Raw genomic sequence first — 107942 nt, forward strand, 5'->3', positions numbered from 1 at the left:
AAGTGTACTCTCACCTTTTTTATTTTATTATTTAAATCAAAACTAAGTCTTTGAAATCTTTCTATTATAAATTCTAATACAAACATAGGAGCAGCAAAGCAGGTAAGCAGCTAAGGCTTGTGTTTTGTTGTTGTTGTTGTTGTTGTTAAAGCAGCTAAGGCCTGTAGTTAATTTGACATTATCCTGTGCCTTCAGCATAGAATTTATCCCAGGTTGTCCGGTGCCGTAAGGCACCGGACAACCTGCTAAACAACATATGGTAAGCCTTAGCTGCTTACCTGCTTTGCTGCTTTGCGTGCAAAAAAGACCGCCCTCCATTCGTGCGAAGCACGATTGGAATACTAACGCAAACGAATAAACGATACATAACTATAAACAACAGTTATCAGCGTGAATATTCATTAGAAATATAAAGGGAAAACCCCGCGTCCATTAAGGCACGTGGGAGCAAGTGCTCCGTAGATAGGAGAGTAGAGAAAGCTGTATGTTTAACAGGTAGTTCATTGCTGTGCAGCGAATATAGGAAAAAACTACTGAAAACAAAAACGACGCACATTGCTGTGCGCCGTTCGTATTGGTGATTTTAGTATTGTTCGCTGTCGTTCGGGAAATCCCTCGTTTTTACATCCTTGATATAGGACTGTGTAGCGTTGTAAATTTCGCCGTACAAATCCAGGTACCTGCGCAGGAAACGAGGTTTAAAGTCTTTATTGATACCCAGCAGATCATGCATTACCAGCACCTGTCCGTCCACATATTTACCGGCACCGATACCAATAATTGGAATGGCCAGTTCTTCTGCCACGCGTTTTGCCAGCAGCGCCGGAATCTTTTCCAGTACAATGGCAAAACAGCCGGCTTCCTGCAACAATTTAGCATCGTTGATCAGCTTAGCGGCTTCCGCTTCTTCGGTAGCTCTCACGGCGTAGGTGCCGAATTTGTAGATCGACTGCGGCGTGAGTCCGAGGTGCCCCATTACCGGTACACCTGCACTGATAATACGTTTTACGGATTCTATAATTTCTTCTCCACCTTCGATTTTAACACCATGTGCACCTGTTTCTTTCATGATACGGATGGTGGAGTTGAGCGCTTCTTTGGAATTGCCCTGGTAGGAACCGAAAGGCAGGTCCACTACAACGAAGCAGCGTTTAGCAGCTCTTACCACGGAGGCAGCATGATAAATCATCTGGTCCAGTGTAATCGGCAGCGTGGTTTCATGACCCGCCATCACATTGGAGGCGGAGTCGCCCACAAGGAGAATATCAATACCGGCATCATCCAGGATTCGCGCCATGGAATAGTCGTAGCAGGTAAGCATGGAGATTCTCTCCCCGTCTACCTTCATCTTCTGCAAAACGTGCGTGGTTACACGCTTGATTTCTTTATTCACAGACATAAGCAGTAAGCATTTGCTTTCCGCAAAGGTGGGGATATAAATATTAAAATCGAAAAGTTTTTTACAACTGGCTGGTGGCCGCTGCAATTTCGCTGTGCAGGGCATGGATCAGGCCATCCGCCAAACCAATCTTAGGTACGTAGATCTCCGGTGTATCGGCCCAGCGCATAATATTAATATAGATTTGAAGGGCAGGTACAATCACATCGGCACGGTCTTCCCGGAGGTTGTACAGGTGAATCCGTTCTTCTACGGTGAAGCTGCTGAATTCCTTGTAGTAATCTTTCAGTGTTTCGAGGGATAAAGGCTTTCCTTCCTTGCGCTTAGACAAGCTGAAAACCTTATTGATATTACCTCCAGAGCCAATGGCCATCACGGGGCCCAACCCTTTGAGGTTAGTTTTAATGAAGTCTTTCAACTGTTGCCAGGTACTGTCTTCCACCTGGTTATGCAGCAGCCGGATTGTTCCTATGTTAAAGGATTCCTTGAATATCAGTTGCTTCTTGCTGAACAGGGTAATTTCTGTACTACCGCCACCCACGTCTATATACATGTAGGATTTTGTATTGTCCAGCTGCTCGGCCACATGGTTCTCATAAATATAGGCCGCTTCTTCGCGACCGCTGATTACTTTGATGTCGATCCCGGTTTGCTCTTTTACGGTTTGTAAAAGGAGCTGCCCATTGCTGGCATCGCGCATGGCGGAGGTGGCACAGGCCTTCAGGTATTTCACTTCGTATACATCCAGCAGCAGCTTATAGGCACGGATCGTATCAATGAGGCAGGCTGCCCTTTTCTCAGAGATGGTACCCGTGGCAAAAACATCGAATCCCAGGCGCAAGGGCACTCTCACCAAATTTACCTTGGTAAAATCCATCTTTCCGGCACTGTTGGGCGAAGCTTCTGAAATCAGAAGCCTTGCAGCATTGGATCCTATGTCTATCGCAGCTAACTTCATCTATACGAATTGATTAAGAAAGCAAAAGTAATTATTTTCCTGCTAACGCTAAAAAACAATACCAGTAAAAGCTTACTGGTATTGTTTCTCGTGTAAATATTTATAAATCTCCACCTGGGACCGGATCTTTTTATCTCCTTCCCGGTAGTATTCGTTTCGCTGTTCATTGTCCAGCACACGGGCTTTTACATTGCCGCTGAGCTGTATTTTCATAATGTCGATGATCTCCTGGCGTATAGCCGGGTCCGTTATAGGTGCAGCGGCTTCTACACGATGATCCAGGTTGCGGATCATCCAGTCGCAGGAAGCGATGTATACCTTTTCCTGTCCGCCATGGTGGAAAATAAATACCCTGGCATGTTCCAGGTATTCATCCACAATACTCACGGCATGGATCTGTTTCTTCCATTTTTTATTCTCCGTATAGGCGCAACAGATACCTCTTATCACCATTTTGATATCCACTCCGGCTTTGGCTGCATCGTACAATTTGCTGATCAGCACGGCATCGGAGAGGGAGTTCATTTTAATAATGATACTTGCCTTCTTTTTGTTACGGGCGTTTTTGATTTCCCGGTCAATCAGGCGCAGGAAAGTATTACGCATATTGAACGGACTCACCGGCAGCGTTTTACAGTTCTCCAGGATTTTGATGTCGTGGTGACCATTTTCCAGGTAGGCAAATACTTTATTGATATCGGCCATGATGGCGCGGTTGGCCGTTAGCAGGCAATGGTCGCCGTATACGCGTGCGGTACGCTCGTTGAGGTTACCGGTGCTCACAAAGCCACACTGAATGGTTTTGTTGCCGATGCGTTTTTTGATCACGCATAATTTAGCATGCACTTTCATGCCGGGTACGCCGAGCAGTACTTTTACGCCTTCCTCTTCCAGGCGCGATTTCCAGTCGAGATTAGCCGCTTCATCAAAGCGGGCACGCAGTTCCAGTACAATCGTTACCTGCTTGCCATTGCGTACAGCGTTGATCAGCGCATTGATGATCTTGGAATTTTTTGCCAGCCGGTAAGCGGTGATTTTAATACTGGAAACATTCGGATCGATAGCGGCTTCCCTCAGCAGATCGATGATGGTATCGAAAGAGTGATAGGGAAAATGCAGCATCACATCCTGCCTTTGCACCACGTGCATTACACTGGTGGCATTCTGAAACAGTGGATGTATAAAAGATTTGCGGTGCGAATGTGGAGGAAAAATGGATTCCGGAAAATCCATGAAGTCCTTAAAATTATGAATACGTGCACCGGGAATCAGGTTGTCTTTACCAGACAAACCTAATCTTCTGATCAGGTATTCCAGCAGCAGCGGATCAATGTCTTTATCGTATACAAACCTTACTGGCTTGCCTTTGCGCCTGTCTTTCAGCCCTTTTTCAATCTGGTGAATGATACTGTCGGCAATATCATTATCGATATCCAGTTCCGCATCTCGCGTTACTTTAATGATGTGGGAAGAGAATTTATCGAAGCCGAAGTAAGAGAAGATATTTGGCAGGCAAAAACGCACGAGGTCTTCCAGCAACATAATATCATGCTCTCCGGGTTTGGAAGGCAGGATGATAAAGCGTGGCAGTACTGATGTAGGAATTTCTATCAGTGCAAATTTCTGGCTGATGGAATTATCCGCACGTGCCAGTACTACCGCCAGGTAAATAGATTTATCGCGGAGGATAGGGAACTGCTGTATACTTTCAATCATCAGCGGGATGATGTTGGTACGCACCTGTTCATTGAAGTAGTTCAGTACAAACTTCTGCTGTTCCCGGTTGAGTTGTTTTTCTGTGCGGAGGAAAATGTGCTGTGCCTCCAGTTCCTGCGCAATATCTTTCCAGATGCGGTCAAACTCACGCTGCTGCTCCATTACAATGGTTTGTATGGAGTCAATTATTTTACCCGGATTTTCCTCCAGGTGCATTTTGGCGGCGGACTTTCCAAACGACAGCATGCGCCTTAACGTGGCTACACGCACACGGAAAAACTCGTCGAGGTTATTGGAGAATATACCAAGGAATCGGATTCTTTCGTACAACGGCACAGTTTTGTCGGCAGCTTCCTGAAGTACTCTTGCATTGAAGGCGAGCCAGCTGACATCGCGCGCAATCATCTTCTTTTTGGCTACGGGGGCCTTTTTGCGGGCTAATTTCTTTGTGGTTGTTTCTATGGGCATCGTCATAATATCCAGGTTCTCACCTTTCTGCAAACGCATACTGACTAATTTACATTCAAAAAATTCACACTAATTGGCGGTGCGATGATACGGTTTTAGGCTAAGTTCCTGTGTTATATTAAAGTTAACGATTAGTCAGCACAAATGTTCATTGTTTTATCGCCTTGCCGCGCAACCATTGATTCCACACGGTATACACGAGCAGAAATAGAAATAACGGTATCACCTGGAAACGGAAACGGTTATTCTCTCCCAATTCCAAAAAATTACCTGCCAGCATCAAATACAAGATATTAAAGGCTGAATAGACAGCCGCAATATCCTGCCATTCCCAGGCCAGTAGGCCTTTACGTACGCCTTTCCAGCGCTTTAGTGAATGCCAGGCGAGCAGGCTGAATGAAAGGGCATACAGCAGTACCAGGATAGCATTGCTTAGGAAGATATAATCCTTATGAATCGGGATGTAACCGAGATTGAACAGGTATTCATATCCCAATATCCGGCTCCTGTTTTTTACCAGGTTGAAATAATTGGTGGTAGGGGAAAAATAAAGTGAGTTAGCCGTAAACGTTAGTTTAAGATATTTTTTAGGATCTGCTTTCAGGCAGGCAATGCCGGCTTTCTGAAACTGATCGGATATATAGATATACTGAATGTTATTGAAATTACTTTCGCTGGTACCTTTACACCAGTCGTGCAGCGCGCTGACACCCGGATATTGCTTGTTCTCAGGGAGCCACTGCACTCCGTATTCCTCCAGGCATCTGAAAGGCCCTATATCCGCGTATCTGCGGATGGTATCGTTGGTGATGGAGGGCGGGAGTTGCCGGTCGAGCGGAAGCATAATACGCGCTACGTTCATGCCCATCCAGGTGCTGGCTGTAAAATGGCCAAACATAATTTTATTCTTACCATACCAGCCTGTGACCATTAGTACGGGGAATAGCGCTGCCAGTATAGTTTTTTTACGGAGAGGTGGTTTACACATCAGCCACACCAGTACTACCACCGCCAGTAGCCACACCAGGTGAAACATGCTGATGGTAAGGCAGATGACAGCGAGCGTGAGGAATAACGCAAACCCCCAAACGAATTTTTCTGTGCGCAGGAACCGGATCAGGAAAAACAACGAGTAGGAGAGGAAGATCATGCCCAGGTACGTATAGAAATACCAGGCTTCATACAGCAGAAATGCCGGCGTAATACAGAAGTAGGCACTAACGGCAAAGCCTGTCCAGCGTTTGCCGGTAAGCTGGTATACAGAGAGATATAAGAGTATCGTTTGAATAAAGCCCAGTAAGATCCACAGCGCTTCCATGACTGGTATGTAATGAACGGGGAAGGCATTCATGAGCAGGCTGCATAACCCGTTAAACAGCGGTGGCTGGGAATGCAGGTACCACATGCATTCCCAGGGATGATCTATCAGTAACTGCTTGTCCAGCAGGTGCCAGGTTTCGAGTACGGGAACTGCATTGATATCGAAATGGTAAAAGTAGCGGACGATAAAACGGCTGGTGACAGTGATGAGCGTTAACAGCAATATCGCCGGCAAGTGCTTACGGGGTATAAGGTGCATCATATCTGCGGTACGGGATTAAATAGTAGTTAGGGCGGATGCAGGTGCTTCCGACTCTAAAATACAAAAAAATAACGACGCGCAGCGATTAATTCTCAGTAACGGGCTGTAATTCCTGCTGTTGAATTCTTTTCCTGTTGTAGATGGGAAGGGCTATCAGGCTCACGAAGCCCAGTACAATTACCAGCAGGGTTTGCACCACCCAGATGATCCATCCGAAGGCAAAGCCGATGACTTTATTAATACCGTAAAGTTCCAGTGTTTTTTGTACCAGCGTTTGATAGGCGCCGATGCCTCCTGGGGTAACGATCATGCCTATACTACCAATTACTAGTACGGCCAGCGCAGCACTGATGCCCAGGTGCGTAGTTTCCTGTAAACAATAAAAGCCGATATATACCTGGGAGAGGTAACAGCCCCAGATCAGGAGGGATTGAATGATAAAGGCCCATTTGTTTTCCATTTTGCCAATGGATAAAATACCTTCCATCACCCCGCGCGCCAGGTTTTTAATGGTGATGGCGGCTTTGGAGCGGGCAAACCTGCGCAGCAGCCAAACAATCAGGCCTATGCCAGCTGCGGCGCCCAACAGGAGCAGGGAGAGCTGCAGGAAATTAGCGTTGGCAAATTTGTTGCCCATCGGGATCAGGATTTCCTTGTTGACATACGCCCCCAGCACATCCACCTGTGTAAGCACGGTGATGGCCATCAGCAGGATGAGACACACCATATCCACTGCACGCTCTGCAATCATGGTGCCTACCAGTTTATCAGCGGGGATTTTTTCGTACTGGGCAAGGATGCCGCAGCGGGTAACTTCACCCAGCCTGGGAACGGCCAGGTTGGCCAGGTAGCCTACCATTACGGCAAAGAAAGTATTGAGAGTAGTGGGCTGGTGACCAAGCGGCTTCATAAGCAGCTTCCAGCGCGTGGCACGAAACCAGTGACTGGCAATACCAAGAATAATCGCAGGTATTACCAGCCAGTAATTTGCCCGTTGAAATGCCTCTTTCATCATCTCCCATTCCTTGGGAGACAAATCTTTTGTAACCAGCCATATCAGCAATACGCCTATGCCAAAAAAACAGATGAACTTAATGACATTCTTAAGTGATTTAGGCATAACTAAAGCAGTTTAGGGTGTTACAATATTTACAAATGGTCACAAACCGGCAAGGGTATTATAATTTGTTTCCTTCTTTAGGGAAAATGGCAATAGGCTGATATTTTTTCGCCTCTTCGAAATCCATGGTAGCATAGGAAATGATGATCACTATGTCGCCCGGTGCCACCAAACGTGCCGCAGGTCCATTCATACAAATAACGCCTGATCCACGCTTTCCTTTTATTACGTAGGTCTCTAATCTTTCGCCATTGTTAACGTTGAGTACCTGTACTTTTTCGTATTCAATCAGGCCCGCGGCATCCATCAGATCTTCATCGATGGTGATACTGCCAACATACTGCAGGTTAGCCTCTGTTACAACTGCGCGGTGAATCTTACACTTTAAAATTTCAATTTGCATAACTCATAAACCCCCTGTGAAAAGGAGCGTCTGCAAAGCTAGGGAAAATAATGTTCTGAGCCAAAGCCACTGAGCTCCCCTGCCTGCCACCACAAATGTTTTTTCTGCCGGACTTTGTAAATACTGCATAATTTCCTGAAATTAGTAGCAGAGGCGTAAGAATAACTGAAAAGACAACCAAAAAAAGAAATGTTAATATGTTTAAGTACTTGTCAACCAGATTGATATAAAAGAATTATTTTCAGTTATTTCCTGCGTTTGCGCGGTTCTGTGTGTTTGATCCTGACCTATAGCCACCCTGATTTCCATGTTTACGAAACAACTGTTGATTCCACTGTTATTACTGTTATGCCTGCACACGCAGGCACAGGATTTTGTATCGCTCAACGTCAATGATGGCCTCTCCAATAACCAGATAAACTGTATCTATAAAGACAGTAAAGGGTTTATGTGGTTTGGCACCATGAGCGGCCTTAACCGCTTTGACGGTACCGCCTACCGGATATACCGCCACAAACAGGGCGATTCGCTGTCGATCAGCGACAACTACATCCTGGCCATTTATCCCGCGCCCGGCGACCGCATGTACATCCACACCCGCAACGGCGACGCAATATATAACCCCGTTACAGAGCAGTTCGAAAAAGCTGCCCGCTGGCTCGCCGCCATGGGACTGCCTGAATACGGTATCTCCTGCATGCAGCGCAGTGGCAACACCTTCTGGTTCGCCTACCAGGACGGCCGATTATTCTGCAAAAAACAAGATCACCCTGTAAAACAGATAGCAGTGAAGCCAGATCCCGAAAACCCGGTGACGGATATGGGGGCCACTCAAAGCGGTTACATGCTGGCGCTGCATAAAAATGGAGAACTGGATAAGATTGCAGTGAATACGTTGCAATTAACCGACCGGCAAAATCTCATCTCTCCCCAACCCCTAAAAAAACCGCTCAGCATGCGCCTGTTTATTGACAGCGACGACGACCTGTGGGTGTATATGGAAGGCTCCGACTACGGCGTTACCTACGTAAACGGTAATACCTGGCACGCAGAGCGACTGAGCAGCCGCAACAGCGAGCTGAATAATGATATTATAAACAGCATCGTACAGGATGATAAAGGGCAGATATGGATAGGTACCGACCACGGCGGCATCAACCTGCTCAACAAAAAAACATTTAAGGTACGCCACCTGCTCCACCGCGATGATAACAGCAAAAGCCTGGCGGATAACGCTATCTACTCCATGTACAAGGATGACCTGGGCATCATCTGGTGCGGTACCTACAAAAGTGGTATCAGTTACTACGCGGAAAGCATGCACAAATTCGCCCTGCACAACCGCCGCCCCGACGACCGCTCACCCATGACCTACAACGATGTGAACTGTTTTGCAGAAGACCAGAACGGGAACATCTGGATCGGCAGCAACGGGGGAGGACTCCTGTTTTACGACCGGCAAAAAAATACTTACCGCGAATGGAAGCATAACCCCAATGACCCTACGAGTATCAGCACAGATGTGATCCTAAGCCTGTTGGTGGATAAGGATAACAGCCTCTGGATCGGTTACTATTACGGCGGCCTGGATCATATGGTGGATGGACGTATCACGCACTACACCCCGGACCCGGATAATACCCTGAGCCTGGCCGATAAAACCGTATGGAAGCTATTCCGCGACAGCCAAAATAATTTTTGGATAGGCACCCTCGGTAGTGGTATGGATCGTTTTGCCCCGCAGATACCAGCATTTTATCACAACAATGTGAGCATGCATAATTCCGTGCATTCAAATTTTATTTCCGACATCACGGAGGATAAATCCGGCAACCTCTGGATAGGCACAGCTTACGGAATTGATATGATGGACAAAGCCAAAGGACTGTTCATCCACTATCTGCATGATACGCACGGACTCAGTAACGACAACGTTAGTTCCGTGTTATGCGACTCCAGAGGCTTCATCTGGGCGGGCTCCCGGGATGGACTATGCGTGTTTAACGCAGCGGAACAGCGCTTCCGGACCTTCAGAATGGAAGATGGCTTACCGGACAATAATATCATTTCTATTTTGGAAGATAATGGAGGCCACCTGTGGGTAAGTACCAGTAACGGGCTTTCGAAAATCACCCCGCGACAGGAAGCTGGTAAAGGCATCATCGGCATTAGTTGCCGCAATTTTAATTATAAGGACGGACTACAGGGCGATGCGTTTAACGTAAACGCTGCACTGAAGCTTCGATCCGGTGAGCTGGTATTTGGAGGGGCAAATGGCTTCAACCTCTTCGATCCGGCCAGCATCATCCAGGCCCGCACAGAGCCGCCACTCGTGTTTACCAGTCTGCAACTATTCAACCGCACCGTGGGAGTGGACGAAAAGATCCACAACCACGTAATCCTGCCTGCCGGCCTCCCCGAAACCAAAGAAATTACACTGCGTTATGATGAAAACGATTTTTCGCTGGACTTCGCCGCACTGGATTTCCTGAACACAGATAAAAACAAGTACACCTACGTGTACCAGCTGGAAGGCTTCAACCGGGAGTGGCAAACCGCTGATGCACGCTCTAAACGTATCACCTATACGAATATCAACCCCGGCACCTATACGCTGCGCCTTAAAGCCCTTAACGACGAGGGGGACGCCTCCTGGAAAGGAATCAGCCTGAAAATTACCATCAGGCCACCATTCTGGGCTACCGGATGGGCCTACGCCGTATATGCGTTACTGTTGGCTGGTGGGCTGTTCCTTTTACGCCATATCACCTTACAACGGGTACATCGCCGCTTTGCGCTGGCACAGGAGCGAAAGGAAGTGCAGCGCCTCCACGAGCTGGACATGCTGAAAATAAAGCTGTTCACCAATCTCAGTCACGAATTCCGAACCCCGGTATCCCTGATCCTGGCGCCGCTGGATGAAGTAATCCGCCATGAAAAAGAACCTGCCATCCGCCAGAAGCTATACCTCATGCGGCGCAACGCGCGGCGATTGCTCAACCTCGTGAATCAGCTGATGGATTTCAGAAGAATGGAAATGCATGAGCTGAAGCTGGACCCCACACCCGGCGACCTGGTGGACTTCATCCGCGAAGCGGTATACAGCTTTTCGGACCTGGCAGAGCGAAAGCAGATGCAGCTGGACTTCCAAACTAATATGGAGCAGCTGTTTACTTCCTTTGATCATGATAAGATAGAGCGGATATTATTCAACCTGCTGTCCAATGCTTTCAAGTTTACACCGGTAGGCGGTAAGGTGCGTGTAGGCGTGCAGGTGAGCACGGTGGAGGAGGATGCGCTGCTGGAACTGAAAGTGGAGGATACCGGTATTGGCATCCCGGCGGATCGGCAGGAAAGCGTGTTTGAGCAATTTTTTAAACACGATGTGCCGGGTGGTATCAATAGTCAGGGTAGTGGCATCGGGTTAGCCATAACCCGTGAATTTGTAAAACTCTGCCAGGGACAAATAACAGTACACAGTGAAGAGCATAAAGGAACAGTATTCACCATCACACTGCCACTGAAAATAACTACCGCTGAAGCTAAGCCCGGGCCGGTAGCACCGCAGCCGGAGCCGAAGCCCGTAGCAGGCACCAAAGGCAAAGCCACGGTGTTGCTGGTAGAAGACAATGATGACTTCAGGTTCTATCTCAAAGAAAACATGAAAGAGGAATACCAGGTGCTCGAAGCCTCCAACGGCATAGAAGGCTGGCAGAAAGTACTGGCAGGGCATCCTGACCTGGTGGTTAGTGATGTAAACATGCCACTGATGGATGGGATTACGTTATGCGCCAAGATTCGCAGTGATAGTCGTACCAAGCGTACGCCCGTGATACTGCTCACCGCCATGGCCGCAGAAGAGGAGCAACTGAAGGCGCTGGACCACGGCGCTGCGGACTACCTCGTAAAACCATTTAACGTGGAGATCATGCTATCACGCGTACGCAATGTACTGGCTGACAGAACGGCGGCACCGGCGATTGTATTGCCTGTGCATCAATCCGGGGAGCCGGCCCTTAGTGCAGATGAAAAATTTATACAGAAAGCGCTGGAAGTAGTAGAGCGTAATTTATCAAATCCTGAATTTTCAGTGGAGGAACTGAGTAAGGAGCTATGTATGAACCGCGTATCTGTATATCGACGGATTTTTGCCATCAGTGGTCAGCCGCCGATTGAGTTTATCCGTTCCGTGCGTTTACAACGTGCTGCCCAGTTGCTGAGCAGGTCGGAAATGAACGTGGCGGAGGTGGCGTATGAGGTAGGATTCAACAACCCGAAATACTTTTCAAAATATTTTAAAATGGTTTACCATATGCTGCCCAGCGCTTACCAGGCGGCCAACCGCAAGTAGAGATGTAACAAAATGATACCCTCCATGTTACATTTGAGCCCCCATTTTTGTAACAATTACAGCCGTTTATATTAACAACGTAGTACCCATGAAACCACTGCGATGAGATACCTTTATACTCATCGTTATGAAAGTAAATCTACTAATGAACCAAAATCGACAGATCGCGAATTTTTAAAACTTAATCTCTCCACGTATGAAAAGAGCCAGTATTACTGGAAAATCATTCCTCCTGGTATGGTTAGTGGCCTCCTGCATGGCATTTCTGAGCCCTGTATATGGTCAGCAGCCCACAGGTACATCACCCAAAGTAACAGGTAGAATCACTTCCGAATCCGGGGACCCGGTTCCCGGCGCTTCCGTGTCCGTTAAAGGTACACGCACCGGCACCGCATCAGATGGTGACGGTCAGTTTAGTATAGACGCTGCCGTTGGGCAGGTGCTGGTCATCTCTTCCATGGGGTATAATACCCGGGAGGTGAAAGTGCCGGCAAACAGGGTAGTGGCCTTGCGTTTACAGGAAAATGCCACCAAACTCAAAGATGTGATGGTGGTAGGTTATGGTACGATGAAGAAAACCGACCAGAGTAGTGCACAGGTCTCTATTTCATCGGCCGATATCAATAAAACGATCAACACGACCATGGATCAGGCGATTCAGGGCCGTGCGGCCGGCGTATATGTTACGCAAAACACCGGGCAGCCCGGCGGTGGCATCTCTGTAAATATCAGGGGGGTAAGTACGATTAGTTTTACTACCGAACCACTGTATGTTATTGACGGGGTGCAGATTCAGCCAAGCCAGATTTCTTACGGTAACACCACATCCGTGAATCCGCTGGCAGGTATCAACCCAAGTGATATTGAATCGATGGAAGTATTGCAGGGGCCTTCCGCCACTGCCATCTACGGTTCCAGGGGTACCAACGGAGTAATCCTGGTGACTACCAAAAGAGGCAGCAAAGGGCTTAAAGTAGGTTACAGCTATCTGTATACCAACCAGGAACGCCCTAACGAAGTACCTACCATGAACCTGCAGCAGTTTGCCACCATGAGCAATGCCATTGCAAAAGACCTGAACAGAACGCCTACCCCGGAGTTCCAGAATCCTTCCGTATTGGGCGAGGGTACTAACTGGCAGCATGAACTCTTCCGGCCTTCCCCTTTGCAGAAACACCAGTTTAATGTGAGCAACAGTAACAACGTTACCAACTATTATATATCTGGTGAGTACCTTAAGCAACAAGGGGTTGCTACTGGTTCTGATTTTGGAAGATATTCCTTTCGCGCCAATATGGATAACCAGGCGTTTAAATGGTTGAAGATTAGCACCAGTGTTAACTTCTATCAAACCAAAGAAAGATTGTCCAGTACCTCCGAAGATGTGATTCGTACTGCCCTCAACCTGGCACCTAATGTACCGGTGAAAAATCCGGATGGCAGCTGGGGTGGTGCTACCACAAATGAATTCGGCTCCAATGCGCAATATGCACCGCTTAATCCTGTTGCTATTTCCACGCTTATTGATAATAAATATAAGCGTACCGGTGGTTTGGGTGGTATGTCGGTAGATGTTACTCCTATCCCGGGATTATTGATCCGTGCTAACTTCAATGGGAATTTTGAGTATGCTGACGGTTCGAAATTTACGCCAACCTACCAGCTTGGTTACCAGCAGAATACTTCCGCTTCCATGAACGTGACCACTGCTAAGAATTTCTTCTGGATGCTGAACGAATTAATTCAGTACAACAGGAGCTTTGGTAAGCACGCCGTAGGAGTGATGGCCAGCCATGAAGCACAGGCCAATAACTATGAAGGGCTCAGCGCTAACCGCAATGGATTTGCCAGCAACTCCGTACAATCCATTAACCTGGGTAACGCCACCGGCCAAACTACCGGCGCCTATAAAGGCTGGGGTTCCATGGAATCCTACCTGACCCGTATTAACTATACTTTCAACGATAAATATATTGTTCAGTTTGTAGGCAGGGCCGATGGTTCCTCCAACTTCGGTACCAATACCCGCTGGGGTTATTTCCCCTCTGCATCCGCCGCCTGGCGCATTTCGCAGGAGCCATTCATGAAGTCAGTGGCGTTTGTGGATGAACTTAAAATCCGCGGTGAGTGGGGTATGACAGGTAACAGTGGCCCGGGAAACAGGCAGTTCGCCAACCTCGGACCCGTAACCACTCCGTTTGGATCTTCCTTCCTCACAGCCCAGTACGGTAATCCTGACCTGGCCTGGGAACCTACTGAAACCAGGAACATCGGTTTCAACCTGAATATGTTTAAAAACAGGATACAGCTGGAAGCGGACTTCTACCTGAGAAATACTGATAAACTGCTACTGGATCTGCCGCTGCCAGGCTACCAGGGTACAGTAGGAGAAGGTTCCATCCGCCCGCCGGCATCTAACATCGGTAGTATGAAAAACAAGGGTTTCAATATTACCCTGAATACGATCAATATTCAGAACAAAGCAGGATTTGTATGGAAAACCAATTTCAACATTTCTTCCTTCCGTTCAGAGATCAGCCGCTTCTATTCAGATAATGCCTTTGTTACCAAAACCCTGTGGAGCCTGAATAGCTTCGCAGAGCGTTCGGCGGTAGGCCAGGCCCCATGGCTGTTCTATGGTTACATCTCCGAAGGACTGTTTACCTCCGTGGATGAAATCAACAAAAGCGCAGTGCCTACACAGGCTGATGGTACCCGCCTTCCTACCGCCCGCGATGGTGGTGTTTGGGTAGGGGATGTGAAATATAAAGATCTGAACAACGATGGTATCATCGATTCCCGCGATCAGACCTACATCGGTAATCCATGGCCTAAGCTGACTTTCGGATTCAGCAATACCTTTTCCTACAAAGGATTTGACCTGAATATTATGGTGACCGGTTCTCAGGGCAACCAGATTTTCAACTATCTCCGTTTTGAAAATACACAGCCTAATAATATCGTTCTGGGAAGAAACCTTTTCCAGGAAGCATATGATTATGCAAGAGTCACCAACGATGGTGATAAATCTGTGATCACTAATACAGGTACTAAAATACCACGACTGGTAGCAAACGATGTAAACGGTAATGGTAACCGCTTCACGAATGATTATGTGGAAGATGGTTCCTACATCCGCATCAAAAATGTGCAGCTGGGATATAACTTCCCCTCCTCATTGCTGAATATGCAACGGATCGTAAAAGCGCTGCGTGTATCCATTGGCGTGCAAAACCTCGCAACGTTCACTAAATACACGGGCTTTGATCCGGAGGTGGGTGCCTATGTAGGTAAAGAAGCACAGGTATCTGCCCAGTATATTGGGGTGGACGCCGGCCGTTACCCGCTCACACGCATGTATTCCGCCAGTATTGCTGTTGATTTTTAACAGAGAAAAAAAGACATTTTATGACGCACAGATATTTTCAATTCTTGTTTTTGATAGCATTGGCAGCAGGCATGCTGACCGGGTGCAGCAAAGACTTTTTAAATCGCCCGCCACAGGATCAGATAGTAGATGCCAACTTTTATCAGACTGCTGAACAGGTTATGGCCGGTACCGGCGGTTTATACAACCAGGTATGGTTTGCTTACAACGATAAAGCCTCTCACGGTCTCGGTGATGGCAGAGGTGGAATACTGATGTCGGGCTCCTACCAGGTGGCCAATATCCGTATGCAAACAACGGACGTAACCCCGGAGGTATACAGTGCCTGGAATGCTTTCTACAATGTAGTGGCGCAATCCAACATGGCTATCAATAACATTACAAAGTTCGCCGGACCCGGCGTGCCGGATAACATCAAGCGCTATGGTATTGCAGAAGGCCGTTTTATGCGTGCAGCGGCGTACATCCATCTCGTGATGAACTGGGGCCCTGTGCCAGTGATAGAAGATAACCTGGCTATCATGACAGATACCAACGTGGTGCGCAATACGGTAGAATCAGTATGGGCCTTTATCATCCGGGATTTGCGCTATGCAGATGAAAACCTGCCATCTACGCCCTATCAGAAAGGTCGTATCACCAAATGGGCTGCTAAAGGTTTGCTGGCTAAAGCCTATCTCACCCGCGCAGGGGTGAATCAGTCGGGTACACGTGTGCAGGCTGACCTGGACAGTGCAGCGATACTGGCAGATGATGTGATCAAAAACAGTGGCGCCTCCCTGATGGAGAATTATGAAGACCTGTTTTTGACCGCTAACAATAATAACTCCGAAAGCCTGTTTGCGTTGCAATGGAAATATGATGGCGACTGGGGTACACAAAACAGTGTCCAGGCGTTCCTGGCCTTTAGTCCGGCTATCACGGGTTTTGGTGATGGTTGGGGGTCAGACATCGGCGCCTCTTATGATCAGTTGAAATTATATTCTCCAAACGACAAAAGGAGAAAGGCCACTTTTATGTTCCCGGGTGATCACTATTCCTATATCCACCAATCAATAGATGATCCGAATAATCCTGGAAAGAAGCTGATCCAGGAACTGGATGTGCCGTGGAACTACGTGGGCACCGAAAGATATAATACCCGTGCCTGGGTGAAAAAATATGTGGTAGGAAGGCCGGAGGATAACGGGGGTAAGGTAACTCAGCAACATACAGAAATCAATACCTATATGCTGCGCTTGGCCGATGTATACCTCGTGTACGCCGAAGCTAAACTGGGTAATTCCGCGGTGACTACTGATGCAGCGGCGCTCTCCTATGTAAATGCGTTGCGTAAGCGTGCAGGCGTTGGCGTTAAAACTTCGCTGACCTGGGATGATATTTACGTGGAAAGAAGGCTGGAACTGGCCATGGAAGGGCAGGCCTGGTATGACCTGATCCGGCTGTACTATTACAATCCTTCTAAGGCATTGTCGATTTTGGGCAGCCAGGATAAAGGGACTTACCGCATTGTACCGAATACAGAGAAAAACGCTACCAGCTGGACAATTACTTCCGATACGCCGGACTATTATCCCGTTACGGCCAGCAACTTCCAGTTGCCAATACCCGCACAGGAATTATCGGCAGCACCCAGTTTACGTAAGCCTCCTGTTCCGTACAAATTCTAATCTCAAAAAAATCACTTATGAAAATTATAAAGAATTGCTGGTTGCAGGTAGTGATGGGATTAATGATGATTGGTTTTGTGGCCTGCTCCAAAAACGGAGATGTGTCAGCACCTCCCACTGTAACAAAAGTCACGCTGCTGGATAGCACCCTGCAGGACAGCTCTTTTACCAAAGCATTGCCCGGTACACTGATCCTGATTACGGGTCAGCACCTGGACGGTATGGTAAAAGTATTGTTCAACGGGCAGGAGGCTTATTTCAACCCTACCTACAATACCAGTACGCATCTAATCATCACGATACCGGAAAAAGTACCTACAGAGGCAGTGGACCCGCAGGTGCCGAATAAAATAAAGTTCATTACCACGCATGGTGAGTTTGAATACAACTTCATCATTGATATTCCGCCACCCTCCATCGCCAGTGTTTCCAATGAGAATGCCCTCCCGGGGGACTCCGTTTTCCTGAATGGCAGCAGCATGTATCTGATTACGAAACTGGTATTACCGGGCAATCGTGAAATTACTGACCTCAATACCAATCCGGCGGGTACACGTGTGGGGTTTGTGATGCCTGATCTGGGGTCGGACACCGGCCGGTTGGTGATGCATGCAAAATACGGTACCGCAACAAATGATGGCCCGTTAAATGACCATGAAAGCGGGGATGTGATCAGTAACCTGACGAATGATGAGCCAGGGGAGAAGTCAGTATTCAACTGGGCCTGGTGGGGTGCGGTGAGAACCAACGATCCTGCCCTGTTTCCCGGCACCCGTGGGGCTTACCTGCAGAGTGTGTTTGGTGGCTTAGGCCCCAATGCCTCCGACTGGTGGAATGATAACCGTTCCGGCAATTTCAACAGTGTGCCGATGTTCGCTGCCGGTATTCCAAATGCAGAGGCAGGGAATTATGCGTTGAAATTTGAGATGAATACCAAAGAGGCCTGGTCAGCAGGTATTATGGTGTTGCGGTTTAATGATAAGTTCTGTTATCGTTTTATGCCTTACCTGTCGGCTGCCGACGGTAAATTCTCCACAAAAAATAAATGGCAGACAGTGACCATTCCTATTTCCCAGTTCAGGCAAACAGCCGATGGAATTGAGGGTACGGGTGCTCCTGCCGTAATGTTTGCAGATATCCTGAATAAGGATGCCGTCGTATTCGGATATCGTTTTATTACGGAGAAAGATCCGGTGGATGTGTACAACGCTGCCTTCGACAATTTCAGGGTCATAAAAATCAAGTAGCTGGGTGATAGAAGCGTAGAAGTGCCGGGTGTGTTCAATGGGAAACACCCCGGCCTTTTATTTCGCCTTTCAAATTACATTTCATGAAGAGAGCGCACATAAATATGCTGTTACTGCCGATGTTGCTGCCACTAATTCAGGCCTGCGGGCGGCATCAGGCAGGACCGCCGCAAACAGCTAACGGGGACGACACTACGAAAATAGTGGTACCTCCGGATCCTGCGGTTGCACCCACTACCGGATTTTTTATTGATAGCTGGCAGCCGGTGCGATTTACCGCTCCTTCGGCAGTGGCGGGCAGTGTGCCTGCATCCGGAGGGGTAAAAGTATTGGTGGATGCTTCCACGGTGATCTGTCGCATATCGCCCGCGTTGTTTGGCAATAACGCCAACCCCTATATGACGCAGATAGTCACGCAGCCGGTGTTAATGGAACATATCAAGCAATTGCAACCGGGGATCATTCGTTTTCCGGGAGGTAACCTGAGCAGCCTGTATTTCTGGAATGCAGCGCCGGGGGCTCCGCCTGCTGACGCACCCGTCAAACTGCTGGATGGTGATGGTAAGGAAATCGACGGGCACTATTGGTTCGGGGATAACGTGTTCGACTATACGTTATCACTGGCCAACTATTACAAGCTGTTGCAACAAACTGGCAATGAAGGCATCATTACGATCAACTACGGGTATGCCAGGTATGGCCTGGGACCTGATCCGGTGGCAGCTGCGGCGCATCTGGCGGCGGATTGGGTGAGGCATGATAAAGGCAAAACACGTTTCTGGGAAATCGGTAATGAGAGCAATGGTAACTGGCAGGCAGGATATCGTATCAGAACGGCGGATAATAAAGACGGTCAGCCCGAGATCATTACCGGGGAGTTATATGGAAAGCATTTCAGGGTATTTGCGGACTCCATGCGCAGCGCTGCTGCGGAAACTGGTGCCAGGATCTACATTGGTGCCCAGTTGCTCGAAAAGGAGCCTGCCTCCTGGGCTTCCGCTACTGATAAGCGCTGGAATGCCGGCGTGCTGGCGCAGGCAGGGGAGAAGGCAGATTTTTACATTGTACACAGCTATTACACACCGTATATGACGAATGCTACACCTGCGGAAATACTTACCACGGCAACGGAAGGTACAACGGAGATGCTGGCCTACATCGATAAAAGCAGGAAGAGTGCGAACGCGCCCATGCGGCCGGTAGCACTCACAGAGTGGAATATATTTTCAGCGGGTTCCAGGCAGATGGTATCGCAGGTGGCGGGGGTGCATGCACTCATAGTAGTGGAGGAACTGATCAGGCAGCAGTATGGTATGGCGAGCCGCTGGGATTTATCCAATGCCTGGGACAATGGTAACGATCATGGATTATTCAGCAAGGGCGAGGCGGCCTCCGGTGAGTCGCTCTGGGCGCCCAGGCCGGCATTTTACTACCTCTGGCTGTTGAAAAAGACGCTGGGGGACCGGTGTATTCCGGCGGTGGTAACCACGGGGCAGCAGGAGGTGCTGGCTTATGCGAGCAGTTACAGCAGTGGGGAAATACAGGTGGTGTTGGTTAACAAGGGGAATACGGCCGCAGATATAACGCTGGACTTTAAGAATTTTAAACCGGGAGCGAAGTACTACTGGTATACTATTTCAGGGGAGAATACAGGGTTTAGCCGCAAGGTGCTGATTAATGGGCAGGGTCCTTCGGGGAGTATAGGCGGGCCGGGAGATTATACGGCTGTAAAGGCCTTTAGTGCCGGTACGGATGGAGGTATCCGGGCAAAGGTGCCTGGGATGGGGGTGACGATATTGCAGATAGAGAAATAACCTTTCGTATGGATAGGCGGATGGGATAGGGCGCAGGCCCTATCCCATCCGCCTTTTTGGTCCTTTGCCGAAGGCAAAGGACCAAAAAGGCGGCTATATTTTCCCCTGGATAACCATGTTATCAATCAGTCGTACCCCGTCGAGCCATGCAGCTACAGCGGCTACCACGGTGGTTTGGTCATCTGCCGGGTGATCGAGTGGTTGCAGGTCGCCGTTGTTGAGGACGAGGATGTCTACATACTCCGGGTCGAAGCCCTGGTTTTTGAGGGTATCGAATGCTTCGTGGGCACTTTCCATGAACAGGAGACCTTTACCGAAGTTTTCCCGGATGGTGGAGAGGGCCTGATAGATGGCCACTGCTTTTTTGCGTGCAGCGGGCGACAGGCGGGCATTTCGGCTGCTCATGGCGAGGCCGTCGCGCTCTCTTTCAGTTGGACATACAACTAATTCCGTGGAAGATCCGATGATTTTGAGTAACTTACTGACGATAAGGCATTGTTGAAGGTCTTTTTGTCCCATAAACAACTTATCCGGTTGAACGATATCGAGGAGCTTATGAACAATCTGGCCAACACCCTGGAAGTGTCCGGGGCGGAATTTTCCTTCCAGAATGGTTTCGAGTGTGCCAAAATCGTAGTGGATGTTTTCGGAGAGTCCGTTCGGGTACATTTCCTCAACAGATGGTAGAAATACTATATCTGTTGATACATCATTTAATTTTTTAATATCAGCTTCAATAGTAATGGGATATTTTTCAAAATCTTTCGGGTCGTTGAATTGAGTCGGGTTGACGAAGATGCTGCAGACCGCCACGTCGGTTTCTTTTTTTGCGGCCTGAATAAGTGACAGGTGTCCCTGGTGCAGGGCGCCCATAGTTGGCACAAAACCAATAGTTTTGCCACTCTTTCTTACCAGGTCCAGGTGCTTCTTCAGGTCAATGCTGCGCTTAAATTGATACATAAAACATTGTTAAAAAGGATGTTAAAACTGACAGATTGGCCAATATTCCTAAAAAAATCCGTAATTTTGCAAGCCAAATTAAAAATTACTGCATTAATAATCAGCGTTAAATGTCCACAAAGAAAAGAATTCTTTTTATTGCCCAAGAGATGTCGCCTTACCTGGAACTGAGTGATTACGCGGCTATGGTCAATAAAATGGCAATTAAGTCCAATGAGGCCGGACTGGAAGTGAGAGTGATCATGCCGAGATTTGGAATTATTAATGAGAGAAGACATCGTTTACACGAAGTGGTAAGGTTGTCTGGTATTAACATTGTGATCGACGGGGATGATTATCCGTTGATTATCAAGGTGGCTTCATTGCCAAATGCCAGATTGCAGGTCTACTTCCTGGATAACGAAGATTATTTCAAGCGTAAGACAGTATTTGCGGATGAGAATGACCAATTCTTTGATGACAATGCTGCCCGTGCGGTATTCTTCTGTAAGGGAGCACTGGAAACTGTAAAGAAATTCGGATGGCCTCCGGACGTGATTCATTGCAGTGGATGGATGACTTCCCTGATACCAATGTACCTTAAGACTGCTTATAAGAAAGAACCGGTTTTTGCTAACAGCAAAATCGTATACTCTCTCCTGCCTAATACTTTCAAGGAAAAACTGGGAACGACTTTTGTTAAGAAAGCCACCATCAGTAATCAGATCAAAGAGAAGGATATGGAGCTGTTCAAAGAGGGTACCAACACTGCTCTGAACAGAGGCGCTGCTAAATATGCAGATGCCGTAGTGCTTGCAGCCGACAAACTGGAGAAAAAAGTGGTGGATGAAGTGAAGGCTGAAAAAGGTAAAATCATTTTACCTTTCAAGAAAGATAATGAAGATCTGAGCGACTACCTGGGGCTGTACAATCAGTTGCTTGGTAAATAGCTATTTAATGATACGAAAGTTCGGCAACTCAACACAAAAACACCATAACGCGTGAAGATCAAATTCAGGAACCTAAGCTACATAGCTGCCATTGTATCTGTACTGTACGTGTCCTCCGGTTGTAATGAGGCGACCCTGCTGGGTAAAAACCTGATTCCTCCCGGTGACCTGGTAAATGCCACTGATACAACTATCACCGGCATCATTACCCGCAACGTATTGCAGTATGATTCCTCCATAATTAACGGCTATAACTATTATACTAAAACCCTCGGTTCCATTACTGCTGATCCGGTTTTCGGTAAAACCCACGCCTTTGTATACATGCAGGTAGGCCTGCCCAGCTCAGGATTCACCTTTGATGGGGTAAGCCAGACGCTGGACTCCGTGGTGCTCTCCCTCAGCTACCTGGGATACACCGGTGACTCCACCACGCCGCAAACATTCAGCGTTTACCGTATGAACGAACCAGGGTTTAAAATCGACTCTAACTACGCTTATAACAAGCCGCTGAAATATGATCCTTCCCAACTGCTGGGAACTGCTACCGTAACCCCGTTAACCGCCCGCGATTCCGTAAGCGTTTATGGGAAGAAAGAAGCAGCGCAGATCAGAATTAAACTCAGCAACGCTTTCGGTAACGAACTGCTGGCACAGAAATCTGACGGCGCTTTCAAAAACGACTCCGCATTCGCCGTATTCCTCAAGGGCCTGGCCATCGTACCTGATACGGTGCAAGCCAACCACAAGAATATGCTGTATGTGACGATGAACAACGCCAACACCAAGTTGACCGTGTTCTATAAAAATACCACTACGGATTCGCTGCGCTCCACCTTTACATTCAACAGCTCCACCAGCGCTCACTCTAACTATTTCGTAAGAAACTACAACGGGTCAGAAGCAGGCAATTATATCAACACCAACAACCCACTGGGCGACAGCCTGATGTTTATACAGGCACAACCCGGACTGGTTACCAAATTAACCATCCCAGGGCTTGAAAACTTCCCCAACGTCCTGATCAACAATGCAGAACTGGTAATAACTCAAGTAACAGTCGGAGAAAGTGATCAAAATAATATTTATTCTGATCCAACTAGCTTAATTTTGCGACAGTATACCAACGGAGATTCCACCAAACTCCCGGTGGATGCGAGCGGTGGTACAGCCTATTACGGCGGCACCAAGCAAGTTGTGACCAACTTTGGAGGTATGATGATCTCTCAGTACAAGTTTACACTGAATCACTACCTGCAGCTGCTCATTAAGAAAACCGAAACTAACAACGGATTCATACTGATGGGGTACTCCCCACTTGTAATGGACGTTAACCGTTTGAAAGCTGGCGGTGGCAACCATTCACAGTACAGTGTGAAACTGAGAGTTATTTATACTAAACCATAAAACTGCTAATCCAAGTCTTTTATGCCTTATTTATTTACATCAGAATCCGTTTCAGAAGGACATCCTGATAAAGTTGCGGACCAGATCTCCGACGCCTTGATTGACAACTTCCTCGCATACGATGCTAAATCAAAAGTTGCCTGTGAAACACTGGTAACCACTGGTCAGGTGGTACTGGCTGGTGAAGTAAAATCAGAAGCTTACCTCGATGTACAGGATATCGCACGTGAAGTGATTCGCAAAATTGGTTATACCAAAAGCGAATACATGTTCGAAGCTAATTCCTGTGGCATCCTCTCCGCTATACACGAACAATCTCCAGATATTAACCAGGGTGTTGACCGCACCTCTCCTGAAGAGCAGGGTGCCGGCGACCAGGGTATGATGTTTGGTTACGCTACCCGCGAAACTGAAAATTATATGCCACTGGCACTGGATCTGGCGCATAAACTGCTGCTGGAACTGGCTGCACTTCGTCGTGAAAATAAAGATATCACCTACCTGCGTCCGGATGCTAAATCCCAGGTAACCATCGAATACTCTGATGATAACAAACCTCAGCGCATCGATACTATCGTAATCTCTACCCAACACGATGATTTCGATAACGATGAAAAAATGCTCGCGAAGATCAAAGAGGATATGATCAATATCCTGATCCCACGCGTAAAAGCTCAGCTGAAACCTGAACTGCAGAAACTGTTTGAAGGCTTTGATATCCAGCACCACATCAACCCAACCGGTAAATTCGTTATCGGTGGTCCTCACGGTGATACCGGTCTGACCGGCCGTAAAATCATCGTGGATACCTACGGTGGTAAGGGTGCACACGGTGGTGGTGCCTTCTCCGGTAAAGATCCTTCCAAAGTAGACCGCTCTGCTGCCTACGCTACCCGTCACATCGCTAAAAACCTGGTAGCTGCCGGCGTTTGCGACGAAGTACTGGTACAGGTATCTTACGCGATCGGTGTGGCTAAACCTTGTGGTGTATACGTAAATACTTACGGTACTTCTAAAGTAGCCCTCAACGATGGTGAAATCGCCAGAAAAGTAGAAGAAATCTTCGACCTGCGTCCTTATGCTATCGAGCAACGCCTGAAACTGCGTAACCCAATCTACTCTGAAACTGCTGCTTATGGTCACATGGGCCGCGAACCACAGGTGGTTACCAAAACTTTCAACAAAGGCAAAAAACACGAGAAATCCGTTGAAGTAGAACTCTTCACCTGGGAAAAACTCGACTACGTTGATAAAGTAAAGGCTGCTTTCAATATCTAAGCAAATCCTTTTAAAATACGAGAGGCTGGCTCATTTGAGCCAGCCTCCTTTTTTTCCGATATACGCACACTTAATAAATGGCTGATGTGACAGAGGCCGGCAGCTCCGCCTTAAAGGCCTCCAGGTTTCTGCGCAACGCCGGCGCATCGGCACTGTCCAACGCAAAGAAATGAACAATCTTATCCGCACACACTACATTGTCCTGTATCGTCCAGTCACCCGCAGAAGTCCATTTCCCATATAACTCCGGACTATACCAGTTCTTATAAATCACGGCAATTTTTACATGCTCCTTTTTCAGGAAACCACCCAGAAATGCATCGCTGTAATGGCCGGTAAGCTTACTTTTAGCCACCTCATTATTGCCCAGCCCCCACACGTCAATGATGCGACTATCCGACAAAAAGCTGACCGCCCCAATATCATTGGCCGCTACGGACGTTTCGGGATAATATTGCTGCAGGAATCTGCCCATCTGTAACTGCTGATCATAAATATTACGGCACGCACGGTATTGGATCCTGTAGCCGGACAATGCCCTTGCCAGTAAAGGACTGCCGGCAAAAAACAGCAACAACAGCAGCACCGCCTTTTGTGGAATACCAATATCCTGGTACACAGACGTAATTTGCGGCCATACACACCACAGCAGCATGCTGATACTCACAATGGCCAGCCCTACTAAATAAGCTTCATACCGGAACATCCAGCCCACAGCCGCCAGCGCCAGGTGCAAGGCACAGCCAATACTCACAATGATACCAAAGTTCACCGCCTGCTTCGTCAGGCTGCCTGCGCCTTTCACACGTACCAACACCACCAGCAATGGCAGGATGATCAATATCCGGATCAGAGAAGTCCCGGAAATTGAAGAAGAATAAGCTTTGGCATGATCTGCATTGAACAAACCCAGCACGGTACTGTTGCCATACATTAACCGGTATACAATGATATCCTGAAGCGCCTGTGCAATGCTGCCAGAGGAAGCACTGCCACCGCTGCTCTTCAGCAGTACTGAATTAGGTAATATATAGCCGCCATAAGCCACAGACACCACCGCAAAGATCACCACGGGGAGTACGGCGATCACACCTACCACCAGCGCAGTTCCTATCTTCCTGTAAAATAATAACAGTAACCCTGCAGCCCCCAGCAAAAACAGGGACTCAAAACGTGCCCCTATCATCAGCGCTCCATAAGCGCCGGCAACCAGCATTTGGCGAACACTTACCTTGTCGGCAGTAATCATCTCCACCACCACCTGTACAAACAGCAGGGAAAACCATAGGTGCAGCAAATGCTCCATGCCGGTAAGAATCATCACCGTAAATGGCAACAGAATGATCAATGCCACGAGCACGACTACACGCCCGATCTCCGGCATGCCATAATTTAATAAGATGCGGTGCGTGCTGTAAAGTAACAGGTACGCCGCCACCACATTAATCCAGAAGCCAACCATGTATCCATTAATGCCCGTGCGGTAAATAGCCGCCAGTACAACGGTAAACAGGGGAGAGGAAGAAGCCGAACCATACGCATCACTGGTAATCCCCCATACACCATGTAATGCAAAGTTTTTTGCTACTGCCATATGAATAAAAGCATCATCCAGCGAATAGCAGAAATGACCGCCTGTAAGGCGGGAAATTTTATACCAGGAGAAGATAAGCAGTACTGTAAGAAAAATCCAGGCGGTGTAAAGCGGTTTGTTATTTTTCATTCCTTCTATTTATTTGTTCAATAAACTGATCGCCGATTCCAGTGGCATATTGATCGTAGTTTCCAGTTCTATTTTAGTGAGATTGTAATTTTTACTGAGGTTAATTTGCTGCACCATTTCCTGGTTGTAAGCCTTATAGCCAGTGCTATACACCTCCAGGCTGATTTCCCCTGCCGTGAACTTTTTTTCCAGTGCCTGGTGGTTGTTGTAGGCATCTTCGAGTATAGGCATGTGGAGCTCCAATAATTTTTTTGCCGCTACAAAATTTTCATAATCATTCAGCACTTTATTACGGCTCCCACGTAAATCTCCCTGCCGCTCTGCTTCCAGCAGTTTCTTTTGTGCTACTGCAATTTTTACCATTTTGGGGGTGGTGAATAAATCGCCCAAAGCAAAAGCCAGGCCTACGTTATAGGTAGGGTAGTAGTTATTTTGGTTCACATTGGTTTTAGGATCATTGGGATTGTAATACACCGTATTCCGGTTAAAACTATTTTCGTTTAGGTTCGTAAAAAACGACAGATGATTCAGCCATTGCAGCTTAGCATTTGAAATCTGATAATCACTGATCTTTTCTTTTGTGTCCACCGCATCCTGCGTAGGTGTTTTGCTGGCCAGATTAATCAGCACCTGTTTGAAACGCTGTTCCATACCAGGATTTTTAAGAATGGTGTTGATGTCGAGTGTGTCAATGGACTGCGCGCCGGCCACCAGTACCATACACAGCGATATAGAGATTAACAGTAGTTTTTTCATTTCTGTTAGTTTTCAGTATTTACAAATATTTTGATCTTACAATTACACCAGTGAGGGCATTCATGAATACCGCCATTTCCATCAAACCTCCGGACTCCTGTGCATACGTGGAAATAACGAAAGCGAATACCATAGAGGCGGTAGAAATAGCCAGCAGCTTATCTTTTTCATCGGTAAAGCGAAAGTAATTTGCCAGGCAGTAGCGCAGTTGCAGGTAGTATACGGCCAGTACAATAATCAACATTACCCAGCCGCATTCCAGTACTACACGTACCAGGTTGCTGTCCGGCGGAAAGCCCGCCAGTGGATGACCAGGATTATAAGCCCTGCCTTCTCCTCCTACTGTAAATAAACCGCCACCAAAGGGATGCGAATGCATAAACGGTTGCACACTGTGCCGGTTTATTTCGCGCACATTCAGCGACGCATCTTCCGTGCCCACAAACGCCGTGCGCACCCTGTTGATGGTGGCATTGCCATAGAATGGCCCAAACAAAATGGCACCACCTGCAAAAATCAGGAACATGGCTGCCAATATGGTATTGCGCTTATGGATCGTGACCAGCAGAAAAAGCAGCAAGCCTCCCGGGATCATCACATAACCGGTACGGGTACCCGAATATCCCAATGCCAGTAAATGCAGTAACAGCGATATTACTATCAGCACTTTGCGCTGTAGATTAATCACTGCATTACTGGCCGTCAGCAGTATGATCAGTAATATGCTGGTGATAGCCATCATGAGGCCGTACACTGCCGGATCACTCATGGTACCATTTACCCGCAAATGCCCGCCAATCATTGTCGTCATCAGCTTTTCAGGGGTGGTCATGATCAATGCCATTTCCCAGGAGGGAAGGCCAAACCATTCCTGGTAGCAGCCATAAAAGGCGGAAACCGTAGAAAGCCCGATCCAGAACTTAAAGAAGAAATAAATATCTTTCTTCGTACGTAAGGCAATGGTGGTGAGTATGGCAAACAACAGGTAGCGTAGCAGAATCCTGAAAAAGATGCCCAGTGTAGCTTTATTGGGTGCCATCGGGTTCAGTGATTCCAGCAGGTAAAACCCAAATTGCATAAACAGGATCATGAAAAGCGGCTCTCTGAAATAATTGATCGCCCCTGCTGTTTTCCTGCTTTTTTTCATCATGGTACCTATGGCAGCACTGAAGATCATCAGGTCCAGCACTGCGCCTACAGGCACTTCCTGCTGATAAATTCTTTCAAAAAAACGTACGGTGATGACCGTAGCCAGGGCAATATAAAATCCCAGCTTGGCACTGTTGATGCAGGCAATGGCAAGCGCAATCCCAAACATGGCAAACAGGATCAGTACACCCGTGCGGAAGTTGCCCGCCGTCAGATACGGGATAGCCGGCACTGCGATTGCCATCAGTGCAAACAGGATGAGGTCTGTTTTATATGCTCTTATAGATTGCAGCATCAGAGAAATACAACTTTTACAAACAGCGCCAATAGCACAACGATGATGAATATATTGATGAGCGTCTGGTGGTAAGCCGTACTCATTGGTTTATTTTGTTTTTTCATACACAACCGTTTGGGTTTTAAACGGACCTCTAAATAACCAGCCCATGTGCAGCCGCTCCAGTAGTCTGTAAGCCAGTATAGACAAGGGAATAGACGTGCCAATCAGCACCAGCAACAGCACCGGTATATTTTGTATCCAGCCCGTTTTTAGCAATGCCGCCCGGATAACAGCGGCAATCATCACATGCATCAGGTAGATGTAAAGACTGTAATGTCCGATGGTCTTCAAAAATCTGAGTGTGTGATGCATTGCCAGCCACGCGGATAATAACACCATAAAGGCACTGCCAATTAAAGCTACCACGGCATACAAAAACAGGTTCATATCCTGGTGATGCAGAAAATACCATTGGCTCACCGCAAACAGGGGCAGCAGTAATAACAGGTTGTTGCCTGCAGCCAGTTGCTGCTGGGTTTTTTCTGTAAAGAGATAAGAAGCTATCACGGGACCGATGGCAAAGAAAACGTAATGCAGCAGCACGTCATACAGGGTGCTCCACGGTGCCACCAAAGGGGCCAGCCCGAGGAAAATAAGCCCCAGCGCCACCTGCTGAATATTGTTTAATCGCAGTATACTGTGATTAAACAGGTACAGTGCAGATACATTAAACAAGGCAAACAGGTACCATAACTGATCTAACGCTCTCGGTTGCACGAAAATATCGAGATAGCTCCAGGCATCACGTTGTGCATTGGCAAACCGCGCAAAAATGATCTGCAGGCTGATCTGTATCACCGCCCATATCAGGTAAGGATACAGCAGGTTTTTGCTTCTTTCTTCCAGGAAGCCGGCTGCGCCACGCTTTTCGATCCCACGTTTAAAGAACAACCCGGATAGAAAAAAGAACAACGGCATACGAAAGCTGAACAGCATATTATTGCCATCCACCACATACTGCGGCACCTCCAGCCCGGTATGCTGCAATCCATACAGCATATGACGGTATATCACCAGTATGATCGCAATGCCTTTGGCATAATCGATCCACTGGTAGCGGGTAGCACGACTGATATGTATGGCCTCTGTGCTCATTACAATTCCAGGTAATCTTCTTTTACTTTATTGAGTACGGCACCAATGCATTTGTCGCCCAGGCCATGCAGAAACTGTATCGACTCCTTGCTGGTCTGGTTCAGCGTTCCCTGGGAAGAGAAAATGGCAATCACGCCCTGCACATAGTTCACCAGCTCCTTACTATCGGTATAATCATTTAGCGGCGCCCCTTCCAGGAGAATGAAATCATAATGCTGTGCCAGTTCCGGCAGATAGTTCAGCAGGTGATTTTCAGGGAGTATTTCAGATGGCGTGTAGTCGCCACCTTTACAGCCGATCACCTCTACACCTTCCGAAGGGTAGCGGGTAACATAATCTCTTACTTTGTCGATGCTGAACTGCCCCGGAGGAATGGAAAGCGTTTCCAGTGTTGGCTTTGCTTCCAGCTGCACGGTAAGGTCGTTGTTACAGAAGTTGGTATCAATAATTAACACCTTTCGGTTGCTCAAACTAAGGCTATATGCCAGCGCTTGTGTGAGCGTGGTTTTGCCCTGCTGCGATTCCGTGCTGGTAAACAGGAATATCTGTTTACCGCTGTGTTCCACTTCATATCTCAGTTTCCGCAATAATTCCCGGAAAGTGTTCTGGCGCTGCTTTTTAACGCCGGGGCCTAAGGCCTCTCGTTTCTGCAGTATTTCCAGGATGCTGAATTTATGGAGGTCTGTTTGGTTGATGGAACTGATCAGTTTCAGGTCCACGGATCTTTCAAAAATCGAAGGTGATTTCAGGGAGTTATCCAGGAATTCTATAAAGAGAATAGCCAGCACACTGAGGAAGAAGACGGAAACTCCTGAAAGCCCCATGATGATGAGTCTTTTGGAGGATTCGGGTCTTATAGCCGGCTGTCCTATCAGGCTTTGTTTGAAGCCATCCTGCGGCACCGTGCGGTTGTCGATGGCGGCGTTCAGTTTTTCTTTCAGTTTATTGTAATCTTCCTGGGCCATGGTTACTTCCTGTTGCAGGGAGCCTACCGTTGCCTCTTTGCTGGCATAGGAACCAAGTGTGCCGCGCAATGCGGATATGCGGGATTCCAGCGTAGCGATGTTCATGTTGGTAGCCTTGATCTGTGCGAGCAGGCTTCCTTTCTGCTGTTGCAGCTCATCTGCGCTTACCACATTTTTGCCGGTGACTACCGTTAGCTGATCCAGTTTATTTTGCAGCTGACCACGCAGGGATTTCAATTTCGCTTCCATGGCTTCATCTGTACCGCCTTGCTTAAGGTAAGTTTCGTTGAGGTCATTGATCTGGCGGCGCAACGTAATGATGTCTGCGTTGTTGCTGGTGTTATACACAGTTTTACCACTGCCCGCAAGGGTGAGCTGGCCGTTTATATTTTCCAGTGACGCCTGGAGGGTGTTCATGTTGGCGCGTTCGTCGAAGAGCTTTTTTTCAAAGCCTTTGATTTGTTCCATTTCGCTGCCACTGGCAGCATCTACGTTCAATACTCTTTCAGAAGCTTTGTAGGCACGGAGTGCTTCTACTTTCTGATCGAGTTCCAGTTTTTTCTGTTCTACGAGGTTAGCAAAGGTTTCAACGTTTTCAACATTTTGTTCAGTACGCTGACTCCGGTAGTAGCGAATAAATTCAGCGTACAGCCGGTTTACGATATAGGCGGAGAGTTCGGGATTTTCCGAGCGGTAGGTAAGATCAATGTAATCGGTTCGGCCCATGCGGCCGGCGGTGAGGCCTCCACGGAGGGATTCATAATCATACCCGTATAATTTAAGAATGTCCTGCAGTTCCCGCTCATTGGGGCGGTAGGCGCTGAGCATCTGCATGGAGTCATGCTTCTGCTGGCAGAGCGCCAGTACTTTGGCTTTGTCGGCATTTTTGAGCAGGGGATGATTGGCCTGTCCTTCCTTCAGTGTGCGGAAAGGCTGCCCTTTGCCACCCATATCGTGCAGTAACAGGTTGTACGACAACAGGGAGATGACAATCGGAGAGGTGATGGTGGTGATGATCCCATCAAATTTCTGATCAATTTCAAACATCCCTACGTGATCATCGCGGAGGCGGATCTGATCGGTGTAGGTGAGTCCGGTGGCCATTTGAGAGCTGGAGACGTAGAGTTTCGGTTTGTTGCGGGTAAACATGAACGCTGCTACTACGGCTAACATGGAGCTGATGAGGATCAGCCATTTTTTTTTCAGTAGTGCCTTCAGAAAATAGATAATATCCATAAGTTGACTATTCTTTCTTATTCGTTTTCGCGATTTAACCCAGGAGGGAGGCCTGGGTTAAATCGCGAAAAACAGGGCCTGAAGCCCTGATTTTTCGCGATGAACAACCGCGCTTAGCGCGAAACTTTTAGCAATTACTGTTTGATCGTGCGTATCACTTTTGATTGGCGCTGATCGTCGGTTAACCTTATCAGGTAGTAGCCAGGTATTTGTATGCTGCTGCCTGTGTTGAGCCTTAATGTTGACTTGCCTTGCGGTACGGAGGTGAGTTGCTCGCTGTATACGAGGCGACCATTGAGGTCGAATATCTCCACCAGTACCCTTGAGCTGCGCGTCATCGTCATATCCAGGTTCAGTTCTGTTACGAACGGATTCGGGAAGGCGGTGAGGTTGGCAAAGGCGGTATTGGATGATGAACCAATATTAGCTGGTGCCACTGCGGCCATTACGTTATTCTGCTGCAGGGACTGTAAGGAACCGGTGGTAGTGCCCAGCGGGGTTGGTGTGAAGCCCTGGATCACCAGTGCACCCATCAAACCGTAAGAGGCATCCAGTGCGGCGTCCACATCCAGTTTGATTTCGCCATTAGCATCCGCTGTTACGTTATAGATGGTAGCAGTACCTACGGTATTGATAGAGCTGTTTAACCAGGTAACCAGCTTACCGTTGGCAGTGAATCTGGTATTGCAGTTCATCAGGTCTCTTGCACTGGAGAACACGGTGAGGTTATACGTCATGGCCTGGTTCAGACCCGTGATCTTCATGCTTGCGTGTCCGCCGCCAAAGAGTACGTAGTTTTCAGCCAAAACTGCATCCGGATATACGCCGGAGTTATTACCGGTATACATACCCTGACCGCCGTATACGCCGAGGAAGTTCTCGAGTACTTCCACACCCACACTGGTAGGAGCACCGTTGTCGTCCAGGGCATTGCTGATCAGCGGAATACCCACCTGCGGACGGCGACCGGTATTGTTCCACGGGAACGGTGCCACGCTGGTGTCGGAGAAATGGATGTAGACATTCATCGCATAAGTAGTAGCGGTAGCCGCACCACTGTAGTCAGAATACACACCGGATTTCACCGCTCTGATACGATACGCATACTGCGTATTGGCGCTAAGGTTATTATCGCTATACTCAGTAGTATTTGCGGCAAGGGTAGCCACCTGGGTTTCTGTGCCATTAAGGCCAGCTCTCCTCCAAACCTGGAATCCGGTTTCGTTGTTGCTCCGGTCGGACCAGGTAAGGTTGATGCGTTTACTGTCTAACGCAGTGGCACGTACGCCGGCAGGGCTAACCACGCTCACCAGCGGATCATATGATTCTACAATCAGTGCATTGAGGAACGACATCGCATTCACCGGTAGGCTACCAGGGCGGATAAACCGGATGTTTACCTTACCATTGACAGGGGAAATACCATTGATCTGCGATGTTTTGCCGATGTTATAGTTGCCCTTGATCTTCACCGTATCCTGATTGATCACGAACCATGTTTCAGTAGCACCGCCATAGTTCTGACTTACAAAGAATGCGAAGTTGTATTTCAGGTTATTCTGCAGGCCGGCAATTTCAATGTTTTTAGGATCATTGCCGTTATTCATATACCAGGCTGACTGCATTACAGTATCCGGTACGATACCTACGTTTTGACCGGTATTCATGCCGATGTAGGTCCACCAGCCGGAGCCAAACGCATCATTGAGACGGAAGCTCATGCCGTTAGGTGAATTGTTTTCATCCACCACCGCAGGGGTATTGGCAATACCTACACCTGCATTGGCAACCGGTGCGTACATCACGTTGTTCCATGGTGCCGGTGCCGGACGCTCAGCCGCAATATTGAAATAGGTGAGTGTGGTGATGCGGTCAGATATAAACAGTTTGAATGATTTACTGCTGCTGCCACCGTAGGTGTCTTTTGCAGTGATGGTGATGTTGTAGCTGCCTACGTGATCGATGGTAGGATTAAATACCAGCTGTCCGTTGCCGGAGCCACCATCTGTAAAGGTGACAAAGGATGGCAGGCCCGCTGCGGTGAAGGTAAGACCGGTAACATCCGCTGCATCATCGGTAGCATGGAGTGTTACGGTGGTTTGCGTACCTGCGCGGAGTTTCACATCTGCAATAGTATCCAATACCGGGTTACGGTTTGGTACTTTAAGCCCTACAATGTTGGTATAAACAGAACCACCATTGTTGTTAAAGGCGCGAACCTTATAGTAGTATTTGTTATTACCCACAGCGGATGAATCCAGGAAGGTATTGGCATCCGGCAGGGTGGATTTGATCAGGGAGTAACTGCCAAGGCTATCCGTACTTCTGTACACCTGGTAGCTGGTTTCGTTGTAGGCAACATCTGTCCAGTTCAGCGTTGGATAACCACCTGCTACGTTGCCAGTGAAATTGGCAGGTGCCGCCGGCGCCAGGTTGTCTGTATAGCTCCATCCAAGCTCGATTACATTGATGAAACCGGCCTGCGTAATAGCTGGATTGCGGCTGGCAGCTGCTCTCAGCGTACCGGTAGCATCAGGTTTCAGGCCATAGAAATTAGCGGTTTGGGTGGTGTTATGCAACTGGTATACCGGTATGCTATCAGTTCCTACACTGAAGATAGTGGCCGTTTGTGCATTATCACCATTCCATTCAGAACCGGCATGGAACTTCAGGGAATATACTTTGGATGTATCCAGCCCGGTCAGTGTAATCGGCACCGTTGTTTGTGCGTTAAACACGCCGAAGAAGAGGAGATCCCACAGTACCACATCCGGATAAACACCGAGGTTGTTTGCCTGCGGACCATTGTTACCCCAGAAGATGGCGTCTGCCTGGATATTTACACCAATATTGGTGACTTCACCTTTTGCATTTTTGAGGTTGCTGGCACTCAGGGTGTTCAGCAGGTTCCAGGTATCTTCTCCCGGAGGGGTTACCATTACCTGGGTCATATCGATGAGCACTTTACCATTAGGACTGGCTTTGCTCACCACCAGTTTAAACGTTTTAATATCGGTACCACCATTGTTGTCCGTTACACGTACAGATACGTTATAGGTACCAGCATCCGTGAAGAATGGCTTAATGGTAGCAGTGCAGTTAAGCCCGTTGCCTTGCAGCGTTACAAAGGAAGGCATGTTTTCACCCGTCCAGGTATAGGTGTTGTTGGCATCCTGGTCGGTAGCACTGAAGCTGATGGTTTTGGTATCACCTTCCTTCATGTTTACATCGTTGATGGTGTTGAGCACCGGCGGATAATTATCGTTGATCACAAGGGCGAAAGTAGCGGTGTCTTTGGCGCCATGGGCATCGGTAACAATTACCACGTTATTGAGGTAAGTACCTTGTTTGTTATCATCTGTGGCCACGTTGAGATAAGGACCGTTAGGGCCGTTTACCAGCATTACGAACAGTGGCAGGTTCACGAAGCTGAAGCTATAGCTGTCGCCATCCGGATCGCTTGCTACCAGTGGTATCTGGATCGGATTATCGTAACGGATGGTACGACTCACCAGGCTTTGGATTACCGGCGGATTATTAGGTGCGGTAGCGGAAGCGATATTGGAGAAAGCAGATGCTCCGCCATCATTAACCGCCCTGACACGGTAGTTATATGTTTCGTTTGCGAATACGCTGGTATCGGTATAAGTGGCAGTAGTGCCGCTATTGGCCAGCGAATCGATATTACTTACAAATCTGTAGTCGGTATTGCCCGCACCAATCGAACGTTGTAATTCAAATTTGGTTTCTGTAGTGGCGTTGTCCGTAAAAGTCAGTTTGATATCATGGCCATCCAATGCTGCTGCGAGGCTGCCCGGAGCTGTTGGTGCTGCTGGTAAACCTTCGGTAGCTACGGTATTGATGGGTAAAGTACCGTTGTAAAGTTGACCTGCTTCGGTGGCAGTCACTGCATAATCAATCACGGTGAGGTCATCAATCCGGCCACTGTAATATAGCAGGTTGTTTACATTGAACGCCGTAGCAGTTTGAGCAGAGGTAGTGCTTGGGCGCCCCAGTGAGAAAGCTTCTGCGCTGGTACCTGCAATACTGCTGGTATTGCTGCTGGAAGTAGTAGCCACGCCATTTACATACATGGTGAGGCGTGAACCGGATTTATAGACTATGATAACATGGTACCAGTTGTTAATGGCGATACCTGTTTGCTGCACGGTGATTGGCGTGTTAGTGCCGCCGGTGCCTGCCGCTATTTTCAGAATGGAGCCATCCAGCTGTAATGCAATACCATTGCCTCTGCCACCCTGATCCATGATCAGCTGTCTGGCACCGGTAGCGGTAGGATAGATCCACATGCTATACGTCCTTTCTGTATATGCCGTGCGCAGGTAAGTGCTGGTAACTGCGATCTGGCTGGTGCTGGTACCGTTGAACTGTGCGGACTGGCCTGATTTTGCAGTATTCGACCAGGTAACGTTTGTTACGGTAGCGGCGTGGTTGGCAAAGTAGCTGCTGTCTGATGCATTGCCGTTGAATTTCCAGATGGCAGAGTAAGGCAGGGAGTTCGCCTGGGCAGAGGTGCCCGCTTTGCTGGCGGCTGCTACACGGTAGTAGTAGCGCGTTGCCGGCAGTACCTGGTTGTCAGTAAACGTAGTAACGTTAGCGTTTACACGACCCACCATCTGGAAGGTTCCCTGCTGTGTGGTACTTCTGTACACCTCAAATGCTTCTTCGTTCGTGCTGTTATCTTTCCAGGTAACGGTTACACTTTTATAGGAGTTGGCCACTGCATTGATGTAGCCCGGTGCGTTAGGTACGGTACCGGTAGCGGTGGAGTCCTGCACGAGGTAAGCTGGATCAATTTCGGTGTAAGCACCGCTGGTGCCACGTCTCCACAATACACGCATCACTTCGTCTCCACCAGCTTCAAAGAAGGTAGCGGTGATCGGAATAATCTGGCCCGCAGTAAGATTTTGACCTGAACTGGTTACTGTAGTTTCGCCATGTAACCCATCGTTGTTCACAATGGCGGTAGCACTTGGGCTGTAGGCAGTATTAAGATAGAGTTTGGAACCATCATCGGAAACCGTCTGGAAATAGTAGGTACCGCTAACGGGTATACGCAGATAACCGGTCCACTTAAACGCGAAGTTATCATCGCGGTTGCGGACGCTGAGGTCTGTGGTAGTGCTATAACCGGTTTTTACCGGGGTAAGTGTATTAAAGTTAGGCAGCTGGCTCAAACTTCCCGTTTCGTAGTAGCTGTAGTTCCAGCCACGCTGTACGGAGCTGACAGCCAGTTGCGCGCTTGGTGAAGAGGAGTTGCCACTTACATCTCTCGCAATGACGTATACTGTATAAGTTTGTTTTGGATTTAAACCTGCCAGTATGATAGTTCTGGTGGCGCTGTCGGTGGTATAATTTTTCACGCCATCCACATATACATCATAACCGGCGATGCCTACATCGTCTGTGGAGGCATCCCATGCCAGCGGAATGGAAGTGCCGGCTGATACTCCCTGTGCACGCAGGTTGGTAGGCGCTGTTGGGGGATTAGGATCGGCAATGGTAATACCACGTACCTCGCTGGATACAGGTCCCGCTGCATTGTTATTTACTGGTCTGATTACATAGAAGTAATCTGTATTTGGCAGCAGACCGTTGTCCGTGTATGTCACTACGTCGGCAGGAACTTTTGCTACCAGTGTATACGGCCCGCCACTGGTGCGTGAGCGGTATACTTCAAAAAGTGTTTCATTATTTACAGGGGTGGCTTTATCTGTCCAGTCGAGGCGCAGCTCCGTTTTTGATACAGGCGTTGCTGTAAGGGACTGAATACCATCCGGTCCGTTAGGGCCCACTGCGTTGATCACTGCAAATGGTGCGGATGGATTGCTGGAGCAGCCATACTGTTCTGTTACGCGTGCGGTGTAAGTGCCTACCACACTGGTGGTAAAGGTACTGTCGGTGCTCACTACCTGGTTGTTCTGATTGGTCCAGGTATAGTTCACATAGCCGGATGGTACGCGTAAGGTAATGGTGGTGCTGCCATCAGGAGCCGGCAGCAGATTGCTTTTCAGCCCTTTGGTGGTGATAGGAGGTGTTTGTGTTGGTGCTTTGATTTTTACATTGAGTGGGGTAGGAGAGTACTCGGTCCAGTTAGTACCATCTCTGGTCACACTCACCCGATATACACCTAAGGAGTTTACTTTAATCTGGTTGGAGTGTGCCGTATCAATGAGTACACCGTTGCGCTGCCACTTATAGCCGGCAAAGCCAGGTGCGATACCCACCGTGATGTCGATAGGGTCTCCCTGACAAAATTCTGAACGCCCGCCGAGCGGCCATGGCGTAAGTATATGTGCCCTATTCATGAATGGGAGAAAATCGGCTTCTGCCCAGGCATGATACCAGGTATCATGTGCTACGTTTGGATAAATGGTATAGCGCATGTTAGCGCCTTTACTTTTTGCATCATTGTACACTGCGGTGGCGGTCCACTCGGAAGGGGAACCATCCAGTTGTCCCTGAAACAGCCAAACGGGGGTGAATTTAAATTTGTCCACCACGTTGCTCAGCTCATAGCCTGCAGAGCTCATAGGCAGGCAACCTGCCACGTAGGAAGGGTTTTTCAGCTGGAAGTCCCAGGTACCTGCGCCTCCGCTGGATAAACCATTATCAATTACTCTTAATAAATCCAGTTTGTTATTCACTGCCATGTAGTCCAGGATCTCACGCATCCTGGTCAGTTCAAAGTCTGTCCAGTAGCCACTGATACTCTGCGGATAAATCAGGAAGCCATCAAACGCGCCGCTGGTAACATACTGACTAAACAGGTAGCCACCGTGATACAGCTGGTATTCGTTATCCTGTATTGGTCCGGCCTCACCTCGTCCTGCGAAAAACACGAACACCGGGTACTTTTTACCATCGTTGGCGGTGTGATTGTAGGTTTTGGGGAATTGTACCCTGAAAGCCATACCGCGGTAGATGTACGCCTTGAGGGCAGTAGATTTCCAGCCGTTTGGCATTTCAGAACTTCGGTCTCTGCTGATCCATTTACCTATCTGACCTTCGACAGGTTGTGCCGGAAGAGTCCCGCCGGTATAGCGGACAATGGGGTCATTGGGGTCAATGACGCTCTGCGCTATCGCTATCCGTGCAGTAAGCAGGATGGCGCAGAACAATAGTTGTAGAAATTTTTGCATAACATTCATGTTTATGAACAGGGACAGTGAATTGCGCTGTAACTATCCGTTTGCGTGCAGGCATACAAGTATGGCTATACGAAAACGCATGAATTTCATGGGAGATGGCAAAAATTAAGTAATGGTGGATTGGGGATTTATTCCAAACCGTGTTGGCTTTAGCGAAGGATAAGGCGAATTATTGGTTGTTGTGTATATTACTGGGGTACCATAGACAGGGGCAATCACTCAGTATTGCATCTACAATGCCTGGTATATCCGGTATCGGCCGCTAATTTACAGCGGCATTACAAATTTATTATTCTTTTTAGGCAAAACCTGTTTTTTATTTAGGGAACGCATCGAATCCGCGGTTAAATGTCCGGGCTGAAATAATAGCTCAGTTTTGTAATGCCCGCTCGGCTCTTTCCCAAATGGCAGATTGCCGCCCGCGAATAAAGCGTGCGAAACCTTTATATACAGCAATATTCATGAATACGAAATAAAACGGAATATAAAAGTATTTGATTTTCACTTCGTGTATGGCTAACTGGTAGCCGGTATAAGCGGCAGCATAAAAGCAGCCCTGCATGATTAATAATGTCAGGTACGTATATCCTCCACCGTTAAACACAATAATTACATTGCTCACAAGCAGCAGCGCCAGGCATAGCGGCGCCAGCGTCCACCTTAATACACGGTGTGATACATACTGCCAGGTGATCTTCGGGAAACGGAATATATTAAATAAGACAGCAAGCCTTACAATCGACTGAAAACCACCGGCGGCTATACGAACTTTCCTTTTAAACTCTTCCTGTAAGGAAGCTGAAGGTGTTTCCATCGCATAGGCCTGCGGCTCATAGGCTACCTTGTAGCCTTTTATATTTATGTTAAAGGAGATAATAAAGTCATCGAGGATAGAGTCTTCCGGAATGGGCGCATACAGCGAGGTACGCACCGCCAGCAGTTCCCCGGCAGCACCCATCACACTGTACAGCTCTGCATCCCATTGCTTTAGCCTGGATTCATATTTCCAGTACATGCCTTCACCCACGCCTTCACTACCACTGTTCTCCTGGGTAATCACTTTTTTCTCTCCTGCTACAGCACCTACGGAGGGATCAATGAAATGGCTCACCAGCCGCCGTACCGCAGCGGCGTTCAGCAAAGTATTGGCATCTGAAAAAATAACTATTTCAGTATCGGTAAGTGCCATCGCCCGGTTGATGGCAGCAGTTTTTCCATTACGCGCCGGCTCATACAACAGTTCAATATTTGCATACTGACCAATCACCTGGTTGGTATGATCCGTACTGCCATCGGTTACAAACACCATCCGGAATTTATCCGCCGGATAGTCCAGCGCCAGCGTATTGGCGATCTTATGCCTGATAAATGCCCCTTCGTTGTAGGCCGCTACCATAAAGGTTACCCGCGGTTCATAGCCGGTTGTATCCGGCTGCCTGCGTGTGGTAAACAACCGCTTTACACGCAGCACCAGGTATAACAGTAACCCATACCCGATATAACTGTAAAACACAATGAGTAAACTAAAGAGGCAAACTAATTTCATGGTAATCACTATCTGAATAAAAAATATGTTTCCAGGGACAACAGGCCGATGATCATGCCCAGCGCAAAGCGGATACATTTGCTGTAGGTGAACTTGTCGTATGGCACTAACAATATGATCAGGAAGGCCGCTGCCTGCCCTACATAACGGGAGCTAAACAGGTGCGTTACTTTCAGGTTGGTAGCCAGCATCAGCATACAGCAGCTGAGCAGAAACAGGAATACCGGCTCCGACTTCCTTTGCCAGGCCTGCCAGGCGCAGCAGGCAACATAATAAATGGCCACGGTTGCGAGTGCAGGGGAAATAATATAGGGGTAGACGTTAGTAACGGCGGCAGGAAATACTTTACCCACGGCTTTACTCAGCGGCGCAAAACTATAATGCAGCACGGTAATATTTAACACCAGCAGCAGGACATAAAACAAGACGAGTCCTATAGTGATCCGCCGGTTGATCACAAACCATGCTGGTGCAATAATGATAGTGAGCAGGGCCCCATAGGCAAAAGCAAGTATGCCATGCCACAGGTTAATCCCCCCGGCGGCTACCAGTGCCTGCTTAGGCGGTACCAGCCCTTTCCAGATCAGGAATACGGGCATGCATATACTGAGCGCTACAATAGTATAGATGCCTATGCTTATCCAGCTCAGTTTATATCTCCTGTAATACCATAATAATATATAGGAAGATGGAATGAGAATCAGGAACGGACTACGCCCAAGGATCGCCAGACCTGTGGCAACGCCTGCAACAACGGCATACAGCACGGTGCGCGTTACGGATTGGTCAGCCCGGTTTATACTAAGCAGCAACCAGTAAATAGCCAGCGTGGAAAAAAAGATAGGAGGGATTTCCGTAAGCGCCATACCGGAGATTTGCCAGATCATGGGCACTGCCATGATGTTCGCTGCATATATTATTGCAGTCCCTGATTTTACCTTGTACTGCAAAGTGATGATGCGTATAAGCAGGAAGGTTATCCCCGCCAGCAACGTCATGTTTACCAACCGGATGCCAGGCGTTTGCCAGTGCGTTACTGCATACAATGGATAGTGAATGAGCTGATATAGAGGCCCCGGTGCCTGGTCATTCATTTCCAGTAAAAACCTGGCCGAAAGGCCTTCTTTATCGAAAAGATACAGGTTGCGTACAAACAGCGGCTCATCAAATAATGGTGGCTGCCGGTGCAGGATGGTAATGAGCAGTAATAAAACGTAACCACCAATTCCAAGTATCAGTAAAAGTCTTCGTTCCATAGATGTTATCAGGGATTTGGGATTGGAGATAACGGCATCAGGTATAATTGGGAAGGTAAAATTATAAATCAATATCAGTATTTCAAAATCAGGTATTGTAATTTAATCAATTAGCTCAGCTGGTTTTAACACTTATGACTGAAATTGATGCATTCACCCGGAAAAATATGACCTTCACAAAAAAGAAATTACGTAAATTACAAAGAATTATAATTTTACACTCAATCTAAATCGCCTGGTTGTGGCTCCAATATTTGAATAACAACCTATGACCCTGAGATCACCGTATCTCCGCAAGTATCCTCCGAGAAACCACCTTTATTATCTGATATTTTCGACCACATCCCATTTAAAGCCTTCTCATGGTTGTGCTGCCGCATTGGCTGTATCCATGCAGACATCCAAAACCATTTAAACCAGAAGGTGGAATGAAAAAGAAAGTATTAATAATTGATGATAGCATACCTATCAGGTTCTTACTCGAAGCAATCTTCAGCAAGAATTACCATGTGATATCTGCACAGGATGGACTGGTAGCTATGTCGTGGCTGGCTAAAGGAAATACCCCGGATCTGATCATTACCGATTTACAAATGCCGAATATAGACGGATATGAACTGATCCAGTTCCTGTCCGACAGTAACTTATACCGCGATATACCAGTTGTTGTTTTATCCGCATGCAATGATGCCGATACCACCGCTACGGTAAACCGTTATCAGAATGTTCAGGCTTTCTTCAGCAAACCGTTTGACCCCGTTCAGCTGTCCGCCTCCGTGGCCGACATCCTCAACGGACAATTGGCCGCTGCTATCTGATAAGCCGATGATTGTTTAACGCCAAATAGTAATTATGGGAACGTCTACACCTGGATTAACTCCTGTTACACCGATGAAACCTGTGCATGAGAAAACAGAAACAGCTGTGATACGCCAATTAAACCCCGAAAAGATTGTCATCTTTGTAGGTAATACCTACCTGGATATCAGAGACACCCCCGGCAATTTCAAGTTCCTGGTTGTACAGGACCTGAACGCTGCACAGGCGGCCATCTCCGAAGTACTCAACGTATTTCGTAAAATACCCGCTGTCATCATCTACCGTTTTAACAGCAAATATGAACAGGAATGCGAACAATGGGAACAGTACTTCAAGGATAACCAAATCCTGCGCTCCATCCCGTTCTTCATGTATTCTGAACAGGTGTCGGAACAGCTCAAAACCTTTGCCCGCAAATATACTTTCATCGATGAGGTGATCACCCGCGAATGCCTGGTAAGCACACTCGATAATAAAATTGCTTTCGTCAGCAAATTCAAATACCTCAGCGTGATCACCCGACAGGAAACTGCTGCCGAAAACCAGCTGCCTGCGGTAAAGTGGACCTTGGGTTATTTCTTAAAACGTTCGGTAGATGTTATAGCCGCCAGTACCCTGTTGCTCGTGCTGATGCCGTTGCTGCTGCTCATTGCCCTCGCCATCCGCATCGAATCCAAAGGGCCGGTATTGTATGCCGCTAAAAGGGCAGGCAGAAACTATAAAGTATTTCGCTTTTATAAGTTCCGCACCATGGTGCCGGACGCCGATAAAAAACTCCAGCAGCTCTCTCACCTGAATCAATATGGTAATAATGAGGGAGGCGCCGTGTTTTATAAAGTCACCAACGATCCGCGCATCACCCGATTCGGGGCGTTTCTGCGCAACAGCAGCATCGATGAGCTGCCACAACTGCTCAATGTAATAAAGGGTGATATGTCCCTCGTTGGTAACCGCCCCCTGCCGCTGTATGAAGCTGCCTCGCTTACAACGGACGACTGGTCGCAGCGCTTCAATGCACCGGCAGGTATCACCGGACTGTGGCAGATCAGCAAAAGAGGAAATAAAGATATGTCCGTAGAAGAAAGGATTGGCCTGGATATCAGCTATGCCAACAAACATTCTTTCGGGTACGACATGTGGATCATGATGAATACGCCATTTGCCCTCGTGCAAAAAGAAAACGTTTAGTGATGCCCGTTATAGAAGTAATCTTGTTCGCCATACCGGCGTTGTGGGTGTGTTACAACCTGCTGTTCTGTATGGCGGCAACTTTTAGCAGGAAAAGGAAACCGGACTATTCGGCCCCTGAAAGGTATCACCGCTTTGCGATACTGGTGCCGGCCTACCGGGAAGATGCGATTATATTGTCTACCGTGCAGCATCATGAGGCACTGCGTTATCCGCGTACTGATTTCGATATCGTGGTGATTGCCGACTCGCTGCAGCCTGAAACCCTTTCTGCGCTGGCTGCTACCAGCGCTATCGTTATTCCGGTCAGCTTTGAAAAAAGTACAAAGGCAAAAGCCTTAAATGTAGCTTTTGCCACTTTACCGGCAACCTATGATGGTGCCGTCATCAGCGATGCAGACAACCTGCTGGATCCCGATTTTTTACTCAAAATGAATCGTGCGTTCCTGGACGGTCACCAGGTAATTCAGGCCCGCCGCGTCGCGAAAAATATCGATTCCCCCTTTGCCATACTGGATACTGCCAATGAAATTATCGCTAATCATATTTACCGCAAGGGAAGTAATGCATTAGGCCTTTCGTCTTCTGTAATTGGGTCCGGTATGGTGTTTAACTACAGGCTGATTAAACATATCATGTCGCAGATAGATGCCACCGGGGAAGATAAAATTCTCCAGATGATGATCGCGGAGAAAAAAGTCTTCCGCGAGGTAGGACTTCCTGCACAACCCATTTTATACATGGAGCACGCCCTCGTGTTCGATGAAAAAATAGATAATCCAGCCGCCTTTGCAAAACAGCGCAAGCGCTGGCTGGCGGCACAGTACAGCTACCTGTGGCAATACCGGGCCAATGGCTTTGATGCACTGCGGCATGGGAATTTCGACTACCTGAACCTCTTTTTATGTCATAATCTCATGCCCCCGAGGATGTTGCTGCTGGCCTATCTTAGCCTTATGCCGCTACTTTACCTTTTGCCGGGCAGCTATTTATCTCTCCCTATAACCTGGTGGCTGGTATTATGGGCACTCAACGCCTGCTGCCTGCTACTGCCCATACCGCGCAAATTTTTTGCCCGCTACTTTGTACAGGCGGTGGTAAACCTGCCCAGAGCCATCGCTATCATGCTGGCACTGCTGTTCCGGCTCAAAGGCGCAGAAAATACGTTTATACATACCAGTCATAATAAAACTGCGATCAATAATCCCCTGGTAGATGCTGAAGGATAATCACATACCGCTTGTTTCCATTATTACGGTCAACTACAATACACCGGTGGTGACGCAGGCTTTGCTGGCATCTATTCACCGTAACGATTATACGAATGTAGAAGTGATAGTGGTGGATAACGCTTCCACGGACGACCCTACAGCCTTGCTGGAAGAGGTGTATCCGGCAGTGAGGGTGATACGGAGTGAGCGTAACCGTGGGTTTGCCGGCGGTAATAATTTAGGTATCGCCGCCGCAAAAGGGGAGTACCTGTTCCTCGTAAACAATGATACCGAATTTACACCAGGGCTGATACAAGGACTGCTGGCGGTTTTTGAGCACCATAAGGATGCAGGGATTGTGAGCCCTAAATTCCATTTTTATTACCAGCCCGGTGTGATTGAATACGCAGGGTATCAGAAGGTAGATGTACTCACGGGCCGTAACAGTATGATTGGCCGCGGCGTACGGGACGACGGGCAGTTTACCGCTATCGCCGATACGGCCTATGCACATGGCGGTGCCATGATGATGAAGAAAAATATTATGGCCAGAGTAGGCCCCATGCCTGATATTTATTTTCTCTATTATGAGGAACTGGACTGGTGCGAACAATTCCGCAGAATGGGCTACCGGATGTACTTTCAGCCGGCATCGCTGATTTATCACAAGGAATCCATGACCACCGGGAAATACAGCGCACTCAAAACCTATTACCTTACCCGCAACAGGATCCTGTTTATGCGCCGCAATGTGCGGTGGCCACAGTTGTTGCTTTTTGCAGGTTATTTCACCTGCATCACTATACCTAAAAATACATTGACTTTCCTGCTGAAAAGAGAATGGAAACACCTGCAAGCCTTCTGGAAAGGCGTTAGCTGGCATCTCAAACCATTCTGACAGCATTTGCCTATACTGCTATGAGCGCTAACAGAAGAATAAAAGTCCTGGAAACAATTCATCAGGGCAAGGTTGGGGGCGGCGAACGCCATATACTCGACCTGGTAGCCCATCTGGATAAATCCCGCTTTGCCCCCGTGGTATTATCTTTTACGGATGGCCCCATGGTGGATACACTCCGGCAAATGGGAATTCCCGTGCATGTAATCCCATCCACCAAACCATTTGATTTCAGCATCTGGAAGTCGATCAGAAAACTGATGGAGAAAGAAGCAATTGACATGGTGCATGTGCATGGTACCCGTGCCAATACGAATATGATTCCCGCGGCACGTCCACTAGGCGTTCCCGTGATCTACACCGTACACGGATGGTCGTTTCACCACGGCCTCTCTTATCCGGTTCTTAAAGTCAGGGTGCTGATTGAAAAGTGGATCACCAGGAGAACAGCTTTGAATATTACGGTGTCCGCTGCAAACCGGCAATCAGGTTTAAAAGCTTTTGGGAGATTTAAATCTGTCGTGATCAGAAACGGCGTGGACCTGCAACGATTCCATCCTGGCGTAAGCGACAATGGATTACGGACACAGTATGGGTTTACCGAACAAGACCTGGTGGTAGGATTTATTGTGCGCATGACGATTCAAAAAGATCCGTTGGGCATGATCCGCGCATTTGCTGCTGCGCATCAGTTACATCCGCAGTTAAAACTATTAATGATAGGAGAGGGGCCGCTGAAAGCTGCTGCTGTACAGCTGATCAGAGAACTGGGTATAGGCGGTGCCGTAGTACTCGATGGTTTCAGAAGCGATGTGCCGGGTGTGCTGCAGGCCATCGATATTTACTGTTTGCCCTCATTATGGGAAGGCTATCCGATTGGCCTACTGGAGGCAATGGCCGTAGGAAAGCCTGTTATAGCGAGTGATGTGGATGGTACCAAAGAAGCTTTTGATCATGAAGTAAGCGGGATACTCGTACCTGCGAGAAATACGGCAGCCTTATGTACTGCCATCTGCCGGATGGCCGCAGATGAAAGTTTGCGCCAGCGCTTTGCCGCCGCCGCGCTTGAGCGGGCAAGGGCAGATCATAACATCACCACCATGACGCGCAAGGTGGAAGAGGTGTACAACAAAATGTTTGTGCAACATGAAATAACCAAACCAGCGAACGCCTAAACTGTTTGCTGCATCAATGCGTCCGCCTGCAGGAGTATTTCAGGTGTGGAGGTGATATCAAACTTCCTTGCAAATAACTTCCCCGATGCTAACAGGTTTGGAAGGTCTGCTACGGTAAAGGTTTTGGGGCTTGGCTTTTTCTCTGACCAGTCGATATACCGGAGGTTGTCATACGTTACTTTTTTACGCCATTCCGGCGAGTTCATCACAATGGTATGAAAAATAAATTCATCTGCTCCCCAGGTATATTTGTAATAGGTAAGCAGCGCCGGATGTGTGTTGATGAAATGCAGGCAATAGCGCGCGCACTCCTCACTTAAACTCCACCACTGACTACCTCCCCAGTGCCTGAAACCCACGGGCAGCTTGCGTACCGGCATCAACCGGTTTACCCATCGTGTCATAAAATACTTTCCTTTGAAGTGGAAATCTTCAAAATGATACTGATCCAGTTTACTGATGGTGGCCTGTACTTCCTGCTCCGGCATGATGTCCATGAATTCTTTACCGTGGTGCACGGTGAAGAAGTCGAAAATCTCCTGGATGGGGCGCAGGGGATAGTCGAGGCCGGAAAGCAGGGAAATGTTTACATATCTGCGGCGACTATTCAATGTTACTTCCAGCAGGTTTAAGGTGGCACGTACCATGCTGAAGCCCGCCCAGTTTACTCTTACGCGGGAGGGGATGAAATAGACCTGACTCAGCTGAGTGCAGGGCCAGTAGTCCTGTATGTCGGCTTTCGCATCAAGGTGAACGTAGCAGTCTACCAGTGGATGCGATAACCGGGACAATAGTTGGTGCAGTTGCTCCGGGTTCTTATGAGCCAGGATGAGGAAAGCTAAGCGCATGAGGTATTCTATTTTTTAACCAGTTGTAGTTTCGCGGGAATTTTTTCGAGTATGAGCATACATTCTGTCCAGCCTTGCTTTAATACATCCATCACCGTTATATCCAGTTGTTTTTTCAGGCACCCGTAGCCAAACAATATGCCCACCACCAGGTTCAGAAAGGAGGCGGCGGCCACCGCACGCAGGTCCATAAATAGCCAGATAAACAACACATCCCCAATTACATTGATGCCTAACTTGATCAGGTTTTTATAAAAGTTGAGATGTGGTTTGTTCATCATGTCCAGCGTTACGCCCACAAACCGGTCCATCGGGTAGAGGATTGCCGAGCACAAAAAGATCACTACAATCGGTAATGCCACCAGGTATTCTTTGCCGGCCAGGATGATGATGAGTGGATGTATAAACAGGATGAGCCCCAGTATAAAAGGCAGAATCAGGAAGGTGATGGCGCCGGTGTATTTGCAGAACGTGCGTGCGATGGCGGCGGGATCATTACGGTTAGCAGCGCCGGACAGCGTAGGCTGTGCCGTGGCGGCAAAACTTCTCAGGATGATTTCAATCACCTCCATGAACTTCTGCGGGATACTGTAAATAGCTACAGCCGCGGGGTTAATCATGGTGCGGATAAAGAAGTTGTCGGAATAGGGGATAAAGGTAGACGCTATCATACTGCCTACTATCAGTCGCCCATATACGAACAATGATTTTACTTCTGCGATGCTTTTGAAATAAAGACTGCGGATGCCCGTCCACCTGTGTACAATGCAGTAAATACTTGTTACCAGCATAGCGGTGGCATAGGCGTAAGTAACCATCAGCAAACCGGATTTACCGGTAAAATGCATGATGGTAAGCAGTAGTAAGAAGGTGGCATTTTGCAGGATGCGGATTTGCACAATCTTATCAAACTGATGTTTGGCCTGCAGCAGCCAGGTGGCGAAGTTAAAGGGGAGCGATAGCAATAAAATGATCCCAAGATATTGCAGGAAATATTGCCAGCTGGGCCCGAGGTAACCCCAGCCTATACCAAGTACGAGCAGGTTGATCAGCAGGAATGCCAACGTGATGGCAATAGCCAGGTACCACGCGCTGCCACATACTTTGCGGGCAGTGAAGGCATTGGTGCCTGCATAGTATTTGATCAGTCCTGATTGCAGCAGGCCGGTGCGGATCTGGTCCAGCATATTATAAGTCACCTGGAAAAATACCCATTCCCCAAAAGTTGCTTCCGGTAAGGTTCTTACCAGCAGGGCAAACGAAAGAATATTGAAAAATGCTGAAATAACATTCCCCATTAACGATTGAAAGTGATGATTCCTGATTACACTCATTAGCCTGAAACCCATACAATTAACTATAAATGAAGAACCTGTAACGCAGTGTGATGCTGCTTTTCAAGTCCGGGATTATCAATGTTGTTCTGGCTTTTATAAACAGGATATAGTTGGAGTTGACGGCAAGGTACAAATTTTTTTAAAATTAGATGATTTTAATTTTTAATAAAATATTAAATTAATATGTTGGATTTGTGAGAGTTGCATATATTAAAAAATTATGCTTTATGATTTTTGGGCATATATATGCAAAAAAATTACTATTTGTATGATGAAATGTATTTACTTTGTACCTGTACTTATTAACCTCGTACACCTAAAATGTAAACATATCAGGGAAAAACTTTACCAATCTTTACTATGAATAACCTCACGGATTTCAATAAGAGATTGAAGAGAGTGATGAATGCAGGACTATGTCTGTTAATGTTGCTGATGGCCCCGGACTTATTTGCACAGCAAGGGAAACTAACTGCACGCGTCACTGGTCTTTATAATCCCGCCGGACTCCTCGAGTCGCTGCCGCAGGGATATTCACCTACAGGGAAGAAATTTCCTTTATTACTATTCTTTCATGGTTTGGGAGAAGAAGGGAATGGCACCACGGAAATTAACCGGGTGATTGTGAATGGTCCGCCTAAGTTAATTAACCAGGGTGCGTTTCCGGCGACTTTTAAGGTAGGGGATTCTACGGAGTCCTTTATTGTGTTATGTCCGCAGTTCAGAGGGATTCCTAACCTTCCCAACATCGACTCCCTCATCGAATACGCTTACCGTAACTATAACGTGGATACCAACCGGGTATACCTCACAGGCCTCAGCAGGGGCGGTGGCGTGATTTGGGGGTATGTGAGTTCACAGGTATATTCCTGTAACCGCGCGGCCGCAATTGTGCCCATTTGTGGCGCCTATGACCCCGGTCCTTTACGTTCACCGTTACCAATTCAGTCGATCATTATTTCATCCAATAACTTACCCGTATGGGCGCTTCATAACGAAAACGACCCTACGGTACCTTCAGCTTCCTCCAAAAACTGGGTAGCATTAATCAACGCTTATGTGCCGGCTCCCAATCCATTGGCGCGACTCACCATATTTAACGCCAGCGGTCACGATGCCTGGTCAAAGGCTTATGATCCCAATTACCGGGAGGAAGGCAAGAACGTGTATGAATGGATGCTGCAATTCAGCAAAGCCAAACGCGGCGGCGTAGTAACCAACAAACCACCAACGGTTAACGCAGGTACCGACTTCACCCTGGTGCTGCCAAACAACGCACAGCTGGACGGTTCCGCCACCAAAGATCCTGACGGTACAGTGGCCACTTACAAATGGACACAAACCGCCGGGCCTAACACCGCCACCATCGCCACGCCGGCTGCGGCTAAAACCGCCGTCAGCGGCCTGATAAAAGGCACGTACACCTTCCGCCTCACTGCCATTGACGATAAAGGCGCCAGCGCCTTCGATGATGTGGTGGTAACAGTGCAGGATGTAGCCAACACAGCTCCTACTACCAACGCAGGCGCAGATATTAAAGTAGTACTCCCAGCCTCCGCACAGCTGGACGGCTCCGCCACCAAAGATGCGGATGGTACCATCGCTACCTATAAATGGACACAAACATCCGGGCCCAATACGGCCACTATAACCACACCGGCCGCCGCTAAAACAACGGTGAGCGGACTGGTGAAAGGTGTGTACGTTTTCCGCCTCACTGCTACCGACAATGGTGGACTATCCTCCTTCGATGAAGTACAGGTAACGGTAGAAGAAGCGGTAGTCAACAAACCACCGCAGGCCAGCGCAGGTGCTGATGTGATTATCACCCTGCCTGTAAACAGTGTACAGCTGGATGGTTCCGGCTCCAGAGATGCGGATGGCAGCATTGCATCGTATAACTGGTCACAAACCGCCGGCCCTAACGCAGCCACCATTACCGGCCTGACAACCGCCCAGGCCACCGCGGGTGGACTTATCAAAGGCGTATATACGTTCCGGTTAACCGTAAAAGATAACGGAGGGCTCACCGCCACGGATGATGTACAGGTAACCGTGCAGGAAGCACCGGTAGATAAAAAGCCACCGGTAGCAATAGCCACCGCACCTGAAACCATCATACTGCCGGCAAACAGCGTTACGCTCAACGGCAGTACCAGCCATGATCCGGATGGCAACATTGTTACCTGGGCGTGGACGCAGATCAGCGGCCCCGGCGTGCACCTGGCAGGCAGCGGCACTTCCACGGCCACGGCCACCGATATGCCGGAAGGTGTGTACGGATTCAAACTGGTAGTAACGGATAATGATGGCCTCAGTGCCACCGCCAGCGTGAAAGTGGTGGTAGTAGATGCCAATGATAACCCCGGGGACTCCACCACCATCAGCTATTACCCGAATCCGACCAGGGGTAAAGTGCGGCTGGAAATAAGAAGTGCACACGTACGTACCGCCAGGGTTACCATTTTCGACCTGCGCGGACAAACAGAATTCAAATACAACTACCCGCTAAACGGGGTGAGTTATATCGAACTGGATCTCGGTAACCTGCCTAACGGTGTACACATTATTGATGTACGCGGAGAGGATAAGTTTAAATGGGCAGGCCGCATCCTTAAGTTTTAAGTTCTGAGGTTTTAGTATTGTCATTAGCTGGCGGCATATGCATCGGCAAGCGCCCGCTAATCAAAAAAGTAAAGGCTGCCCTTTGTGGGCGGCCTTTGACTTTCAGTGTTGTTCATGTTTTGCAATAGCGTCGTATATCCCTGCTACTGAGTTTTCCCAGGTATGCGACAACGCAAACTCCCTGCGGCGGCCGGCCTGCAATTCCGGTACTTCTGCCAGTGCGCGTTCGGCCATTTCAATATATCCTTCCACGTTAGCAGCCAGGTATACATAGTCCCTGAAAAGCTCCATGGTAGGGGTAGCCGTTGCCAGCACCGGCTTACCCATGGCCAGGTACTCATCCACCTTCAAGGGATAATTCCCGATGGTCATATCGTTTACCAACTGCGGATTCATGCATACATCAAAGCTGGCCACATAGGCTGGCAGCTCCGCCATGGGCTTGCGGCCCGGGAAGTATACGTTGCCCAGCTGGTGCAGTGCTGATGACTGGAAATCGGCATCTTCCGGACCCACCAGCACAAAATTCCAATCCGGCCGCCGTGTAGCCATTTCCGTAATTAACGATATGTCCAGCCTTAAACTGGTGAGCGCACCTACATAGCCTATCACCGGTTTGCCGGGTGGAGGTATATCCGCCGGGCGGGTATAGCTCTGCCGGGGATCAAACAGGGATAGTTCGCAACCCTGACCGATGTAATAACTGTTAGGGTTATACGACTTTAACCGCTCTGCCAGGTACATGGAGTTAGCCACCCCGATATCCGCCTTCGCGATGTGCAGCGGCTCCATGGTTTGGCCATGCTTTTTCCAGTAGTCCACCGCCAGCAGGTAGTCCCGGCTGTAGTAAATGTAAAGTTCCGGTTGCAGCAACTCCTTAAGGTGGTAGCCCCTGAACATATCGTTGTCGTTGAATAGTATGATGTTACGAAACCCTAATTGCTGCATCGCTTTTCGGATCTCCTTTGCAAAGCGACGGTTATTCACCTGATTAAACACCCGGAACAGGGTAGTGGAAGGCAGCCAGTTGACCGATTCCATCACCGAAAGCGGGTAATAATTCCACATGTTATCGTTGATGCGTACCAGTGAGTCCTGCGTATTTTTCAACAGGGATTTATGGTGCAGCAAATTAGCGTCCTGCTTTTCTGTGAGCAGTGTTTTACGGTCCAGCGGCGCATTGATATACAATACCCGGTTGTGCCGGGAAAATTCCAGGGCAATGTTTTTGCAGTTACTACCGATGGGGGTGTACCATGGCTGCAGGCCAATGACAACTATATCCCGGTTTTGAACAGGCATATAAATCAATTAAATGAAAACTTAGGCAGGTAGATCGGAGGATGGATGGATAAAATCAGTAGGTATGTAAAGTAAATAAATTCCGCCGGTTCCTGCAAATTTTCTTGCAGAAACCGGCGGCTAACGGCAGTAAACCTCTTGTGCCGGAAATATGTTAACTTAAATAAAGAACAATCATCGGATTATGAGTGATATCGTAGAAATCAGAAATCTCACCGTGGAAGACTATTTTGACCTCAAAGCGTCCATGGTATCAGCCTATGCCGATATGAGCGGCAGCTACTGGCGCGAGCCCACAATCCGCCGGTTGATCAGCATCTTCCCGGAAGGACAGATAGCGGTCACGGTAAATGATAAGGTGGTAGGTTGTGCGCTGTCCATCATCGTGGACTACAACAAATACGGCGACGATCATACGTACGAGCAGATCACGGGCTATTACAACTTTAGTACGCACAATCCCAAAGGGGATATCCTGTATGGTATTGAGGTATTTGTAGACCCGGAATACAGGGGGCGGCGACTCGCGCGGCGACTGTACGATGCCCGCAAGAACCTTTGTGAACAGCTGAACCTGGAAGGGATTGTGGCCGGCGGCCGTATTCCAAATTATGAAAAATATGCGGACAAGCTGACCCCAAGGGAATACATCCGCAAGGTGCGCGACAAGGAAATTTACGATCCTACACTTACGTTCCAGTTTTCGAACGACTTCCAGGTCACCAAGATATTACGAAACTACCTGCCATCCGATGAAGCCAGCAAGGGCTTTGCTACGCTGCTGAAATGGTATAACATCTACTATGAACCGGATCGGGATAACATCCGCTATACTAAGTCCACCGTCCGTATCGGGCTGGTGCAATGGGAAATGCGGGATTACGGCAGTCTGGAAGGTTTTTTGTCGCAGGTAGAATATTTTATTGACGCCGTAAGCGATTACGGGTCCGACTTTGTGGTATTCCCGGAACTCTTTAATGCGCCGCTGATGGCGGAATTTAACCAGCTGGACCCGGCAGGGGCTATCAGGGGAGTTGCGCGGTATACAGAGCAGATCCGGGAGGCCATGCAGCAATTTGCCGTGTCGTACAATGTAAACGTGATATGCGGTAGTATGCCGATCCTGCGTAACGACCTGTTGTATAATATTTCTTACCTCTGTCGCCGCGACGGTACCCATGAAGAATACACCAAAATTCATCCGACGCCCAGTGAAGTGTATGCCTGGGGTATCAAGGGGGGCAATGAGATCAGGGTGTTTGATACAGATTGTGGGAAGATAGGAATTCAGATTTGCTATGATGTAGAGTTTCCGGAAACATCCCGCATTTTGGCGGAGCAGGGCATGCAGATTTTGTTCGTGCCTTTCATGACGGATACCCAGCATGCGTATAACCGTGTCCGTTTTTGCGCGCAGGCCCGGGCGATTGAAAACGAGTGCTACGTGGCTATTTCCGGCTGCATTGGCAACCTGCCCAAGGTGAATAATATGGACCTGCAGTATGCCCAAAGTTGTGTACTCACCCCATCCGATTTTCAATTCCCCGTGACGGGTATAAAAGCAGATGCAACACCCAACACCGAGATGGTGGTGATTGCCGATGTGGACCTGGTACTGCTTAAAGAGCTGCATGCTTTTGGCAGTGTACAAACGATGAAGGATAGACGAAAAGATTTGTATGAGGTGGTGCAGAAAAAGAAGAACGGTTGATCTGTATCACCCGGATGTTGGAGTGCGCGGCGGGCGCCCCAAAATCCGTTTTTAATCGATCGCCGAAGGCGATCGATTAAAAACGGAAAACTTCTGCACGTATAAATCAACTAAATAAGCAATCTTTGCAGGGCATTTATAACCAGTTACTAAGTAAACGAACAGCATATGAGTAAAAAGATCAATCTGGCCCTGCAAATCATTCCCAGCGTGCCTTCCGAGCAGGTATATGCAGTAGTGGATGAGGCCATTGCGGTAATCAAAGCTTCCGGATTAAAGTACAGGGTATGTCCATTTGAAACAGTGATGGAAGGGACCTACGAAGAGCTGATGGAAGTAGTACGCCAGGCGCAGGAAGTGTGTTTTAAGGCCGGAGCATCGCAGTTGCTCGTGTATGTAAAAATGCAGATACGCAAGGATAGCGATGTGACGATGGAGGAAAAGACCGGAAAGTATGATGCAGCGCAGTAAGCTTTGCCAAAAAATACATCATATCTGAATTATTATATCTATCTTACTTACTATAAATCTAAAAGAAGAGGATATGAGATTTGCTGCAGTACAGGACGACTCGTCGAAAATTATTACCCACCTGCTCATCGTGGTGGTTATTCTGATTGGATGCAGGCAGGTGATGGTAGACCGGCACGATGCTATTCCCACCACCATAGCCCTGATGATCCTGTTGCCGGCGCTGCTGATAGCCTGGGGGTTAAGTCCCCGCTACTATGTACTCACGGCTGCCGATATTATCATTAAAGGTCACCTCCGGAGCATACGTATTCCGCTGAAAGATGTATTACGCCTGCGCAGCATTGAAGAGGAGGAGCTGGGCGAAAGCGCCCGCGTATTTGCCAGTGGTGGTGTATTTGGTTATCTGGGAGCCTACCGCTCCGCTGAAATGGGGGACTATCAACGCTGGTGTACCAACAACGAACACCTGGTGCTGATAGAATCTGCCAGTAACAAGTGGGTGATCAGCCCCGATGATTCCGCAGTTTTTGTAAAAGCGGTCAACAAAATTATTAACGAAGTGCACTAACGCGCGGCGTTATACGATAAAGCCGGCTATGTTCCCTTACGGGTAACATGCCGGCTTTTTTATCTTTATCGCTCCAGCGCACCGCGCGCAGCGCGGAATCTACTCAATGACACCGAAAGTGTCATTAAAAATAAGCAAATGCCTGTTGCAGGTAGTAGGGCAGTGTAAGTACCGTTTTATTATTTTGCCTATTTGCAAAGCTTGTTTTACATCTCCCTAACTAACCGAATGGAAGAACAGGTACCCTAATAAAATAGCCGATACAATACCGCAGAAATCCGCAATCAGGCCCGCAGTAAGTGCATACCGGGTTTTCTTGATATTGACAGAACCGAAGTACACGGCTAGAATATAAAAGGTGGTTTCAGTAGTACCCTGGATGATGCTCGCGAGTCGCCCTACAAATGAATCCGGCCCGTTATGCTCCATGATTTCCACCATCAGCGCCCTGGAACCGCTGCCACTCAAAGGTTTCATGAAGGCTACCGGTAACGCAGGTACGAAATCAGTATTTAAACCCATGGCGGCAAACAATGCACCGATGCCGTTTACCAGGTAATCCATACAGCCGGTGGCGCGGAATGCACCAATGGCCACGATGATACCCACCAGGTATGGGATGATCCGCACAGAAATCTGGAAGCCTTCTTTTGCGCCTTCGATGAATACATCATATACGTTGATCTTTTTCACAATACCGGAAACGAGGAACGTTACCACGATGGCGAAAATAATTCCCCCGCCGAGGCTCGCGGTGCGTGGCCCGATTTGGTCCGGCGGCATATTCTTTACCCAATAGAAGAGTCCGTATAACAAAGCCGCGAAACCCGCCAGAAACACCAGCACCGGCAGTTTAAACAGGTTGATTTTTTGGTAAATGGACACCGTGATCATACCGGCAATAAACGCGATGAACGTGGAGATAAGGATGGGAATGAACACATCTGCGGGGTTAGCTGCGTGGGCAGCCAGCCGCAAGGCGATTACCGAGGTAGGGATTAGGATGACCCCGGCTGTGTTCAGTACGAGGAACATGATTTGTGGATTGCTGGCCTCTTCCGGTTTGGGATTGAGTTCCTGCAATTCCTTCATGGCCTTGAGGCCCATAGGGGTGGCCGCATTGTCCATCCCCAGCATGCTGGCTGAAAAATTCATCAGCATGGAACCCATGGCCGGATGGCCCTTAGGTACGTCCGGAAACAGTTTGGAAAAGAAGGGGTTTACGAAGTTGGAAAAGCGCTGGATCATACCACCCGCTTCGCCTACACGCATGATGCCCAGCCAGAAAGTCATGATACCAGCCAGTCCTAAGGAGATTTCGGCGCCGGCTTTGGCGTTGGTGAGCATGGAATTCATTACTGCCCCGAATACAGCGGTGTCTTGCAGAATGAAGGTCTTGAACAAGGCAACCACAAAGGATATGAGGAAGAATGCCAGCCAGACGTAGTTTAAAGCCATGAGTTTTCAATTATTTAATTCGTGAAGATAGTTTTTTGTTTCTATTAACCAAATGTGCCATCAGTTATAACGCTTTGAGAGATAGAAACAAAACCTTATCTTTGCGCAAATTTTGAAAAATGGCTTTGCAAGTAGGAATTGTAGGATTACCGAATGTAGGAAAATCAACTTTGTTTAATGCGGTAAGCAACAGCGCCAAAGCGCAGGCCAGTAACTACCGTTTCTGTACTATCGAACCAAACGTAGGTCTGGTAGATGTGCCGGACACCCGTCTGACGAAACTGGAAGAACTGGTAAAACCTAATCGTGTAGTACCTACGACTATTGAATTTGTGGATATTGCCGGCCTGGTAAAAGGCGCCAGCAAAGGGGAAGGACTTGGAAACAAGTTTCTCGCCAATATCCGCGAGGTAGATGCGATCGTACATGTGATCCGCTGCTTTGAAGATGATAACATTCTCCGTGAAGAAGGTGCCATCAACCCGATGGGCGATAAAGGAATCATTGATACCGAGTTACAGCTGAAAGACCTGGAAAGCGTGGAAAAGAAAATCGCGCGTACCGAGAAAATGGCTAAAACCGGCGGTGATCCGAAAGCAAAAAGAGAATACGAAATCCTGAAACAGTGCCAGGAGCACCTGGAGCAAGGCCGCAACATCCGCGAGCTCCAGTTGAGCAAAGAGGATAAAGTGGCAATTGCCGACCTGTTTCTGCTGACAGACAAGCCAGTGCTGTACGTGGCTAACGTAGACGAGGCTTCCCTGCTCACCGGTAACAAATATTCCGAAGCGCTGATTGAAGGCGTTAAAAGCGAAGGCGCCCAGGTAATCGTAATGAACAACACGATTGAGGCACAGATCTCCGAAATGGAAGATCCTGCCGATAAGGAACTGTTCCTGAGCGAATACGGCCTTACCGAGCCAGGCCTGAACCGCCTGATCCGCTCTGCCTACAACCTGCTGGAACTGATCACTTATTTCACTGCCGGTGTACAGGAAGTACGCGCATGGACCATCCACCGCGGATGGAAGGCACCACAGGCTGCCAGCGTGATCCATACTGACTTCGAAAAAGGGTTCATCAAAGCTGAGGTGATTTCTTATGATGACTACGTAAAATACGGTTCTGAAGCTGCTGCCCGCGAAGCTGGCCGTTTCCGCATCGAAGGTAAAGAGTACCTCGTTGCAGATGGGGATGTGATGCACTTCCGCTTCAACGTATAATTACTATAAACTGCTTTAGGCTTTTTGCCTGAAGGTTACAACAACAACAGAAGGGGCGGGGTTTCTCCTGCCCTTCGTCTATTTATGGCATTTGGATCAAGGGCTTCGCCCTTGATCCAAATGGGAGCAGGGCCTGCGGCCTTCGCGGCCCGCTTTTGTATCTTTCGATCGTTGGCAAGGGCTTCGCCCTTGACGCAAGCTTGGCGGGCCTGCGGCCTTCGCGGCCTGCTTTCGAGTTTTTCAATCGTTGGTTAGGGTAGTAAGCCATACTCTTTAACAGGGGTGGGCCAGGGCGCCAGCCCTGACCCACCTCTGTTTGCCCTGGCCGAAGGCCAGGGCAAACAGGCCCCCAAACAAATATCATTTCCCTCCTATATAATCAAAATAAAAATCCCCAAATCTCTCTAAATCAAACATTAATTCCTTAGTTTAGCCCCTCAATTATCGTTAACTCATGAAATTTGTAAGGAATGTGAAGCTCTTCTTCCGGGAAGGGAATTCAGACAAAACCTATGAGATCGATCTGTGCGAAGTAGGCCCTGACCAATACCTTGTCAATTTTCGCTACGGAAAGAGAGGTGCCAACCTGAAAGAGGGAACAAAAACAACGAGCCCCGTACCATTGGCTTCCGCTAACTCCATCTTCGATGCACTCGAAAAGGAAAAGCGTAGCAAAGGCTATATCGGTGAACAGGAATCGGCCAGCAAGGAACAGCTGACAGACGACGCGTCGGCCGCCATCATCGACGGTATCAGCAATCCCCGCCACAAAGCGATCCTCAAAAGGTTACAAAACCACCCGGCCGGCAAGCACGCGTGGAAAATGTCAAGAGTGATCTGGCGCGCAGGGGAGCTGCGCATCGGCGAATCCGCTCCCTTCATCATCAAACAGGGGGATAAAAAAGATGCACTGCACCGCTACTCCGTGATCTGGTCGCTCAGTCGCACCGGCGATGCCGCCGCCATCCCCGTACTTAAAGCCTATATGGAAAACAGCGCCTATCCGCCCAATATCCGTATGCTGGCCGCCAACGGGATGCTCATGCTCCTGCCGGAAGCAGATAAACCTGCCTTCCTGCAACCCTACCTCAACGCCATGCCGGAACACCTCCGCGCAGCGGTGCTGGAAGGTAATACCAACGCCATCTTTCAGTTACTGCATGAATATATCGTAGTGCAGCAGGCCACCCAGTACCCGCTGCTGGAAGAATGCTACCTGCTGTCCACTGCCTACCCGGCACTGCGACAAGCACTGCTAATCCTGCTCACCCAGGTGGCCTTCCGCCCATCCTGGTTCCAGCACCTGCGCCATATCTACAAGCAGGCAGAAATGAAGGACGACCACCTAGTGGTGGCAGCGCTCGCACACCGCATAGAGCGGGAGCCCGCCATGTTTACCATGCCCGCAAAAGAATACGAAGAGTGGAGGCCCGAAACGTTTATCGCCGAACTCAACACCTTCGTAAAAGTGCGTTCCGAAATAAAGAAGCCAGGCAGCCGCATTGCTTTCTCCCATAAAACACGCCGCTATTTTAACCGCCGCGTACTGCGCCGCTTAAAACGCCTCGGTGGTGCAGGGGATAAGGAATATGTACGCTTCGCCACAGCACTGCTGTTGCAATATGTACAGGAAACGGATGGAACTAAGCCGTACCAGCGGCGCGATTATGCCTACGTCAACAACCGTTATACATCCATAGAAAAGCAGTTCCCGGAAAACTCCAAAGCCATCTTCCTCAATTATATCATCCGCGGTAACGCAGCCGACCTGCAATACCTGCCGGGTAAAGAAGAGTGGATGTTTAAGGTAGATGATAATGCCACTACCAGCGGCACTCCGCGTGCTACGGCCAACCCGGACCTGCTCAAAAAAGAAAATAACAGTCTGCTGAAAAAACTCTTCAGCTGGCTCAATACCGATAAACATGTAGTGCCGCAACCCGGTACCTACCAGCCTGCGTCCACCGAACCTGCAGCAGTACACTCCGATGTACCTTTCCAGCAATTATGGAACGATACGCCGGAAGCATTCATCCAACTGCTGATCGGCGGTAAAATGGACCAGGTGCACGTATTTGCGATGGAGCAACTGAAAGCGCACCCCCGCTTTGAAGAACTCAAATCGCGTATAACCGAAGACGTTATTGCAGCCCTGCTGTATAACAAGCATCATATTCCGTCTTTATTTGGTCTGGAACTGGCCCGGGAAAAGTATAACCCCGCGGCGCCGTCCTCACTGCTGCTACGCATCCTGCTCATCTGCCCGTTGAAAGAGGCGAGAGACCAGGCAATGGAGTGGATCAGTGCCAACCCTGCAGGAATACTCGCGGATAACGACATCCTGCAAACGCTGATCTTCAACCCATACGAAGAAGTTCGCAAATTCGTGGTTAGCATCTACCCACCGGCCGATATGCCTGCGCAGCAGGCAAAAGTACTGGCAGGACTCACCATTGCTCACCTCATGCAGCTGGAAGTTAAAACAGAACAGGAAAACCTGATTCTTACCGATGCCTGCCGCATCCTGGAAAGCTACTGTGCACCAGTGTTCAAACAGCTGGATGTAATGGTGATCTACGACCTGATGCAGCGTAACATTGTGGCCCTGCAAGCCTTCGGCGTGCGGTTACTTTTACTCAAGGCAGACGATAACTATAACTTCGACCAGATATCCACCACACAGCTGATGGGTATCCTCAACAGTGAATATGGCCCGCTCCGCGATGCCGCCTGGTCCATCGTTCGCAAGATCAGCGATGTGGAAATGCTGCGCCGCCCGGAAATGATCCTGGAATGCCTGTTGTCGCCACATAAAGGCATCCGCCGCCAAATGGCCACGCTGGTGGCGCGACTCATCACCGTGGATAACCGCCTGGCCGTATACCTTGTGAATGAACTGGTACCGCTGCTCATGCGCACGGAAAAATCAGAAGGCAGCCACGAGGATATTGCAGCATTGCTGCGTACCCAGCTGGCAGATTACCTGAATGATATTGATACTGCATCTGCACTGCGACTCCTCTACGCCAATTACCGCCCTGCACAGGAATTTGGTATCCTGCTGCTGGATAAGTATATCCCGTCAGATTCCCTGACACTCAAACAGATCATCGCCACCGGCGCACATGAACTGCAACAGGTGAGAGCGTGGTGCTGGAATTTTTACCGCAACAACGTTGCGCGTATACGTGCAGAAAAAGATACCGCCGTAGCGCTGCTGGATAGCAAATGGGATGATACCCGCCGCTTCGCCATCGACTACTTCCGCAATACCTTTACAGAGGCCGACTGGAGCCCGGAAAGCCTCATCGCACTGGCCGACAGCGTACGCACCGATATCCAGGCCTTTGGCCGGGAACTGCTGATGCGCTTCTTCAAAAATGAAGACGGCCCGCAATACCTGCTTAAACTGAGCCAGCACCCAAGTGCTGCCATGCAGCTCTTTGCTACCAGCTATCTGCAGAACTACGCCGCCGGACAACTGGAATATATCAAACTGCTGGAACACTATTTCCGCTCTGTACTTACCCGCGTAAACAAAGCCAGGGTAGCAAAAGAGAGAGTATTCACTTTCCTGGAAACAGAAGCGCTGAAATCAGAACAGGCAGCTGCATTCATAGCAGGTATTATTACCGATATCTCCGCCACCGTGGCTATTGGCGATAAAGCCAGATGTATCAGTATCATGCGTAACATCAGTCAGCACTTTACGCTGGATCTGCCAATCGTTTTTGTTGAACCGGCAGTGCGACTGCATTAAATCGTTTATCCATTTATGTTATTTAACTACAGGTATAGTGGTAACTCTCAGGTGTTCAGCGATGCAGGCAGCGCCGGCATCTCCTTTGCGCCTGATACCCATCGTGAACCCACTTTTTTCGTAGGGAAGCTCAGTAAAAAAATCGCTTTCCGTGAAGCCATATCTTCCCTCCATGATGTAGTTGTTTCTGACCTCCGCTTTAAACCAAAAGATAAAACGGAGTATAAGGAATGGGCAGCACAGCAGGAGTCGATCTGGCTGGCGGAATTCATGCAGGGCTATGATGCCCAGGCGGCTGATCAAAAAATTGAAGGTCTCCGCGCTGACCTTCGTAACATCTGGGACCAGAAAGACAAGGCCATGGGGCCTTTCAATAAAGCCAAACGCGCGTATTTCGATTATCTCTATCAGAAAGACAGAGATGCATGGTTTGTGCTCGATCCGGTAATCAGCGTGCACCCGGATGAAATATTCTTTGAGTGTTTCAGTCAGGATGAATCTACCTATGGTAAGCTGAGCGCCAGTTATAACGTGTTTAAAGAAGTGAATGAGTTTGAGTGCGGGACAACCAATATCGATTATTCAGCCGCTTTATATAATGAGTTTCAGAAAATCAGGGACTATAAGGAAACTGATTTCCGTGTGGACCCGGGAGGCTTTCAGGTGCAAACTTCGCAGGAGGAACTGTACCATGAAGTAAAGATCGACCTGCCGGATAGCTGGGTGAGAGGTTTCCTGCAGGTAAGTTCCGCCATGACTTTGCCGGCAGCTACTTTCGACCTGCATCCGATGGATGTATATAATTTCTGCAGCTGGCTCAGGAGATTTAAAGAGATAAAAGGGCCGCGGTCTATACGTTTTATCCTGGAACCGGGAAAGCCTGTCCGTGCAGTATTTGAGCCATGGAACCGTGAAATCGTATGTGCGAGATCGTTATACACCGGGCCGCAGGCACGTGAAATCCGCATATGGGGGAGGAGACGTATCCTCATCCTGGAACGCCTGATCCCTATCGCCCGCAAATTCACGGTGCACCTAACCGGCAGCGGTTTGCCCTCCTTCTTTATTGCGGACCTCGGAGATATGCAGTTTACACTCGGATTATCCGGTTGGACTGCCAACGACTGGTCGCGTGCCGGGCAGTTTGATCTCATGGCGCCGCGGGCAGAAGTTTCCGAACCTGATAAGTTCAGGGTGTACAATGCACTGAAGTCAGTATGGTTTAGTACAGCGGCCGACCTGGTGAAGGCCACCGGATTAAGCAGTGCCACGGTGCTGGGCGCACTGGGGCTGTTTACCCAGGCTGGTAAAGTGATCTACGACCTCCACGGAGGTGTATACCGTTTGCGTGAACTGAGCCGCGAGCCACTGCCCATGCACCTGTTACGCTTCAGTACTCCTGAAGAGGCAGATGCCGAAATACTGGTAAACCAGGGGAAAGTATCCTACACGGAAAATCAAATTACCGGCGTAGGCACCCAACTGAAAGGAACAGTGAGTGTACAGCGTGTATACTATCCCGTTATGATTATAGACGCCGATGAAAGAATGACCAATGCACAGTGCGACTGTGATTTCTTTTATCAGAACAAACTGTACAAAGGTCCGTGCAAACACATGTTGGCACTGAGAAAAGCATATGCTGCAAAATAATTACTGAGAAAATTTTTGAGATCAGAAATTATTATATAACTTGCCGGCACAATAGAACTAAAGATCTTTATAAAGAGGAATTGATTGCACTTGCGCTCCTTCATGGAGATGAATGATGATTCGTCATTCAGGTATTTTGACTATACATGCTTCACTAAATGCAATCTTTACTTTGGGAGGGGCCTACTATGTAGATATTTACGGTAAGAGCCCCTGGGGCTTAAATATCCACATAGTAGGCCCCTCCCTGGAGTTGATTGATTTAGTCAATGGTTTGCACGAAGCGCCCTTTCCTCTTTATAAAATTCTTTACCCCTCTCTCTCCGGTAGCTATATACAGCAAATTTTTAACCTTAATGAATTACTATGCCGGAAGGTTTAACCCGTCAGCAGCTGTACGATAGAATTCGTGAAACATCCAAAGAGGAATACATCCTGGAAGAGATGGTACGCCTTGGCTTCTGGTCAAGGGATACCGATAAGCCGTCCATCCCTGAAGCACTGATTAAGCAGGAAGGAGAGCTGAATCGACAGCTCAATCAACTGTTGTCAGAGCGTTCAAAATATCGTGATAAAAAACGCCTGCTCGTGGAAATGCGCAAGCAGCGTATGGCACAGGCAAAAGCTAAACGTGCGGAAACTAAAAAACGCAACGAGCAAAAACGCATCGAGCGTGCCGCCGCCTGGGCTGAAAAGAAACAGCAGGATATTATTTATCTCGGCGAGAACGTTTCTGCCGGGTTGAATAAAAATCAGTCCGACACCGCGCAGCTGCAAAAATACAATTTGCCGGTATGGCATTCCGCCACTGACCTGGCTGCCGCCATGCAATTGCCTTTGGGTAAATTGCGCTTCCTTGCCTTTAACCGCAGTGTAGCTCATCAAACGCATTACCAGCGCTTTGCTATTCCGAAAAAATCCGGTGGTACCCGTATTATCTCAGCGCCCATGCCGCAGCTAAAGGCCGCGCAGCACTGGATTTTGGAAAATGTGTTGTACAAAGTATCCAACAGTGGCTCTGCTAATGGCTTCGTGCCGGGTAAGTCTATTGTTACCAACGCTATCCCACACGTAGGAAAGGATCTGGTGATCAATATTGATTTAAAAGACTTTTTTCCATCTGTGGCTTACAACCGCGTAAAAGGATTATTCTGCAAGTTGGGATACAGCGAACAGGTGGCTACCATACTTGGACTCATCTGCACAGAACCTGAGGTAGATGAAGTGTTGCTGGATGGCCGCAAATACTTTGTAGCTAAAACAGCCAGGGTGCTGCCACAAGGCGCTCCTACCAGTCCCGCCATCACCAACCTGATCTGCTATAAAATGGACCGGCGTTTTGAAGGGTTATCCGCTAAATACGGGTACGCCTACACGCGCTATGCCGATGATATGACTTTTTCTGCCAAAGGAGAAGCTGCGGCCAAGGCCGGGCAGCTCCTGTGGGCGGTGAAAAAAGTGGTGGCCGAAGAAGGTTTTGTATTGCATCCTGATAAGCTGAAAGTAATGCGCAAAGGCGATCGCCATGAGGTGACCGGTATAGTCGTTAACCAAAAGCTCAGCATTGATCGTACTACTCTACGCAAGTTCAGGGCCCTGTTGCATCAGGTGGAACTGACCGGGCTGGCTGGAAAATCCTGGGGTAAAGGCAATATTATCGCTAGTATGGAAGGCTATGCCAACTTTGTAATGATGGTAAAGCCGGAGCAGGGCCGCGCGCTAAAAACTAAACTGGCAGCGATTTTGAGTCGCGCCGATATTAAAGCCGAAGCACAGGCCATGTGGAAGAATGAACCGCCTGCTGAGCAGCCTGCAATGCCACCAGCTAATCCGGTGGCACCTCCTGCGCCTGAAAAGAAAACAGATGATCCCTGGTGGAAAGTCGTATAAAGCATAAAAAAAGCGCGCCATTGGCGCGCTTTTTTTATGCAACCGAGGGCCGGAGGCCCTCGGAATAAGTATTACAGATTGTAACCCAGTGATACATACCATTGTGAACCAACGGTAGGGTTCCCCCATGATTGTACATATTTTTTATTCAGGATGTTGGCGCCGCCCAGCTTAATAGTTGTTTTAGCTTTAGGGAACAGCTTAGTTACCTGTGCATCCATGGTGCCGTAGGCAGGAATTACGCCCTGGTTGGCCACGTTGATGGCATTGCTGGCAAAAGTAGACTGCCACACAAATTCATCCTGCCATCTCCAGGTAACGTTGAAGCCTATATAGCTTTTAGCGATGTTTCTGTTACCGAAGTTCAGGTTGTAGCGAACTTTCGGCGTGTTGTACATCGGCAGGAAGCTACCCAGTTTATCCGCATCCAGCAGTTCATTGTAGCTGATGTTACCACCCACGGTGAAGCTGGCTGGCAGAGAGTAATCCAGGCCCAGTGCCCAGCCCCATGATTTGATATCTTTATCGAGGCTCACCGGTACAGAGAAGATATTCTGCGTGGTGGCAGAAGTAGGCTGCACCAGGATCTGAGGGCCGTTGAAGTGCTTGAAATTGTTGGTGTAGATATAAGCGTCGATCAGCAGTTTTTGCGCTACGAGGCCTTTATAACCAATTTCCCAGGCACGGATTTTTTCAGGTTCGAAATCACGGAAAACATATTGTTCAGGTTTACCTGCCTGCACGGATTCAAGTGTATAAACAGGACCTTTATTCAGACCATAACGTTCACGCAGGAACGGTAAGCCGCCGATGAGGTGTGCCTGAGGTGTCTGCAGGTCGATGTACTGATCCTGGTTGGTAGGGATACGGAAACCTGTTTGGTAGGAAGCCCTGATATTGTGATTCTGCAGGAAGGTATATACCGCTGATAAACGTGGGCTGAACTGACCTTTAAAGTTTTCGTTTTTATCGTAACGCAGGGAGCCGGTCAGCTTGATGTGCTCGTCCAGCAGGCTTTTCATTACCTGTACATAACCGCCGTATTCGTTGATATTGAATTCGTCGCCATTGTCATCCACTGCAAAGAGTGTTTTTTCAGAGTTGAGGGTATAGATGCGGTAGTTACCACCGATAAGGATTTCAGCAAACTTCACCAGGTCTTTGAAGTTATACATAAACTCGGCCTGGTAGAGATTTGTTTTGTCCATGAACTTAGCACCTACGCCGGTAGCGTCACCAGGGATTGGTTTGCTTTTTACTTTGTCGGCTGCAGCGTTAAATTCTGCCGATCCTGGGAGAAAACGGCCATTGTCAGCTACGTTCCGGGCATTGGTGTTAAAGGTACCTCTGTTGCCATTAACCGCATTCTGGCCAATAACAAGTGCCTGGGCAGGGGTAGAGCCGGTTTGGAGTGCCCGGCCATATGCCTGTGCAAAAGCAGTAACAGACTGCGTGGCATATGTACCGAAGTATTGGGTAAACCAGTCGCGGCTTGTTTTCCAGGCTTCGTTGATGCCGGATGCCAGCGTACCAACGGCATAGCTGTCGCCGGACCTTTCCTGTGTAGTATATAACCTTACATAGAAATTAGAGCCGCGTAATTCCGCTTTGTACTGACCCATGCGGAAGTTCTTGATGGAGTAGCGGTCGGCCCCGGTGTACACCGTGGTGCCGGTACCATAACTACCCTGGATCAGGGCTTCCAGGTTTTCATGAATTTTATAGTGGAGGGCGGCGTTAAATTTAAGGTTTTTGGTATTGTAATCGGCCACGTCTTTTTCTGCATAACCGGTACGGCTAACGTAGGCGTTTGCAGCACCAGGCAGAGCAGAGGCGAGTATCTGGGCAGGTGTAACGGTATTGCCTAGCTGGGCGGCTACCGCTGCCAGCGTTTGGTTTAACGTACTGCCGGGAGTGTTGGCCTGGGCAGTGAGCGCGGCAGTCATATTCTGATTGATTTCATCCCCGTAGATGTTCACGCCGTTATACGCTTCGTTGTTGGCGCGGGTACCATCGGCGAGGGAGTGACCGTTGAGCAGACTCTGATCTCGGGTGTCATGCGCCTGCCAGTCGTCCGCCTTGATATAGCCGAAGTTTACTTTAAAGGCAAATTTGTTGTTGAATGCTTTGGCATAACGTACCGCGATATCGTAATAGCCGGTGGTGCCGGAAGTACGGCCACTTTCATTGAGGATACCTGTTTTAACGTTAGCGCTGAGGCCCTGGTACTGGAATGGGTTTTTACTGTTGAGCAGTACGATACCATTCAGTGCGTTAGGACCATACAATGCCGAGGCGGCGCCGGGGATCAACTCCACGTTGTCCATGTCCAGCTCGGAAATACCCACGATGTTACCTACAGAGAAGTTGAGGCCGGGTGCCTGGTTATCCATACCATCCGTGAGTTGCAGCACGCGGGTGTTACCGTTGGCATTGAAACCGCGGGTGTTTACAGATTTGAAGGTCAGGGACTGGGTGCTCATTTCAACGCCTTTGAGGTTGGCGAGGGCATCGTAGAATGTTGGGGCAGGACTGGCTTTGATAGCACGGGAGTCCAGCTTTTCGATGGATACCGGTGATTTCAGAATGCTTTCCTGTACACGGCTGGCCGCTACCACCACTTCCAGGCCGAGGATTTCGGTGGAATTCATCTCCACGGAGATGCTGGCATTGGCATCATTAACGGTTACTTCTTCTGTTTTAAAACCAACATAAGAAAACACAAGGGTTAACGGAAAAGACCGGGACGTTTTAATGGTAAATCCACCGGTATTGGAACTGACCGTGCCGGCGTTGGTGCCTTTGATGGCCACGCTTACACCTGCCATGGGATTACCACTGGTTTTGTCTTTCACAGTACCAGACAGGGTGGATTGTCCTTGGGCGAATAACATACTTGGGAGCAAAAACAACAAGTACAGGATTCCCCAGATAAATCTGAGATGATTGCGCTTCATAAACAGTGGAGGTTTTGTTTGATTTCAGTTGATACTTAATAAATATAAGTAAAAAATCCTAATACAAACTTCACCACTGCAAAATATAACTTAGATCCAGTCCTGCAGGATGTTTCCGATCTTTTCAAACTCAATCAGGAAGCCATCATGTCCGTAGGAGGAGTCTATCTCATGATAAGTTGCTTTAGGGAGATGTTGAGCCAGCAGTTGTTGCTCTTCCGGAGGGCATAATATATCGGATGTGATACCGATCAGGAGTACTGGTTGCTGGATATGGGAGAGGGAAGTGGTGATGTCTTCATGGCGGCCCCTTGCGATATTGTGACTGTCCATGGCTTTTGACAACAGCCAGTACGTTTGTGCGTTAAAACGCTTCACCAGTTTATCTCCCTGATAAGTGATATAGGAAGAGGCCCTGAAATGATCCGTTTTATCCTTATCGGGGTCCGATTGTGTACGTACAAATGTTTGGTAATTGCGGTAGGTGACCATACCAATAGCCCTGGCAGCCTTGAGTCCTTTGTGGCCGGCGTGCGGGGTGTCCTGCTCCCAGGTATGATCCGCTTCTATTGCCAGTCGTTGTGCCGTATGAATGGCAATGCCCCAGGCGCTTTCAGCGGCACCGGTGCACAGCAGGAATAAACGTTTGATCATGTCGGGTTCCATCAGGGCCCATTCCATGGCCTGGTAGCCGCCCATGGAGCCACCTACCAGCAGGCTGATAGCAGGAATGCTGAGGTGCTGACGCAGGAGGATGTGGGCATTTACCATATCCCGGATGGTGATGGAAGGGAAAGTCCGGTACCAGGGCTTGCCGGTTACAGGATTAAGCGTGGAAGGGCCGGAAGTGCCATAGCAGGAACCAAGGATATTGGCGCATACAATGAAGTGACGGTTAGGATCAATCACTTTTCCTTCCCCTACAAGGCCGGTCCACCAGTCGGTTACATCACTGTTGGCTGTCAGCGCATGACAAATCCAAACCACATTACTGCCATCGGGCAGCATGTTGCCATAAGTGTGGTAAGCGATTTGTAATTCGGGTAACGATTCCCCGGACTCCAGTCTGAATTCAGCCTTGCTATGAAATACCTTTGCCGACAATGATTTAAAATTTTCGCAAAACTAAGGTTTCAAACACTTAAAATGCAAACAAAATTCAGAATGCCCTGCCAGCCTGCATTGTAGCATGCTTTGCCAGATGAGGTTGAATAGTTATCTTTACAGAAGAAATTATTAGTTATGAAGATAGCATTACAAAGAATAGACGACGGATTCAATATGGAAGCAGTAGATGAAAACGGCCACAAGGTGCTGATGGATTCTTCTGTAGAAAATGGTGGGAAAAACAATGGTGTACGCCCGATGCAGATGATCATTATGGGCCTTGGCGGCTGCTCTGCCATCGACATCGTGATGATCCTGAAAAAGCAACGCCAGGAAATCACTGATTTTCGTATTGAGGTCGAAGCTGACAGGGAAAAAGGTAAGGAGCCTTCACTCTGGGAAAATGCACATCTTGTATTCCATCTGTCCGGCAACATCGATGCAGATAAAGCTGCCCGCGCTGTTGAACTGTCCATGAACAAATATTGCTCAGTAGCAGAAACCCTGCGTAAAGGAGGTACCAGGCTTACCTGGGAAGTGAAACTGAACGCCTAACTTTAGAACTTAGAGAGAATGCAGAAAGAAAATCAATACCAGCCGGAAACCAACGCGGTGAGGATTCAGACGGCCAGAACCGACGAGATGGAGCACTCTACGCCCTTGTTTCTTACCTCCAGCTTTTGCTACGATAATGCGGAAGAAATGAGAGCCACTTTTGCAGATGAAACGGATTTCAATATCTACAGCCGTTTCTCCAATCCTAATGTGGACGAGTTTGTAAACAAAATGGTAGCCCTGGAAGGAGCGGAGGCCGGCTATGCCACTGCTTCCGGTATGAGTGCCGTGTTTGCCAGCTTTATGGCACTGCTCAAAGCCGGCGACCACCTGCTGTCTGCCCGTTCTATTTTCGGTTCCACGCACACCGTGGTGACTAAGTTCCTGCCTAAGTGGGGTATCGAGTATTCTTATTTCGACATGAATGATCCCGGAAGTATTGAGGCGATGATTAAGCCCAATACTAAGATGATTTTCGTGGAAACACCTTCCAATCCGGGACTTGAAATTATTGACCTGAAACTGCTGGCCGACATCGCCAACAAACATAACATTATACTCAACGTAGATAACTGCTTCGCTACCCCGGTGCTGCAACGCCCGCTGGAGTTGGGCGCCCACCTGGTTACCCATTCGGCCACCAAGTGGATCGATGGCCAAGGCCGCGTACTGGGCGGCGCTGTTGTAGGACGGAAAGACCTGATTAAAGAAATCTATATTTTCTGCAGAAGTTCGGGCCCTGCTATGTCCCCGTTCAACGCATGGGTACTTAGCAAAAGCATGGAAACGCTTTTCGTGCGTATGGAACGCCACTCACAGAGTGCGCTCACGCTGGCACAGGCGCTGGAAAACAATCCGCATCTTTCCATGGTGCGCTACCCAATGCTGCCAAGTCATCCGCAATACGAAATTGCGAAAAAACAGATGTCCGGCGGTGGCGGTATCGTATGCTTTGAGCTGAAAGGCGGCATTGCCAGTGGCGTGAAATTCCTCAATGCACTGAAGCTGCTGTCCTTGACGGCCAACCTGGGTGATTCCCGCAGTATTGCTTCTCATCCGGCCAGCACCACCCATGCTAAACTGACGGACGCAGAGCGTGCAAACGTAGGTATAACGCCAGGGCTTATACGAATTTCCGTAGGACTGGAAAACGTGAAAGATATCCTCGCTGATATTGAACAGGCACTTGAACAAAGTAAATAATTGTTTCCGATAAAGGCCCCCGCTTGCAGCGGGCGCCTTTATCGGAATTGAAAAGGGCCTTTGGCCCTTTTCAATTCCGATAAATCAAGGCAAAACCCTTATATTCGGTTCATGAAATCCTTCGCCCATTTTTTGCTCATCCTGATATTGGCTTATGTAGCCGGAATGGTGCTCCCCTGGTGGAGTGCGCCCCTTGCGGCATTTTTGATTACAGTGATGTATCCGCTGCGTCCGGGAAAGGCCTTTTTCAATTCCTTCCTGTCTGTATTTATCCTGTGGCTGGTGTTGGCATTCTACCAGGATGTAAGAAATGATCACCTGCTCGCTAACAAGATGAGCCTGATCATTATGCAGGTGAAGTCGGCCCCGCTGCTGGGTGTGATCAGCGCCTTCCTCGGAGGCCTCGTTGCAGGATTTGCCGGGCTTACTGCCGCCTACCTGCGTAGTGCCGGGAAACCTGTTGCCACCGCCTGATGGCGTGCCTCTAACCGCTGAAAGTTTACCAGATGAAAATCAAACGCCTGCTTTTACTGCTGTCGATGATAGCAGGTTACCATACTGTATTTGCCAACACCCTTAAAGGTGTGGTGACCGATGAACGTAATCGTCCACTTCCATATGCCACTGTACTGATAAAAGGAACTACTACCGGAACCACTACCAATGCCTCCGGCCAATATCAGCTGGAACTGAATACCGGTGAGTATACCATCGTATGCCAGTATATAGGTTTTAGGAAATCCGAACAAAAAGTAACCATTACATCTCCCCAGCAAACCCTGGATTTTACACTACAACCCGTAAGTATGCAAATACAGGAGGTGGTGGTGAAAGCGGGTGGGGAAGATCCTGCGTACGGTATCATAAGGGAGGCCATCAAAAAGCGCCGCTTTTACCAGCAGCAGGTTTTTGAGCTCACCTGCATGGCCTATAGCAAGGGAACTATTTCATCTACCAATGCCCCTGATAAATTTTTTGGACAAAAAATCGATAAAACCGAAATGGGGGTGGACAGCCTCGGCCGAGGCGTCATTTTCCTGACGGAAACCGTAAGTAAAGTAGCTTTCCGCAAGCCTGATAACATGAAGCTGGAAGTGATCAGCTCCCGGAAAAGCGGGGGAGGATTTGGAATCAGCTTTCCCGCGTTTATCAGTTTCTATGATAATAATGTACAGGCTATTATCTCCCAAATGGGCCCCAGGGGCTTTATTTCACCAATTGCTGAAAATGCCCTTAATTTTTATAAATACCACCTCGAAGGTACTTTTTCGGAAGATGGGAAATTGATTTATAAGATAACTGTGACCCCTAAACGTAAATATGAACCACTGTTTTCCGGTAGCATATTTATCACCGATGAGGACTGGCGGATTCATAGTACCGACCTGCTGCTCACGCCGGAATACCAGCTGGAAATCCTGGATACCCTGAACATCCGGCAAACGCATGTGCCGGTAACACCAGAGGTTTGGCGTATTAAAGACCAGGTGGTACATATCGCGTTTAAGAAATTTGGGTTTGGGGTAGATGGTAATTTCGTGAGTGTGTACAGCGACTATAACCTGAAACCTGCGCTGCCGGAGAAATACTTTGAAAAAGTAATCCTGAAGCTGGATTCGGCCTACGATAAAAAGCCGCAGTTGTATTGGGACAGCATCCGTCCGGTGCCGCTGGAAACTTATGAGCAAAAGGATTTTCATACGCGTGATAGTACGGCCAAAGCCAACAGGGACAGTGCTTCCAGTCGCTACCGCCTCGATTCCCTCCGCAAGAAACAAGGCCCTGTGAAACTCATGGGTATCCTGTGGAGTGATGTAACGCGTAAATATTATTTTAGTCGCGATAGCAGCATTCAATACCATACCCTTCGCCTGAAAGGTCTGGCCAAATCGCTGAAATATAATACCGTAGAGGGTTTGGTGCTGGCTATAGAACCCACTGTTACGTTTAATACAGGCGAGGAAAGCAGGCTACGGTTATCGCCTTACTTCCGCTATGGGTTAAGTAACACCCATTTCAATTCCTACCTGGATGCGGAATATACAAATGAAAGCCGCCTGTTTAACCGGATTGGCAATAACCGGTTTTTATTGTCCGGAGGTAAGCGGGTGTCGCAGTTTAATCATGATGAGCCGATTGATAACCTGACCAACGAGTTTTATACCCTGTTATTACGGGAAAATTACATGAAGATTTACGAGAACTGGTTCGTGAAGGGGCAATACAGTCGTACTTTCCAGAACAAAAATCAGTTGAACCTGCAGGCGGTGTATGAGCGCCGCAACCCGGTGGAAAATACCACGGATTTCAGTTTCTTCGGTAGTAAGAACAAGCAGTTTACTCCTAACCATCCTTATGAGCTGGCAGATGTACCATTTGAGCAACACAGTGCCTTTGTGTTGGGAGCAAGTTTCAGTTTTCAGCCGGGGCAGCGGTTTATAGAACTGCCTGACAGAAGGGTGCCATTTGGTTCTAAATATCCGGAGTTTGAAGTGGCCTATACTAAAGGTATTCCCGGGGTAGGCAACAGTATAGTGGATTTCGACAAGTGGCGACTCGGCATACAGGATAATATGAACTTTAAATTGTTTGGGGAGTTCCGGTATCACGTGAATGTGGGTGGATTCTTAAACAGCAGGGTAGTGGAGATTCCGGACTATCAGCATTTCAACGGTAACCAGACGTTTTACACCCTGCGTTACCTGAATAGTTTCCAACTGGCGCCGTATTATTTGTACAGTACTACTGCCTCCTTTTACACAACGGCAAACGTAGAGCACCACTTTAACGGTTTTCTGACGAATAAGATTCCTTTGTTTAACCGGTTGAAATGGAACCTGGTAGCGGGTGCCAATGCGTTTTATGTAAACGGGGATAATAATTACCTGGAAATTTTTGCGGGGTTGGAGAATATCTTCAAGATAGCGCGGGTGGATGTGATTGCGGGTTATCAGAGTAAGGATAATACGCGTATAGGCGTGAGGGTAGGCTTCGGCGGGATATTCGGAAATTTGATAAAGCCGGGAAAATAGCTATGGAACGAATGCCTTTATACGTTAAAACCCTGGCCATCAGCCAGGGTTTTAACGTAATGCCTTTACTTTCCCTTCCGAACTTTCCTTGGATTGTTGGTGTCGAAATAATAAGCCAGCAATCTGTAAATCCAAATGCCAACGATCGCGTAAACGAAGTAAGTAATGTAATGACTCATAATCTAACATTTTCGGGTTAAACAATAAACTTCTCGAACTTGAAATTCAAACTAAGTGCCAATCGGGGTGCCTAAACTTTAGTGTAAAATTATATACAATAATAATCAAATAGTTACATTTACAACAATATTTTTTTCAGCATATTAGCCTGTAAATAACGCTAAATATTATAGCAATTTCCCATCTGATGAGGCAGCTTCTTCTGCTTCTTGGCTTCACACATTAGTGTTAAGTGTAATCAATGTGTAGAAAAAAATTTACAGGAACACGTGTCAGGGAATAAAAAAACCAGGGTAGAGACCCCGGCTGTTTCATCTTTTCATGTAAGTAATTCAAAGGCTCAGTTGTCACAAGGGAAATTTGGCCTTGCGGTGAGCCCAATAATTTTTATCACGAGTGAGGATATATCATCTGTACATTTTGTGAGGAAACCGGTGGCGCCTGCTGCGATACAATCTTCTTCTTCCGTGGCGATCAGGGCGGTTCCGTATACAATAATCTGTGGTTTATGCGGATGCTGCATTTCCCGGATCAGCTCAGGTACAGCGGTACCGTGTACGTGATCATCCATGAGCACCAGGCTGTAAGGAGTACTTTGCGCGCGCTGCAGTGCAGCCTTGTGATCCAGCTCCCAGTCTACGTCGTAATGCACTTGCGCTAAGGCTTCCTTCAATGAAGCGCCAAAACAGACATCTGCATCAATCAACAACAATTTCTTTCTGGTAATATTCTGAAACCTTCCGGGTAGAAATGAAGGGGTCATACATACACGTAGTTTTGGTGTTTCAGTGAGTCCCGGAAATAGTTAAGCGCGGGACTCTTGCGATGCCGAACAGGACCTCGTAGGAGGAGGGAAGGAACGGCAAAGAAGAGCCCGCGCCAGTAGCACGAGCTTTATCTTCTCCTCGTTTTCCTTCTATGAAATTTCCTACGTTTCCTGAAGACGAGATTAAAAGAGTCAGCTTCAATATTTTGGAGCTGCAAGGTAGCAATTTAATGCATCTTTTTAACTCCGAAATTAAAATTGACCCGATTAACTGTAAATTAACAAGAATAATTGAGATTTTAACCCGACTAGATAAATTTAACGGATATTTTGATTAGGAATTATTGAAATGCTTGATGGGCGCAGCCTCGCAGCAGCGTGACCAGTGATAAATAAATGGTAACGTAAACGCATATAGGAAGAGTGATTTCATACGGGTTCCTATTCTACTTTGGAGAGACGTGCTTGGCCCGTCTCCACAGGATTTATGACAAATATCAGTGCGGCCTAATGAAAATTTTCAATAACTTTGCAGGCCTTTCTCATAAGTATTATAATGAGAAGGAGTATAATTATTCGTTGATAATCAGATGATTACACCGAAATTTTGTTCACCAGGCAAGTGTCCTTAAAATTTCAGGTCCAAGATGGCTTTACACAACAGGGTATCGGCAGCCGAGCTTAAACAGCGGCTGCACGAAGAAACCTTTAAACGCGTCACCATTTCCTTCTACCAGTATGCGAAGATCGAAGATCCGCAGGCTTTCCGTGATGCACTTTACCTCTCCCTTTTCGATTTAGGCGTATTTGGCCGCATATACGTGGCTAACGAAGGTATCAATGCGCAAATCAGCGTGCCCGAACACAATTTCGAGGCATTCCGCGATACCCTCTACAAAATCGATTTCCTCAACGGCATCCGGCTCAACATCGCCGTAGATGACGATGGAAAATCTTTCTACGTACTCAAAATTAAAGTGCGGGAAAAAATCGTAGCAGACGGTATCGAAGACCCTACCTTCGACATGTCCGTTAGAGGTAAATACCTCAACGCACAGGCGTTTAATGAAATGGTAGACACCACCGAAACCATTATCGTAGACATGCGTAACCACTACGAGTATGAAGTAGGTCACTTTGAAGGCGCTATCGAAGTGCCTTCGGATACTTTCCGCGAACAACTGCCCATGGCAGTAGACATGCTGAAAGATCAGAAAGATAAAAACATCATCATGTACTGTACGGGCGGTATCCGCTGCGAAAAGGCTTCGGCGTACATGCTGCACGCAGGTTTTCAGAATGTATACCACCTCGAGGGAGGTATCATCGAATATACCAACAAGGCAAAATCACAAAACCTCCCGGTAAAATTCAAAGGGAAAAACTTCGTGTTTGACGACCGCCTCGGCGAACGCATCACGGACGACATCATCAGCGAATGCCACCAGTGCGGTAAACCATGCGATACACATATCAACTGCGCCAACGATGGCTGCCACCTGCTCTTCATCCAGTGCGAAGAATGCGCCGCCAAATACAATCACTGCTGCAGTGAAGCATGTCAAACCACACACGCCCTGCCACCGGAACAACAGGCTGAACTCCGTAAAGGAATTGAAAAAGGACTGATGTTTAATAAATCAAGACGCAGACGCAACCGCGTATAAATAAAAAATCCACCCCGCGTTGTTTCTTCTCGGCGGAGTGGAGGAAGTGAGTCTTATTCAAGGGGCCGGATTAGATCCGGCCCTTTTTATTCGGACCCATTCTATCAACCTATATGCGAACTAAAAAAGCTGACCGGAAAGCTTTCGCATCACCGTTTCCCGGCTTATATCTTTAACTCAGCTCCTGGTGCTTGCCCCGGTAAGCGGTATAGAAAATAATGGGGAATACCAGCAAAGTAAGCACCGTAGCGGTAATTAAGCCTCCGATTACCACAATCGCCAGCGGCTTTTGTGTTTCAGATCCAATGCCATGGGAGAGCGCCGCCGGTACCAAACCAATAGCCGCCATCAGCGCTGTCATCACCACAGGCCTGATTCTGCTCTGTACACCCAACCGGATCGCCTCGTTGAGCGACATTCGCTGCTCCAGGTTCTTATGAAATACAGAGATCAAAATCACCCCGTTCTGTATACATATCCCGAACAACGCAATGAAACCTACTCCCGCGGAAATGCCAAAGTTCATACTAGTGACGTGCAATGCCAGGATTCCCCCTATCAGTGCAAACGGTACATTCATCAGCACCAGCCCTGCATCTTTTACATTCCCCAGCATAATAAACAACACGAGGAATATCGCCACTATACTGATCGGTACCACCTGCCCCAGGCGCTTGGTAGCACGTACCTGGTTCTCGAACTCGCCCGTCCAGCCTATACTATAGCCTTTCGGCAGCTTTACGGTCTTACTCACTTTTTCCTGCGCCTCTGCAATAGTGCTTCCAAGGTCACGGTCGCGCACCGAAAACTTCACACCGATAAACCGTTTATTACTATCCCGGTAAATAAAGGCCGGGCCGGTAATCGTAGTAATTTCTGCTATCTCCTTTAAAGGCACTTTATTGCCATTAATCGTTGGTACCATCAGGTTAGCCAGGTCGTCCTCCGTTTTACGATAGTTCTCGTCATAACGGATACGGATATCGAATTTTTTCTCGCCTTCGTACAACTGGGTGGCTGTTTTACCCCCAATCGCCATTTCGATAACGGCTTGCGCATCTCCGGTGGATACGCCATACTGCGCCATCTTATTATCGTCCAGGTTAATGCTCATTTCAGGCTGACCAATATTCCGGATCACCCCCAGGTCCTTAATACCTTCCACATTTTTCAACTGGCTCACCACCTGCTGTGATAATGCTTCCAGCTTCACCAGATCATCGCCATATATCTTCACCCCGTTAGATGCCTTGAACCCTGCCACTGCTTCCGCCACGTTGTCGCTGATAGGCTGGGAGAAGTTGAGCACAATGCCGGGATATTTTTTCAGGCGTCCTTCCATCTGTGCAATCAATTCGTCCTGCGTGATCTTCCGCTTCCAGTCGGCCTTTGGCGCCAGATCCACCTGGTACTGTACAAAGTAAAAACCGTTCGGGTCAGTACCATCGTTGGACCGGCCTACCTGCGATAATACGCGCTTTACTTCCGGGAATCCACCCAAATCCTGTCGGATATCATGGGCCAGCTTCACACTTTCGGTAAGCGACATACTCATCGGCAATTCGGTGGTTACCCACAGCGAACCTTCATTCAGCTGCGGTAGAAATTCTGTACCGAGGAACTTGGTGGAGCCAAAGGTCAGCACCATGAAACCTAATGCCAGCGTAAGACTCAGCCGTTTATTGCGATAAGTCCAGTTAAATCCTTTTGTTACCAGGCGGTCAAAGAAAATCACCACCACATTATGTTTCTCCTTCACGTTTTTATTCAGGAGAATAGAACACAACACCGGTACCAGTGTAAGCGTAAAGAGTAAAGCACCCAGTAATGCGAACCCTAATGTCCACGCCAGCGGAGAGAACATTTTACCTTCTACCTTCTGGAATGAAAAGATTGGAATCAAACTAATGATGATGATCAGCTTGGAAAAGAAGATTGCCTTAGCCAGCTCACCGCCGGTTTGCTTGATCCATCCCAGCTTCGCCATCTTGTTGAACCGCTCCATCCCATATTTATGCGCACGATGATCCAGCATCACAAATATTCCTTCTACCATCACCACGGCGCCATCAATAATGATCCCGAAGTCAATGGCCCCCATGGACAGCAGGTTTGCGCTCATGCCTTTCAAACGTAAACACATAAACGCAAACAGCAACGCCAGCGGAATAATGATGGACACAATCACCGTCGTACGCCAGTCGGCCATAAAGAGAAATACAATCACCGTCACGAATATGATACCTTCCAGCAGGTTATGCATCACCGTGTGCGTGCAGAACTCCATCAGGGTATCCCGATCATAGAAAGTGATCATTTTGATATCATCCGGTAGTATCGTTTCATTTAGCTCACTTAGCTTTTCTTTCAGTCGTGCCAGCACTTCCGAAGGATTTTCGCCTTTGCGCATCACCACAATCCCTTCCACGATATCATCATCTTTATCCAGGCCTACCTGGCCCACACGTGGGGCGGAAGCCTCGTGCACATTCGCCAGGTCTTTTACCAGCAGCGGTACGCCATTGATATTCTGGACGATAATATTCTGGATATCGTTAATGCTGTTAAGCAACCCGATGCCACGTACCACATAGGCCTGTCCGTTCTTTTCGATGACATCGCCGCCTACGTTTACGTTGCTTTTATTCACGGCCTGGTATAATTCCAGTGGTGTAATATCATACTTGGCGAGGCGCACGGGGTCCGCAGATATTTCATAAATTTTTTCCTGGCCGCCAAAAGCCACTACGTCCGCCACGCCCGGTACACTCCTGATCTGGCGGTCTATTACCCAGTTTTGCCAGGTCAGCAGATCGCGCGAATCACGCTTTGGACTTTTAAGATAATAACGGAAAATTTCACCGGTAGGGCCGTATGGGGGTTGTACTTCCGGCTCAGCACCTTCCGGCAGATTAACGCCTGCCAGCATATTATTTACCTGTTGCCGCGCAAAGAAATCTTCTACGTCGTCATCGAAAATGATGCGTACTACAGACAAACCAAACATGGTCACAGAACGTACGCTGGTCTTTTTTTGCACGGCATTCATGGATACCTCGATGGGCAGGGTAACAAAGCGTTCCACTTCCTGTGCACTGCGACCATTCCATTTGGTAACGATCACAATCTGTGTATTGGTAACATCCGGGAAAGCCTCGATAGGCGTATGTACAAAGGAAAATACACCTGCTATTATAAGCGTAGCCACTGCTATAAAAACAAAGAGTTTGTTCTTAAGTGAGAAGGCTACAATATTTCTGATAAACTTATTCATATTGCTGCTGCTTTATAACACAATGCTGTATTGTGTTTCCTGTCAATGAATCCGCCACTTAATCTTTCAGTGCATCATAAATGAGCAGCTGATTTTTGGAGATCACTTTTTCGCCGGCCTGCAAGCCCGATTCCAGGTAGGTAGTATTACCGGAGGTTTTGGCTACCTCCACCGGCCTTACACTGATGTTGAATTTATCCTTAAACACCAGCACGTAATTTTTGCTGTTATCGAAAATAACGGCAGCACTTGGCACGGCAATTTTTGCATCGTTATCCTTGTAGGTAACATAAACGGTAGCAAACATTTCAGGCTTTAGCTCCATGTTTTTATTATCGATGCTGATACGAACCTGCATGGTTTTGGTAGCCGGGTCCAGGAAGTTGTAGATCTTGTCAATCTTGCCGGTGAAGGGCTGATCCGGATAGCTTACCGTTACCACTTTGGCATCATAGCCTTCCTTAATTTTGGCAATATCAGTTTCAAACACATTGGCCATTACCCATACATCATCCAGCTCTGATATCGTGAAGATATTAGTGCTGTTGTCTGTACGGATTTCCATGTTGTTGTTAATATTTTTTTCGATGATATAGCCGGAGATAGGGGCTGTTACCAGGTAGGTGGCACCTTTACCCTTGCGGTATATTTTAAAGAGGTCGTTTAAACGAGTGATTTCGGCATTGGATTTTTGCAGGTCACCTTTGGCGTTTATCACGTCTTTTTCCGTGTTGAGGCGGCTATCATACAAGTCCTGCGCTACTTTCAGGTTTTTTTCCGCCACTCCCTGATCGGATTTGGCTTGTGCCAGTTGCTTTTCATAGTCGGCAATTTCCGCACTATGTATCACTGCCAGCACCTGGCCTTTCTGTACATAATCGCCCAGCTGAACTTTAATATCTTCCACATATCCACTCACCAGCGGATATACTTTCAATACCTTACCGCCATTGGGAGTAACCTTACCGGATAAACGCAATTCGTTTTGCACCGGTTCCATCTGAGCGGTATCAATCTTAATATTTTTCAGCATGGTATCGCTGAGTACGAAGGTGCTCTTTTCTGTATCTTCTGCTTCGCTGTGTTTGCATCCGCTCCACATCATTGCTGCCAGCAGCGCGATTCCGAGGAATATGACCGGGTGTTTCATATACTTCTTATTTAAATAATTCCTGTCCTGTTGCATAATTGAGTTCTTCATATGCGTTTACACGATTGGATAAAAATCTGTTGATGTTTTTGGCATTATCGCTATAGCTGTTGAAATAGTCGATAAACTGTAACAGGGAGATGTTACCCTTGCGGAAGTTCTTGGCTACCTCGTCAATGAGGGTATCAAACTGTTGCTGAAACTCCTGCAGGTCGAAGCTCTTGTAACGCTTTTCCAGTGCCAGTATCCGCTGATAGGCATTGAGTACTTCCGTTTGTGCCACTGATTGTTGTTGTTTAAACTGTTCGGCTTCACTTTTTACCTGGTACTGTGCAGCGCGGATATTGCCCTGATTCCTGTTCCAGAAGGGGAGGTCGATACCGAGTTTAAGGCCTACAAAGTTGTTGATGTAGCTGCCGGCTTTATCGTAGGTAGCACCTACGTGGAGGTCAGGAACGGCCATTGATTTTTGCAGGCGATAATTCAGCTCCGCAGACTGGTACTGGAGCGCGGCAACACGCACATCAGGCCGGTTCTGGGCCGCACTGTCCAGCAGCTGCTGGAGCTGAATATGATCCAGGGAATAGTGTGCAAGATCCCCGGGTGCCAGCCTGGCTTCATAAAAGTCCTGGCTATGGAGTAACTGTTGTAGGTTTTTTTGTGCGTTTAACTCCTCCTGTTTCAAATCGGCGTAATCGTTTTCCAGTCCTACCATTAAGGCTTGTAACCGGACAACATCCGAATGGGGTACTGATCCTTTTTTATCGGCTTCTACATATGCATCTACAATCTTTTGCAGGTTATCCAATTGTTCTTTTAACACCAGCCCTGTTTGCTGGGTATAGTAGATGTCATAGAAGTTTTCTCTCAACTGCAGCTTCAGTGTGCGTACCAGCTCGTCGAAGGTGGCTTCATTCATAGAGGCAGCGGCACCTGCGAGTTGAATGTTTTTGTTTCTTTTGCCTGCCAGTTGTATCAGCTGATCGATATCGTATTGCGCCTGTCCGCCGCTGCCTATGTTAAATGGTTTGAGTTGATCCGTGCTTCCCCAGCCCAGTACTGTACTGAACTCCGGGTTGTCCCATATTTTTGCCTGCCTTACCAGCGCCTTCGATGCATCAATCTGGTAGCGCTGTGCAAGCAACATATAATTCTGCACCAGGAAGGTGTCTTCGACCGACTGGAGTGTTACAGGAATCCGCTGCAGGGAAGCCTGTGCCTGAGATGGAGTAATATAGCCCAGGCCCGCTGTACATACTGATACTATCAGTAGCTTAAACTTTCGCATATAGCCCAATTTCATGATACAAAGCTCTATAAGCGAGATTAAAGGGGCCTTTAATATGAATTAAAAAAGCCTTAAAATGTAATTAGGAGTGCTGGTTTATGCGCCGAGATGGGGGAGTATCACGGTGAAAGTGCTGCCATTGCCGGGTGTGGAAGTAACGGTCAGGTGGCCTTTGTGAATCTGCACTATTTTTTTGCAAATGGAGAGCCCGAGGCCGTGCCCACGGGTCTTCTGCGCATTGCTGCCGCGATAGAAGGGTTCAAATATTTTTTGCAGGTCCTCAGCCGGAATGCCGATGCCGTTATCTTTTATTTGTACAGTAATATATTGTGTGAAGAAGTCGATGGTAACGTAAGCTGTATTATCGCTCGAAAATTTACAGGCATTATCCACAAGATTAATGAATAGGACTTTTAAGAGGCTCTCATTTCCGAAACAGGTTACCAGCAGGTCGTTGTCGGGTACTTTATTAAATTGTATATCGATTTTAGATTCCCGTTGTTTGAGTCGTATGAGGTTGGCCATTTCCATCAGCAGTTCGTCTATTCGCACGTTGCTGAATACAAATTCCTGGCTTTTCATTTCCGACTGTGCCAGCTGTAACAGGCCATTGGTAAGGTCTGTAAGGCTTTCGGCATCTTCCAGTACGGATTGTAACACATCCTGGTATTCCTGTGCACTGCGTTCTTTCGAAAGCGTTACCTGCAACTGGCTGATGATACTTGCCAGTGGCGTGCGTAGCTCATGAGAGGCATTGCTTACAAAACTTTTCTGGAGATCAAAGGAACCACTGAGGCGCTGCAGCATGGTGTTGAAGTTGGCAGCCAGTACGGCAATTTCGTCTTTGCCCTGGACGGCTACCTGTCTGTCCTGTAAATTATTCGCATTGATACTGTCCACTTCCGTTACCAGTTTATCAATCGGCCTTACCATCTTCCTGGCAAAAAAGTAGCCCACTGCTACCAATACCAGAATGGCAGTGGCCAGCTCCAGTAGCAGGATGCGGCTCAGGTTCTGCAAGTTCTGAAATCCGTATTTATCGAAGGAAGAAACAATTACAATTACGGAAACATCCCCTTCCGTATAAAAAATACCCACCACTTCACCTCCGCCACCACGGTCATAGCTATACGATTTATTCTCTTTTATGTAGTCCAGCAGGCTCTTATGGGTACGGATAGTGGTATCCTTCAGATTACTGTAGAGCAGGTCGTAATTGGGATTATATACGAGAATACTTTCCTTATATAAGTCCTGGAAGGTAGTGCGGTCCAGCTTGCGCAACAGGTCTACTTTTACATGGCCATCTTCCACAATTACGTTGGCGATGGAGCGTGCCCTGTATTCCAGTCTTTCCAGGTATTCGGCCTTACGGGATTTGGCGGAGAGATAATATACCAGCACGGCGAAGATCATCAGCATCAGGGTAGCCGACACCGTATAATAAAGCGCTATTTTGTATTTGATCTTCACGATGCGTGCCTGTTATGCTTCTTCCGATAAATAGTAGCCCATGCCCGTTTTGGTATGCAGCAATTTGCTGTCGAAGTCCTTATCGATCTTTTTGCGGAGGAAATTCATGTATACTTCAATCACGTTGGTGCCGGTGTCGAAGTCGATGTCCCAGACTTTTTCGGCGATGGTGAGTTTGGAGATGACTTTGCCTTTGTGCAGCGCCAGAAATTCCAACAGCTGGTATTCCTTTGCAGTAAGCGCAATCTTTTTGCCAGCCCGTGTTACTTCTTTCTTTTCCCGGTCTATCTCCAGGTCTGCGATAGTGATTTTAAACTGGGTGCTCTGCGTGGGCTCGGCGCCGGCGCGTTTGAGGAATACGCGTATTCTGGCCAGCAGTTCCCGGAAGTCGAATGGTTTTACGAGGTAATCATCGGCACCCAGCTCGAAGGCCTGCATTTTGTCATCCACACCGCCGAGGGCAGTGAGCATGATAATGGGCACGCGGTTATTTTTTGCGCGTATCACTTCACAGAGTTCGTAGCCATTGAAATGGGGGAGGTTGAGGTCGAGGATGACCAGCTCGTAAGGGTTACTGGCTGCAAGGCTTTTACCCATGCGGCCGTCGTAGGCAACGTCTACTTCAAAGCCGTTTTCTTCCAGGCCTTGTTTCACGGCATTTGCCACTTTTACTTCATCTTCTACCACCAGGATCTTTTGCATGGAACCTAATTTTTTCTCGCAAAGTGCGTAAGTGTGCAAAGATTGAGTTTTGTCTTTTTTTCTCGCAAAGCAGCGTAAGCAGGTAAGCAGCTAAGGATTGTGTTTTGTTACGGTGCTTAATACAAACAACAAAATTCAGGTTTTTGCTGCATAAACCAAACAACAAAATGTAAGCCTTTGCTTCTTAAACCAAACAACAAAATGCAGGTCTTTGCTGCTTATGCCCCTTATGCTGCTTTGCGAGAAAAAAAAATCCGCATCACCCGCCGAAGGCGGACGATTTTGCGGTACTAGTTAGTCAATGAAGCTTCCAGCTTCATAATTTTATCAAAAAGCTCTTCATACTGTTGTTCCGCTCTTTGCAGGAACTTCAGTACATCGTTATATTCCGCTTCTACTGAAGCAAATTTATTTTTATCCTGGTAGATGTCAGGGCTGCTCATAGTGCCTTCCAGTTCAGCTTTTCGGGCTTTCAGGTTGGCCAGTTGCCCTTCTACATTGGAAAACTGTTTCTGCTGTTTTTGCAGCTCACGCTGTACTTCTTTGTTGATGGCACCTTTAGGAGTTTCCTGTTTGGTTTCTTTTTTAGGCTCCGCAGCGGTGGTATTACCGCCCTGGGGATTGGATTTAACGGTTGCCGGCGCATTGTTGGCGGCCATTCGTTTTTTCCACTCTTCCCATTCTGCGTAGGTACCTTTAAACTCTTTGATTTCGCCGTCTACAATTTCCCAGATTTTATTGGCGGTCTGACTGACGAAATAACGGTCGTGAGATACCAGCACCAGGCTGCCTTCATACTTGTTGAGAGCGTCGATCAGCATTTGTACGCTGTTCATGTCCAGGTGGTTGGTAGGCTCATCGAGCATGAGGAAGTTGGCCTGACTGATGATGGTTTTAGCCAGTGCTACACGGGCTTTTTCACCTCCGGAGAGGATACGTATTTTCTTGAATACATCATCGCCGGTGAAAAGGAAGCATCCGAGCAGCTGGCGGAGTTCCAGCTCTGTTTTGCCGCTGCCGCAGTTTTTCAGCTCATCAAGGATCTCGCTGTTGAGGTCCAGGGATTCAAGCTGGTGCTGGGCATAGAAGCTGGTTACAACGTTGTGGCCGGGGGTACGTTCACCTTCAAAGGATTCCTCCCCGGCAATGATGCGCAGCAGGGTGGATTTACCTTTACCGTTGGCACCAATCAGGGCGATTTTATCACCGCGATTGATTTCGGCGCTGGTATTTTTGAGGATGACGTTATTGCCGAAACTTTTGCTTACTCCACTTAAGGTGGCTAAGATTTTGCCCGGCATTTTATCTACGCTAAAGCTGATTCTGATTTTAGAAGGGCCGTTGTCCACCTGTTCGATGCGCTCCAGTTTATCGAGCCTTTTGGCGATAGACTGTGCCTGGGCGGCTTTGGAGGCTTTTGCCTTAAAGCGCTCAATAAAGCGTTCCTGCTGGCGGATATAGTCCTGCTGGTTTTCGTAGGCACGCTGCTGCATTTCTCTGCGCAGGTCTTTTTCTACTTCATAATCGGAGTAGTTACCGGAGTAGTGATGCAGTTGCTGCTGGTAAACTTCCACGATACCGTTTACCATACGGTCGAGGAAGAAGCGGTCATGCGATACAATGATCACCGCGCCATTGTAGCTGGTGAGGTAGCGTTCCAGCCACTCGATAGACGGGAGGTCCAGGTGGTTGGTGGGCTCATCGAGCATGAGTACATCCGGCTGCTGGAGGATCAGGCGGGCCAGGAGCACGCGCATGCGCCATCCACCGGAAAACTGGCTGTACGGGCGATCCAGGTCGGCGGTACTGAAACCAAGACCTTCCAGTACCTGGGCGGTTTTGTGTTTCATGTTGTAACCGTCGAGCGACTCAAACTCATGCAGCTTGTCGCTGAATTCGTGCAGCAGCTCGTCTGTCTGGCTATGTTCGAGTTCTTTGGTGATACGCTCGATATCCTTTTCCAGTTCCAGGGCTTTACCAAACGCCATCATACCTACGGTGAGGATAGATTCATCTGTTTCAAAGCTCAGGAGGTCCTGGTTAAAGAATCCTATAGAGAGGTTTTTGCTTTTATTTACACTTCCTTTGGATACAGAATATTCCCCGTTGATGATACGGAGCAATGTAGATTTGCCGGTACCATTGAGGCCAATGAGGCCGATGCGGTCGCCCGGTTCAATGTGCCAGGAGGACTCTTCCAATATCACCCTGGAGCCAAACTCAAATGTAATATCCTGTAAAGCGATTAACATAGTAAATTCAAAAAGTTAATAAACGCGCAAAGTTACTGATTATAAGGATAATTATCAGATTATAATCTCTATGAATACAATTCTTTAGTTTTGTTTAACATTTTAGCAATTATGAAAATAAAGATATTTCTGCCCATTGGTGCGCTGGTACTGGCTACCGGCCTTTTTAGCTGCCAGAATAACACGACACCTGCCACGGACGGTGCTGCCGCTGCCCCGGAAGCCTTGCAGGCCCCATATACCCAGCAGTACTACGATTCCCTGGGTCAGGTAATGGCCGCCTATCATGGATTATCCGCTGCGCTGGTGAAAAGTGACACCACTGCTGCCACTTCGGCGGCAATATTGCTCAAACAGCATGTGGATAGTCTGCCGGTACAGTTGTTGCAAATGGATAGTGCCCGGCTGGCTGCCATTACAGGAATCACCGGCAGTATCAGTGCGGAGCTGAACGGACTGGTGGGGGAGCAGGCACTGGAAGGCAAACGGGAAGAGTACCAAATGGTATCCGATATGCTGTACGACCTGATAAAAGCCACCGGATACAAGGGGCATACCGTATACCGGCAGTTTTGCCCGATGGCCTTTGATGATAAAGGAGCATACTGGCTCAGTGAAACGAGAAATATCGTGAATCCTTATTTTGGAGATAAAATGCTGGAATGTGGTTCAACGAACGACTCCCTGATTTACAAATAGTTTTTACGACTGCATCCCCGTTGCCGTTTTTCCTATTATTTTACGAAAATTGACATATATAATTGTTATTTTCTGATAGTAGTTGGTTAAAAACCAAGAGCTATTTCTTAACTTCGCAACCATTTTAATAAAAGAAGAATAGTATCTGCCTAAAAAAATCAGATACTTTGTATACACATATGATGAATATCACTTTTCCAGATGGCGCGGTGCGACAGTATGAAGCTGGCGCAACTGCATTGGACATCGCCAAATCCATTAGTGAGGGATTGGCGCGTAAGGTTTTGGCTGCAAAAGTAAACGGGGAGGTAGTGGATGCCACCCGTCCTATTACGACGGATGCAACGTTGCAGTTACTTACGTGGACGGATACGGATGGAAAGTCAACCATGTGGCACTCTTCTGCTCACCTGATGGCAGAAGCGCTGGAAGCGCTGTACCCTGGCGTAAAGCTGGGTATCGGCCCTGCAATTGAAAACGGTTTTTATTACGATATAGACCTGGGAGGTCGCACCATCACCGAAGAAGACCTGAGAAAGATCGAAGCGAAAATGGTGGAACTCTCCAAACAAAACAGCATCTACACCCGCGCGGAGGTAAGCAAGGCAGATGCGTTGAAATATTTCACTGAAAAGGGAGATGAGTACAAACTGGAACTGATCAACGATCTGCAGGATGGTACCATCACTTTCTATACACAGGGTGGCTTTACGGATCTTTGCCGTGGACCGCACATCCCTAACACCGGCTTTATCAAGGCTATCAAGCTGACTAACATCGCAGGTGCATACTGGCGCGGTAACGAAAAGAACAAAATGCTGACCCGTATTTACGGTATCACTTTCCCTAACCAGAAAGAGCTGGATGAATACCTGACACTGGTGGAGGAGGCGAAAAAGCGTGACCACCGTAAGCTCGGTAAGGAACTGGAATTGTTCACCTTCTCTGAGAAAGTGGGCCTGGGCCTGCCGATGTGGTTGCCTAAAGGTGCGCTGCTCCGTGAGCGTCTGCAACGTTTCCTCCAGGAAGCGCAGATGGAAACCGGCTACCTGCCTGTGGTTACACCGCATATCGGTAACAAAAACCTGTATGTGACTTCCGGTCACTACGAAAAATATGGTAAAGACAGTTTTCAGCCGATCCACACCCCGGAAGAGGGAGAGGAATTCATGCTGAAACCAATGAACTGTCCGCACCACTGCGAACTATATAAAGCATCGCCTAAGTCATATAAAGACCTGCCGGTTCGCTTTGCCGAATTTGGTACTGTGTACCGTTACGAGCAACATGGTGAACTGCATGGCCTGACCCGCGTAAGAGGCTTTACTCAGGACGATGCGCACTTGTTCTGCCGCCCTGACCAGGTGAAGGAAGAGTTCATGAAAGTGATCGACCTGGTACTGTACGTATTCAATAGCCTCGGTTTTACAAACTATACCGCACAGGTGTCCCTGCGCGATAAGGAAGACCGCAGCAAGTACATCGGTACCGATGAGAACTGGGAACTGGCTGAACAGGCTATCATCGAGTCAGCAGCTGAAAAAGGCCTGCCTACCGTTATTGAATACGGTGAAGCGGCTTTCTACGGTCCTAAGCTGGACTTCATGGTAAAAGATGCACTTGGCCGTAAGTGGCAGCTGGGAACCATCCAGGTAGATTACAACCTGCCGGAGCGTTTTGAGCTGGAATATATTGGTGCAGATAATGCCAGACACCGTCCGGTAATGATTCACCGTGCACCATTCGGTTCGCTGGAACGCTTCATTGCGGTGCTGATCGAACATTGCGGCGGTAAATTCCCGCTGTGGCTCACACCTACCCAGGTGAAAATTCTGCCTATCTCCGACAAAACACAGGCATATGCAGAAGCAGTAGCCGCGGCACTGAAAAAAGCCGATATCCGCGCTGAAATCGACGACCGTAGCGAAAAGATCGGAAAGAAGATCCGCGAAGCAGAATTGGCAAAAATCCCTTATATGTTAGTGCTGGGTGAAAAAGAAGCGACCGACAACCTGGTAGCGGTACGCCGCCAGGCCAAAGGGGACCTCGGAGCCATGACGCTGGAGCAGTTCGTTGGACTGGTAAATGAAGAAGTGGTGAATAGAAAACCATTCGAATAGAGTCATTCATAAATGTGGAAAAAAAGAATATAAGCAGATGAACATTACTATTTTCAGGTATGTTTATTGCTATGGAATTTCACATTAACTTTGCAGGAAATTGTTTAGGGTCCATGGCAGGAATGTGGACCATGGACTATGGACAATTAATTACTTAACTTTTATTTTTTTAATGCAAAACAGACCCAAACCAAGTTTTAACGGTGGCAACAGGGGCAACAGAAACCCTAATTTTCGCAGAGAACAACAACAGGAACACCGTACCAACAGAATGATACGCGTGCCTGAAGTAAGGTTGGTAGGCGACAATGTAGAGGTGGGTGTTTACAAAACAGAAGACGCTCTGCGCATGGCAGAAGAACAGGCATTAGACCTGGTGGAGATTTCTCCAAACGCAGCGCCACCTGTATGCCGCATCATCGATTATAACAAATTCCTTTACGAGAAGAAGAAGAAGGAAAAAGAAATGAAGGCGAATGCGCATAAAAGCGAGGTGAAAGAAATCCGCTTTACGCCAAACACCGACGATCATGACTTCGACTTCAAAGCAAAGCATGCAGAAAAATTCCTGAAAGACGGTAATAAGGTAAAAACTTATGTTCAGTTTAAAGGTCGTGCTATCATGTTCAAAGAGCGTGGTGAGCTAATCCTGCTGAAATTCGCTGAAAGACTCGCCGAAGTTGGTGGTCTGGAAGGGATGCCAACCATGGAAGGTAAACGTATGATTGCCATCTTTGCCCCAAAAACAGCAAAGAAAAAAGACAAACAGCCTAAAGAAAATAAAGAGCCCAAAGAACCGCGCGTAGCCGAAAGCAAGCCGGAAGAAGGCGCTCAGTAATTTTCACGGGTTCTGATATTTAAGCAGCCACGCGATTTGTGTGGCTGCTTTACTTATTTATACCTGTATGAGCTAACGGGCATGGATATATTTTAATAATGATCCATGGAATAACAATTTGATTACCTTCGCTGTATACCATAACAAAAAGCCGAACCTTGCTGAAAAAAGAACTGCGCATTATACTCATCTCGCTGGCAGTGAGCTTTGTACTTACCGCTGCGAAATTTCTTGCGTATATGCTCACCCACTCCGTAGCCATCCTCTCGGATGCACTGGAGTCTATCATTAACGTAGTGGCAGGGGCCTTCGCCAGCTACAGTATTTATCTCGCAGGCAAGCCTAAAGATGAAAACCATCCTTACGGCCATGGAAAAGTAGAGTTCTTCTCCATCGGCTTTGAAGGTGCCATGATATTTTTCGCTGGTATCCTTATCCTGGTTAAGGCTGTACAGTACTTTATTTTCCCGCAGGAGCTGCATAAAGTTGAAAGCGGCCTATGGCTGTTGGGCGGCACTACACTGGCCAATCTGATATTGGGCCTTTACCTGCGCCGCTCCGGGAAGCAGTTAAATTCCCTCACCATCAGTGGTAACGGACAGCACATCATGACGGATGTGTATAGTAGTCTGGGGCTGATTATAGCGCTGGTGGTTATTCATTTTACCGGCTGGCATTGGCTCGATCCTGCGGTATCCATCGTTATGGGCGTGCTGATTCTGATTAACGGTTATCGGCTGATGCGCCGCTCTATTTCCGGACTGATGGACGAAACGGATATGCAGGTGGTGGACCGCGTGATCCGCGTATTATCCGCAAACCGCGGGCATAACTGGATCGATATGCACAATATGCGGACACAGCAATATGGCAACAATTATCACATTGATTGCCATATTACCCTGCCTTATTATCTGGAATTAAGTGAGGTGCACGACGAGGTAAAAAGGGTAGAGGAGCTGGTCAGCAAAGAGTTTGAAAACGGAGAAACCGAATGCTTTATTCATACGGATCCCTGTATACCTATCTGTTGCCATTACTGCCTGAAGGCGGAATGCCCGGTAAGAAGTCACCCTTTCACCGGGGAAATCACCTGGAGCCGTGATAACGTATTACCTAACCGCAAACACGGTTTATAACTACTCTTCACCGGCTTCCTCTCCATCTCCATGACCCAGCATTTCCCGGATAGGTTTCACTGCATGGTAGATGCCCCTGTTGTATTTATTACCGAGAATAATGAGTGTGGTGCTGTCTTGTATAAAGCGGTAAAACACGGTATTGTTACCATGCCACCAGCCGTTGTGGTAGATGATGTTGCGACTGCTGTCCGGATACACCATGAGGCGCCATCCCAGGCCGTAGTTGCGGATACCGGGTTTTTCATGGCTGTAAGGCGTATACGCCGCCTTCAATGTTTCTTCTTTTAACAGGTTACCGGAATACAGTGCCTGGTCCCATTTCAGCATATCACGCGCGGAACTGTAAATACCCTTATCACCCATTACACCATCGAAGTAAGTGTCCGGTTCCAGCTGCCCGTTGTACTTGTGACTCTGGGTCTGGTGGGGCCTTACAGCAGATGCAGGATCATACACGAAGGTGTTGGTCATGCCCAGTGGCTTAAAGAATGTTTGCTGCATAAAGTCAGCATATTTCTGCCCGCTTACTTTTTCTATGATAGAAGCCAGCAGGAGGTAGTTGGTGTTGCAATACTGAAAATGAGTGTTTGGGAGATGTTGAATCCGCGGTCGGTGTAATTCCATGAGGCGGATCACTTCATCGTTGCTAATGAACCGGGATGGTTCTTTCCAAAGGCTGTCGCAGAAATACAAATAATTAGGAAGGCCGCTTCTGTGGTTCAGCAGCATTCTTACTGTTATGCCTTTATAAGGAAATTCCGGGAAGAAGGTTTGCAGACTATCTTCCAGGGAAAGTTTTTCTTTGTCGGCCAGCCACAGCACTGCTGCGCCGGTGAATGTTTTAGAAACGGATGCCAGCTGGAACGAGGAGGAATCCATGATTGGGGTTTTGGTCCGGTAGTTCTCCAGGCCATGATATTTTTCAAAAATAATCACCCCTTTTCTGGCCACAATCATGGCACCGTTGAAGCCTGTACGAACAAACTTACTATAGAAATTTTCCAGCTCTCCCTGGAGCTGAATAGTCCTTGGTGCATGTAGGATGGCTTCCTGCTGCGCTGTTGTTAGCTTTAGTGTGTATAGTGCACTGTCTGCCGCTTTTTTCGTTTTCTCCGCCGCTTTGCGTGCTGCTGTGCTCTGACAGCTTGATATGATTACAACTCCTGAAATAGTGAGTAAGATGCCTGCTGCTTTCAATCGCTTCATTATGAAGTGTGTGACTCTTTTAATGTCTATGTTTCCCGAACGGTTAATTCATTAACACGAAATTACTTACGAATGTTAACCACGTCCAAATAAAAACCACCCGGTTTTCATGTTTTAACGCATTTTTAAGAAAAAGATTCCTGTAGGCGTTGAAAAAAATGAAACACTTTGTGTAGTTATTTAGATGGAATCTAAAATAAAATACTAAGTATTTGATTATTCTTAAACATCCAGTAGATTTGTGCCCTGTTAATGCCCGCCAAAGCAGCAATTATTAAGCCAATTGCCAGAAAGGAATACACATATAATTATATATAATACTATGGATCAGCACAAATTGACAAGTTATCCGAAAGAGAAGATCAGCATTTTATTGTTGGAAAACATCAGCGATGCCGCTGTTGCAGAGTTCACCAACGCAGGCTATTCGGTACGTAAGTTGTCGGGCGCGCTGAGCGAAGATGACCTGATAGCAGAAATCAAAGATGTTCACCTGTTGGGCATCCGTTCCAAAACGCATGTAACCAAAAAGGTACTGGATGCAGCCAAGAAGCTGCAGGCGATTGGATGTTTCTGTATCGGAACCAACCAGGTAGATCTGAAATCGGCCACGGAAGCCGGTGTGGTGGTGTTTAACGCACCTTACTCCAACACCCGCTCGGTAGCGGAACTGGTAATTGGCCTGTCAATCATGTTGATTCGTCGTATTATAGATAAGAACAACGCTGCCCATAACGGTACCTGGATGAAGGAAGCTACCGGCAGCTATGAGCTGCGTGGTAAAACACTGGGTATCGTAGGCTATGGTAATATCGGATCACAGGTGAGCGTACTGGCAGAAGCCATGGGGATGAACGTGATGTATTACGACGTGGAAACCAAGCTGCCACTGGGTAATGCTACACAGATCCGCACCATGAAGGATTTATTTGCGCAGGCAGATATTATTTCCCTCCACGTGCCTTCCACGAAATCTACCGCTAACATGATCAAAGCGGAAGAGCTTTCTTATGCCAAACCAGGTGCGATTTTCATTAACTATGCACGTGGAGAGGTGGTAGACCTGGATGCCCTGAGAGACGCGCTGGTAGCTGGGAAACTGTCCGGTGCCGCCATCGATGTGTTTCCGGTAGAACCGGAGAAAAACGGCGCTGCCTTCTCCACACCTTTACAAAAACTGCCTAATGTGATACTGACACCGCATATCGGTGGAAGCACGGAAGAAGCACAACATAATATAGGCCTCGACGTTAGTGCCAAAATGCTGAACTACCTGGAAAAAGGTGCCAGCTTCGGCTCTCATACCGTGCCTGCCATCAGCGTGCCTGCGGTAGAAAACACCCACCGTATCCTGCATATTCACGAGAACGTGCCAGGGGTATTGTCGGCCATCAACACCGCCCTTTCCGCCAATAAAATCAACATCCTGGGGCAGTACCTGAAAACCAATGATACCATTGGTTACGTAGTGCTGGACGTGGACAAACAGCTGTCCGCCGAAGCCCTGGCCCTGCTGAAGGAAGTGCCGCACACGATTAAGACAAGATTGCTGTACTAAGTTTTTTGCTGAATAGATGCGTGAGGTTTCTCAGGCCGTAAATGCGCCTTTGGCATCAGGAGCGATCTCTTATTCGCAATGCAGCAAGGCCGGCCCGCGCGCAGCGCGGAATTGGACCAGCAAAACCGAAGGTTTTGCATACAAAAATCTAGGACAGTCAATATAATAAACCGGGTGAAAGGGTATCATGCTCTTTTCACCCGGTTCTTTTTAGTGCATTCACCCCGAAATATTGCCCTTTCATCGACTCCCCGCTCACCCGAAAATGTTTTTGCTTACCTTGTTGAGAAATAGCTATCTTATGGCCCGAAATAATGTTGTTTTTCATGAAATTTAACAGGTCAATTTTAGCCGGAACCGCAGTAGTGGCCGGTTTGCTATTTTCAGTTGCAGTGAAGGCCCAGGATGAAGATCCGAATAAGTGGGCACCGGCAGGACTCAAAATCGATGGCAAGGCAAATGAATGGCCAAAGCCACTGACGTTCTATAACAATGACGCTAAACTATTTTACACCATAGCGAACGATTCCAATAACCTGTATGTTGTAATTAATGTTCCGGACCAGGTGAGTAAAATGAAAATAATGAGGGCAGGTTTTACGTTTTCAGTGAATCCGACCGGAAAGAAAAAAATCGTTTCCTCCGTGACATTCCCGCTGTTGGGAGAAGCAGCTCCGGAGGTGGTAGAATCCCAGAATCAGCGTAACTCTGTAGAGTGGCAGCGCAGTATCCTGCAGAATGCGAAACAGATTAGCGTGGAAGGGCTGACAGGTGTACCAGATGGTATTTTGCCCGTAAAAAATGATAAGCAAATCGAATCAGCCGCGTCACTGGATGAACAGGGCAACCTGGTATGTGAAATCGCTATTCCGCTGCAATACCTTGGCTTAGCCATCAACAACGATAAGCCCATCGCTTACCGGTTTAAAGTAAATCCGCTCAACCGCGACGACCGTAAAGCAAAAGAAAAGGAAGTGAAAGACAGGATCGCTGCCATGCAGGCGGCCGAAAAAGAAGGCAAAACACCGCCTCCGATGCCGGCAGGTTTAAGCGGGCCGGGAATGGAAAATCTCTTCTATCCGAAGGATTTCTGGACCCGGCAGATCATGGCTACCCACAAATAGCTTCCTGAAAAAAATATTTCATATAGCCCTAATAGTTATGCAACAGCAACTTCACAAATTCGCCGGTAAGTTTACAGTGGCTGCATGCTGTGTGGCATTGTTCTTTTCGTGCCGGAAAGACAAGCTGTCCACCGATGGCAACGGTAATGGCGGCGGCGGTAATGGTAACGGTTCCACCGCCTTATCTGCAGAGGATTCCCTCAAATACCTGATGTATAACATCATGCAGGTATCCTACGCAGATGGTGGCCGTAATAAATCACAGGGTTTGCCTACCTACTTTTGGTATAACTCGGTGCCTGCCATTAATCCGCTGGATAGTAAATACAGTTCCGCGGACGTATTATTGAGCACAATGGCCCAATATGCCATCAATCCTGCCACCAAAAGGCCGTACGACCATTACAGCTTCCTGGATCGCACCGGCTCGCTCACCAATAAACTGCTCAACGGAATTTCTGCTGCTACCACCGTTGCAGCAACCAGCGGAGATGTAGGGCTGGACTATGGAGCTGCCTGGGATGCAGATAATCAAAAGGTGCGCTTCTTTGTACTGTATGCCGACAAAAACAGCCCTGCCGGTAAGGTAGGGGTGACCAGAGGATACGAAATCATCTCTATAAATGGTAATAGTAAATTTGATACTACTGCTACATTTCTGAACCAGGCTTACAATGCTATCCTGAATTCAGCTAATGTAACGTTGGGCTTTAAAAGGCCCGATGGCAGTACGTTTACATCCAACCTGGCCGCAGGTACCTATAACGTAAATCCGGTCGCATTTGATTCCGTACTTACCATGGGCACAAAAAAAGTGGGCTATTTTGTGTTGTATACCTATTCAAGTGTGACTAATTCCAGCGGCGATCCTACCAATACCAAAACCGCTATAGACGAGGCTTTTACCAAGTTTAAAGCAGCTGGTATTAATAACCTGATCGTTGACCTTCGCTATAATGGTGGTGGTGCAGTGTCTACGGCGGAATACCTGGACAACCTGATTGCGCCGGCTACAGCCAAAGGAAAGGTGATGTACAATTACCAGTACAACGATAAATTGCAGGCGGTTGCTACTTCGATAGACCTGGAAACCGTAGTGAACTTCTCCAATTCCGACCCTGGTGGCCTGACGCTGGAGAATGTATTTTTTGTTACCAGTCGTAATACCGCTTCTGCCAGTGAGCTGACGCTCAATAACCTGCGCCCGTATATGACAGTACAGCTGGTGGGCGATACCACGTATGGTAAACCGGTTGGTTTTATCGACTTCAATATATCCATGTACGATAGTACCCATACGAAAAAGTACCTGGCGGATTTGTATGCAATTAATTTCGCTACTACCAACGCAAGCGGTTCTGGTGGCTATTATACAGGCATTGCGCCACAGGCGTTAGCAAGAGACCTGATCAATGTGCCCTGGGGAAATATTGTGTATGATGAGAATTTGAATATGATCAATAATTACCTGAAAGGGAATGGATATAGTATCACAAAAACTGCCAGAACTGAATCCCTGATGCCTTCGCTGTCTGCTATTAAAAGTGCGACAAAAATGGCAGGATTCAATGGCATGGTGGATTACCGCCTGAGTAAACAGATTCAGCAGGCATTGAAATAATCGTATTTCCTTCGAAAAGAGCGCTGCGAATTTGCTTCGGCAAATTCGCAGCGCTCTTTTTTAGTGCACAATTACCTCATCTGCAAAGAGAAAGCCCTTTTGCGCATTCTTCGCTTTGATACGGATATACCTGGCTGTTTTTCCATTTAATTCGAACCGGAATTTCCGGAAAGTGAGTGCAGGGATATTATCCGGAATATCATTTTTTTGCAGTTGTATTGTCTGAAACCCTTTACCATCCTGGGATACAGCTACCTCCACTTCAGAAGGGATATAGATACCCACACCGGTCAGCTGCATGAAATTCATGCTGACGTCGCTGAGCTTTTCGGCCGTTCCCATATCCACAGTTACATCCATATCGTGGGCTTCAAACCCTTGCCATTGCCCATCTCCGTAGGAAACGCCACCCCGGTAACCGTTGGTGAGCGTACTTTGTTTTTGTGCGGGATAATTTTTACTGTACGGGAGATTGTAGGTGACGCTTTTGCCCACCGCTTTGTGAAAGTCGGCCTCCAGCAAGGCTGGAGTACCTTGCAGCATGGTGTCGCGAAATACAGCGGCACGGATCAGGGCAGGGCCGTTGAAGGTAACAGGGCCCGAATACAGTGTGGAAGTCGCGTTAGGCGTGGTTCCATCCATGGTATAGCGGATCTGCGGTTGGAATTGTTCCGATGTAAATGTTACCGTGGTTTGCTTCGTTTGGTAATTGATCACCGGCACAATGGTAACCGTATAGGAAGGCCTGAAATAATTTACGTTTAGCCGTTGGAGTAGGAGGTAGTGAGATTGGAGTCGCGCTTTGAATGCTTCAAAGTTTTTGTGTGCGGTATCGCTCCAGGCTACTTCCGAGAGGGCAATGATCCTGGGATAGGCCATGTACTCCAGATGTGCTGGCTGGGGGATGAGTTCCGTCCAGATATTGGCTTGTACACCGAGTATATGTTTGGCTTCCCCTGCTGAAAGGGCGGCTGGTACAGGGTTGTAGCTGTATACTTTTTCCAGTGGCACGTAGCCGCCCTGTGCTTCCGGTTGGGTAGCGGGATCAGCCTGGTAGTGGTCGAAGTAGCAGTAGGCACCGGGTGTCATGATCACGTTGTGGCCTGCTTTGGCGGCGGCGATGCCGCCGTTTTCTCCCCGCCACGACATTACGGTGGCATCAGGGGCGAGGCCGCCTTCCAGGATTTCATCCCATCCGAGGAGGTGGCGCTGGTGGGATTTCAGAAAATGTTCCATACGGCGGATGGCGTAACTCTGTAGTTCATCTACGTCTTTCAGGTTTTGTGTTTTGATACGTTGCTGGCATTTGGGACAGGTTTTCCAGGCGGATTTGTTGGCTTCATCGCCACCCATATGTATATAGACGGAGGGAAATATGTCCATTACTTCGAGCAGTACTTTTTCGAGGAAATCGAATGTTTGATCATTGCCAAGGCAGAACTCACTGTTTTTATAGGGGATGCCGGAGCAGGATAGCTGTGGATAAACGGCAAGCACTTCTTCAGAGTGGCCTGGCATTTCGATTTCCGGGATGACGGTGATTCCGCGTTTGGCGGCATAGGCCACGATTTCTCGGGCCTGTTCCTGGGAGTAGTAGCCGCCGTAGGCATTCGGATCGCCTTCGTGTGCGTAGCGGTGGCCGGTGGCTGCCCAGTCCTTCCAGGTGTTGCCATAGCGCCAGGCGGCCGTTTGTGTAAGCTCAGGGAACTGTTTGATTTGTAAACGCCAGCCGGCACCATCGGTGAGGTGCCAGTGGAAAGTATTCATTTTGTAGAGCCACATCAGGTCAAGAAATCGCTTGATATAGGATACGGGGTAGAAGGTGCGGGATACGTCGAGCATTACGCCGCGGTGTCCGAAGCGGGGGTGATCGTTAATGGTGACGGCAGGGACCAGGTTGGTGTCTGGCTGGAGGAGTCGCAGCTGCATTAGTGTTTGTGCTCCGCTGATAGCGCCGGCGGCGTTGCGGGCATAGATGGATATGGAGGACGGTGTAACCTGTAGCTGGTAACCGTTGCTGTCGGGCACGATCCGGGAGTCTGCTTCCAGGATACGTAGGGTTCCGGCAAAGTCCACTTTATTTCTCCCGGAAAAAACCTTTACGGGCTGTTGTTGGGTGGCCAGTAATTCCGCTATGTTTTTAAAGGCAGGCGAGGCGATGATTTGCATGTTTTGGGTCCATTGGAAATGGCCTTCATGGCTGGTGATTTCCTGTGGGTGGGGGATGAGGTTCAGGTTAGGTTTAACCTGGGCAAGGGTAGCGGCGTAGGTTGCAGCAATGGCGGTAGCCATTAAGGCAAGGCGTTTGATCATGTTCACGATGTCTTTAGTTGCCGCGAAAATAGGGGAAATAAAAGAATATGACTGCCTTAGGGGTGGTAACCGGTTTGTTTTTAGGGAGATGTTAACCTTTGCCAGGCGGAGTGGTGGAGGAAATTAAAAAAGGGAACTTCTGTCGGAAGTTCCCTTTTCAGGTATTTACACTAAGTAAAAGTAGTAATTACTTTACAGAAGCAACCAGTGTTTTGAAAGTTTCTGGTTCATTCATAGCCAGGTCAGCCAGAACTTTTCTGTTCAGCTCAATACCTTTACCTGCTAATTTGTTCATGAATACAGAGTAGGTCAGACCTTCTGCTCTTACTGCAGCGTTGATACGAGCGATCCACAGCTGACGGTAATTTCTTTTCTTCAGTTTACGACCCACATAGCTATAAGTCAGACCTTTTTCGAGGACGTTCTTCGCTACGGTGTAAACATTTTTCCTTTTGCCATAGAAGCCTTTGGCTTGCTTTAAGATCCTTTTTCTACGGGCTCTTGAAGCTACGGCGTTAACTGAACGAGGCATTTTTTGTCTTTTTTCTCAGGTTATAAAATTCGATTTACTTAGATTAGCGCATGCAAAGCATTCTCTTCACGAGATTCAGGTTTGCTTCGTTAACCAGCGTACTACCTCTCAGGCTACGTTTTCTCTTGGTAGCTTTTTTGGTCAGTAAGTGACTTTTGAAGGCCTTGAACCGCTTAATCTGTCCGTTCCCGCCAACTTTGAAAGTTTTCTTAGCACGGGAATGTGTCTTGAATTTAGGCATCTTACATCAAATTTGGTCTGCAAAGGTAGGGAAAAATAATCAAAAAACACAGTCCTGCTGAAATTTCTCAGATTTCCACCGCCCTGTGGAAAAAAAAATCAAAAAATCTTCCGAATCATTAACCCTTTGAGAATCAGGGAGCAATTACATTTCTCCAACTACTCTAGTAAAATTTATCATATTATAATTATTATCACTTTTTTTATTTTTCTATATTATCGTTAATTTTAATTTTATAATTAGCCGATTTTAGCCATATCGCGTTTAAACACCGATGCCTATGAAAACATTTTACACACCACAAAACGCCCGCCGGCGCCGAGATTCCGGCGTTTTTCACCGATGTATGCAGTTAAAGCAACGAAGGCATTGACGGCCTGACAATCCGCCAATCTGATACTTTTTTGATTTAACCGATTACACCTATGAAAAGATTTCTTACCCTCATATTACTGATACTGTCGTTCCTGCTCGTCAGGCAGGGGGTGATGGCGCAATCAAATGCGACACCACCCACCGGCGTGCCGAATAAACCGTTTATGAACATTCCAATAAATGTATGTGCTGGTAACTTTGCCAGTATAAACGCATTTATATGGGATTCCACCTGGAGACAGAATAATACGGACCGCCAGTTTAGCTATCCGAACGTTAAAGTAGACTGGTCGATTACCGGGGGAGCTTATGCCGTATTATATAATGGAAAGCCCAATTTACCCAACGGTACCAGGGATACCACCATTACGAACCAGACTTCTGATTCGTATAAAGTAAATGCCCTTACCATCCGGTTTAATACCCCTGGGGTGGTATATACTGTTACCGCTAATATTACCTATACAGATTACGGAGGGAAGACTCGAACAGCAACTATTACGCGTACGATAACTTCTGTGGACTGTTCAATTACGGTATGTAAAGGAAGTACTACCATGTCATCCGACTTTTATGAAGACTTCGGACGATTCAGAAAGTATACAGACAACTCACTGAGTGATAAACCTAAACAATATTGGGTTGCCGGTGCTGTTGGTTATACCTATAATAACAATATTTATTATGCCTATAATAATACGGGTGGTAACTTCTCCGATAACAGTTACGCGATATACTGGAATACAAAATTAAGAGGTGAGTGGGATAGTGTGGGCGACCACACTGGTAATATCAGATATATATCACCTACATCCGATAGCGTGGGTGGTATGCTGATCGCCAACTCTGCAAATGATAAACGAATATTCTATACCCGTGATGTAAATGTTTGTCCAGGTTCACAGTATAACTTCAGTGCCTGGTTTCTTAATACTAATACAAGAGAAGTATTTAACTCCACCTGTATTCAGGGGAACTCAACCGGTTACCGCTATGCCGGGGTAACCTTTAAAATTTTAGACTCCTTAGGAAATGTCTTGAAAGAGTTCAAGACATTTGACGTTTCCATGAACCTGAATACATCGGGTGAGCGGTGGTTACAATATGGTGGTACTTTTAAAGTGCCAGGAGGATACAAAAAGCTGAAACTGCAGATCGTAAATGATAACGAGGGAGGGTGCGGTAACGATATCGCCATTGATGATATCAAGTTCAACTACTGCTCTCCTAATATTTATGGATTTGTGGATGGTTTGAAAGATGATGGGGTAACAGAATCAGTACAGTGCGCAGGATCTCCTATTGATCTCACTGCATGGTACACACCTAATGGATATGATCCTAGTGATCCAAGCAAACCATATGATCCAAACCTGGATTATTTCAGTCAAAAAGTATTTAGATGGGAATACAGTTATAACCAGACAACCTGGTATACATTAACAGATTCCATCGGAGTAAATACTGCAACAGGTGTTACCGAAAAAATTCGTTATGGCAGCCAGGATTCTATCCTGCACTTCCTGCCAGGAGCACTGCAAGGTAACCCTACCCAGCCTGTAATACGTTATTACAGGTTGAACATATTTGAGAAAGGCAATGAGAATATTAAGGATTGCGGATCACCGTCGACTCCCATTGCTATTACCATCTTACCGAAACCTGTTGTAAAACTATCCTCGTCTGCAATATGCCTTGGCGACAAGGTAAACTTGACGGTGGAAGGTCAGTACACCCGGTATGAGTGGAAGGCGCCACCGGAAATAGCCGGTATTAAAGATGAAGCCGTAGAAGTTTCGCCTACTCATAGTACTACGTATACTGCATATGGTTATGCCAACTATGGTAATGGTCGTAGTTGCGTGGACTCCGGATCTGCAACTATTCGTGTGGATACACCTGCAATAGTACACGTAACCGGCGGTCCGCTCGAAATTTGTGCCGGCCAAACATCTACCAGCTTCCAGATTGAACCTGAAAACAATAAATATACTATCAGATGGACCAGTACCTGGCCAGTGGCACAGGATACGGTTTATGGCAGCACTACTAATCAGCTGAATAATATTTACCCATGGCATGTGGGTGATAACTATTTTAAAGCGACTGTTACCAAGGGTGTCTGTGTTACCAAAGACTCGCTTTTGATTCAGGTACGGTCAATGCCGATCGCCAAAACCAATCTGGATGAACTGGTTGGACAGTGTAATAAAACACAGTTCACCATGAAAGCCAATCAACCACTGAGTGATCAGAAGGGTACCTGGACTTTCATTCGTGGTGTGAGCAATGGCACCAGTACCATTACTAATCCGAACCTGTATAATACCACGGTAAACATCACACCGGCAGGTACGAAGGATACACTGATCTGGACAGTTGTGAATAACAGCAAGTCAGACTGTATTTCCCGTGATACGGTGATACTGTACAATACCAAGCCGCTCACCGTTCCGAAGACCATGGGTAGTACCCAGGTGTGCGTGGTGGCAGGGGAGTCGGTAGTACTCAACCTTAATGGTACCAAGCCGGAAAACGAAGGAGAATTTGGTAAGTGGACTTCTAATCCTGTTACCAATATCACCTTTGCAAATGATGCATTATATAATACCACTGCAACCATAGTTGGAACAGCCAGTCCTACCAACTACACGCTGTATTGGACTATTAATAATGGTATTTGCCCTGCCGGACCTGCTGCGTCTATGTCGGTGAGAACAAAAACACCACCTACCATTACAATCACCAATTCTCCGGTATTGGCTTGTAACACCGCACCATCCGTAAGACTGAATATCACCAGTGGTAGCAGTACCATCACTGATTACAGTATTACTACAACCGGTGGAAACCCAATGCCTGGATTTGTTCCGGTGACAGCAGCATGGACAGGAGCTTCCTACATCGACATGGCTATACCGGCAAATACTCCTGCTGGTATATACACCTTTGTAATGAATGTATGGGAGAGAAATACCACTACCAATGAACCACTGGCAGGTTGTAGCAAAACAGTCACTTTTACAGTGAACTTATCAGTGCCAACTACACCGCCAACAGATATTACAGTTAATAATGCTGCGCTGTGTGGAACAGGTAATGTGTTGCTGACATTAAATGGTGCAGCATTAGGAACTAATCCTGACGGCACTCCTGCCGCGGTTTGGAAATGGTATAAAGGTTCCTGCGGTGGTACGCCGGTAACTCCGGATAGTGCCAACGCAGACAATTCTGTGGTACTGTTCAGAAATGTAACTGCTACCACTACTTATTATGTGCGTGGAGAAAGTGCCGGTACCTGCGGTAACTCCATCTGTAAATCCGTAACCGTAACTGTTTATCAGAAACCAGCCGTTCCTACGGCAACACCTGAGCAAACTCATTGCAATGTATCCACCTTTACGATGGATGCCAGCAATCCTAGTCCTGCAGGTGCCGCCGGCAAATGGTCTATTATCGGAGGTAGTGCAACCGGGGTTGTAATTACCGACCCGGCAAATCCTAAAACCACGGTAACCGTTCCAGCCGGCACTTTTGTAGAGCTGAAATGGGCCGTGAGTAACGGGGTTTGTGATTCCGTAAGTACAACAGTTAAATTATATAATTATGCAACTAATCCTGCAGCTAATGCAGGCGCAGATCAGGAAGACTGCGGAAGATCCACTCCTTTTAAATTAGGTGCAACTCCTGTAGTTTCTACAGGTAATATCCAGCAGATCGGTACCTGGACGGTGCAGTACACTGGTGCTAACACCGCTCCAACTGTAAGCGACATCCACGATCCGGAAGCAACTATCACTGTGCCCGTTGGCGACCAGGTGCAACTGACCTGGACGGTGACCAGTATCTTAAATGGTACTATCATCAATCAATGTCCTGCGACTACTGATCAGGTTACACTCTATAACTTCGCGAGCAACCCAACTGCAAACGCCGGTGCCGATCAGGACGATTGTGGCAGAACTACTGCCTTCACGCTGAATGCAACACCAGTAGTATCAACTGGTAATATCCAACAGGTAGGTACCTGGATTGTTCAATACACTGGTACAAATACAGCTCCTACAGTTAGCAATATCCATGATCCAAAAGCTACCATCACGGTAACGCCTGGTGATCAGGTACAATTGACCTGGACAGTAACCAGCATCGTAAACGGTGTAGTAAATACTAAATGCCCGGCTACCACTGACGTAGTCACCATCTATAACTACGCTGCTAACCCAGCGGCTAACGCAGGTGCAGATCAGGAAGATTGCGGTAGAACTACAGCATTTACGCTTGATGCAACTCCTGTGGTATCTACAGGTAACATCCAGCAGATCGGTACCTGGACTGTTCAATACACTGGTGCTAACGCAGCTCCAACAGTAAGTGACATCCATGATCCAAAAGCTACCATCACGGTAACGCCTGGTGATCAGGTACAACTGACCTGGACGGTAACCAGCATCGTAAATGGTGTAATAAATACTAAATGTCCGGCTACAACTGACGTTGTGGTGCTGTACAACTTCGCAGCAAATCCAGCGGCTAGTGCAGGTGCAGATCAGGAAGATTGCGGTAGAACTACTGCCTTCACCCTTGATGCAACCCCTGTAGTATCAACTGGTAACATCCAGCAGATCGGAACCTGGACCGTTCAATATACTGGTGCTAACGCAGCTCCAATTGTAAGTGACATCCACGATCCCAAAGCTACCATCACAGTAACACCTGGTGATCAGGTACAGCTGACCTGGACAGTAACCAGCATCGTAAACGGTGTAGTAAATACTAAATGTCCGGCTACCACAGATGTGGTGGTTATTCGCAACTTTGATACTGATCCGCTGGCCGAAGCAGGCGCAAATCAGGAAGATTGTGGTAGAACCACTCCATTCACGCTGAATGCGACTCCGGTTGTTTCAGTAGGAAATATCCAGCAGATCGGAACCTGGACTGTTCAATACACTGGTGCTAACACTGCTCCAACAGTAAGCGACATCCACGATCCAAAAGCTACCATCACGGTAACACCTGGAGATCAGGTACAACTGACCTGGACAGTAACCAGCATCGTAAATGGTAATATTATTACCAATTGTCCTGCTACTACTGATCAGGTAACGCTGTATAACTTCGCAGCAAATCCAACTGCTAACGCAGGTGCAGATCAGGAAGATTGCGGTAGAACTACTGCCTTCACCCTTGATGCAACTCCTGTGGTATCAATTGGTAACATCCAGCAGATCGGTACCTGGACTGTTCAATACACTGGTGCTAACGCAGCTCCAACGGTAAGCGACATCCACGATCCAAAAGCTACCATTATGGTAACGCCTGGAGATCAGGTACAACTGACCTGGACAGTAACCAGCATCGTAAATGGTGTAGTAAACACTAAATGTCCGGCTACCACTGACGTAGTAACCATCTATAACTTCGCAGCAAATCCAACTGCTAACGCAGGCGCAGATCAGGAAGATTGCGGTAGAACTACAGCCTTCACCCTGGATGCAACCCCTGTAGTATCCACTGGTAACATCCAGCAGATCGGCACCTGGACTGTTCAATATACAGGTGCTAACACTGCTCCAACAGTAAGCGACATCCACGATCCAAAAGCTACCATCACGGTAACACCTGGTGATCAGGTACAACTGACCTGGACGGTAACCAGCATGGTAAACGGTGTTGTAAATACTAAATGTCCGGCTACAACTGACGTTGTGGTGCTGTACAACTTCGCAGCAAATCCAGCGGCTAACGCAGGCGCAGATCAGGAAGATTGCGGTAGAACTACTGCCTTCACGCTTGATGCAACCCCTGTGGTATCCACTGGTAATATCCAGCAGATCGGAACCTGGACTGTTCAATACACTGGTGCTAACACTGCTCCAACAGTAAGCGACATCCACGATCCAAAAGCTACCATCACGGTAACACCTGGTGATCAGGTACAACTGACCTGGACAGTAACCAGCATCGTAAATGGTGTAGTAAATACTAAATGTCCGGCTACAACTGACGAAGTAATCATCTACAACTTCGCAGCAAATCCAGCGGCTAACGCAGGCGCAGATCAGGAAGATTGCGGTAGAACTACTGCCTTCACCCTGGATGCAACCCCTGTGGTATCCACTGGTAACATCCAGCAGATCGGAACCTGGACTGTTCAATACACTGGTGCTAACACTGCTCCAACAGTAAGCGACATCCACGATCCAAAAGCTACCATCACGGTAACGCCTGGTGATCAGGTACAACTGACCTGGACGGTAACCAGCATTGTAAACGGTGTAGTAAACACTAAATGTCCGGCTACAACTGACGTAGTCACCATCTATAACTTCGCAGCAAATCCAGCGGCTAACGCAGGTGCAGATCAGGAAGATTGCGGTAGAACAACTGCCTTCACCCTCGATGCAACCCCTGTGGTATCCACTGGTAACATCCAGCAGATCGGAACCTGGACTGTTCAATACACTGGTGCTAACACTGCTCCAACAGTAAGCGA

The 107942-nt window shown here is 47.9% G+C and carries 66 protein-coding genes; 34 read left to right on the forward strand and 32 right to left on the reverse strand.

Annotated elements, in window-relative coordinates; all coding sequences use genetic code 11:
* Window positions 1–583 precede the first annotated feature (583 nt).
* From panB to panD, 6 genes are all read right to left on the reverse strand, one after another.
* A complete protein-coding gene (panB, locus tag BUB18_RS27700; RefSeq protein WP_073087445.1) occupies window positions 584–1399 on the reverse strand; it encodes a 3-methyl-2-oxobutanoate hydroxymethyltransferase in 816 nt (271 codons plus the stop codon).
* Window positions 1400–1460: 61 nt separating this feature from the next.
* On the reverse strand, window positions 1461–2357 hold the full coding sequence (locus BUB18_RS27705; RefSeq protein ID WP_073087447.1) for a Ppx/GppA phosphatase family protein: 897 nt from the start codon (window positions 2355–2357) through the stop codon (window positions 1461–1463).
* Window positions 2358–2429: 72 nt separating this feature from the next.
* Complete coding sequence (ppk1, locus tag BUB18_RS27710) at window positions 2430–4580, reverse strand: polyphosphate kinase 1 (RefSeq protein ID WP_083550932.1); 2151 nt, start codon at window positions 4578–4580, stop codon at window positions 2430–2432.
* A 109-nt stretch (window positions 4581–4689) separates the two neighbouring features.
* Window positions 4690–6123, reverse strand: a complete 1434-nt coding sequence (locus tag BUB18_RS27715; RefSeq protein WP_073087449.1) for a hypothetical protein — start codon at window positions 6121–6123, stop codon at window positions 4690–4692.
* Between the two features lie 85 nt (window positions 6124–6208).
* Window positions 6209–7243, reverse strand: coding sequence for a lysylphosphatidylglycerol synthase transmembrane domain-containing protein (locus BUB18_RS27720; protein WP_073087451.1), 1035 nt, complete (start codon window positions 7241–7243; stop codon window positions 6209–6211).
* A gap of 58 nt (window positions 7244–7301) precedes the next feature.
* Entirely contained in the window at window positions 7302–7646 is a 345-nt protein-coding gene (gene panD, locus BUB18_RS27725; RefSeq protein WP_073087453.1) for an aspartate 1-decarboxylase, read from the reverse strand.
* A 307-nt stretch (window positions 7647–7953) separates the two neighbouring features.
* Here panD and BUB18_RS27730 point away from each other — a divergent pair, with 307 nt between their 5' ends.
* From BUB18_RS27730 to BUB18_RS27750, 5 genes are all read left to right on the forward strand, one after another.
* Window positions 7954–11997 (forward strand): hybrid sensor histidine kinase/response regulator transcription factor, encoded by a 4044-nt coding sequence (locus BUB18_RS27730; protein WP_073087455.1) that lies wholly within the window; start codon window positions 7954–7956, stop codon window positions 11995–11997.
* 196 nt (window positions 11998–12193) lie between these two features.
* Window positions 12194–15385, forward strand: coding sequence for a SusC/RagA family TonB-linked outer membrane protein (locus BUB18_RS27735; protein WP_073087457.1), 3192 nt, complete (start codon window positions 12194–12196; stop codon window positions 15383–15385).
* A 20-nt stretch (window positions 15386–15405) separates the two neighbouring features.
* A complete protein-coding gene (locus tag BUB18_RS27740; RefSeq protein WP_073087459.1) occupies window positions 15406–17055 on the forward strand; it encodes a RagB/SusD family nutrient uptake outer membrane protein in 1650 nt (549 codons plus the stop codon).
* Window positions 17056–17072: 17 nt separating this feature from the next.
* Window positions 17073–18302, forward strand: coding sequence for a glycan-binding surface protein (locus BUB18_RS27745; RefSeq protein WP_073087461.1), 1230 nt, complete (start codon window positions 17073–17075; stop codon window positions 18300–18302).
* 83 nt (window positions 18303–18385) lie between these two features.
* On the forward strand, window positions 18386–20116 hold the full coding sequence (locus BUB18_RS27750) for an alpha-L-arabinofuranosidase (protein WP_073087463.1): 1731 nt from the start codon (window positions 18386–18388) through the stop codon (window positions 20114–20116).
* A 93-nt stretch (window positions 20117–20209) separates the two neighbouring features.
* Here the strand turns inward: BUB18_RS27750 and panC are convergent, their stop codons facing one another.
* Window positions 20210–21076, reverse strand: coding sequence for a pantoate--beta-alanine ligase (gene panC / locus BUB18_RS27755; RefSeq protein WP_073087464.1), 867 nt, complete (start codon window positions 21074–21076; stop codon window positions 20210–20212).
* Window positions 21077–21186: 110 nt separating this feature from the next.
* Here panC and BUB18_RS27760 point away from each other — a divergent pair, with 110 nt between their 5' ends.
* Genes BUB18_RS27760 through metK form a run of 3 tightly spaced genes read left to right on the forward strand, consistent with a single transcriptional unit; the run spans window position 21187 to window position 24690 of the window.
* Complete coding sequence (locus tag BUB18_RS27760) at window positions 21187–22005, forward strand: glycogen/starch synthase (protein WP_073087465.1); 819 nt, start codon at window positions 21187–21189, stop codon at window positions 22003–22005.
* 51 nt (window positions 22006–22056) lie between these two features.
* Window positions 22057–23412 (forward strand): DUF4270 family protein, encoded by a 1356-nt coding sequence (locus BUB18_RS27765; protein WP_073087466.1) that lies wholly within the window; start codon window positions 22057–22059, stop codon window positions 23410–23412.
* Window positions 23413–23433: 21 nt separating this feature from the next.
* On the forward strand, window positions 23434–24690 hold the full coding sequence (metK, locus tag BUB18_RS27770) for a methionine adenosyltransferase (RefSeq protein ID WP_073087467.1): 1257 nt from the start codon (window positions 23434–23436) through the stop codon (window positions 24688–24690).
* A gap of 70 nt (window positions 24691–24760) precedes the next feature.
* Here the strand turns inward: metK and BUB18_RS27775 are convergent, their stop codons facing one another.
* The 8 genes from BUB18_RS27775 to BUB18_RS27810 all read right to left on the reverse strand — a co-directional run bounded on the left by BUB18_RS27775 (window position 24761) and on the right by BUB18_RS27810 (window position 41928).
* Entirely contained in the window at window positions 24761–26413 is a 1653-nt protein-coding gene (locus BUB18_RS27775; RefSeq protein WP_073087468.1) for a hypothetical protein, read from the reverse strand.
* 9 nt (window positions 26414–26422) lie between these two features.
* Window positions 26423–27169, reverse strand: coding sequence for a TolC family protein (locus tag BUB18_RS27780; RefSeq protein ID WP_083550935.1), 747 nt, complete (start codon window positions 27167–27169; stop codon window positions 26423–26425).
* Between the two features lie 19 nt (window positions 27170–27188).
* Window positions 27189–28613, reverse strand: a complete 1425-nt coding sequence (locus tag BUB18_RS27785) for an O-antigen ligase family protein (protein ID WP_073087470.1) — start codon at window positions 28611–28613, stop codon at window positions 27189–27191.
* 90 nt (window positions 28614–28703) lie between these two features.
* Window positions 28704–29753 (reverse strand): acyltransferase family protein, encoded by a 1050-nt coding sequence (locus BUB18_RS27790; RefSeq protein ID WP_073087472.1) that lies wholly within the window; start codon window positions 29751–29753, stop codon window positions 28704–28706.
* Window positions 29753–31954: an exopolysaccharide transport family protein gene (locus tag BUB18_RS27795; protein ID WP_073087474.1), complete on the reverse strand. Its 2202-nt coding sequence runs from the start codon at window positions 31952–31954 to the stop codon at window positions 29753–29755. Before BUB18_RS27795 ends, BUB18_RS27790 begins: the two co-directional genes overlap by 1 nt.
* 134 nt (window positions 31955–32088) lie before the next feature.
* Window positions 32089–39117: a fibronectin type III domain-containing protein gene (locus BUB18_RS27800; protein ID WP_178372225.1), complete on the reverse strand. Its 7029-nt coding sequence runs from the start codon at window positions 39115–39117 to the stop codon at window positions 32089–32091.
* 379 nt (window positions 39118–39496) lie between these two features.
* Window positions 39497–40672 carry a glycosyltransferase family 2 protein gene (locus BUB18_RS27805; RefSeq protein WP_073087478.1) on the reverse strand — a complete coding sequence of 392 codons (1176 nt, stop codon included), beginning with the start codon at window positions 40670–40672 and terminating at the stop codon, window positions 39497–39499.
* A gap of 8 nt (window positions 40673–40680) precedes the next feature.
* Window positions 40681–41928 carry a hypothetical protein gene (locus tag BUB18_RS27810; protein ID WP_143160127.1) on the reverse strand — a complete coding sequence of 416 codons (1248 nt, stop codon included), beginning with the start codon at window positions 41926–41928 and terminating at the stop codon, window positions 40681–40683.
* A 428-nt stretch (window positions 41929–42356) separates the two neighbouring features.
* Between BUB18_RS27810 and BUB18_RS27815 the strand changes: the two genes are divergently transcribed.
* From BUB18_RS27815 to BUB18_RS27835, 5 genes are read left to right on the forward strand one after another with little or no spacing between them, the layout of a single operon-like run.
* The gene (locus tag BUB18_RS27815; protein WP_073087481.1) at window positions 42357–42746 is read left to right on the forward strand and encodes a response regulator; all 390 of its coding nucleotides are present in this window, start codon (window positions 42357–42359) and stop codon (window positions 42744–42746) included.
* A 34-nt stretch (window positions 42747–42780) separates the two neighbouring features.
* Window positions 42781–43935 carry a sugar transferase gene (locus tag BUB18_RS27820; RefSeq protein ID WP_245805749.1) on the forward strand — a complete coding sequence of 385 codons (1155 nt, stop codon included), beginning with the start codon at window positions 42781–42783 and terminating at the stop codon, window positions 43933–43935.
* Window positions 43936–43937: 2 nt separating this feature from the next.
* Window positions 43938–45164, forward strand: coding sequence for a glycosyltransferase family 2 protein (locus BUB18_RS27825; RefSeq protein WP_073087485.1), 1227 nt, complete (start codon window positions 43938–43940; stop codon window positions 45162–45164).
* The gene (locus BUB18_RS27830; RefSeq protein ID WP_073087487.1) at window positions 45151–46044 is read left to right on the forward strand and encodes a glycosyltransferase family 2 protein; all 894 of its coding nucleotides are present in this window, start codon (window positions 45151–45153) and stop codon (window positions 46042–46044) included. Before BUB18_RS27825 ends, BUB18_RS27830 begins: the two co-directional genes overlap by 14 nt.
* 20 nt (window positions 46045–46064) lie before the next feature.
* Window positions 46065–47219, forward strand: a complete 1155-nt coding sequence (locus tag BUB18_RS27835) for a glycosyltransferase (protein ID WP_073087489.1) — start codon at window positions 46065–46067, stop codon at window positions 47217–47219.
* On the opposite strand, the gene BUB18_RS27840 is transcribed toward BUB18_RS27835, so the two are convergent.
* Both BUB18_RS27840 and BUB18_RS27845 read right to left on the reverse strand, forming a co-directional pair.
* Window positions 47216–48067, reverse strand: a complete 852-nt coding sequence (locus BUB18_RS27840; RefSeq protein WP_073087491.1) for a beta-1,6-N-acetylglucosaminyltransferase — start codon at window positions 48065–48067, stop codon at window positions 47216–47218. The genes BUB18_RS27835 and BUB18_RS27840 overlap by 4 nt on opposite strands.
* 8 nt (window positions 48068–48075) lie before the next feature.
* Window positions 48076–49416 (reverse strand): lipopolysaccharide biosynthesis protein, encoded by a 1341-nt coding sequence (locus BUB18_RS27845; protein ID WP_083550942.1) that lies wholly within the window; start codon window positions 49414–49416, stop codon window positions 48076–48078.
* A 348-nt stretch (window positions 49417–49764) separates the two neighbouring features.
* Between BUB18_RS27845 and BUB18_RS27850 the strand changes: the two genes are divergently transcribed.
* Window positions 49765–52029 carry a PKD domain-containing protein gene (locus tag BUB18_RS27850; RefSeq protein WP_073087495.1) on the forward strand — a complete coding sequence of 755 codons (2265 nt, stop codon included), beginning with the start codon at window positions 49765–49767 and terminating at the stop codon, window positions 52027–52029.
* A gap of 102 nt (window positions 52030–52131) precedes the next feature.
* On the opposite strand, the gene BUB18_RS27855 is transcribed toward BUB18_RS27850, so the two are convergent.
* The gene (locus BUB18_RS27855) at window positions 52132–53331 is read right to left on the reverse strand and encodes a glycosyltransferase (protein ID WP_073087497.1); all 1200 of its coding nucleotides are present in this window, start codon (window positions 53329–53331) and stop codon (window positions 52132–52134) included.
* Window positions 53332–53515: 184 nt separating this feature from the next.
* Here BUB18_RS27855 and BUB18_RS27860 point away from each other — a divergent pair, with 184 nt between their 5' ends.
* From BUB18_RS27860 to BUB18_RS27870, 3 genes are all read left to right on the forward strand, one after another.
* The gene (locus BUB18_RS27860; RefSeq protein ID WP_073087498.1) at window positions 53516–55042 is read left to right on the forward strand and encodes a bifunctional GNAT family N-acetyltransferase/carbon-nitrogen hydrolase family protein; all 1527 of its coding nucleotides are present in this window, start codon (window positions 53516–53518) and stop codon (window positions 55040–55042) included.
* Window positions 55043–55210: 168 nt separating this feature from the next.
* Window positions 55211–55513: a thiamine-binding protein gene (locus tag BUB18_RS27865; protein WP_073087500.1), complete on the forward strand. Its 303-nt coding sequence runs from the start codon at window positions 55211–55213 to the stop codon at window positions 55511–55513.
* 73 nt (window positions 55514–55586) lie between these two features.
* A complete protein-coding gene (locus BUB18_RS27870) occupies window positions 55587–56084 on the forward strand; it encodes a PH domain-containing protein (protein ID WP_073087502.1) in 498 nt (165 codons plus the stop codon).
* 216 nt (window positions 56085–56300) lie between these two features.
* On the opposite strand, the gene BUB18_RS27875 is transcribed toward BUB18_RS27870, so the two are convergent.
* The gene (locus tag BUB18_RS27875) at window positions 56301–57542 is read right to left on the reverse strand and encodes a nucleoside recognition domain-containing protein (protein WP_073087504.1); all 1242 of its coding nucleotides are present in this window, start codon (window positions 57540–57542) and stop codon (window positions 56301–56303) included.
* Between the two features lie 119 nt (window positions 57543–57661).
* On the opposite strand from BUB18_RS27875, the gene ychF reads away from it, so the two are divergent.
* The 4 genes from ychF to BUB18_RS27895 all read left to right on the forward strand — a co-directional run bounded on the left by ychF (window position 57662) and on the right by BUB18_RS27895 (window position 66068).
* Entirely contained in the window at window positions 57662–58765 is a 1104-nt protein-coding gene (ychF, locus tag BUB18_RS27880; protein ID WP_073087506.1) for a redox-regulated ATPase YchF, read from the forward strand.
* A gap of 454 nt (window positions 58766–59219) precedes the next feature.
* The gene (locus tag BUB18_RS27885; protein WP_073087508.1) at window positions 59220–62525 is read left to right on the forward strand and encodes a hypothetical protein; all 3306 of its coding nucleotides are present in this window, start codon (window positions 59220–59222) and stop codon (window positions 62523–62525) included.
* A gap of 15 nt (window positions 62526–62540) precedes the next feature.
* The gene (locus BUB18_RS27890; RefSeq protein ID WP_073087510.1) at window positions 62541–64178 is read left to right on the forward strand and encodes an SWIM zinc finger family protein; all 1638 of its coding nucleotides are present in this window, start codon (window positions 62541–62543) and stop codon (window positions 64176–64178) included.
* Between the two features lie 366 nt (window positions 64179–64544).
* The gene (locus BUB18_RS27895) at window positions 64545–66068 is read left to right on the forward strand and encodes a reverse transcriptase domain-containing protein (protein WP_073087512.1); all 1524 of its coding nucleotides are present in this window, start codon (window positions 64545–64547) and stop codon (window positions 66066–66068) included.
* 71 nt (window positions 66069–66139) lie between these two features.
* Here the strand turns inward: BUB18_RS27895 and BUB18_RS27900 are convergent, their stop codons facing one another.
* Together BUB18_RS27900 and metX are read right to left on the reverse strand one after the other, a co-directional pair.
* On the reverse strand, window positions 66140–68962 hold the full coding sequence (locus BUB18_RS27900) for a TonB-dependent receptor (protein ID WP_218588120.1): 2823 nt from the start codon (window positions 68960–68962) through the stop codon (window positions 66140–66142).
* Window positions 68963–69115: 153 nt separating this feature from the next.
* Window positions 69116–70129, reverse strand: a complete 1014-nt coding sequence (gene metX, locus BUB18_RS27905; RefSeq protein ID WP_073087516.1) for a homoserine O-acetyltransferase MetX — start codon at window positions 70127–70129, stop codon at window positions 69116–69118.
* 138 nt (window positions 70130–70267) lie between these two features.
* Between metX and BUB18_RS27910 the strand changes: the two genes are divergently transcribed.
* The 4 genes from BUB18_RS27910 (at window position 70268) to BUB18_RS27925 (ending at window position 74922) form a co-directional block, all read left to right on the forward strand.
* The gene (locus BUB18_RS27910) at window positions 70268–70687 is read left to right on the forward strand and encodes an OsmC family protein (RefSeq protein ID WP_073087518.1); all 420 of its coding nucleotides are present in this window, start codon (window positions 70268–70270) and stop codon (window positions 70685–70687) included.
* Window positions 70688–70705: 18 nt separating this feature from the next.
* Window positions 70706–71890: an O-succinylhomoserine sulfhydrylase gene (locus BUB18_RS27915; protein ID WP_073087520.1), complete on the forward strand. Its 1185-nt coding sequence runs from the start codon at window positions 70706–70708 to the stop codon at window positions 71888–71890.
* Between the two features lie 111 nt (window positions 71891–72001).
* Entirely contained in the window at window positions 72002–72364 is a 363-nt protein-coding gene (locus BUB18_RS27920; protein WP_073087522.1) for a hypothetical protein, read from the forward strand.
* Between the two features lie 32 nt (window positions 72365–72396).
* Window positions 72397–74922 carry a DUF5686 and carboxypeptidase regulatory-like domain-containing protein gene (locus tag BUB18_RS27925; RefSeq protein WP_073087524.1) on the forward strand — a complete coding sequence of 842 codons (2526 nt, stop codon included), beginning with the start codon at window positions 72397–72399 and terminating at the stop codon, window positions 74920–74922.
* A gap of 520 nt (window positions 74923–75442) precedes the next feature.
* Here BUB18_RS27925 and BUB18_RS27935 read toward each other — a convergent pair.
* A complete protein-coding gene (locus tag BUB18_RS27935) occupies window positions 75443–75865 on the reverse strand; it encodes a response regulator (RefSeq protein ID WP_073087528.1) in 423 nt (140 codons plus the stop codon).
* A gap of 650 nt (window positions 75866–76515) precedes the next feature.
* Here BUB18_RS27935 and trhO point away from each other — a divergent pair.
* A complete protein-coding gene (trhO, locus tag BUB18_RS27940; RefSeq protein ID WP_073087530.1) occupies window positions 76516–77535 on the forward strand; it encodes an oxygen-dependent tRNA uridine(34) hydroxylase TrhO in 1020 nt (339 codons plus the stop codon).
* A gap of 172 nt (window positions 77536–77707) precedes the next feature.
* Here the strand turns inward: trhO and BUB18_RS27945 are convergent, their stop codons facing one another.
* The 6 genes from BUB18_RS27945 to BUB18_RS27970 form a co-directional block, all read right to left on the reverse strand.
* Entirely contained in the window at window positions 77708–80809 is a 3102-nt protein-coding gene (locus BUB18_RS27945; RefSeq protein ID WP_073087532.1) for an efflux RND transporter permease subunit, read from the reverse strand.
* Between the two features lie 58 nt (window positions 80810–80867).
* The gene (locus BUB18_RS27950) at window positions 80868–81959 is read right to left on the reverse strand and encodes an efflux RND transporter periplasmic adaptor subunit (protein ID WP_073087534.1); all 1092 of its coding nucleotides are present in this window, start codon (window positions 81957–81959) and stop codon (window positions 80868–80870) included.
* A gap of 7 nt (window positions 81960–81966) precedes the next feature.
* Window positions 81967–83247 (reverse strand): TolC family protein, encoded by a 1281-nt coding sequence (locus tag BUB18_RS27955; protein ID WP_073087536.1) that lies wholly within the window; start codon window positions 83245–83247, stop codon window positions 81967–81969.
* 96 nt (window positions 83248–83343) lie between these two features.
* Window positions 83344–84720, reverse strand: a complete 1377-nt coding sequence (locus BUB18_RS27960) for a HAMP domain-containing sensor histidine kinase (protein ID WP_073087538.1) — start codon at window positions 84718–84720, stop codon at window positions 83344–83346.
* Between the two features lie 12 nt (window positions 84721–84732).
* A complete protein-coding gene (locus BUB18_RS27965) occupies window positions 84733–85422 on the reverse strand; it encodes a response regulator transcription factor (RefSeq protein WP_073087540.1) in 690 nt (229 codons plus the stop codon).
* 290 nt (window positions 85423–85712) lie between these two features.
* Complete coding sequence (locus BUB18_RS27970) at window positions 85713–87674, reverse strand: ABC-F family ATP-binding cassette domain-containing protein (protein ID WP_073087542.1); 1962 nt, start codon at window positions 87672–87674, stop codon at window positions 85713–85715.
* A 111-nt stretch (window positions 87675–87785) separates the two neighbouring features.
* Between BUB18_RS27970 and BUB18_RS27975 the strand changes: the two genes are divergently transcribed.
* The 4 genes from BUB18_RS27975 (at window position 87786) to BUB18_RS27990 (ending at window position 92470) form a co-directional block, all read left to right on the forward strand.
* Window positions 87786–88373 carry a DUF3347 domain-containing protein gene (locus BUB18_RS27975; protein ID WP_073087544.1) on the forward strand — a complete coding sequence of 196 codons (588 nt, stop codon included), beginning with the start codon at window positions 87786–87788 and terminating at the stop codon, window positions 88371–88373.
* 167 nt (window positions 88374–88540) lie between these two features.
* The gene (gene thrS / locus BUB18_RS27980; protein WP_245805750.1) at window positions 88541–90493 is read left to right on the forward strand and encodes a threonine--tRNA ligase; all 1953 of its coding nucleotides are present in this window, start codon (window positions 88541–88543) and stop codon (window positions 90491–90493) included.
* Window positions 90494–90665: 172 nt separating this feature from the next.
* The gene (infC, locus tag BUB18_RS27985; protein ID WP_073087548.1) at window positions 90666–91331 is read left to right on the forward strand and encodes a translation initiation factor IF-3; all 666 of its coding nucleotides are present in this window, start codon (window positions 90666–90668) and stop codon (window positions 91329–91331) included.
* 158 nt (window positions 91332–91489) lie between these two features.
* Window positions 91490–92470, forward strand: coding sequence for a cation diffusion facilitator family transporter (locus tag BUB18_RS27990; protein WP_073087550.1), 981 nt, complete (start codon window positions 91490–91492; stop codon window positions 92468–92470).
* On the opposite strand, the gene BUB18_RS27995 is transcribed toward BUB18_RS27990, so the two are convergent.
* Window positions 92471–93679: a serine hydrolase domain-containing protein gene (locus tag BUB18_RS27995; RefSeq protein ID WP_245805751.1), complete on the reverse strand. Its 1209-nt coding sequence runs from the start codon at window positions 93677–93679 to the stop codon at window positions 92471–92473.
* A 322-nt stretch (window positions 93680–94001) separates the two neighbouring features.
* On the opposite strand from BUB18_RS27995, the gene serA reads away from it, so the two are divergent.
* The 3 genes from serA to BUB18_RS28010 all read left to right on the forward strand — a co-directional run bounded on the left by serA (window position 94002) and on the right by BUB18_RS28010 (window position 97982).
* Window positions 94002–95237 carry a phosphoglycerate dehydrogenase gene (serA, locus tag BUB18_RS28000; protein ID WP_073087552.1) on the forward strand — a complete coding sequence of 412 codons (1236 nt, stop codon included), beginning with the start codon at window positions 94002–94004 and terminating at the stop codon, window positions 95235–95237.
* A gap of 326 nt (window positions 95238–95563) precedes the next feature.
* Window positions 95564–96361 carry a hypothetical protein gene (locus tag BUB18_RS28005; RefSeq protein ID WP_073087554.1) on the forward strand — a complete coding sequence of 266 codons (798 nt, stop codon included), beginning with the start codon at window positions 95564–95566 and terminating at the stop codon, window positions 96359–96361.
* A gap of 37 nt (window positions 96362–96398) precedes the next feature.
* Window positions 96399–97982 carry a S41 family peptidase gene (locus BUB18_RS28010; RefSeq protein ID WP_073087556.1) on the forward strand — a complete coding sequence of 528 codons (1584 nt, stop codon included), beginning with the start codon at window positions 96399–96401 and terminating at the stop codon, window positions 97980–97982.
* A gap of 60 nt (window positions 97983–98042) precedes the next feature.
* Here the strand turns inward: BUB18_RS28010 and BUB18_RS28015 are convergent, their stop codons facing one another.
* The 3 genes from BUB18_RS28015 to rpmI form a co-directional block, all read right to left on the reverse strand.
* Window positions 98043–100295, reverse strand: coding sequence for a glycoside hydrolase family 20 protein (locus BUB18_RS28015; protein ID WP_083550946.1), 2253 nt, complete (start codon window positions 100293–100295; stop codon window positions 98043–98045).
* A gap of 187 nt (window positions 100296–100482) precedes the next feature.
* Window positions 100483–100827: a 50S ribosomal protein L20 gene (gene rplT / locus BUB18_RS28020; protein ID WP_073087560.1), complete on the reverse strand. Its 345-nt coding sequence runs from the start codon at window positions 100825–100827 to the stop codon at window positions 100483–100485.
* 43 nt (window positions 100828–100870) lie between these two features.
* Window positions 100871–101068, reverse strand: coding sequence for a 50S ribosomal protein L35 (gene rpmI, locus BUB18_RS28025; protein ID WP_073087562.1), 198 nt, complete (start codon window positions 101066–101068; stop codon window positions 100871–100873).
* Between the two features lie 425 nt (window positions 101069–101493).
* On the opposite strand from rpmI, the gene BUB18_RS28030 reads away from it, so the two are divergent.
* Window positions 101494–107942, forward strand: a 6449-nt coding sequence (locus tag BUB18_RS28030) for an Ig-like domain-containing protein (protein WP_143160128.1), incomplete at its 3' end; no start/stop codon positions are given.

The sequence above is a fragment of the Chitinophaga jiangningensis genome (genome assembly GCF_900142605.1).
GTDB classification, from domain to species: Bacteria; Bacteroidota; Bacteroidia; order Chitinophagales; family Chitinophagaceae; genus Chitinophaga; species Chitinophaga jiangningensis.

What these genes read in the sequence shown, in the direction of transcription:
- panB (WP_073087445.1), bottom strand. Translation starts at nt 1,399, where the DNA reads ATGTCTGTGAATAAAGAAATCAAGCGTGTAACCACGCACGTTTTGCAG.
- BUB18_RS27705 (WP_073087447.1), bottom strand. Translation starts at nt 2,357, where the DNA reads ATGAAGTTAGCTGCGATAGACATAGGATCCAATGCTGCAAGGCTTCTG.
- ppk1 (WP_083550932.1), bottom strand. Translation starts at nt 4,580, where the DNA reads ATGCGTTTGCAGAAAGGTGAGAACCTGGATATTATGACGATGCCCATA.
- BUB18_RS27715 (WP_073087449.1), bottom strand. Translation starts at nt 6,123, where the DNA reads ATGATGCACCTTATACCCCGTAAGCACTTGCCGGCGATATTGCTGTTA.
- BUB18_RS27720 (WP_073087451.1), bottom strand. Translation starts at nt 7,243, where the DNA reads ATGCCTAAATCACTTAAGAATGTCATTAAGTTCATCTGTTTTTTTGGC.
- panD (WP_073087453.1), bottom strand. Translation starts at nt 7,646, where the DNA reads ATGCAAATTGAAATTTTAAAGTGTAAGATTCACCGCGCAGTTGTAACA.
- BUB18_RS27730 (WP_073087455.1), top strand. Translation starts at nt 7,954, where the DNA reads ATGTTTACGAAACAACTGTTGATTCCACTGTTATTACTGTTATGCCTG.
- BUB18_RS27735 (WP_073087457.1), top strand. Translation starts at nt 12,194, where the DNA reads ATGAAAAGAGCCAGTATTACTGGAAAATCATTCCTCCTGGTATGGTTA.
- BUB18_RS27740 (WP_073087459.1), top strand. Translation starts at nt 15,406, where the DNA reads ATGACGCACAGATATTTTCAATTCTTGTTTTTGATAGCATTGGCAGCA.
- BUB18_RS27745 (WP_073087461.1), top strand. Translation starts at nt 17,073, where the DNA reads ATGAAAATTATAAAGAATTGCTGGTTGCAGGTAGTGATGGGATTAATG.
- BUB18_RS27750 (WP_073087463.1), top strand. Translation starts at nt 18,386, where the DNA reads ATGAAGAGAGCGCACATAAATATGCTGTTACTGCCGATGTTGCTGCCA.
- panC (WP_073087464.1), bottom strand. Translation starts at nt 21,076, where the DNA reads ATGTATCAATTTAAGCGCAGCATTGACCTGAAGAAGCACCTGGACCTG.
- BUB18_RS27760 (WP_073087465.1), top strand. Translation starts at nt 21,187, where the DNA reads ATGTCCACAAAGAAAAGAATTCTTTTTATTGCCCAAGAGATGTCGCCT.
- metK (WP_073087467.1), top strand. Translation starts at nt 23,434, where the DNA reads ATGCCTTATTTATTTACATCAGAATCCGTTTCAGAAGGACATCCTGAT.
- BUB18_RS27775 (WP_073087468.1), bottom strand. Translation starts at nt 26,413, where the DNA reads ATGAAAAATAACAAACCGCTTTACACCGCCTGGATTTTTCTTACAGTA.
- BUB18_RS27780 (WP_083550935.1), bottom strand. Translation starts at nt 27,169, where the DNA reads ATGAAAAAACTACTGTTAATCTCTATATCGCTGTGTATGGTACTGGTG.
- BUB18_RS27785 (WP_073087470.1), bottom strand. Translation starts at nt 28,613, where the DNA reads ATGCTGCAATCTATAAGAGCATATAAAACAGACCTCATCCTGTTTGCA.
- BUB18_RS27790 (WP_073087472.1), bottom strand. Translation starts at nt 29,753, where the DNA reads ATGAGCACAGAGGCCATACATATCAGTCGTGCTACCCGCTACCAGTGG.
- BUB18_RS27795 (WP_073087474.1), bottom strand. Translation starts at nt 31,954, where the DNA reads ATGGATATTATCTATTTTCTGAAGGCACTACTGAAAAAAAAATGGCTG.
- BUB18_RS27800 (WP_178372225.1), bottom strand. Translation starts at nt 39,117, where the DNA reads ATGCAAAAATTTCTACAACTATTGTTCTGCGCCATCCTGCTTACTGCA.
- BUB18_RS27805 (WP_073087478.1), bottom strand. Translation starts at nt 40,672, where the DNA reads ATGAAATTAGTTTGCCTCTTTAGTTTACTCATTGTGTTTTACAGTTAT.
- BUB18_RS27810 (WP_143160127.1), bottom strand. Translation starts at nt 41,928, where the DNA reads ATGGAACGAAGACTTTTACTGATACTTGGAATTGGTGGTTACGTTTTA.
- BUB18_RS27815 (WP_073087481.1), top strand. Translation starts at nt 42,357, where the DNA reads ATGAAAAAGAAAGTATTAATAATTGATGATAGCATACCTATCAGGTTC.
- BUB18_RS27820 (WP_245805749.1), top strand. Translation starts at nt 42,781, where the DNA reads ATGGGAACGTCTACACCTGGATTAACTCCTGTTACACCGATGAAACCT.
- BUB18_RS27825 (WP_073087485.1), top strand. Translation starts at nt 43,938, where the DNA reads ATGCCCGTTATAGAAGTAATCTTGTTCGCCATACCGGCGTTGTGGGTG.
- BUB18_RS27830 (WP_073087487.1), top strand. Translation starts at nt 45,151, where the DNA reads ATGCTGAAGGATAATCACATACCGCTTGTTTCCATTATTACGGTCAAC.
- BUB18_RS27835 (WP_073087489.1), top strand. Translation starts at nt 46,065, where the DNA reads ATGAGCGCTAACAGAAGAATAAAAGTCCTGGAAACAATTCATCAGGGC.
- BUB18_RS27840 (WP_073087491.1), bottom strand. Translation starts at nt 48,067, where the DNA reads ATGCGCTTAGCTTTCCTCATCCTGGCTCATAAGAACCCGGAGCAACTG.
- BUB18_RS27845 (WP_083550942.1), bottom strand. Translation starts at nt 49,416, where the DNA reads ATGGGTTTCAGGCTAATGAGTGTAATCAGGAATCATCACTTTCAATCG.
- BUB18_RS27850 (WP_073087495.1), top strand. Translation starts at nt 49,765, where the DNA reads ATGAATAACCTCACGGATTTCAATAAGAGATTGAAGAGAGTGATGAAT.
- BUB18_RS27855 (WP_073087497.1), bottom strand. Translation starts at nt 53,331, where the DNA reads ATGCCTGTTCAAAACCGGGATATAGTTGTCATTGGCCTGCAGCCATGG.
- BUB18_RS27860 (WP_073087498.1), top strand. Translation starts at nt 53,516, where the DNA reads ATGAGTGATATCGTAGAAATCAGAAATCTCACCGTGGAAGACTATTTT.
- BUB18_RS27865 (WP_073087500.1), top strand. Translation starts at nt 55,211, where the DNA reads ATGAGTAAAAAGATCAATCTGGCCCTGCAAATCATTCCCAGCGTGCCT.
- BUB18_RS27870 (WP_073087502.1), top strand. Translation starts at nt 55,587, where the DNA reads ATGAGATTTGCTGCAGTACAGGACGACTCGTCGAAAATTATTACCCAC.
- BUB18_RS27875 (WP_073087504.1), bottom strand. Translation starts at nt 57,542, where the DNA reads ATGGCTTTAAACTACGTCTGGCTGGCATTCTTCCTCATATCCTTTGTG.
- ychF (WP_073087506.1), top strand. Translation starts at nt 57,662, where the DNA reads ATGGCTTTGCAAGTAGGAATTGTAGGATTACCGAATGTAGGAAAATCA.
- BUB18_RS27885 (WP_073087508.1), top strand. Translation starts at nt 59,220, where the DNA reads ATGAAATTTGTAAGGAATGTGAAGCTCTTCTTCCGGGAAGGGAATTCA.
- BUB18_RS27890 (WP_073087510.1), top strand. Translation starts at nt 62,541, where the DNA reads ATGTTATTTAACTACAGGTATAGTGGTAACTCTCAGGTGTTCAGCGAT.
- BUB18_RS27895 (WP_073087512.1), top strand. Translation starts at nt 64,545, where the DNA reads ATGCCGGAAGGTTTAACCCGTCAGCAGCTGTACGATAGAATTCGTGAA.
- BUB18_RS27900 (WP_218588120.1), bottom strand. Translation starts at nt 68,962, where the DNA reads ATGTTATTCGCCCAAGGACAATCCACCCTGTCTGGTACTGTGAAAGAC.
- BUB18_RS27910 (WP_073087518.1), top strand. Translation starts at nt 70,268, where the DNA reads ATGAAGATAGCATTACAAAGAATAGACGACGGATTCAATATGGAAGCA.
- BUB18_RS27915 (WP_073087520.1), top strand. Translation starts at nt 70,706, where the DNA reads ATGCAGAAAGAAAATCAATACCAGCCGGAAACCAACGCGGTGAGGATT.
- BUB18_RS27920 (WP_073087522.1), top strand. Translation starts at nt 72,002, where the DNA reads ATGAAATCCTTCGCCCATTTTTTGCTCATCCTGATATTGGCTTATGTA.
- BUB18_RS27925 (WP_073087524.1), top strand. Translation starts at nt 72,397, where the DNA reads ATGAAAATCAAACGCCTGCTTTTACTGCTGTCGATGATAGCAGGTTAC.
- BUB18_RS27935 (WP_073087528.1), bottom strand. Translation starts at nt 75,865, where the DNA reads ATGACCCCTTCATTTCTACCCGGAAGGTTTCAGAATATTACCAGAAAG.
- trhO (WP_073087530.1), top strand. Translation starts at nt 76,516, where the DNA reads ATGGCTTTACACAACAGGGTATCGGCAGCCGAGCTTAAACAGCGGCTG.
- BUB18_RS27945 (WP_073087532.1), bottom strand. Translation starts at nt 80,809, where the DNA reads ATGAATAAGTTTATCAGAAATATTGTAGCCTTCTCACTTAAGAACAAA.
- BUB18_RS27950 (WP_073087534.1), bottom strand. Translation starts at nt 81,959, where the DNA reads ATGAAACACCCGGTCATATTCCTCGGAATCGCGCTGCTGGCAGCAATG.
- BUB18_RS27955 (WP_073087536.1), bottom strand. Translation starts at nt 83,247, where the DNA reads ATGCGAAAGTTTAAGCTACTGATAGTATCAGTATGTACAGCGGGCCTG.
- BUB18_RS27965 (WP_073087540.1), bottom strand. Translation starts at nt 85,422, where the DNA reads ATGCAAAAGATCCTGGTGGTAGAAGATGAAGTAAAAGTGGCAAATGCC.
- BUB18_RS27970 (WP_073087542.1), bottom strand. Translation starts at nt 87,674, where the DNA reads ATGTTAATCGCTTTACAGGATATTACATTTGAGTTTGGCTCCAGGGTG.
- BUB18_RS27975 (WP_073087544.1), top strand. Translation starts at nt 87,786, where the DNA reads ATGAAAATAAAGATATTTCTGCCCATTGGTGCGCTGGTACTGGCTACC.
- infC (WP_073087548.1), top strand. Translation starts at nt 90,666, where the DNA reads ATGCAAAACAGACCCAAACCAAGTTTTAACGGTGGCAACAGGGGCAAC.
- BUB18_RS27995 (WP_245805751.1), bottom strand. Translation starts at nt 93,679, where the DNA reads ATGAAGCGATTGAAAGCAGCAGGCATCTTACTCACTATTTCAGGAGTT.
- serA (WP_073087552.1), top strand. Translation starts at nt 94,002, where the DNA reads ATGGATCAGCACAAATTGACAAGTTATCCGAAAGAGAAGATCAGCATT.
- BUB18_RS28005 (WP_073087554.1), top strand. Translation starts at nt 95,564, where the DNA reads ATGAAATTTAACAGGTCAATTTTAGCCGGAACCGCAGTAGTGGCCGGT.
- BUB18_RS28010 (WP_073087556.1), top strand. Translation starts at nt 96,399, where the DNA reads ATGCAACAGCAACTTCACAAATTCGCCGGTAAGTTTACAGTGGCTGCA.
- BUB18_RS28015 (WP_083550946.1), bottom strand. Translation starts at nt 100,295, where the DNA reads ATGATCAAACGCCTTGCCTTAATGGCTACCGCCATTGCTGCAACCTAC.
- rplT (WP_073087560.1), bottom strand. Translation starts at nt 100,827, where the DNA reads ATGCCTCGTTCAGTTAACGCCGTAGCTTCAAGAGCCCGTAGAAAAAGG.
- rpmI (WP_073087562.1), bottom strand. Translation starts at nt 101,068, where the DNA reads ATGCCTAAATTCAAGACACATTCCCGTGCTAAGAAAACTTTCAAAGTT.